Origin of the sequence: Streptomyces sp. MUM 203J (assembly GCF_022414595.1) — a bacterium.
GTDB lineage: Bacteria > Actinomycetota > Actinomycetes > Streptomycetales > Streptomycetaceae > Streptomyces.
The window spans coordinates 115,344-230,686 of the sequence record NZ_JADWYO010000002.1; the positions used below are offsets into that span (position 1 = coordinate 115,344).

Sequence of the window (115,343 nt, forward strand, 5' to 3'; positions counted from 1 at the left end):
GACCCGCTCTCGTACCTGCCCCTCGGTGTCGCCTTCGACGACATGGCCGACGCCGCGGCCAAGGACCCGGCCGGGTTCACCACCCGTGCCCGCGAGTCCATGGCCAAGCACGTCGAGGCGATGGTCGGCTTCATGGACGCGGGCGCCGAGGTCTTCGACTACGGCAACTCCATCCGCGGTGAGGCCCGGCTCGCGGGCTACGACCGGGCGTTCGCGTTCCCCGGATTCGTCCCGGCGTACATCCGGCCGCTGTTCTGCGAGGGCAAGGGCCCGTTCCGCTGGGCCGCCCTGTCCGGCGAGGCGTCGGACATCGCGAAGACCGACAAGGCGATCCTCGACCTGTTCCCGGAGAACGAGTCCCTCGCCCGCTGGATCAAGATGGCCGGAGAGCGCGTCCGCTTCCAGGGCCTGCCCGCCCGGATCTGCTGGCTCGGCTACGGCGAGCGCGACCGCGCCGGTGAGCGCTTCAACGACATGGTGGCCTCCGGCGAACTGGCCGCGCCCCTCGCCATCGGCCGCGACCACCTCGACTGCGGCTCCGTCGCCTCCCCGTACCGCGAGACCGAGTCCATGCTGGACGGCTCCGACGCGATCGCGGACTGGCCGCTGCTGAACGCCATGGTCAACGTCGCCTCCGGTGCGTCCTGGGTGTCCCTCCACCACGGCGGCGGCGTCGGCATGGGCCGCTCCATCCACGCCGGCCAGGTCACCGTCGCGGACGGCACGCCACTGGCGGGCGAGAAGATCCGCCGTGTGCTGACCAACGACCCGGGCATGGGCGTGATCCGCCACGTGGACGCGGGCTACGACATCGCGGAGTCGGTGGCCGGCACCAAGGGCGTGCGCGTGCCCATGCGGGAGGGCGACGCGTGACCGGCACGGACCGTCCCGCGAGCTTCCACCGGATGTGGGCCGACCTCGCCCCCATCGGCCGCGACGCCCACTCCGGGGGCTACCGCCGCTACGCCTGGACCGGCGCCGACGCGGACTGCCGCACCTGGTTCCAGGAGCAGGCGGAGGCCCGTGGCCTCACGTACGAGACCGACCGGAACGGCAACCAGTGGGCCTGGCTCGGTGACCCCGCCGCCGGGGACGCCGTCGTCACCGGCTCCCACCTGGACTCCGTCCCGGACGGCGGCGCCTTCGACGGCCCCCTCGGCGTCGTCTCCTCCTTCGCCGCCCTCGACGAACTCCGCAGCAGGGGGGCGGAGTTCACCAAGCCCGTCGCCGTCGTCAACTTCGGGGACGAGGAGGGAGCCCGCTTCGGCCTGGCCTGCGTCGGCTCCCGCCTCGCCGCCGGCCGCCTGACCAGGGAGGCCGCGTACGAACTGCGCGACGGCGACGGGGTCAGCCTGCCGCAGGCCATGGAGGCCGCCGGGTACGACCCGTCGGCCATCGGGCCCGACCCGGAACGGCTGGCCCGCATCGGCGCGTTCGTCGAACTGCACGTCGAGCAGGGCCGCGCCCTCGACCTGACCGGCGACCCGGTCGGTGTCGCGTCCGCGATCTGGCCGCACGGCCGCTGGCGGTACGACTTCCGGGGCGAGGCCAACCACGCCGGGACGACCCGGCTGGCCGACCGCCGCGACCCGATGCTGTCGTACGCCGACACCGTCCTGGCCGCCCGCCGCGAGGCGGAACTCGCGGGCGCGGTCGCCACGTTCGGCAAGGTCGCCGTGGAGCCGAACGGCGTCAACGCCATCCCCTCCGTCGTGCGCGGCTGGCTCGACTCCCGCGCCGCCGACCAGGCGACACTCGACACGGTCACCGCCGCGATCGAGGCCGCCGCCCGGGAGGCGGCCGACCGGCAGGGCGTCGACCTCACCGTCGTCCGAGAGTCCTTCACCCCGGTCGTCGAGTTCGCGCACGCCCTGCGCGACGAACTCGGCAAGATCCTTGCCGAGCGGGCTACGGGCGGCGGCCGGCCCGTCCCGGTGCTCGGCACGGGAGCGGGCCACGACGCGGGCATCCTGTCCGGCACGATCCCCACGGCCATGCTGTTCGTCCGCAACCCCACGGGCGTCTCGCACTCTCCGGCGGAGTCCGCCGCCGAGGACGACTGCGTGGCGGGCGTGCACGCCCTCGCCGACGTCCTGGAGGGCCTGGCATGCCGGTGACGACCACCACGTACTGGGCCGAGCACGCCTGGCTCCCGGACGATGAGGGCACGGTCGCCCACGGGGTGGTCCTGGAGGCGGCGGACGGCCGCATCGCCGCCGTCCGCCCCGGTGTCCAGGCTCCGCCCCCGGGCGCGACGGCCCTGCGGGGCATCACGCTGCCCGGCCTGGCCAACGCGCACAGCCACGCCTTCCACCGGGCCCTGCGCGGCCGGGTCCAGGCCGGCAGCGGGACGTTCTGGACCTGGCGAGACACCATGTACCAGGCCGCGTCCCGGCTCACCCCGGAGTCGTACCACGCCCTCGCCCGCGCCGTGTACGCCGAGATGGCGCTCGCCGGCATCACCTCCGTCGGAGAGTTCCACTACCTCCACCACGCCCCCGGCGGCACCCCCTACGCCGACCCCAACGCCATGGGCGAGGCGCTGACCGCCGCCGCCGCCGAGGCGGGCATCCGGATCACCCTGCTCGACACCGCCTATCTGTCGTCCGGCTTCGGCGCCGCCCCGAACGCGCACCAGCTCCGCTTCTCGGACGGCACGGCCGAGGCCTGGGCCACGCGCGTGTCCGCCCTCAAGCAGTCGGAGACCGTGCGGATCGGCGCGGCCATCCACTCCGTGCGGGCCGTCCCGGCGGGCCGGCTGGCCACCGTGGCCGACTGGGCCCGCGACCGGCAGGCGCCCCTGCACGTGCACCTGTCGGAGCAGCCCGCCGAGAACGAGGCCTGTCTGGCCGCCCACGGACGCACCCCGGCCCGGCTGCTGGCCGACCACGGCGCCCTCGGCCCGTACACCACGGCCGTCCACGCCACACACCTCACCGACGAGGACATCGCTCTGCTCGGCGGCTCGCGCACCGGCACCTGCATGTGCCCGACCACCGAACGGGACCTCGCGGACGGCATCGGCCCGGCCGCCGCCCTCCAGCGGGCGGGCTCCCCCCTGTCCCTCGGCTCCGACAGCCACGCGGTCATCGACCTCCTGGAGGAGGCGCGGGCCATGGAGCTCGACGAGCGGCTCCGCACCCGCACCCGCGGCCACTGGACCGCCGCCGCCCTCCTGCGGGCCGCCACCGCCGACGGTCACACAGCCCTCGGCTGGCGGGACGCGGGACACCTGGAGCCGGGCGCGCTCGCGGACTTCACCACGATCGCGCTGGACACCGTCAGGACGGCAGGGCCGCCGCCCGGTCTGGCAGCCGAGACAGCGGTATTCGCCGCGTCGGCGGCAGAGGTGCGCCACACGGTCGTGGCAGGCCGCCATGTCGTACGGGACGGGGTCCATGCCCTGGTCCAGGACGTGCCGCGCGCGCTGGCCGAGTCGATCGCCGTCCTGTACGAGTGAGCCGGAGCCGGAACCGGTCGAAGGAGATCCCCCGCATCATGAACAGCGGCAACGAGCCGATGAACATCCCCCCGGCGACCGCCGGGCCCGACGCGACGAACAGCACCGTCGCGCCGGACGCCACGGCGGCCACGCTCATCACCAACATCGCCAGTCTGGTCACCAACGACCCCTCCCTGGGTGACGGTTCCCCCCTCGGACTGATCCAGGACGCGGCCGTCGTCATCGACGGCGACCACATCGCCTGGGTCGGTGAATCAAGCAAAGCACCCGCCACTGACAACCGCGTCGACGCGGCCGGCCGGGCCGTCGTCCCCGGCTTCGTCGACTCCCACTCCCACCTCGTCTTCGCGGGCGACCGGACCGCCGAGTTCAACGCCCGCATGTCCGGACGGCCCTATCAGGCGGGCGGCATCCGCACCACCGTCGCCGCCACCCGCGCCGCCACGGACGAGGAACTGGAGGCGAACCTCACCCGCCACCTCCGTGAGGCGCTCCGCCAGGGCACCACCACCTTCGAGACCAAGTCCGGCTACGGCCTGACCGTCGAGGACGAGGCCCGCGCCCTGCGCATCGCCGCCCGCCACACCGACGAGGTCACCTACCTCGGCGCCCACATCGTGTCCCCCGACTACGCCGACGACCCGGCCGCGTACGTCGCCCTCGTCACCGGCGAGATGCTGGACGCCTGCGCCCCGCACGCCCGGTGGATCGACGTGTTCTGCGAGAAGGGCGCCTTCGACGGCGACCAGGCCCGCGCGATCCTCACCGCGGGCAAGGCCAGGGGCCTGCACCCCCGCGTGCACGCCAACCAGCTCTCGTACGGCCCCGGCGTCCGGCTCGCCGTCGAACTGGACGCGGCCAGCGCCGACCACTGCACCCACCTGACGGACGCGGACGTCGACGCCCTCGCCCAGGGCCGTACGGTCGCGACGCTCCTCCCCGGCGCCGAGTTCTCGACACGTGCCGAGTGGCCCGACGCACGCCGCCTGCTGGAGGCGGGCGCGACGGTCGCGCTGTCCACCGACTGCAACCCGGGCTCGTCCTTCACCTCGTCCATGCCGTTCTGCATCGCCCTCGCGGTACGGGACATGGGCATGGCGCCGGACGAGGCGCTGTGGTCCGCGACGGCGGGCGGTGCCGCCGCCCTGCGCCGCACCGACATCGGCCGCCTCACCGTCGGCTCCCGCGCCGACCTGGCCGTCCTGGACGCACCGTCCCACGTGCACCTCGCCTACCGGCCGGGGGTCCCCCTGGTGACGGAGACCTGGCGCGCGGGAGTGCGGGTCGCCTAGCGAGCCCGCGCGTCTCGGCCGACGGACCGTCCACCATAACGGCCGAGACGCGCCCTTCTGCTCAACTCGCCCCAGCCGTACCGTCGTTCCCGTTTGAAACGGGCATGACGATGGGGAGGGCCGTTGATGCGCAGACGTCTGCTGCCGTGGTTGCTGGCCGCGGTCACCGGAGCCGCGCTGTTCACCGCGCCACCGGTCACGGCAGCACCACCGGACGGCACCGCACCGGGCGCGCAGACGCCCCCGGACGACGTCTACCGCCCCGTCCGGGGCCCGTCGGCGCCCGCCGACTACCGCTACGCCCAGAAGGCGCTCCCCGGCGAGGGCCTTCCCCGGCACGCGTACGACCGGGCCGCCGGCGAGGCCGCCCGGCTCCCCGCGGTCGGCGGACCGTGGAAGTCCGTCGGCCCCACGAACATCGGCGGCCGGGTCGTCTCCCTCGCCCTCGATCCGAAGCGCGCCGACACGCTCTACGCGGCAGCCGCCAGCGGCGGCCTGTGGCGCAGCACCGACGCGGGCGCGACCTTCCACTCCGTCTGGCCGGACCACCTCACCCAGGCCATGGGCGCGGTCGCCGCCGCCCCCGACGGAACCCTGTACGCCGGAACGGGCGAGCCGAACCCGGGCGGCGGCAGCATCACGTACGAGGGCACCGGCCTCTACCGCTCCACCGACGGCGGCGCGCACTGGACCCGCATCGGCCTGCGCGACTCGGGCGCCATCAGCGCCATCACCGTCGACCCGGCGAACCCGCGCCGCGTCTACGTGGCCGCCGCCGGGTCCCTGTACAACGGCGGCGGCGACCGGGGCGTGTACCGCTCCGAGGACGGCGGTGCCACCTGGGACCGGCTGCTCGCCGGTGAGAACGCCTACACGGGCGCGACCGAGATCGCCGTGGACGGCGACCGCCTGTACGCGGTGCTGTGGGACCACCGCCGCCGCCCCGGCCTCCGTACCTACGGGGGCGTCGGCTCCGGTGTCTTCCGCTCCACGGACGACGGCCGCACGTGGCAGCGCCTCGGCGGCGGGCTGCCGCCGCGCGGCGAGGGTGTCGGCCGCATCGGACTCGCGGTGTCGGGCGACCGCCTCTACGCCCTCGTCAACCGGACGAGCGGCCCCTTCGAGGGCTTCTACGCCTCCTCGGACGGCGGGGACAGCTGGACCCGCACCCCGGACGACGCCGCCCTGTCCTCGTCCCAGTCCAGCTTCGGCTGGTGGTTCGGCAAGGTGTGGGCCGACCCGGCGGACGCCGACCACGTCCATGTCGCGGGCGTGGCCCTGCTCACCACAAGGGACGCCGGCCGCACCTGGTCGGCCGACGCCACGAGCATCCACGTCGACCACCACGCCATGGTGTGGGACCCGCGCCGCCCGGGCCGCGTGTACCTCGGCAACGACGGCGGTGTGTACCGCTCCGACGCGCGCGGGGACGGCGGCTGGGTGAAGTCCCGCCACCAGCCGTACACCCAGCTCTACAGTGCCGCGATCACCCCGCAGGACCCGTCCCGCATCTCGGGCGGTGCCCAGGACAACGGCAGCCTGCGCTCCTGGGGCTCCCCGGACGGAGGCTTCGACGAGTACCTGGGCGGCGACGGCGAGGAGAACCTGATCGACCCCGCCGACAAGAACAACGTCTTCGCCTGCTACCAGTACGGCAACTGCTTCCGCTCGACCGACGGCGGCGACACCCTCACGTACTTCGCGAACGCCACCACGTACGAGCGGCGGAACTGGTTCACCCCGGTCGTCTTCGACCCGAGGAACCCCCGGATCCTCTACTACGGCTCCGAGGTGCTGAACCGCTCCACCGACGGCGGGGTGACCTGGCGGCCCATCAGCCCCGACCTGACCGGCGGCCCCGGGGACGACCCGGTCTACCCGAACTACGGCACGATCACCTCCGTCGCCCCGGCCGGCGACGGCCGCACGGTCTACGTCGGCACCGACGACGGACGGGTGTGGGTGACGCGAGACCTGGGCGAGTCGTGGACGAAGCTGGCTGAGAACCGCCCGTGGGTGACGCGGGTGATCGTGGACGAGCAGAACCCGAACCGCGTCTGGACCACCCACTCCGGGTACCGCTCCGGCTCCCCGTCGGCCCATGTGTACGGCTCCGTCGACGGCGGCCGTCACTGGCGCGACCTGTCGGGCAACCTGCCCCAGGCCCCGGTCAACGACCTGGTGGCCGCCCGCGGGGGCATCCTGTACGCCGCCACGGACCAGGGCGTGTTCACGTCCTTCACGGGCGGCGGCCACTGGTTCCGCCTCGGCCGCGGCATGCCGAGCGTCCCGGTGGACGACCTGGAGTACGACGCGGGGCGGGCCCGCCTGGTGGCGGCGACCTTCGGCAGGGGCTTCTACGAACTGCGGGCATGGTGACGCGGGTCACGCCGCCCGGCCGGTGAGCCCGGCCGCCGCACGAGGTCCACATCAACGGCAGGAGCGGGAACAGGAACCACCCCTAGGAGACGACGACATGACAACGGCCAAGGTCAAGGGCCCGGCGAGCTACTTCCCCTCCATCGAGCAGAAGTACGGCCGCCCGATCGCGGAGTGGAAGGCACTCGTCCACGCCTCGCCGCTGACGAAGCACATGGAACTCGTCTCCTGGCTGAAGACCGAACACGGCCTCGGCCACGGCCACGCCAACGCCCTGGTGGCCCACACCTTGACCGAGGCCTGATCCCCGCTCCGAGGGGCCGCGCCCAGCCCTTGGGCCGCGGCCCCTTCGCGACCTCGGTGGAGGCGCGACGAGTCACGACGTTTGGAGCAGCGTGGATCGGATCTGGTCCGGCATCCCGTCCGAGACGCGCCTCGCGGAGCAGCATGGCGTGGCCCGGCTCACCGCACGGCGGGCGACGCAGGAGCTGCGTGAACGCGGACTCGTCGTGACCGTCCGGGGCAAGGGATCCTTCGTCGTCATGGAACCGCCCACGGCGGACCAGTGAGCGGCAGGAGATCCCTGGCCGCGCGGTGAAGGTGCTGGGCGGGCGCGGGCCGACCGTCACCGTTCACGGCGAGGGCACGTTCCTCGCGGAGGCCCGGGGCGACGGGTGGCCGAGGCGCTCCCTGGTCACCCCGCCCGCGACGCCGGTTTCAGGACGACGAAGTCGGCCTCGCCCGACTGGTCCAGGCAGACGGCCAGGCGGCCCACCCCCTCCGTGTCGTCCGGGCCGTACACCACACGGCCGCCGTGCTCGGTGAGCTTCGCGAGGGTCGCGTCGCAGTCCGCCACCGCGAAGACGGGGTGCCAGTACGCCCTGCCTCCGGTGGCGGCGAGCATGCCGGGGTCCGCCTCCATGAGGCCGCCGTGCATGCGCTCCTCCGGCTGGCCGGCGGGGGTGACCATGGTGTACGTGCCGCCGCCGCCCGGCAGCTCCATGTCCTGGGCCCGCCAGCCGAACAGGCCGCCGTAGAACGCCAGGGCACCGGCCTTGTCCGGGGTGTACAGCTCCGTCCAGCACAGTCCGTTCGGGGCGTCGACCAGCTCGATCCCCATTCCGCCCTGGAAGACCGCGAACTGTCCGCCCTGCGGGTCGGTGAACTGGGCCATCCGGCCCATGTCGTCATCCCCCATGGGCCGTACCCGGACCGCGCCGCCCGACTGCTCGACCTTCTTGGCCGCGGCCTCGACGTCATCGGTGGCGAAGTAGATCATCCAGGCCTGGCGGGCGCCCTCCTCGTCGAGCCTGCCGATGCCGCCGACGGTCTTGCCGTCCTGCCTGAACAGGCCGTACTCCATCTCCTCGGCGCCGGGGGCGGGCTGGTGGCTCCAGCCGAAGACCTTGCCGTAGAAGTCCACGGTCGCCGCGACGTCCCGCGCGCCGATGTCGATCCAGCAGGGCGAACCGGGCACGAAGTCGGTGGTGATCATGAAGAATCCCCTTCTCATTCCCTGATGCCTGAAGTCAGCCTGACACCGTCCACCGGCGACCGCGCGACGACGCCACCTCCTCCCGCCTCGACGTTTTCAGCCACCGGGCATGCGCGCTGTGTGACGGATCGCGGGGTGTCGAGCGTCCGGCGGCACGGTGCACGGGAGTCGTATTTCGACTGAATGACTGATTGACCCTGTCCTGGAGCGATGTACCCCGGTACCGTCCTGTTGCAGCAAGACTCAGGGGGGAGACCCAGGGGACACCGGGGGGTCGGAGTTGAGCGGTGAGCGGGGACGTGTCCGTGCGCGGGTCGTCAGGCCGGGGGAGCTGTCCGCGCGGGAGATCGAGGTGTGGCGGGAGCTGCGGGCGCGGTCCGGTGTTCCGGCCAATCCGTTCATGGAGCCCGAGTTCACGCTGGCCGTGGGGCGGGCGCGGGCGCGCACCGCCCGGGTCGCCGTGCTGCGGGGGGACGGGGAGGAGCCACTGGGCTTCCTCCCGTACGAGAGGACCCGGTTCGGCGGTGCCCGCGCCATCGGGTACGGGGTCTCGGACTGCCAGGGGGCCGTTCTGCGGCCCGGTTCCGGGCTGTCCGCTCGGGAACTCCTGCGAGGCTGCGGGATCTTCGCCTTCGAGTTCGACAACCTGGAGGACGGGCAGGGGGCGTTGTCGGAGGGCGTCGTCGAGAGCTTCTCCTCGCCGGTCATCGATGTGAGCGGCGGTTACGCCGCTTATGAGGCGTGGCTCCGCCGCCACTCGCCCAAGTTCCTGCGCACCACCCTGGCCAAGGAGCGGAAGCTCGGGCGGGAGAGCGGCGACGGGCTGCGGTTCGTGTTCGACGAACGGGACCCCGCCGCCCTGCGCACCCTCATGGGCTGGAAGTCCGCGCAGTACCGCCGCACCGGGCGGCGCGACCGGTTCGCGCAGGAGTGGATCAGCCGGCTCGTGCGGGACCTGCATCAGGCCGCCCCGGGCGGGCGCTCCGGTGTGCTGTCCGTGCTGTACGCGGGCGAGCGGCCGGTCGCCGCGCACTTCGGGCTGCGCTCCCGGACCGTCCTGTCCTGCTGGTTCCCCGCCTATGACCCGGACTTCCGCAGGTACTCGCCCGGTCTGGTCCTGCATCTCCGGATGGCCGAGGCCGCCGCCCGTGAGGGGATCGGACTCCTCGACCTCGGGCGGGGCGACGCCGAGTACAAGGACTCCCTCAGGACCGGGGCGCTCGCCGTGCACGAGGGCGCCTGCGTGAGGCCCGGCGTACGCTCCGGAGTGCGCTGGATCGGCCGCGAGCCGGTGCGCCGTGCCCACAGCTTCGTACGCAACCGTCGCGCCCTCGCCGGGCACGCCCGGCGTGTCCTCAATCATGTAGGGAGGTTCCGTGGGGGAACGCAGGGCTGATGCCTCGCCCGACGCTCCGGTGGGCGTGATCGATCTCGAACTCTCCGAGGAGGGTGGTGAGTTGCTCGGCTTACGGGTCGTGTCGGGGGGTACCGCCCCGGTGCCAGGCCAGGCCGTGTTCGTGCTCCTGAGGCTCCGGGGGAGGCCCGTCGGCACCCTGCTCACCCGCATTCCCGACCCGGTCGGCGACGGCCCCCGTATCCATCTGCTCCAGGCCGCCCGGGACACGCTCCGGCGCCGTCCGCCCCGCGCCGACGGCGAGGGACCCCCGCCCGGCCCCCCGCCCCGCACCACGACCATCGTGGCCACCCGCGAGCGCCCCGGGCAGCTCGCCCGCGCTCTCGACTCCCTGCTCGCCCAGGACCACCCCGACCACGAGATCCTCGTCGTCGACAACGCCCCGCAGACCGGGAGTACGCGCGAACTCGTCGAGCACGGGTACGCGCCCCTCGGCGTCCGGTACGTCCGGGAGGACACCCCCGGGCTCGCCGTCGCCCACAACCGCGGAATCGCCGCCGCCGACCCCCGGTCGACCGTCCTCGCCTTCACCGACGACGACGTGGTCGCGGACCCCCGCTGGGCCACCGCCCTCGCCGCCCCCTTCGCAGCCGATCCCCGGCTCGGCTGCGTCACCGGGCTCATCCTGCCCGCCCGGCTCCAGACCCCAGCCCAGGTGCTGCTGGAGAGCCACGGCGGGTTCGCCAAGGGCTTCGTCCCGCGGACGTACGACCCCGAACGGCCGCCCGCAGACGAGCCGCTGTTCCCCTTCACCGCCGGGCGGTTCGGCTCCGGCGCCGGAATGGCCTTCCGCGCCCGGGCCCTGCGCGAGATCGGCGGATTCGACCCCGCCACCGGCACCGGAACCCCCGCCCGCGGCGGCGACGACCTGTACGGCTTCATCCGCGTCCTCACCGCCGGGTACCGCCTCCACTACACGCCGGACGCCCTCGTCTGGCACCACCACCGCGAGACCTGGCAGGACCTCCGCAACCAGGCGTTCGGCTACGGGGCCGGGCTCACCGCCTGTCTCACCGCCCTGATCGCCCGCCGCCCCGGGCTGCTCCCCGCCCTGATCGCCCGGCTGCCACGCGGCCTCGCCCACGCCCGCGCCATGACCGCCGGCCGGGGCGGCAGCGCCACGGACGACGCCGTACCGGGGGAGCACGGGAGCCGCGCCCATCCCTGGCCCCGCGAACTGTCCCGGCTGGAGCGGCGCGGCATGCTGCACGGCCCCCTCGGCTACCTCAAGGCCCGTCGGCGCCTCCGCGGCGCCGCCCGTACCCCCTGGGAGACCACGACCTCATGAACGGCCCCGCCGACCCGATTCCCGTGCTGCTCTACCACGCCGTCATGGAGGACCCGCCGGACTGGATCGCGGAGTTCACCGTCACACCCCGGCGGTTCAGGGAGCACCTGGACGCCGTCGTCGACAGCGGGAGGACCGCCGTGCCGGTGTCCGCCCTTGCCGCGCGAGGAGCCGGGTCCGGGGCCGTGAGCCTTCCCGGACGGCCCGTCGTGCTCACCTTCGACGACGGCTTCGCGGACCTGCCCGGCCCGACCGCCGAGGCCCTCGCCGCCCGCGCCCTGCCCGCCACCGCCTACCTCACCACCGGGGCCGTCACCCCCGGCCGGAGCAGCCTCCTGCCGCCCGCGCCCATGATGACGCTCGCCCAGGCCCCGGCCCTGGAGCAGCACGGCATCGAGGTCGGCGCCCACACGGTCACCCACCCGCAGCTCGACACCCTGCCGCCCCGCCTGGTCCGCCGCGAACTGCGCGAGTCCAAGCTCGTGCTGGAGGGCGTGCTGGGCCACGCCGTCGACCATCTCGCCTACCCGCACGGCTACAGCAGCCGGGCCGTGCGGCGCGTCGCCCGGGACGTCGGGTACGTCTCGGCCGTCGCCGTGCGCCACGCGCTCAGCTCGCCTGTCGGCGACACGTTCCGCATCGCCCGGCTGATCGTCCGGCGCAGCCACACCGCCGCCGACGTGGCCGCCTGGATGGCCGGGCGCGGCGCCCGCCCCGCTCCGGGCCGCGACTCGCCCGCCACCGTCGGCTGGCGGCTGTACCGGCGGGCGCGAACCGCCGTACGGGGGGTGGAGTTCGCGGGCTGAGCGGGCGGGGGAGGGATGGACGGCAGCCGAGAACGCAGGGTCCCTTGGGGGGAGACGTACGGTGCACGACCGTGGAGCCGCATCACCAGCCGCCGATGACGCCAGAGCGGACGGCGAGGCCGTCTCCCTCGCCAAACCCGATGCGACGGAGGGGCCGGGGGAGGGGGGTGCCGCCGTCCCGTCCGGTCGGCCCGCCGGACCGGGCCCCGGTCCTGGTGCCGAACCCGGCGGCGCCGAACCGGGGGCCGAGGGGCCCGGTGCCCAGCCGGTCACCGGGCCCCTCGCCGGTCCGGTGCGCGGCCCGTGCGGCGTCCGCCTGCCCCTCCTCCATCCCCAAGCCGTCCTCAGCTGGCTGCCGTTACCGGTTGCCGCCGCGCTCTGGGGGTACGCGCTGCCCCGCATCGGGTTCCGGGACATCGGGGACTACGGGCTGCTCGACCGGTTCCCCGGCGCGTACTACGCCTCCCTCCTCGTCCTCACCGCCGGGTTCGTCGTCTCCCTGCGCCGCGCGGGAACGGCGCCCTGGTGGCCCGCGGCCCACACGGTCGCGGTGCTGGTGGCGCTGAAGGCGCCCCCCGCGCTCCTTTACGACTCCGTGCGCTACGCCTGGGCCGGCAAGCACGACGAGGTGATCACCCGTCTGCTCACCGAGGGCACCGTCCACCCGTACACCGAGCTGTCCGGCGGCATGGCCGCCTACGACCAGTGGCCCGGCTTCTTCGCGCTGAACGCCGCGCTCGTGCGGGCCTTCGGCGTGGACGGCGCGGCCGTCTACGCCAACTGGGCGCCCGTCGTCCTCGGACTGCTCATGCTGCCGGTCCTCGTCCTGCTCTACCGCACCTTCACCGAGGACTGGCGGCTCGTCTGGACCGGCGTGTGGATCTTCCAGCTCGCCAACTGGGTCGGGCAGGACTACCTGTCCCCCCAGGGCTTCTCCTATCTGCTGTTCCTGACGATCCTCACCGTCGTCCTCCGGCACTTCGTACGCCCCGGCAGCGCCGGGCCCCTGCGGGACCGGGCGAGCATCGACCCGGCCGCCGCGCCGGTCCCGCCGTCCCGGACCCGGCGCGAGCGCGCCCTCGCCACGCTGCTGCTCCTGCCGCTCGTCGTCACCGTCAACGCCTCCCACCAGCTCACGCCCGTGATGCTGTGCGCGACCCTCGCCGTCCTCTGCCTGACCCGGCGCCACCGGAACCTCGGGCTGCTCGCCGTGTGCGCGCTCGTCATGGCGGCGTGGTTCCTGACCATGGGGCGGCCCCTGTTCCTCGACACCCTGGGCGGCCTGCGCGATTCGCTGGGCGACCTGCTCGGCAACTCCCGCGCCGGGTACGCCGGAGACCCCACCGGGCCGGGGCCCGAGCTGGTCGGGGCGGCCAACATCGCGATGGTGCTGGCCCTCGCCGCGCTGGCCGCGACGGCGGTGCTGGTCCGGCGTCGGCTCGTGCGGAGCGCCCTGCCGCTGCTGCTCGCCTCGGCGGCGCCGCTGCCGATGTTCGCCGTCAACGACTACGGCGGCGAGATGCTGTTCCGTGTCTACCTGTTCGGGCTGCCCGGTACGGCGTTCTTCGCCGCCGCGGCGCTCGTCCCTGCGGCGGGGGCCACCGGAAGGGCCTGGCGTGCCGCACGCCGGGCGACCGCGGTGGCCCTGCCCGTGGCACTCGCGGCCCTGCTGGCCGGGTTCCTGCCCTCGTACTACGGCAAGGAGGGCATGCACTACGCGCCCCCCGGCGAACTGGCCCTGGTCCGGCGGGCCCACGACCGCGCCCCCGACGGCGCGCTCATCATGGCGACGGCGGGTTCGTTCCCCGGCGCGTACACCCGCTACGACCACTACGAGCGCTGGTTCTTCACCGAGCAGGACGTTCCCGAGAACCTGGAGATGCTTGAGGACCCGGCCCGCTACCTGGCCGACGGCATCCCCGAGGGGCGGCCCGCGTACGTGATCCTCACCGCGACGCAGGAGAAGGCGGTGACCGGTGAGGGATATCTGCCGCCCGGCGGCTTCGCCGCGCTCACCGAGGCGCTGAGACGCTCGCCGCTCTTCCGCGTCGAGGAGGAGAACGAGCACGGGGTCGTTCTCGTGCACACGCCCTAATCGCTCTTGATCCACTGGAGGTTGCCGTCGTGCCGTCATCCGCCCAGTCCTTCCGTCCGTATGCGAGAGCGGCGCTCATGGCCTCCGGGTGGGTCGCCCTCGCCGCGGCCCTGCTGCCCGGCGGGTCCGCGCTGCGGTGGGTCCCGGTGCTGGCGTTCGTGTGCTTCGCCCCCGGCCTGGCTCTGCTGCTGCCCCGGCCCGGGGGCGCCCGGCTGGAGGCGGTCGCGCTGGCGGCACCGCTGAGCCTCGCCCCGGCGGTGCTGACGGCGACCTCGCTGTTCCTGCTGGAGGCGTTCTCCGTGGGGGTGTTCCTGGGGGTGCTGGCCGCGTTCACCACGGTGGCGGCGCTGCTGCCGGGGGTGCCGCTGCTCGGCGGGGCGGCGCCGCCCGAAGTGCGTGACGGGAGCGGACGATGAGGCCACGGCCCCGAAGGGCGCCGCTCAGGCTCCCGTCACGGCATACCCTCTTACGGCCCGCGCGCCCGTTCCTGCGCCACCCGGCGGTGACCGCCCTCGTGCTCGCCGGGGCGCTGCTGGTCACGGTCGGCGTCTGGATCGCCAGGCCGGACGGCGACGGCGGCGACGCTCCGCCCGAGGCCCACGGCCTGCCCGCCTACGCCGCCTCCGGCGAACCGCTCTCCGGGCCCTGCGCCCCCGACCGGCTCCTGCGGCCCCCGTGCGGTGCCTGGTGGGGCGCCTATGTGCCGTATGCGAAGAACGGCTCCCTCAAGGACGCGGTCCTCGGCTTCGAACGGAGGATCGGGCGTCGGCTGGACCTCGTCTACAACTACCACGACATGTCCCGCACCCCGCTCGACGGCGAACTGCTCACCCCCGACGAGCAGGAACTCGGCCGCGACCGGCTGCTGATGCTCGCCTGGGAGTCCACGGTCTGGACCGAGCCGCACCACGAGAACTGGACCGAGACCCAGCTCGGCTGGAAGAACATCGCGTCCGGGAAGTACGACCGCGACATCATCGACCCGCAGGCGCGGCGGCTCAAGGCGTACGGGAAGCGGCTCTTCTTCTCCTTCGACCAGGAGACCGACTTCCGCATCCTCGAAGGTGCGGGCACCCCCGCGGAGTTCGTCGCGGCCTGGCGCCACATCCACGACCGGTTCCGGGAGCTGGGCGTGGACAACGTGGTGTGGGTGTGGACGGTCTCCGGCTACCTCGGGCACGCGGAGCAGATGAAGGCGCTCTACCCGGGGGACGCGTACGTCGACTGGATCGGCATGGACCAGTACAACTACTACCTGTGCCACGACAGTACGAACTGGCTGGACTTCGCGTCGAGCCAGCGCCCGGCGTACGAGTGGATCCGGGCGAACATCTCGGCCGGCAAGCCCCTGATGCTCGCCGAGTTCGCGACGGCGCCCGATCCGCAGCGGCCGGAGCGGCAGCGGGAGTGGTACGAGGAGGTGCCGGAGGTCACGCGTGAGGAACTGCCCGAGGTGCGGGCGGTGGTGCAGTGGAACCGTCCGGTGCCGGGCGACCACTGCGATCTGACGGTCGACGAGGGACCGGCGCTGGAGGGGTACCGGAAGGCGGGGCAGGACGGCTACTTCCGGCAGCGGCCTCCGTCCCGGTGAGCCCGGCCCGGGGGCGCCGCTCCCGGGCCCCCGGTCCGCCGTGCCGCACCCACCAGCCCCGGCGCCGCCACCACTCCCATCACGGTCATCGACACCAGCATGGCCAGCCCCGCCCCCGAGATCCCCGCCACGCCCAGGAGCGCCGCCGCGCTCCCCAGCACCAGCACGCACATCACGCCCTGCACCGCCGCCAGACGGCCGGTGCGTCCCTGCACCCGCAGGACCCCGATGTACAGCTCCACCGCCACCCGCGGCAGCGCCGCCACCGCCAGCAGCCGCAGCACCAGCGACCCGTGCTCGGCGTACGACGCGCCGAACAGCGTCAGGATGGACGGCGCGAAGACCACCAGCACGACCACCACCGGGACCAGCAGCAGCGCCATCCGCCGCAGTGCTCCCCGTACCCCCTCGGCCAGGGTCTCCGGGCTGTGCGAGGCGTGCGCGGTCAGCGAGGAGGCCATGTTGATGGCCATGAACTCCATGGTCCCGCCCACCGTGTACGCGGTGTAGAAGTAGCCGTTGTGCGCTGCGTCGAAGCGTACGGCGACCATCACCGGCAGCAGGTTGATCATCGCCAGGCTGAACAGCGCGCCCGCCGAGTCCCCGGCCAGGAACCGGCCCATCTCCCGTGCGCCCGGCGGCTCGCGGTCCCGGTCGGCGGCGGCCTGCCGGGGGATCAGCCGCCGGAAGACCAGCCAGCCCAGCGGCAGCACGGACAGCGCGATCGCGGCCGCCCACGACACGAAGACGCCCAGCACGGGCATCACCCCGGCCAGCACGATCAGCAGCACGAGCTTCCCCACCGAGAAGACCGCGTTGCCGACCGGCACCCACACCGCCTTCCGCAGCCCCGTCAGCACGCCGTCCTGGAGTGTCAGCAGCGCCCAGGCCACACACGCGGCGACGAAGAACAGCCCGGCGGGCAGCCCCCGCAGCGGTGCGTACGAGGGCCCCCACAGGTCCAGCGTGACGAGGAACGCGGCGCAGGCCAGGCACACGACGAGCGAACTCAGCCCGTACGCCCGCCACACCAGCGGTCCTGTGGCCCGGCCCGCGCGTGGCACGTACCGCACCACCGCACCGATCATGGTGGTGGCCGTGACGGAGGCGAGCAGCTTCATGGCGGCGATGGCGGCCGAGCCCTGGCCGACGGCTTCCTCGGTGTAGTGGCGGGCCGCGACCAGCCAGAAGCCGAGACCGAGCGCGGCGGAGACGCCGGTGGACAGCATGAGGGCGTAGGCGTTCCTGAAGAGCGAGTCGCCGCCGCCCACGGGTGTACGGGGCCGGTCCCGCACCCGGGTCGCGTCAGGCACCGCGGGCGCCGGGCGGCGGGGGAGGCGCGGGGCGGGCGCCCGAGGCGTGCAGGACCCGCAGGACGGCGCCGGCCCGGAGCGGGTCGGCGGGCAGGGCGTGCCGGGCGAACCAGCGGGCGGCGTCCGGGCGGGGCGCCGGATCGGTGAAGTCCGGCCCCGCGTAGTCGTCCAGCGGTGGGTCGTACAGGTATCCGGTCGTGATCCGGTGCCGGGCGAGCGCCGCGATGGCGGCGTCCCGGTCCGCGACCAGCAGCGGCACGCGGAACAGGGGCCGGTCGGGGGCCTGCGGGTCGCCCCAGGGGGAGGCCTGGAGCCGGGCGGCGCCGGCACGGTGCGCGTCGAGCGTGCCGTCGAGCCGCCGCAGGGCCTTCTCGACGCGACGGAGCCGGGCGCGGCCCGGGGCGAGCCGGTAGTCGTGCAGGTCGACCCGCACCCACGGGTGAAAGGCGTCCAGGCCGGGCGCGTCGTCCAGCGCCCGCTTCAGCTCCCCGCCCCGCAGGGGCATCCGGATCCCGTCCCGCTCCTCCCGCCCCAGCAACCGCAGCGCCGTCCGCGCGGCCCCCGCCAGCCGCAGACCGCGCACGGCGGCCTCGGCGTACGGCCGGGCGAGGTAGGCGAGTTCGGTACGGTGCCGGGCGGGCTGAAGCAGCCGGTCCCGTTCCCGTGCGAGCGCGGGAAGCTCCGCGGGGTCCCGCACCGCGAGAAACCCGCCGGTCCTGACACCCGCGTGCTTGGACAGACTGAACACGGACGCGTCCCCGTGGGTCCCGGTCCCGGACCCGATGGCATGAGCGCAGTCCTCAAGGAGTGGGATCCCGAAGTCCCCGCACCGTTGGGCCAGTTCGGGAGCGGGGTCGGGATTTCCGTACAGGTTGGCCGTCAGCACCCCGGACAGGCCACGCCACACCCCCTCCGGTACGGCGGACGCGTCGATCGACGCGTCCCGCGCCCTCAACGGCGCCTGCACGGGACGCAGTCCGGCGGCGAGCACCACGAAGAAGATGACGTCGTCGTTGACCGGCGACATCAGCACCCGCCCGCCGGGCCGGCACCACCGCCGTAACGCGAGATACAGCCCGAGCCGACAGGACGGCACGTACAGACACTCCCGTCCGAGCCGCCGCCGCATGAGTTCTTCGCACAGAGAAGCAGAAACCATCCGATTCCCCCCTCAAGCCCCGGCCCAATGTGTCCCAGTTGCCCGGACCCGTCAATACGGCCGCGTGCACCGTCGGCGGGCGAGGTCGTCACGGGTGGAGCGGCATCACGTCAGGGAGACCCGTGCCCTGCGAAGGCCGGGCTCCCCGGCCTTCCGGCCCCGCCCGCCTCACCGCCGACCGTCACGGCGCCGAGCGACACCTCAGGTCCCCGGTAGCGGGGGGCCTGAGGCCCGGCTGCCCACGCACTCGTCAGACGAATTCCAGTCAGACCCCTGCCGAATGGCTGGAAACAGTGCCATGCTGACACCGCGTACCACTCCGTCACCCCCGGGCGGAGAAGGCGCATCCGGCCACGCCCTGCATCCCCCGGCAGGGCGCGGCCGCGCCGCCCTCCCGGCCCTCCCCGCGGGAGGCCAGGCGCGTGCCCGGATCGCCATGGATGACCCGCCGCCCGACTGGTCGTCGGACCGTCAGATCGTCGCGTGCCGGGATCGAGAGGTTCGCATCGTCCGGCTCCTCTGTCCGCGGTGGCGAGCCGGGCCCGGCGGGACCGAAGGGGGAGAGCCGGTGAAGGGTGAGCCGGAGGCAGGACCGCCTGTGCGGCAGCGGCACGAGACGCCCCGGGAGATCGCTGCTCCCACGGCCATGCCGGAGGCCGCCTTCCCGCCCCGCCGCCGCACTGCCGGAACCCGGGTCCGGGGCCGTCCGTCCGCCCTCCACCGCAGACCGGCCCCCGGCCTCCCGCGCGACGCGCACCGGTGGCCGCGGTGGTGAGCGGTACGGGCGGCGGGTGGTACGACGGCAGCGGTGAGGAGGCCGGCCGTGTCGGCCCGGGCGCGGCGCGTGACGCGGCTCGCGTGGTGGGGCGTCGCGGAGGCGCTGCGCCTCTGCCTGGCGGCGGCCCTGGCGGTGGCGGCCTGCGGTCTGCTCCTCGGCCACTTGGTGGCGATCATGGACTAGCTCCCGGCACAGCGGAGAGGGCCCGCTCCCCGGAATCCGGGAGCGGGCCCTCTCCGCTGTGCCGTCGGGAGGTCACTCGTCCAGCGTGAGGCCCTTTCTCAGCTTCCTCAGCGTGCGGGAGAGGAGCCGTGACACGTGCATCTGGGAGATGTTCAGCTCCTCACCGATCTCGGACTGGGTGAGGCCCGCGACGAAGCGCAGCGAAAGGATCTTCCGGTCGCGGGGCGGCAGGGAGGCGATCAGGGGCTTCAGGGACTCGATGTACTCGATGCCCTCCAGCCCGTGGTCCTCGTAGCCGATGCGGTCGGCCAGCGCGCCCTCGGTGTCGTCCTCCTCGGGCTGGGCGTCCAGCGAGCTGGCGGTGTACGCGTTGCTCGCGGCCATGCCCTCGACGACCTCGTCCTGGCTGATGCCGAGCTTCTCGGCCAGTTCCGCCACCGTCGGGGCGCGGTCCAGGCGCTGGGCCAGCTCGTCGCCGGCCTTGGCCAGGTCCAGCCGCAGCTCCTGGAGGCGGCGGGGGACGCGTACGGACCACGAGGTGTCGCGGAAGAAGCGCTTGATCTCACCGATGATCGTCGGCATCGCGAAGGTGGGGAACTCCACCTCGCGGCTCAGCTCGAACCGGTCGATCGCCTTGATCAGGCCGATCGTGCCGACCTGGATGATGTCCTCCATCGGCTCGCTGCGGGAGCGGAAGCGGGAGGCCGCGAACTTCACCAGCGCGAGGTTCAGCTCGACGAGCGTGTTGCGGACGTAGGCGTACTCGTGGGTGCCCTCCTCGAGGGTCTCGAGCCGCGAGAAGAGCGTCTTGGACAGGGCCCGCGCGTCGAGCGGTGCGACCTCGTCGTACGGGGGGATCTCGGGAAGGTCCAGGTCGGGGAAGGCCTGGAAGCCAGGGCCGTGGTAGGTCGGCCGGGGCTGGTCAGGAAGGTCCTCGTACGCCTCCGCGGCGGCGGGACCGGTGCCGGACCCCGTGCCGAGGCCGCGGGTGAAATGGTCGTGCGAGGGGGTTGCCGACGCCGCGTCGGGGGTACGCGTCTCGTCGAGCCGGGGTGACATGGTGTCCTCCATGGTTGTCGGCATAAGGCCGCCGAAGCCCATCTACGTCTGCGTGCGGTGTGCGGCGCCTCCAAAGCCGGCCGTGTTGGTGGTGTCCTTACTAGCCCTACCGGCTCAGCGCTGATCGATGCAAGTGGCTTTTGTTCCGTATATACCCTTTGTGGTGCCCTTCGACTACCGACTGGTCCGGATTGGGCGTAGGGTTCTGTCGACCCGCACGGCAACGGTGAAGAGGGGCGGAATGGGCCGCGAGACGGTCGGCAGCGCGCATCCGGGCCGACTCCACGTCGGGGCGCGGACGGAAGGCCCCAGCGAGATCCTGACCCCGGTGGGTGAGCTCGATCACCACACGGCGGATCTGTTGCGTGAGCCACTCGACACCGCGCTCTCCGAAGGCCGCAGCCGCCTCGTGATCGACTGCTCCCGGCTGGAGTTCCTCGACTCGACCGGTCTGAACGTGCTCCTCGGCGCCCGGCTGAAAGCCGAGGCCGCAGGTGGCGGTGTCCATCTCGCCGCGATGCGGCCCGCGGTCGCCCGGGTTTTCCAGATCACCGGGGCCGAGGCGGTCTTCACCGTCCATGATTCGCTGGACGCCGCGCTCACTCTGTAGCGCACGCGACCGATCTGGTGGGTGTTGCCCGAAAACTCTCGGGCAGGAGAACGCCGAAGAACGTGGAAGTGCCCCCGGTGCGCCGCCGAGGGGTCACACTCTCTCTAAAAGCGATGTCGACGTCGACGCGGGCGGCGACCTGGTGAATCGGTGAGGTGACGCGCTGATGGGTGCGGCCCAGCAGCAACCGCCGAGCGGTCTCGGCCCGGAGACCCGTAGGCTCGCGCTGGACGGGGCCAGCGGAGTCGTACCGCTCGCCCGGGACTTCACCAGGAGTGCCCTGTACGACTGGGGATGGCTGCCCGCCGCCACCGCCGACCGCCGTGCCGTCGCCGAGGACGTCCTGCTGGTCGTCTCCGAGCTGGTCACCAACGCCTGTCTGCACGCCGACGGACCAGAGGAGCTGCGGGTCACCCGCGGGGACAAGGTGCTGCGACTGGAAGTGGCCGATCGCGGCACCGGCCGGCCGTCACCGCGCACTCCGCACCGCGCGGGGCGGCCCGGTGGGCACGGGATGTTCATCGTTCAGCGGCTCTGTCTGGACTGGGGTGTGATTCGCACCACCGGGGCGCCGGGCAAGACCGTGTGGGCGGAGCTTTCCGCGCCGGCCTGACCGCCTGCCCGGCCGACCCGCTCCCCACCGCTCATCACCGCGTGGCCACCTGCGCTTTAGGGCGCGTGCCCGCCTCCGCGCGCACCGCTGCCGGAGAGTTCGGGAGAGTGTCCGGAAACGTTATGTATACGGAACCTTACGAGAGACCGTGTTCTACAGAACGTGTGTGTGGCGTAGTGTGCCCTGCCGTGAAGGAAATGTAAGTACCGCCGATGACATGAGCGGCGGACGCTTTTCCTGCCCTGGGGGGGCGTGCCATCTTGGGAGACACAAAAACCAACAACTTCCGCACCGCGCGACCGGGTGGCCTGCGGGCCGCCGACGGAGGCGGCCGGTCGGGCTCGGGCTCGGGCCGTCTGGCCAAGCCGCGCTGGTACCTGCCGGTGCTGTTCACCGCCGACGCGGGTGTGACCGCCCTGTCGGTCCTGCTGGTGTTCGGCGAGGTCGGCCAGCCGCATCCGGTGCGGTATGCCGCCGTCGCCGCCGCCCTGTGGATCGGTGTGCAGGCGGTACGGCACCGCTACCGCAAGGCGGAGGTCGGTGAGTCGCGAGGGGCGCTTCCGGTGCTCAACGACTGGCTCATCCTGATCGCGGTCCTTGCGGTTCTCAGCGTCGCCACCACACAGACACCGGCTCCGTACCCGTCTCTGCTCGCTCTGACACCTACGCTCGTGTGCTCGCTGGTGCTGCGGCGTGCCGTGCACAAGCACCTCACCAACCGGCGTCGGGCCGCCGAGGCCGTCGACCGGGTCCTCGTGGTCGGTGAGCCGGGCGCGCTGGACAGCGCAGTACGGCGGCTGGCGTCCAACACCGACCACCCGATGGCCCTGGTCGGATCCGTCGTCGTCGGCAACGGGCCGGAGGACGAGGCCGCCACGGCCGCGCACCGCGAGGTGACGGCCGCGTCGGCCGGTCGCGGGGACCGGCTGGACCTGGGACCGGAGGTTGCCTACCAGAAGGCGGCCGACGCCGGGGGGCCGGAGAACTGGGAGGCGTACGTCGGGCTGAGCGCCGGGCAGCGGCTCGTCGCCTTCGCCCGCTGGTACCGCGCCGACGTGGTGCTGCTGGCACCCGGGGCGCGGCTGACCGGCGACCGGCTGCGCGAGCTGACCTGGGCGCTGCACGACGCCGGGTTCGAGGTGGCGCTGGCGCCGGGCCTGGTCGAGACGTCCGTGAAGCGGCTGGCCGCCAGCTCGGTGGCCGGGCTGACCGTGCTGCGGGTCGACAAGCCCCGTACCGGCGGTGTCCACGGGGCCCTGAAGGGCGCCATGGACCGGCTCGGGGCGGGCTTCGGGCTGCTGCTGCTGTCGCCGTTCTTCCTGCTCATGGCGCTGCTGATACGCCTCGACTCACGCGGCCCCGCGCTGTACAAACAGCAGCGCATCGGCCTCGACCAGGATCCTTTCACCATGTGGAAGTTCCGCACCATGGTCGTGAACGCCGACCAGCTGAAGGCGCAGCTCGCCGCGCAGAACGAGAACGACGGCCAGATGTTCAAGATGCGGCGCGACCCCCGGGTCACCCGCGTCGGCCGCTTCCTGCGCCGCACCTCCCTGGACGAGCTGCCGCAGCTGTTCAACGTGGTGCGCGGAGACATGTCCCTGGTGGGGCCGCGACCGCCGCTGCCCGAGGAGGTCGCCGGGTACGACGCGACGGAGCTGCGCCGACTGCGGGTCAAGCCCGGGATGACGGGCCTGTGGCAGGTCAGCGGCCGGTCCGACCTGACCTGGGACGAGACGGTCCAGCTCGATCTGCACTATGTCGACAACTGGTCCTTCAGCAGCGACCTGGACGTGATGGGCCGCACCTTCCGCGCCGTCGTCGACGGCCGCGGGGCGTACTGAGGCCCCATGGCCAGCCGATCGTCAACGGGGGCGGCCCCGGCCCTGCGGGCCGGGGCCGGGTGGTCAGCCGTTCTGTCCGAGCCACCAGGAGTAGGTCGACGCGATGCCGTCGCGCAGTCCGACGCGGGGCTTCCAGCCGAGGTCCGTCAGCCCGGACACGTCCAGCAGCTTGCGGGGGGTCCCGTCCGGCTTGCTCGTGTCCCAGTCGATCCGGCCGGTGAAGCCCGTCACGTCGGCCACTGTCTCGGCCAGCTCGCGGATGGTGAGGTCCTCGCCGCAGCCGACGTTCACCGGCGCGTCGCCGTCGTAGCGGGCCAGCAGCGTCGCGCAGGCGTCCGCCAGGTCGTCGACGTGCAGGAACTCCCGGCGGGGCGTGCCCGAGCCCCACAGCGTGACGGAGTCCTTGCCGGCCTCCCGCGCCTCGTGGAAGCGGCGGATCAGCGCGGGCAGGACGTGCGAGGTCTCCAGGTCGAAGTTGTCGCCCGGCCCGTACAGGTTGGTCGGCATGGCCGAGATGTACGAGGCGCCGAACTGGCGCCGGTAGGACTGCACCTGGCAGATGCCGGCGATCTTGGCGAGCGCGTACGGCTCGTTCGTCGGCTCCAGGGGGCCGGTCAGCAGCGCGTCCTCGCGGATGGGCTGCGGGGCGTGCTTCGGGTAGATGCACGACGAGCCGAGGAACAGCAGCCGGCCGACCCCGGCCGCGTGGGCGCCCGCGATCACGCTGAGCTGGATCCGCAGGTTGTCCTCGAGGAACGGGACGGGCTGGGTGCTGTTGGCCAGGATGCCGCCGACCTTGGCCGCGGCCAGGACCACCGCGTCCGGCCGTACCTCCGCGAGGAACGCGGCGGTGGCCGCGGCGTCCCGCAGGTCCAGCTCCGCACGGGTACGGGTGATCACCTCGTGGCCGTCGGCGGTGAGGCGGCGGACCACGGCGGACCCCACGAGCCCACGGTGCCCGGCGACGAATATCCGGGCCCGGGCGGGCAGGAGGGGCGACGAGGGGGTGGTGGGCGGCGAAGCCGCCTGCGACGAGTCGGTCATGAGCCGGATCATGCCAGGCGAGGACGGCCACGCCACAAGCCAGAGTCATGATGTGACGTATCTATCGTGCTTTTCGCGTATTTGTCGTGGATCTCACGGTTCACAACGTATGTAGCTTTCATCTGTTTCGCATCAGAACGCGGGTGGGCGCCGGGCAACCGGACCGCCCGGGAGGAGAACCACGCATGAGCAAGACCGCACTGATCACGGGCGTCACCGGACAGGACGGCTCGTACCTGTCGGAGCTGCTGCTGTCCAAGGGATACGAGGTGCACGGTCTGGTGCGGCGCTCCTCCACCTTCAACACCGAGCGCATCGACCACATCTACCAGGGCCCGCAGGAGTCCGGCCGCCGCTTCACGCTGCACCACGCCGACCTCTCCGACGGGGTGGCGCTGGTGAACCTGCTGCGTGAGATACAGCCCGACGAGGTCTACAACCTCGGCGCCCAGTCCCATGTCCGGGTCTCCTTCGACGCCCCGCTGTACACCGGCGACGTGACCGGCCTCGGCGCGCTGCGGCTGCTGGAGGCGGTCCGCGCCTCCGGCATCGACACCCGCGTCTACCAGGCCTCGTCCTCCGAGATGTTCGGCGCGACCCCGCCCCCGCAGAACGAGAAGACCCCCTTCCACCCGCGCAGCCCGTACGGCGTGGCCAAGGTGTACGGCTACTGGGCCACGGTCAACTACCGCGAGGCGTACGACATGTACGCCGTCAACGGCATCCTCTTCAACCACGAGTCGCCGCGCCGTGGCGAGACCTTCGTGACCCGCAAGATCACCCGCGCGGTCGCCCGTATCAAGGCCGGTCTCCAGCAGGAGCTCTACCTCGGCAACCTCGACGCGGTACGCGACTGGGGCTACGCGCCGGAGTACGTGGACGCGATGTGGCGCATGCTCCAGCAGGACGAGCCCACCGACTACGTCGTCGCCACCGGCGTCCCCGCGACGGTCCGCCAGTTCCTGGAGACCGCGTTCAGCCACGCCGGTCTCGACTGGGAGGAGCACGTCCGGTACGACGCCAAGTACGAGCGCCCGAGCGAGGTCGACGCCCTCATCGGTGACGCGAGCAAGGCGGAGGAGCTGCTGGGCTGGAAGCCGGAGGTGCTGGTCGAGGACCTGGCCCGCATCATGGTCGACGCCGACGTCCGCCAGGTGAAGGACGAACTGTCGGGCGCCGCGGTCCGCGTGGACCGCTGAGACGGTGACCGGGGGGCCTCAGGCCCCCCGGTTCCGGAGTTTTGCGGTTTCGTCACAGCTGGCCGAAATCCGCCGATGAGGCGTTACCCTACGGCTGATTCATTCTTGACTGGGTGATTCCTGCGGTACGGCAGCTGACGTCGTGGGGCAGCGGTCACCCACAGGCATCAAGGCCTTTTGGTCTTGGGGGGGGTTTATGAACAGATCCAGAGGGCTGCGTGCTGCCCTCGCCCTGTCCGTGGCGGTGACCGGACTGAGCGTGGCCGTCGCCCCGCAGGCCGGCGCGCTCACCGCGCCGGTCGCCTTCACCGCGGACGACCTTCCGACCTGGCAGACCAACGGCATCGTCTGGGCGCTCGCCCAGGCCGACGGTGTCGTGTTCGCCGGCGGTACCTTCTCGGCCGTACGGCCTCCGGAGGGTTCGTCCGGGAGTGCCAGGGAAGCGCTGAACTTCGTGGCCCTGGACGCCGCGACCGGCGCCCCGACCGACTGCGAGCTGTCCTTCACCGTGCCGTCCGGCAGCGCCACCGTACGCGCCCTCGCCGTGTCGCCCGACAAGAAGACTCTCTACGCGGCCGGTTACTTCGGTGCCGTCAACGGCCAGCCGGTGTCCAGCGCCGCGGCCATCGACATCGCGAGCTGCACCCCGAAGACCGGCTTCAACGCGGTCTTCCCGGCGACCGTGCGGGCCCTCGCCGTCACGAACGACACCGTGTACGCGGGCGGCGACTTCAGCGAGGTCAACGGCCAGACCCGGAAGCGGTTCGCCGCCGTCGACGCCGTGTCCGGCGAGCTGAAGCCCTTCACCGCCGACGCCGACGAGCCCGGCCGGGCCGTCGAGGTCACCCCGGACGGGCAGAACGTGCTGCTGGGCGGCGACTTCTTCGAGGTCAACGGCCAGGACTCGCACGCCCTCGCGGTCGTCAACGCGCAGAGCGGCTCGGTCGTCAAGGCGTACCCGACCGGCTACATCCCGTGGAACTCGGTCGTCAAGGACATCGACACCGACGCCACCGGCTTCTACACCGGAAACGAGGGCACCGGCGGCGGCGTCTTCGACGGGCGCATCGCGCTGGACCTCAACGGCTTCTCGGAGCGCTGGCGGGACACCTGCCTCGGCGCCACCCAGGCCGTCGAGTCCCACAAGAACGTGCTGTACAGCGCCTCGCACGCGCACGACTGCTCCAGCGTGGGCGAGTTCCCCGACGGGCGCCGCTACCACTTCCTGGCGCAGCCGACCACGTCCACCGGCAAGCTCGGCTGGTTCCCCGACACCAATGACGGCCTGGGCGAGGGCATCGGCCCGCGCGCCATCACGGTCGCCGCCAAGGACGGTGTCGAGTACCTGTGGTCCGGCGGTGAGTTCACCACCGTCAACGGTGCCGCCGGGCAGGGTCTGACCCGCTTCGCCTCCACCGGCGACACGGGCAAGCCGACCACGCCGGACGTGAGCGCGGCCAGTGTCGAGCCGGGCGAGGTCCAGGTCCGCTGGCGCACCAGCCTCGACCTCGACGACAGCAAGCTCACGTACAAGGTCTACCGGGACGGCGGGGCCACCCCGATCGCCACGCTCGACGCCGAGTCGCTGCCCTGGCACCGCCCGCAGGCCTCGTTCACCGACAAGGACCTGACCTCCGGCGCCACCCACAGCTACCGGGTGACCGCCACCGACGCGGCCGGCAACGTCAGCGCGCTGTCCGCCACGGCCTCCGCGACCGTCGCCACCACCCCGGATCCGTACGCCTCCCAGGTGATCGCGGACGGCGCGAGCATGTACTGGCGGCTCGACGACACGACCAGCCCGTACGTCGCGGACTCGTCCACCGGGGACCTGAGCGGCCTCCAGACCAACGGCCCCACGCAGGGTGAGCCCGGCGCGGTCGCCACCGGCAACAAGTCCTTCGGCTTCGACGGCGTCAACGACCGTCTGTACAGCGACCGGCGGGTCATGCCCACGGACGCGTACAGCATCGAGACGTGGTTCAAGACGACCACGTGGCGGGGCGGCAAGCTGATCGGGTTCGGCAACAACACCACCCGCAACAGCTCGAAGTACGACAAGCACCTCTACATGACCAACTGGGGACAGCTGGTCTTCGGCGCCTACAACCGCGGCGTGCGCACCATCGTCACCCCGTCCTCCTACAACGACGGCAAGTGGCACCACGTCGTCGGCACCCAGGGGCCGGGCGGCATGACGCTGTACGTCGACGGCAAGAAGATCGGCACCCACAGCAACACCGGTCACGAGAAGTACCTCGGCTACTGGCACGTCGGCGCCGACAGCATCGGCGGCGGCTGGCCGTACCGACCGTCCAGCTACGAGTTCGCCGGTCTGATCGACGAGGCGGCGGTCTACCCGACCGCGCTGAGTGCCGCCCAGGTGGCCACGCACCACGCCAAGGCCTCCGTCAAGGGCGACACCGTCACCACGGTGGAGGTCGCGGAGGACACGTACGTCAACGCGGGTGCGCAGAGCACCAACTACGGCGGCTCCACGTCCCTCGCGGTGCGCGGCACCTCCCGGTACGAGACGTACCTGCGGTTCCAGCTCCCGGCGGCCCCCGCCGGGACGAAGCTGGTCGGCGCGGCCCTGGAGGTGAAGACCAACTCGGCGTCGTACGCCGGATCGGTCGACCCGGTGCAGGTCCGGCCCGTCACGGGCACCTGGACCGAGTCCGGCGTCACCTACGCGACCCGGCCGACGCTGGGCGACGAGACGCTGGGCACCCTCACCTCGCCGAACACGACCAACACGGCCGCCTCGGTCCAGCTGGACGCGGCGGCGCTGAGTGCGGGTCTGGGCGGCACGTACGACATGGCGCTCACCGGTGAGGGCACGGACTCGCTGTGGCTGTGGTCGAGTGAGGCCAGCCAGTCCGGCGGGACGCCGAAGCTGATCCTCACCTTCTCGCCGAACTAGACCGTGGTGCAGGAGCGACAGATGCGTACCACCAGTACCTCAGGTACCTTCCGTCACCGTCTCGGACGGCGGCGGTCCGGGCGTCCGGCCGCGGCGGCCTCGCTGCTGCTGGCCGCGGCGCTCGGGCTGACTGGGTGCTCCGGCTCCTCGGACGGGAAGGAGGCCGACGCCTCGCCGTCGGCCTCCGGCCCCGCCCTGTCGGCGGCCGAACGGCTCGAACAGGAGCAGGACGCCACCCAGGACGAGGAGACCCCCAAGGCGGCCGAGCCGACCGGCCCCACGGTGCCGGAGGGAGACCTCAAGCCCGCCACGGGTTCCTTCTCCAAGCCGGAGAAGGAGTTCCTCACCGGGCGGGTGCCCGAGTCCATGGAGCCCGCGGCCGTGCTCGACGTCGGCAAGGAGTCCTGCCAGCGGATCGAGCGCACGGCCAAGCGCGACAAGACCGCCGCCGCGGCGGCGGTCGCGGCCGGGGAGATCCCGGACGCCGAGGCGGCCGTCGCCCACCTCTGCCCCGAGCAGCGTCCCGTCGTGGACGCGGCGAAGGGCGGCTACGGGGACGGAACCCACGAGAAGCCGGCGGCCGGGAGCTACAAGACCGTGTCGTCCGGCCCGAGCTGCTCGTGGCAGGTCACCGACGCCAAGGGCAACCTGCTGGCGTCGGGTCCGGACGCGGGCGCGACCGGACCGCACTCCCTGAAGATCCCGTCGGGGGCGGCCCGGTTCGTGTCCTCGGGCTGCTACGCCTGGCTGCGGGCCTGAGCCCGTAACGCCTGACGGCGGGCCCGAGCCGGTTGCACCGGCTCGGGCCCGCCGTTCGTCGGACCGCCTGTCGGCCGGACCGCTTGTCCGTCAGACCTGGCCGCGGGCCTGCGCGGTGGCCCGTCCGTAGACCTCCAGGAGGTCTTCCACCACCGCGTCGATCGAGAAGGCGTCGGTCGCGAGCATGTGTGCCGCGGCCGACGCCTTTCGTGCCTCCTCGGGGTCCAGCAGCGCCACGACCGCGTCCGCGAGCTGCGACGCGTCCTCGACGGCCCGGCCCGCGCCCGCGTCCCGCACGGCGGAGGCGAGCCCGTTGGACACGGTCACCACGGCCGGGGTGCCGACGGACAGCGACTCCAGGACCGACATCGGGAACGGCTCGTCCACCGACGGCAGGACGTACACATGCGCGCGGCGCAGCTCGTCGAGCACCTCGGCGGAGCCGAGCGCGCCGAGGTAGCTCACCCGGTCACCGAGCCCCAGGTCAGCGATCATCTTCTGCACGGCGGGCAGCTCGCCCTCGTCCGGCCCCGCGATGACGAACCGGGCGTCCGGGTGGCGGCGCAGGATGTCCGGGGCGGCGGCCACGAAGTCGCAGGGCCGTTTGCGCGCCTGGAGCCGGGCCGCGTACAGGATGCGCGGCGGGCCGTCCGGGGCGGGCCGCCGGTCCTGCCGGGGAACGCCGTTGACGAGGGCGTGCGCGTTGGTGAGCGGCGTGCCGAGCACCGCGTCCAGGCCGCGCCGCTCGTGCGTCGTCAGATGCAGCACGGCCGCCGCGCCGCGCAGGACGCGCCGTACCGCCAGCGCGTCCAGCACCTTCGCCAGCAGCTTGTCGCTGGGGTCGACCATGCCGTGCGTCTGGAGCACCACCGGCACGTCCGCCTTCAGCGCGGCCAGGGCGACGGGGAGGGTCACCAGGTCGCGGGCCAGGTGGACATGGACCACGTCCGCGCCGCGCACCAGGGTCTTCGCCTCGGACAGCAGGGCGGGCGAGGTGATGCCGCTGAAGCCCAGCGGCAGGAGGCGCTTGGCGTTGTGCAGCCGCGCCGGGATGCCCTCCACATCGGTGGGCGGCGTCGGGCCGAACCCGTCCGCCAGGGCGAGCAGCCGGGGCTCGTGGCCGCGCTCGCGCAGGCCGTGCGCCAGGTTGAGGGCGACGCGCACGGGGCCGCCGAAGGCGCCGGTGGGGGAGTGCAGGGTGACGGCGTGCAGGACGCGCAGGGACGGGGCGCTGGGCGGGACGGTCACTGGGGCTCCTTGACGGGTCGGCGCGTCCCGTCCGCGGTGTGCAGGGTCAACTCGGGCAGATCCTGGTGGAGTACGGCTCCGGCACCGACGACCGCGTGGCGGCCGACGCGCGTGCCCGCGAGCACCGTGGCGCGGGCCGCGACCCAGGCGCCGTCCTCGACGGTGATCGGGGCGTTGCGGTAGCGGAAGTCGGCGGCGCGGTGGTCGTGGCTGCCCGTGCAGAGCAGCGCCTCCTGGGACACGCAGACGTTGGCTCCGATGGCGACCGGCTCCAGGTTGAGCAGCCAGGCACCCTCACCGATCCAGGCGTTGTCCCCGATGCTGAGCTTCCAGGGCCACAGGATGCGCACCTTGTGCCGTATGAACACGTTGTTCCCCACCTGGGCGCCGAACGCGCGCAGCAGCGCGACGCGGAGCCGGGCGGGGCACCACCAGGCCATGAACACCAGGTTGAGCACGGCGAACCAGAGCGCCTGCGTCAGCTTGCCCCGGCCCTTGTCGTAGCCGGCCAGCGTGAACGCGGACAGATCGCGCGACATGCCGGACTCCCCCCTCTGTGCGCATGGTGTGCTGCGCTTCTCCGGGAGGCGACCCCCGGAACCCCAGCCGTCCGGGCGGGGCGGCTGATGGTCATGGCGCGGCGAAACTGTGAAGACGAACCTCAGGTTAACGGCTTCGGCCGGGCTGCCACAGAGCAGGGCCCGGGTCCCACGGGGCGTGCCCCACTCCCGTGGCTCGTTAGACTGCGCGCGGAACCAGGGGCGACCGGGGGGTACAGAACGTGACGACCGACACCGCGGCCCCCGGTATATCCGGCACAACCGAGGCCGCGGCGCCCCCGGTACGGAACGCCACGGTGGTGTTGCCCCCGCCGTTCCGGCCGCGCACCCTGCTGTCCCGCGCGCTGGCCATCCCCCTGGTGCTGGGACTGTCCTGTTTCCTGCCGCTGGTGGTGATCTCCCAGCCCGGCGACGGCCCCCGGGACGCCGCGTTCTGGCTCCAGCTCGTCCTCACCGTCTACTGCGGTGTCCGGCTCTCCGCCATGGTTCTCACGGCCCGCCGCAGGCTGCTTCAGGCCACTTTCTGGATGTTCTGCTACATGGCGATGGGCGTCGCCCCGCTGGCCCAGGCGGTCCTGGACCGGGTGCCGACGCCGGTCGTCGGTCCCCGCGAGGACCTCGTCCAGGCCGTCGCCCTCGTCCTGCTCGGCTGCTTCGCCTTCGACATCGGCGCACTGCTCGCCCGCTACCGGCCGCCGTGGCGCCGCCGCGCCCCCGGCGAGCCGCGCCCGCCGGGCGAGGTCGCCCCGGACGACCGGCCGGTCCTGATCCACCGCCGCCGTCTGTACCTGCTCGCCCTGTTCGCGTTCGCCTGCGGCGGGCTGCTCATCGTCAAGCTCGGCGGCCCGGCGGTGTTCTTCGCCAGCCGCCAGGAGATCATCGGGGCCATCGAGGACACGGGTGTCGCCCCCGAGGGCGGCGGCCAGGCCGGGCAGGCCTTCCTGCGCGGCTTCGGCACCGTGCCCCCGCTGATCGCGCTGCTCGCGTACACCCGCTGGCTGATCACGTCACAGCGCGCCCGCCGCACCTGGTCGGTCATCGCGATGTTCGCCGCCCTGGTGCTGCTGAACGTCATCGTGAACAACCCCATCTCGAACCCGCGTTACTGGTTCCTGACGGTGATGTTCGCCCTGCTCTTCACCGCGTTCCCGGTGAGCGCCGCGATGTACCGGACGTCGCTGAGCCTGGGCGTGATCGTCGCGCTGCTCCTCTTCCCGTTCATGGACAAGTTCCGGTACGACGAGAACAACACCCGCTCGGTCGAGACGACGTCCTTCCTGGAACCGCTGGCGCTCAAGGACTACGACCAGGTCGGCATGTTCGCCAACACCATCACGTACGTGGAGTCGGGCCAGGGCCACAGCTACGGCTACCAGCTGGCGGGCTCGCTGCTCTTCGCGGTTCCCCGCTCCATGTGGGAGGACAAACCCAACGACACGGGCGTGACGGTCGGGGAGTGGATGGGCGCGGTCAACACGAACCTGTCGTCCCCGATATGGGCGGAGCTGTGGATCGACTACGGCCCCGTCGGCATGACGCTCGGCCTGGCGGGCCTCGGCTACGCCGCGGCCCGGGTGGACCGCCGCGTGGCCCGCCGGGCCGTCCGCAGCTCCCCGTCGGGCAGCCTGCTGCTGATCGCGGCGCCGCTCGTGGCGGGCTACTCCTTCATCCTCGTACGAGGCCCGCTCCTCCAGGCGACGGGCAAGATCGCGATCGCGGCGATGTGCCTGGCGCTGATCGCGACACGGCGCCGGGATCCACGGGCGGGCCTGCGCTGATGCCGCGGTCCCGGCGCCGTTCTCCCACCCGGCCCCTTCCGGGACCGAGCACAGCCGGGATGGCGCGGGACGGCGGGTGAGCGCCGTCGGCCCGAGCCGGGCGGGTTCGTCCGGATCACTTCCGCTGGTCCCGGTCCTTCCTGACGATGCCCGTGCGGCTCACCCCGTCAGCGCTCCGGTCCCGGCCTCCGGTGTCCTCGCCGGTGTGTTCCTGCTCGTTCTCGCCGTCCGTGCGTACCGCTCCGGGGCGCCGGTCCGCCGGCCCGCGGCCGGAGCCGTGATCTTCTTCAGCGCTTCGTACGCGCTCGTGCGGGACGCGCGGCGGCTCCGCGCCGGGCCGACAGCCTGACAGACGCCGCCGGGCCGACGGGCACCGTCCGTCGCTGCCGGTGTGTGCCGTCGACGGAGGCGCAGCGGGCGCGAATCGAGCCGTTCCCACCGGCCGGACAGGACGGCGGGGCGGCCGACGGGGCAGAGGAAACGGCCTACCCGCGCCCCGCCCGGTGCCGGGCCCGCCCCCGGGGTGTCTCCTCGGACGGCCCGTCCGCCGCGCGGCGCAACCGCAGCACCCGTACCCAGGCCGCCACCGCCTTCAGCCCCGACCCGCACGCCAGGCCCCAGGCCGCGCCCAGCGCACCGCCCAGTGCGAAGCCGGTGAACAGCAGCACCACGGACAGCACCGAGAACACCAGTTGCACCGGCAGCGTCTGCTTCGGGCTCAGCACCCGCAGGGTCAGCAGGGCGCTCACGCCCAGACCCATCAACGTGTACTGCGCCGCCGACGCGGGCAGCAGCTCCGCGACCGCGGGCCACGTGTCGCCCAGCACCTGCCGCCCCCACCCGTCCGGCAGCAGCCACCACACCGCGCCCCACACCGCGCCTGTACCGGCCAGCGCGGCGCCCAGCAGGAGCGTCGCCCGCACCACCGCGCGCCCGCCGCCGAGGCGGTTCAGCAGCGGCGGCCCGAATCCGTTCGCCGCGCCGAAGAACACGTTCAGCGGCCCGAACAGCGCCGACGCACCCCGCAGCGCTCCCACCGCCAGCGGGCTGCCCACCGCACCGAGCGCCAGCACCGCCAGCTGACTGGAGCCGTTGCCCACCGCGAACTCGACCGCGAACCGCTGCCCCAGGTGGCCCCGCCGGACGTACCGCCGCAGGTTTCCGCGCCCGCCCGCGCCCAGCGTCCGCCGCAGCAGCAGAAGTCCGGCGGCCAGACCGGGCAGGGCGGCGAGCCCCCAGGCCAGCACCAGCCGCGACGGTGACGCCCCGTCCGGCTGCGCCATCAGTACGGCCACCGTGCACACCAGCCGCAGCCCGTCCGCGACGAGCGCGTGGTGCGGGCGGCCCAGCAGGGAGAAGCAGTACCGCGCCGCGTCCTGGAGCAGCACCACCGGCAGCACCGCGCCGAGCGCCGCCAGCGCACGGCCCGACGGCTCGGCCAGCAGCCCGGCTACCGGACCGGACACCAGGCCGAGCGCCACCAGGGCGACGCCCACCGCGCAGGACGCCGCCGCCGTGAAGCCGAGCGCGCTCCGGCAGGCCGCGGCCCGCTCCGGCAGGGTGCCCTTCTCCAGCACCAGCGCCTGACCGACGTACGCCATGAACAGGCCCAGCGCCACGGTGAACACCAGGTACACCATGGAGAACTGCGCGAAGCCCGACACCGTCGAAAGCCGCGCCGCGAGGATCAGGACCAGGATGTTCGTGAGCCCGGCCGCGCCCTGGTCGAGTACCGATGCGAGCGCGGCCGTACGGCCCCGGAGGGCTCTCTCGGGAGTGTCCACGGCCGAAGGACCGCTCACTGCCGACGAGGCGCGACGGTGCGCAGCGCCATCGTGGAACTGGCGTCCCCCTGGGCGGCCTGCTGCTCGTAGCCGCCGTTCTGGCCGGCCGCCTCGTAGTCCGTGTCGTACCCGTCGTCATAGCCCTGGTCGGCGGCTTCGTAACGGTCCGCGTCGGCGTATCTGCCGCTGTCGCCGGAGTCGGGGCCGGAAGCACCGCCGCCGCGCTGACCGCGCCCGCCGCTCTTGCGGCGGCCCTTGCCGCCCTGGGGACCCTTCTCCTTGCCGCCGCCCTGGCCGCGGTGCATGACCGTGCCCAGCACGGTGCCGCCCGCGCCGGTGATGAGGTCCCGCAGCCGGGAGAGCTGGGAGCGGTGCACGCCGCGCGGGTCGCACACCACGAGGACACCGTCGACCCGGTCCACCAGCGCCAGCGCGTCCGCGTACGCGAACACCGGCGGGGTCAGCACGATGACCGTGACCTGCGGGTCGTTGGCCTCCTCCACCAGGCGGGACATCTCCGGCGAGGTCAGCGCCCGTGCCACGTTCCGCACGCGCGTGCCCGGCACCAGTTCGAAGCTGCCCGACTCACCGGCGTCCACGGTCAGCCGCCGCGTGCCGGGCCAGCCGCTGTTGCCGCCGCCGTCCGCGTCCTGCCTCCACGACGGGCGGTTGAGCTCGCGGGCCCGCAGCTGGTTCTCCAGCGACGGGCGGCGCAGCTCGGCCTCCACGATCAGCACCCGCTTGCCGGTCTCCGCGAACGACGCGGCCAGGTTGACGGCCACCGCCGTCGCCGTACGGCTGGAGCCCCGGGGCGCGGCCACGAGCAGCCGCCGCCGGTCCGCGAACCGCTGGTCGTACGCGAGCCGGTAGGCGATCGACCGGTACTCCTCCGCGAGCGGCGAGTCCTCCCGGTTCTCCGCGAGCAGCGGTTCCGAGTCCCCGGTGCGGGGCAGCGACCCCAGGACCGGGGCACGCAGCGCACGCGCCACATCGCCTTCGGAGCGGGCAGCGGGGTCGAACACCAGCCGTACCCACGCCAGCAGCAGACCGAGCGCGATGCCGACGGCGCCGCCGAGACCCAGCGACAGCGCCCAGCCCGGCCCGTCGGACTCGGTCGGCGCCGTGGCGACCTTGATCACCTTGCCAGGCGTCATGTCGAGCGCCTTCAGCTTGCTGATGCGGTTGTTCAGCTCGGTGATCCGGTTGAGCAGGTTGGCCTTGACCGTGTACTCGGCCTCGACGTCGGAGCCGGTCCTGCCGTCGAGCTTCTCCGCGAGCTTGTCGTGTTCCTTCGCGATCGGATTGAGCTGCTTCTGCAGCCCCTCGATCATCGTGTCGCGGGTGTTCTCGGTCTGCTCCTGCCGGTCCGCGAGGTACGCGTCGACCAGGGCGTTGGCGCGCTGCGCGGAGACTCCCGGGTTGTCGCTGGTGTAACTGAAGCGCAGCACCAGCGACTTGGGCGGGTTGGTGACCTGGAGCTCGTTCAGCAGCCCGGCCGGGTCGCCGTCGTACGCCAGCTTCTCCGCGGCCTTCTCGGCGGTGCGGCGGCTGGTCGCGGCCTGCCGCTCGGTGTTCATGTCGAGGGTCTTCTCGACCGCGATGCTCGGGTTGAAGGGGTCCTCGGTCGCCGCCCGCAGCACGACGTCGCTGGTCGCCACGTAGGTGTCCGAGGTGCTGAAGCCGAGCCAGGCACCGCCCAGCAGGCCGAGCAGCACACCGCCCGTGATGAGCCGCGGATAGCGCAGCAGCTGCCGGAACTGGTCCCGGAGCAGGTCCGGTTCGTCCTCCATGACCACGGCCGGTGGCACCTGTCCCGCGGGTGCAACCGCCGGTATCGCCGCCGGCCCGCCCGAGCCGCCGCCCTGTGCGTGCTGCGTCACCTGTTCGCCCCTCCTGATGTTCCGCGACCGGCAGCCGACGACCCGGCCGTACCCGCCCCGGCCAGGGACAGGGCCTCGTCCAGGAGCGCGTCGTAGCGCGCCAGACCGGCGGCCCGGCCGAGATGCGCCTCCACGTGGCGCGGCCCCGCCGTCCCCAGACGCTCCGCCGCGACCGGGTCGGAAGCCAGATTACGTACCGCCGCGAGCAGCGCCGCCGGGTCCTCCGGCGGTACGAGCACGCCGGCCCCGGAGCGCCGGACCTCCTCCGCGGTTCCACCGCCGTCCGCGACGGACGCGACGACCGGCCGTCCGGCGGCGAAGTACGAGGTCAGCTTGGACGGCACGCTCATGTCGAGGACCGAGGCCCGCTGGGTGACGGCCAGCACATCGGCGGCGGCCATCACGTCGGGGAACTGGTCGGAGTCGACCGGCGGCAGGAACTCCAGGTTCGGCACGTCCCGCGCCAGCTCGCTCAGCGTCTCCCGCTGGTTGCCGTCGCCCATCAGCACCACCCGCACGTCCCGGCCGAGGCGCGCGGTCTCCACCAGGACCTCCAGGCCCTGCTTGAGGCCCATGTTCCCGGCGTGCAGCACGACCGTGTCACCGGGCGCCCAGCCGAGCCGCGCCCGGGTCTCCTCACGGGGCGCGGAGGGGGCGGCCACATGCGACCAGTTGGGAACGATCCGTATCCGCTCGGGCGCCACGCCCAGCGCCGTCACGCGCTCCACGAACGTCTCGTGGATGACCCCGACGAGCGTGGCCCGCCGCAGCGCGTAGCCCTCGACCCGGGCCGCCGCGGCAGCCGCCTTGTCGCCGCCCTCGATGCCGCTCTGCTCGGCCGCGGCGCCCATCAGGTCCTGCACGACCGGCACGTACGGGGCTCCCCAGCGCTTCGCCAGCCGGGCGCCCGTCACCCCGCCCGCGAGGCTGGGCAGCTGTGCGACGACGGCGTCCGGCCGCTCGATGCGCGGGGGCGCGACCAGCTTGTGGGTCAGCACCGACGCCTCGAACACGGCCCGCCGCACGGCCGTCTGCCGCGCGGGCACGCTGTGCCGTCTGCGGTGCACGGTCACGCCGTTGCGCTGCTCGGTGCGGCGCCACGCGCCCTGGTAGTCCTCGTCCACCGTCCAGGACGGGTAGTGCGGCATGCCGGCCAGGACGTGCGTCTCGTGTCCCTGGGCGGCCCAGTGCTCGGCGACCTGTGTGGCGTAGGGTCCGATACCGGTGTGCTCGGGTGCGTAGTTCGTGGACACGAGCAGCACACGCCGCTTCCGCTGTGCCTGCTGCGGCGGTATACCACCCGGCTCCGATGGACGTGTGTCCGGCATCGGCTGCCCCCCATTGTGACGAACGATTGCCCGTGCACCCTAATCGTTCACCTGTCCTCCCGCTCACGTGCACGGTACTGTCATGCCGGATACACGGGGGCGGAACGTTTCAGAGGGGGCCAAGCAAGCCATGTCGGAGCGCCGAGGATACCGGGTCGGATATGCCCCGGGGGCCTACGATCTTTTCCACATCGGACATCTCAACATCCTCCGTCACGCCCGGCAGCACTGTGACTACCTGGTCGCCGGAGTGGTGTCGGACGAGATGGTGGAGATGGCCAAGGGGCGGCGCCCGGTCATCCCGCTCATCGAGCGGCTGGAGATCGTCCGCAACATCAAGTACGTGGACGCCGCGTTCGTCGAGACCGTGCCGGACAAGGTGGAGACCTGGAAGCAGGTCCGGTTCGACGTCCTGTTCAAGGGCGACGACTGGCGGGGCACGCCCAAGGGCGACAAGCTGGAGCAGGACTTCGCGGAAGTCGGCGTGGACGTCGTCTACTTCCCGTATACGGTCCACACCAGCAGCACCCAGCTCCGCCGCGCCCTGGACGCGCTCACCGACCCGGCGCCGCAGGGCGAGACGGCGGGCGTCCAGCCGGGCTGAGACGTTTCAGCCGTTGTCGAGTTCCCGGAACCACTTGACCAGGAACAGCGGCAGATAGAGCGCGGCAGCGGCGCCCAGCAGCCCGTAGCCCCACAGGAACAGCGGCCCGCCACCGAGCAGCACGAACACCAGGCAGAAGACGCCGTGATCGACCGGCAGCAGCGCGACCGCGCGCAGCGTCGAAGGCGCGGGCGGCGCGCTGCCCGGCGCGGGCCTGGGCTTCAGCTTCTCGGTGAGCAGCCCGCCGACGAACGTGACGATGGTCGCGAGCAGGAAGCCGAACGGCAGCAGCAGCCACAGCTCGGACCCCTCGGTGCCGTAGAACCCGGGGTACCGGTAGAAGCTGATCGCGACCGCGAGGTGAAGAACCGTGAGCTTCGCGCAGTCCACGACGTGATCGAGCCACTCCCCGGCCGGGGACCCGCCCCCGCGCAGCCGCGCGAGCTGCCCGTCCGCGGAGTCGAACGCGAACCCGACGACGAGCGCGGCGGACACCAGCACCCCGACGGCCCACGAGGGTGCGCCCAGGGCGAGCACGGCGACCCCGGCGAAACTGAACGCGGCACTGACGACGGTGACCTGGTTGGGAGTGAGCCGGGCGACATAGGCACTGGCGGCCAGCACACGTCCCGCGGGCCGGTTCACGAACCGCGAGTACAGCGACACCCCCTTGGCGGCCTTCTGCGCGTTCCGCAACCGGGAGAGCGCCTCCCCCCACGACATGCGCACCCCGCCGTCCACGACAGTTCCGCCCGCCATCACACCCCCTGCGTCTGTCCACCGCATGCCCTTCACACGGCAGACCGCCCATGATGACAGCCGCGCCCCCGGCCGGGTGACCGGGGGCGGCGAGGGGGGCCGCCTTCGCGTCCCGCCGCGGTACGGCGCTTCGGCCGGGGCGGGGCTGCCCCCGCTCCGTCGCGGGAACGGCCCCCGGCCTGACGGATCCCCCTGACCCGCACCCGCTGGGCGCCGCGTCCGCGGGGACCTGCCGACGCGGGCGGCGGACCCGTGCGCAGACCGGGGCACCGGGCCCGGAAGGGCGGGCCCCCGGGAAGGCGTCAGCGCGCCGTCGCCGGCGACTTCGTCGCCGACTCCGGAATCGACGCGTCCTCCCGGAGCGCCCGCCACAGCGCACCCGCCTGCGGCTCCGCCGCCACCACCCGGTTCGGGTCGGCCTTGTCGTACGCGACCGGCAGCATCACCGTCTCCATCGTCGACGGATCGATCCCCTGCATCTCCCGCCCGAACTCCGCCAGCGCCGTCAGCGAGGCCAGCTCCTCGTCCGTGGTGAGCGCCTTGGTGGCGGACTGCGCGATCCGGTACGCCTTCGCCGGGCTGCCCAGCAGGTCCTGCTGCTTGACCTCCTTCAGCAGCGCCATCATGAACTGCTGCTGAAGCCCGATCCGCCCCAGGTCGCTGCCGTCCCGGTACCCGTACCGGGTGCGGACGAACTTCAGGGAGTCCGTGCCGTTCAGCCGGTGCGTCCCGGGGTCCAGGGTGAACCCGCCCTTGGTGTCCCGGATGGGCTCCTTGACGTCGACGGTGACACCGCCCAGCTCGTCGACGAGTTCCTTGAACCCGGCGAAGTCGATCTCCATGAGGTGGTCGATGCGCACCCCGGACATCTTCTCCACGGTCTTCACGACGCAGGCGGAACCACCCGTGGTGTACACGGAGTTGAACATGACCCGGGATGCCGCCCCGGTCTCGCCGCCCGAGGCGTCCGTACAGACGGGCCGGTCCACCAGGGTGTCGCGCGGAATGCTGACCGCCACGGCCCTGGACCGGTCGGCCGAGATGTGTACGACGAGCGCGGTGTCGGACCGGGCGCCGCCCACCTTGCCCGCGTCCAGTGCGGCGTTGTCCCCGGCGCGCGAGTCGGACCCCAGGACCAGCAGGTTCGTCGCGGCGAGCGCGGTGGGCGCCTTCTCCGGGCGGTTGTCGCCGAGGGCCTGGTTGATGTCCACGCTGTTGATGTTGCTGTCCAGCTCCCGGTACGTCCACCAGGCCGCCCCGGCTCCGCCCAGCACGAGCACGGCCAGCCCCAGCCCGGCTATCCGCAGCCCCCGTCGCTTCCCGCGCCCGGCGGCCCGGCGGGAACGCTTCCGTGACGTCCTGCCACCGGCCCGCTGCTCCGTGGTGTCCGACATGAGTCCCTCCCCCTTGACACGACCGGCGACGCCCTACGCCTGACCGGTCGCTGAACTATAGGCATCTCGTCCGCCGCCACCGAAGCCCCGTGCGTCACACCGAGGCGGGTACGGAGAAGGGGCGCCCCGCCTGTCCGGCGCGGCGCCCCTGCAGCGGACCAGCGGTCCGTGGCTCAGTGCACGCCCCCCATGAGCGGCTGCACCTTCCGGCGGAACATGAAGATCGCGACACCGCCCAGCACCGCGACGGCACCCTGGCTGGCGAACCACCACTCGGTGTCCGTCGGCGCACCCACCAGCTGGAGCAGCGAGATCACGGACGAGCCCGCCGTCACCGCCAGGAACCACACGCCCATCATCTGCGAGGCGTACTTCGCCGGTGCCAGCTTCGTCGTCAGCGACAGGCCGACGGGGGAGAGGGTCAGCTCACCCACGGTCTGGATCAGGTACACCGAGCACAGCCACAGCGGCGTGACCTTGGCCCCGCCCGAGGACGCGGCCTGCGCCAGCATCATCACGAAGAAGGAGCCGCCGATCATCAGCAGACCGGTCGCGAACTTGCTGAGCGTGCTCGGCTCCTTGCCGCGCCGCGACAGCGCCACCCACAGCCAGGCGAAGACCGGAGCCAGTGCCATCACGTACAGCGGGTTCAGGGACTGGAACGCGCTGGACGGGAAATCGAAGCCGAAGAGTGTGTTCTCGGTGTTGTTCTTCGCGAACAGGCTGAGTGTGGAGCCGGTCTGGTCGTAGATCGCCCAGAACGCGGCGGCGGCCACGAAGAACCAGGCGTACGCCGACATCCGGGACCGTTCCACCGGCTCCAGCTCGCGGTCGCGCCGCACCTTCACCAGGTAGTAGGCCGGCAGGGCCAGGCCCAGAAGGGTCAGCGGCCACAGCACCCAGTCGATCGTGAACACGCCGCTCAGGCCGACCAGCGCGTAGGCGCCCGCGGCGACGGCCAGCCAGATGAGGGCCTTGCGGACGAAGCCGATGCGTTCGGCGGCGGAGAGCGGGGCGGGCACCCGGCTCGACTCGGGCGCCAGGCTGCTGAAACCGGTGAAGTAGAAGACCAGGCCGATGGCCATACCGACACCGGCCATGGCGAAGCCCAGGTGCCAGTTCACCAGCTGGCCGACGGTGCCGATGGTCAGCGGCGCGGCGAAGGCACCCAGGTTGATGCCCATGTAGAAGACGGTGAAGCCGCCGTCCCGGCGCGGGTCGTTCTTGTCCTGGTACAGGTGGCCGACCATCGTGGAGATGTTGGCCTTCAGCAGACCCGAGCCTGCCGCGATGAACGCCAGGCCGGCGAAGAAGGACGCCTCGAACGGCACGGCCAGCAGAAAGTGGCCGATCATGATGATCGTGCCGGAGATCGCCACGGTCTTGCGGGCGCCCCACACCCGGTCACCGAACCAGCCGCCCGGCAGGGCCAGCAGGTACACCATCGCGTTGTAGACGGAGTAGATGGCGACGGCGGTGGCGTCCTCGAAGCCGAGCCCGCCCTCGGCGGCCTTGGCCGACAGGTAGAGGACGAGCAGGGCGCGCATGCCGTAGTAGCTGTAGCGCTCCCACATCTCGGTCATGAAGAGGAAGGCCAGGCCGCGGGGGTGGCCGAGGAAGGTCTTCTCGTGGGCAGCGGGGCTGCCCGCCGAGTCCCTCGTCAGGCTGGACGCCATGGTCACGATCCTTGTGTGTTTCTCGGGACGTGTGCCGCCGGGTGAGCGCCGCACGCCCGCGTGGGGGACGGCCGGTACCGGTGCGGGGTCGCCGCTCCGGGATCCATGCCCCGCCGCGTGTCATCGCGCCGCGAAGCCCGGCCACAGGTCATTGCTCGCACCGGGTCCCGTGGGGGGACCCCGGCGTTTCTGACGCCGCGCAGAAAAGAGACCTTCGACCTGTCAACGAGTGTTGGCGCCAAAGGTCCCGGATTGCCGCTACGGGAGCGTCTCGCCACCATACGCCACGAGAGTGCGCCATTTGGAAGGGCTTGAGAGATGAATCACAGGCGATCATGGAACCGTATGCATATATTCAAAGGTTGTTCCTTAATTCCAGTCGCTCATGCCCAGGTTCTGGTGATCCTGACGCGATCTCCGCACGGGCTTCACCCCACGCGGACTACCATCACTCCATGACCCGTGTACTGCTTTCCGAGGACGACGCCTCCATCTCGGAACCGCTGGCCCGCGCCCTGCGCCGGGAGGGGTACGAGGTCGAGGTGCGCGAGGACGGGCCCGGTGCCCTCGAAGCCGGACTGCGGGGAGGGGTCGACCTGGTCGTGCTCGACCTGGGCCTGCCGGGCATGGACGGGCTCGAGGTCTGCCGGCGGCTGCGCTCCGAGGGGCACGCCGTGCCGATACTCGTGCTCACCGCCCGTGCCGACGAGGTGGACACCGTCGTGGGACTCGACGCGGGCGCCGACGACTACGTGACCAAGCCCTTCCGTCTCGCGGAACTGCTGGCCCGCGTCCGTGCCCTGCTGCGCCGCGGTGCCGCCGAAGCCGCCGTCCCGCCCGCCACCCACGGCGTACGGATCGACGTCGAGTCGCACCGGGCCTGGATGGGCGACGAGGAACTCCAGCTCACCGCCAAGGAGTTCGACCTGCTGCGGGTCCTGGTCCGGGACGCCGGGCGGGTCGTCACCCGCGACCAGCTGATGCGTGAGGTGTGGGACACCACCTGGTGGTCCTCCACCAAGACGCTCGACATGCACATCTCCTGGCTGCGCAAGAAGCTCGGGGACGACGCCGCCAACCCCCGCTTCATCGCCACCGTGCGCGGGGTCGGCTTCCGTTTCGAGAAGAGCTAGACGACCGGACGACGAGAAGAGACCAGGGACAAGACGACCAACGGAAGGCCGGTCCGTGCGCCGTCGGCTGATCAACTCCACCCTCGCCGTGGTGCTGGTGGTCATCACCTTCTTCGGGGCGTCCCTCGTCCTCGTCGAGACCCGCATCATCAGCACCAGCGCCCAGGAGAGCGTCGACACCGAGGCGGTGCGCCTCGCCAGCATCGTCGACAGCAGACTCGTCGGCGGCGAGCCCGTCCACCCGGGCATCCTGGCCGACCAGAGCGGCACCGAGCGGTACGCGCGGATCGAGATCCCCGGCGAACCGCCCATCGAGGTCGGCACCCGCCCCGACGGCAGTGTCATCCGCGGCTCCGCCACAGGAGAGCAGGGCGAGAAGGTCACCGTCGAGGAGTCCCGCTCCGGCGTCCTGGCCGAGGTCGGCCGTACGCTGCTGATCATCGGCGCCGTCGCGCTGCTGGCCGTCGTGGCGGCCGTCCTCCTCGCCGTACGCCAGGGCAACCGGCTCGCATCCCCGCTCACCGACCTCGCGGAGACCGCGGAACGGCTCGGCTCCGGCGACCCCCGCCCCCGGCACAAGCGGTACGGCGTCCCCGAACTGGACCGGGTCGCGGACGTCCTGGACTCCTCCGCCGAACGCATCGGCCGGATGCTCACCGCCGAGCGCCGCCTCGCCGCCGACGCCTCGCACCAGCTCCGTACGCCCCTCACCGCGCTGTCCATGCGGCTGGAGGAGATCGCCGCCACCGACGACCTGGAGACGGTCCAGGAGGAGGCACACGCCGCGCTCTCCCAGGTGGAGCGGCTCACCGACGTCGTCCAGCGGCTGCTCACCAACTCCCGCGACCCCCGTACGGGCTCCGCCGTCGCCTTCGACCTGGACGAGGTCGTCAAGCAGCAGATCGAGGAGTGGCGCCCGGCCTACAACAACGCGGGCCGGGCCCTCGTACGCTCCGGGAAGACCGGTATGCGGGCCGTCGGCACCCCGGGCGCGGTCGCCCAGGTGCTCGCCGCGCTCATCGAGAACTCGCTCATGCACGGCGGCGGAACCGTCGCGCTGCGCACCCGCGTCACCGGAAACCAGGCCGTGGTCGAGGTCTCCGACGAGGGCCCGGGTGTCCCGGCCGACCTCGGGGCGCGGATCTTCGAGCGGACGATCAGCGGCCGCAACTCCACGGGTATCGGCCTCGCGGTCGCCCGCGACCTGGCGGAGGCGGACGGCGGCCGGCTGGAACTGGTCCAGCTCAAGCCCGCGGTGTTCGCGCTGTTCCTGAGCCGGGAGGCGGGCGGAGGCGACAAGGCGGCGCATCCCCGCCCGGTTCGCTGACCCCCGGCACGCGCGGCGGGCGGACCTAGCGGCTGCCCTGGCCCACCGGCTCCGGATCCCCGGCCGCCTGCGGCTCCGGCGCCGGAGCCGCCGCCTCGGGCAGGGGGAGCGCCCGGAACACCCAGGTCCGGTACGACCAGAACCGGAACAGCGTCGCCACCCCGATCCCGGAGAACTTGAAGAAGTTGTTCTGCAGGGGGCTGTCCCACCCGAAGCCGTACGTCGCCGTGTACAGCACCCCGTTCTCGATCACGAGCCCCACCACGCTGAACACCAGGAACAGCGTCATCTCGCGGGTACGCCCGGACTTGTCACGGTCCCGGTACGTGAAGTAGCGGAACCCCACGTAGTTGCACCCGATGGCCACCACCGTGGCTATCAGGCTGGCCCGTACGACCGGGATCTCGGTCACTTGCCGGACCAGGTTGAACACCGCCATGTTGACCAGCAGCCCGACGCCGCCGACCACGCCGAACTTGGCGATCTCCCGGGCGAGCTGGTCAAGCCGCGCCCGCAGTGCGCCGCGCTCACTCATCGTGATCTTTCAGCCCCGTCCGGTCGGATCCGTCAACTCGGTCATGCTAACCACCACCACCCGGGTGACGCTCGGGTAACCGAAATCGCCCGGAACCGCCAGCCGGGGGCAATGCGACGGCCGTCATACGGGGCACGGGCGGGCGGCCTTTACCCTAGGAGGGTGACGTTCCCGGTAGTCGGCATGGTCGGCGGCGGTCAGCTCGCCCGTATGACCCACGAGGCGGGCATCCCCCTCGGCATCAGATTCAAGCTCCTCAGCGATACCCCACAGGATTCCGCGGCCCAGGTCGTGAGCGATGTCGTCATCGGCGACTATCGCGACCTGGACACGCTGCGTGACTTCGCGCGCGGGTGCGACGTGATCACTTTCGATCACGAGCACGTACCCACCGAGCACCTCAGGGCCCTGGAGGCGGACGGCATCCCCGTCCGTCCGGGGCCCGACGCTTTGGTGCACGCCCAGGACAAGGGCGTGATGCGCGCGAAGCTCGACGCGATCGGCGTGCCCTGCCCGCGCCACCGCATCGTGGCGGACCCGGCGGACGCGGCGGCGTTCGCGCAGGAGGTCGGGAGCTTCCCGGTCATCCTGAAGACGGTCCGCGGCGGCTACGACGGCAAGGGCGTGTGGGTGGTCCGCTCCGAGGCGGACGCCCACGACCCGTTCCTCGCGGGTGTGCCGGTGCTGGCCGAGGAGATGGTCGACTTCACGCGGGAGCTGGCCGCGAACGTCGTCCGCTCCCCGCACGGCCAGGCCGTGGCGTACCCGGTGGTGGAGTCCCGCCAGGTCGACGGCGTGTGCGACACGGTGATCGCCCCGGCGCCCGATCTCCCGGCGGACCGCGCCCTGGAGGCTCAGGAACTGGCCCTGCGCATCGCCGCGGAGCTGGGTGTCGTCGGCCACCTCGCCGTGGAGCTGTTCGAGACCCGCGACGGCCGGATCCTCGTCAACGAGCTGGCGATGCGCCCGCACAACTCCGGGCACTGGACCCAGGACGGCGCGGTGACCTCCCAGTTCGCCAACCACGTACGGGCGGTCCTCGACCTGCCGCTGGGCGACCCGCGCCCCCGCGCGCCCTGGACGGTCATGGCGAACGTGCTGGGCGGCGACTACCCCGACATGTACCAGGCGTACCTGCACTGCATGGCCCGGGACCCGCAGCTCAAGATCCACATGTACGGCAAGGACGTGAAGCCGGGCCGCAAGGTGGGCCACGTCAACACCTACGGCGACGACCTGGCCGACGTGCTGGAGCGCGCCGGCCACGCCGCCGGCTATCTGCGAGGAACGATCGTTGAGTAACGCACCCGCGCCCCTCGTGGGCATCGTCATGGGCTCCGACTCCGACTGGCACGTCATGGAGGCCGCCGCCCAGGCGCTCGACGAGTTCGAGATCCCGTACGAGGTCGACGTCGTCTCCGCGCACCGCATGCCGCGGGAGATGCTCGCGTACGGGGAGCAGGCGGCCGACCGCGGCCTGAAGGCGGTCATCGCGGGAGCCGGAGGGGCCGCCCACCTCCCCGGCATGCTGGCCTCGCTCACGCCGCTCCCGGTCATCGGCGTACCGGTCCCGCTGAAGTACCTGGACGGCATGGACTCCCTCCTCTCGATCGTCCAGATGCCGGCGGGCGTCCCGGTGGCGACGGTGTCGGTGGGCGGAGCGCGCAACGCCGGCCTGCTGGCGGCGAGGATCCTGGCGACCCAGGACCCCGACCTGCTCTCCCGCATGAAGGAGTTCCAGCAGGAGCTGAACGACCAGGCCACGGAGAAGGGGAAGCGTCTGCGGGCCAAGGTCGAGGGTTCGCCGTCGTTCGGCTTCGCGAAGTGACGGCCGCGGCGGGGGAGCACCTGCGGGACGCGCTCGACCTGCTGGCCGAGGCGCCGGTCGTGGACGGCCACAACGACCTCCCGTGGGCGCTGCGCGAGAAGGCGGGCTATGACCTGGACCGCCTGGACATCGCCCTGGACCAGACCGGCCGCCTGCACACCGACCTCCCCCGCCTGCGCGCGGGCGGGGTCGGTGCGCAGTTCTGGTCGGTGTACGTCCGCAGCGACCTGGCGGGCGACGACGCGGTCAGCGCCACGCTGGAGCAGATCGACTGCGTGGACCGCCTGCTGGTGCGCCACCCGGCGCAGCTGGCCGGGGCGAGGACGGCCGACGACATGGAGGCGGCCCGCGCCCAGGGCCGTATCGCCTCGCTGAAGGGCGCCGAGGGCGGCCACTCCATCAACAACTCGATGGCCACCCTGCGCGCCCTGTACGCGCTGGGCGTGCGCTACATGACGCTCACGCACAACGACAACATCGCGTGGGCGGACTCGGCGACGGACGAGCCCGGGGTGGGCGGCCTGTCGCCGTTCGGCCGCGAGGTGGTCCGTGAGATGAACCGCCTGGGCATGCTGGTGGACCTGTCGCATGTGGCGGCGACGACCATGAGGGACGCCCTGGAGGCCACCGAGGCCCCGGTGATCTTCTCCCACTCCTCCGCCAGGGCGATCTGCGACCACCCCCGCAACATCCCCGACGACGTCCTGGAACGCCTCCCGGCGAACGGCGGGGTGGCGATGGCGACCTTCGTCCCCAAGTTCATCCTCCCGGCAGCGGTGGAGTGGACGGCCAGGGCGGACGAGAACCTGCGGGCGCACGGCTTCCACCACCTGGACACCACCCCGGAGGCGATGCGCCTCCACGCGGAGTTCGAGGCGGGCGACCCGCGCCCGGTCGCCACGGCGGCGACGGTCGCGGACCACCTGGACCACATGCGTGAGGCGGCCGGTGTCGACCACATCGGCATCGGCGGCGACTTCGACGGCACGGCCTTCACCCCGAACGGTCTGGAGGACGTGGCGGGCTACCCGAACCTGGTGGCGGAACTCCTCTCCCGCAACTGGTCCAAGGCGGACGTGGCCAAGCTGACCTGGCACAACGCGGTCCGCGTCCTCCGCGACGCGGAGGCGGCCGCCCGTGAGGCGGCGACCCGGCGCGGGCCGTCGACGGCGCGGCTGGAGGAACTGGACGGCTGAAGCCGCCTGGACGGCACCCGACGAAGGGCACCCCGCCGCTGTGGCGGGGTGCCCTTCGTCGATGCGTCTGGCGGGCGGGGACACCCGTCTGCAATAATGACTGACCAGTCAGTCATTATTGCCAGAGGGTGGTGCGATGCCGAAGCAGGTCGATCGTGAGGCGCGGCGGGAGGAGATCCTCGCCGCCGCGGTGCGGGTCTTCGCCCGGCACGGGTACGACGGCAGCCGGATCGAGGACATCGCCCGGGAGGCGGGCATCGCCAAGGGCAGCGTCTATCTGTACTTCGGCAGCCGCGAGGAGCTGCTGCGGGCCGCGTTCGAGGGGCTGGCGGCCCGCTCCGAGGCCCTGCTCGCGGACATCGCCCGGCAGCCGGGCGGAGCCTCGGAGCGGCTGGAGCTCCTGGTCCGCTCGGTCATGGAGCTGCTGGCCCGGGAGCGCGACCTCGCCCGGGTGCTGCTGGACGTCTGGTCGGCGGGGGTGCGGGCGCCGGAGTGGATCGACATGGCGGCCTTCTACCGGGACTACCGGGCAGCCGTCACCCTCCTGCTGACGGCGGAGGACGGGCACGGCGCCGAACCCGCCGTCGCCCCGCCCGCACACGCCACCGTGCTCGTCGGAGCCATCGAGGGATGCGTCCTGCAGGCGCTGTTCGACCGCTCCGTCGACCTGGCCGCCCTCGCGGATCCCCTGGTCACCCTGCTCGTCCCGAGAGGAAGGGAACACACGCCGTGATCAACCCGCTCAAGGGCGGACCGCCCACCAAAGGACTCCGGCGCCTGGTGCTGCGCGCCCCGATCAAGCTCTACCGCGTCGGACTGGGCGGACTGCTGGGCCACCGCATGGTGCTGCTCACCCACACCGGCCGGAAGTCCGGCCGACCCCGCCAGGTCGTCCTCGAAGTGGTCGCCCGGCTCCCCGAACCGGGCACGTACCTGATCGCCTCCGGATACGGCGAGCGCTCGCAGTGGCTGCGCAACATCCTCGCCACACCCGAGGTGGGCTATCAGGTCGGATGGCGCAGGTACCGGGGCACGGCCGTACCGCTTCCGCCGGAGGAGTCCGGCCGCGCCCTCGCCGACTACGCCCGCCGCCACCCGCGCCTGGCCGGACGCCTGATGCGGTCCGTCGGCCACGCCCCGCGCACCCCGGCCGACTTCGAGGCCCTGGGCGCCGACCGCCGGAAGGGCGTGCCGCTGATCGCCCTGCGCCCGGCGGACTAGTGCCGCATCAGGCAACGTCCGTCCGGCTCGGCCACGTCGCGGAGGTCGGGCTCTCCGCCCTCCGGTCGGTCACGGCTCATCCCGTGTCGACCGCGACCGGCCGGACCGGCTTGACGGGTTCGTCGCCCCGCTCTGCTGGAATCCGCCGGTGTCACACACGATGTACGGTCCCATGAGCCGCGTGGCGGCAGTGCCGGCCGGATACCACCGGCCGCCGAGCAGTGCCAGGGCGTAGTGCGGATCCCGGGCCGACGTCGGCGAGGGACGGATCGACACCGCACAGGAGCGGCCGGACCGGCGTCAGGTGCGGTAGGCGTAGTACACGGCGTTCGGGTACGAGGCCACGATGCTCGCCAGCGACTTCCGGTACGTGTTGACGGAGTGGTACGTGAGGTAAGGGACCCCGCTGAAGCTCCGGTACGTGGTGATCATCGTGTGGTCCTTCGAACCGTCCCGGTCGAAGTCCATCTGCATGACGTCGCCGACATCGAGCTGGTAGGCGCTGGCCAGGTTGGTCGCTCGCTTCTGGGAGAGCGTGAACCAGGACCACTCGTTCGCGCCCACCCAGGAGGTGGACTGGTACGAGTCGCCGTACCACCAGGCGCGGTGGTCGTCGTAGCCGCCGGGGACGTGCTGCCAGCCACCGGCCTTGAGGGCCTGGCTGACGAAGTTGGTGCAGTCACCGCCCGCGTCGTTGAACCTTCGGTACTCCGGGTTGTAGTTGTACCAGTAACGTTCGGCGTACCTGGCCATGGCCCGGTAGTCGTAGCCGGTGGCGTTCCAGTCCTTCGGCGCGCTCGGGGCGGGCCAGGTGGTGGCGGCGGGCTTGCTGGCGGGCAGCGCACCCGGGGCGCTCTGTGCGGTCGTGTCGGGCTGGTTGACCGCCACCAGCCCGGTGTCGGTCGGCCGGATGCGCGTCAGCTCCCACTCGCCGCGGCCGCGCTCGGTGAAGCGCAGTTCGTGGTGTGCCTGGAAGCCGGTGGTGGACGGCTCGTCGCCGCGTACCTTCTTGTAGGTGAGGGTCGTGGTCTCGGTGACCTGGACGGTGGCGTGCCGTCCCCTGACGCGGACCTTGTCCACGTCGACCCGGGTGTCCGAGTCGGCGTACGCCTCACCGAGCGCCGCGAGGCGGGCCTTGCGCCCCCTGAGCTTCGACCGGCCGCCCTTCTCGTGGCGGGCCAGCGCGGAGGCGACACGTATGTTCCGGTGGCGCTGCCGGTCGGCGCTCCGGGGGCGCTCGCGGTCCAGGAGCGCTTCCGTTCGCTCGTCGAGCACGTCCTCCGCCATCTGCTGGAACGATTCGGCGGTTCTGCTGTCCACCCCGGTGCTGTCCAGGGCCTGCTGCCCCGTCGCGCCGGCCGTCGAGGCCGGTACGACGAGGGTCGTCAGGATCGCGGCCGATACCGCACTCACAGCGATTCTGAGGGAGATTCGATTCACGTGGTGTCCCCTTCTCACCTCGGCCGTCCGGCCGAGCACCGGAATGGTCACACAAGATCCTCGGTGAAGGGCCATGGGTGAAGAGGCTGTGGCGCCGCGGTGACAGGATTCGGACGTACGACGGCAAGGCTGATGATCCCCGGCGTGTGCCTCGCAGCGGGGGTATGGGAGAAGTCCTTCCCAGTTCGCACGCAAGGTGGGCCGGTCCGGGTAACGGGTGAACGGTCCGCCGCGGCCACCGGCGTGTTCGGGGGGCGGCCGTACCGAGTAGGACCGGAAGAGAGTGCTGTGAAGTCGTCGTCATGGGAGATACGGAGCGTGTTCCGTGGGTAGGCGGGGGAAGCGTCCTGAGCAGGGGAGGAAACCGGTACGGGGCCGGCGTGCCGGGCGGGAGAAGCGGACCGGAGAGCCGCGACGGGTGTCCACCCGGCCGGTTCGGAGCCTTCTGAGGCGTGTACGCCCCCGGTATCCGCGCCCTGGCAGAGCCGGGTACCGGCGCTGGATTCCCTCCTGGCGCCAGACTCTGGGGGCGTTCGCCGCGGGGCTGGGAGCGCTGACGACCCTGATGGGCATCGCGTACGCGCTGACGGAGATCCCGGAGAAGCCGAACGACTTCGCGACCCAGCAGGACAACGTCTACTACTGGTCCGACGGCACCAGGATGGCCAGAACCGGCTGGATCAACCGTCAGGAGATGCCCCTGGAGAAGGTACCCGAGGACGTCCGGTGGGCGGTGCTCGCGGCCGAGAACGCGAGCTTCTACTCCGATCCGGGTATTTCGCCCTCCGGGATCCTGCGTGCGCTGTCGCGCATGGTCAGCGGCGGCCAGACCCAGGGCGGTTCGACCATTACCCAGCAGTACGTCAAGAACGTCTACCTGAGTCAGGACCAGACGTTCTCCCGGAAGTTCACCGAGATGCTGCTGGCCGTCAAGATGGACAACAACTTCACCAAGGACGAGATCCTCGAGGGGTATCTGAACACCAGCTGGTTCGGCCGCGGCACGTACGGGATCCAGCGTGCTTCCCAGGCGTACTACGGAAAGGACGTGTCCCGGCTGAACGCGAGCGAGGGGGCGTTCCTCGCATCTCTCCTCAAGGGGGCCGGGCTCTACGACCCGACGCTCGGTCCCGAGAACCGCGAGCGGGCGGTCGAACGATGGGAGTGGACTCTCGATCGCATGGTCGAGATCGGACGGCTCTCCCCGGCCGAGCGCGCGAAGTACAAGACCTTTCCCGAGCCCACCGAGACGACCGGCGGCAGGACCGATCTCAGCGGGCAGCGCGGCTATCTCACGGAGCTCGCCAAGTCGTACGTCGTACGTGTCGGCAAGGTCCCGGAGAAGGATTTCGACCACGGTGGCTACCAGATCTACACCACCTTCGACCGGGCGAAGACCGAAGCCCTGGAAGAGGCGGTGACCGAGGAGCGGAAGAAGCTCGACACGGAGGAGAGGGAGTCCGACGGGTTCGTCAAGACGGGCGCGGCGACGGTCGCCGGCGACGGGCGCATCACCGCCCTCTACGGGGGCCCCGGTTACTTCAAGCAGGGATTCAACGAGGCCAACGCCGTCGTGGTTCCTGCCGGTTCGGCGTTCGCGCCGGTCGTGTACGCCGCCGCGCTCACGGACGGCGTCGTACGGGAGCGCGATGCCGACCGCCGGCCCGTCACCCCGTCCACCCCGTACAACGGGCAGCACAACGCGACGGTGACGACTCCGGAGGGCCCCTACTGGGACCGCGGCGGCAAGATCTTCCAAGGCAGGAACGACGGAGAGAAGGACTGGGGCAGCAGCATCACGCTCCGTGGCGCCATGGTGAACTCCGTGAACTCCGCCATTCTGCAGCTGGGCATGGACGTGGGTCTCGACCGCCTGCGTGTCCATGCCCGCAAGGCGGGCCTCCTCCCTTCCAGCATCGGCCCCCAGGTGCCCGCGCTCGCGCTCGGCAACTCGACGCCCAGCGCGATCCGCATGGCTGCCGTGTACAGCACCTTCGCCGCCGGAGGGGTCAATGCCTCCCCCCACTCCGTCACCCGGGTCACCAAGAACGGGTCGGGGGTCGCCCTGCCCGAGCCCGCCACCCGGCGGGCCTTCTCGGCGGACGTCTCCGCGAAGGTGACGGACGCCCTGCGCGGTGTCGTGGCCGAGGGCACCGGCCGGGACGCGCGGATCCCCGGTCTCCGGCCCGCGGGGAAGACGGGCACCACCGAGGACAACACGGCGGCCTGGTTCGTCGGCTACACCGAGGACGAGGCGACGGCGGTCTCGATGTACCGGATGGACCTCAGGAAGCTCGAGCTGATGCCCCTGGACGGTGTGGCGGGCCACACCTCCGAAACCCAGGGCCACCCCATGCCCCTGGACATCTGGCGGAACTACACGGAGGCCGTGGCGGCGCGCCCCTGACGGGAGTGCGCCGCCACGGCGGTCAGAAGACCCGGAGTCCTCAGAAGACCACGTTCTCCCAGATGGGGGCCTGCGCCGGGTCGAGCGAACGAAGCCGCTGCAGGACCTTCGGGTCCTGCGCGTCCATCCAGTCGGCCAGCTCGCGGAACGACACGCACTTCACGTCCTCGCGTGGACAGACCTCGCGTATGACGTCCTCCACCGCGTTCATGTAGATGCCGCCGTTCCACTGCTCGAAGTGGTTGCCGATGAACAGGGGGGCACGGCTGCCGTGGTAGACCCGGTTGAAGCCGTTCATATAGGCGTCATGGGTGGTCTTCTCCCACGCCGGATACATGGACGGCTCGCCCTGGGTCTCGCCCCCCGACTGGTTGTAGAGGAAGTTGAAGTCCATCCCGAGCACCTGGATCTCCTTGCCCGGATAGGGCAGCATCTGCAGCGGGAAGTCCCAGATATCCCCCTTCTTGCCGGGCCATATCTGGAAGTCGCCCGGCGAACTGGCGTCGTAGCGCCAGTCGAACTGCCCGATGGCCGACAGCAGTGTCTTCTGCCCCTCCAGGCAGGGAGCGCGTCCCCCGACGAACTCACGGTCGGGGTCGAAGGGCAGCGGCGGAAGATCCGTGTAGCCGGTGTTCGTCTTCCACTCCTTCACCATGTCGTACGTCTGCTGGATCTCGCTCTTCCACTCCTCGACGCTCCAGTCACCGCCGCCCTTCTCACCGCAGAAGTGGCCGTTGAAGTGCGAGCCGATCTCGTGCCCCTCCTGCCATGCCTTCCGGAGCTGCTCCAGCGTGCTCCGGATGTGCCCGTCCGTGGGGTACGAGATGGCGGCCGAGCCCCGCTCGTGCTGCGGTGGTTCGTACGCGTCCTTCTTCGACGCGGGGAGCAGGTATATCCCGGTCAGGAAGAACGTCATATGGGCGTCGCTCTCCTCGGCGACCTTCCGGAAGTGGGAGAAGAGGTGGTCGTCACCCTCCAGCGCGCCGTCCCAGGAGAACACCACGAACTGCGGGGGTTTCTCACCCGGCTTGAGGCGCTCCGCCTTGAGCTGGTCCGGCTGTGGTCCCGTGTAGGAGGTGGAGCCGTCGCCGAGGATCTTCACCTTGCCGTCCCACGGCTCCTCCTCGCGGGCCTTGCCGTCCGCCGACGGCTCACTGTCCCGCCTTGCTGTCTGCGCCTTGCCGGGGTCGCTGTCGTCGGCGGCCGCCATGTCGTCACCGGCCAGGAACTTTCCCAGGGCCAGCGCGATCGACACCAGCACCAGTGCCGACACCGCCACAACGGCCATACGGGAGCGGGTGCGGGCGGCGCGGCGGCTCCGTGCTCGCCTGCCGACACGTCGTGGGGAGGGGCTTCGAGTCATGGGGCACTTCTTCTCATAAGGAGAGAAAATCGGATGTTCATCTGGTGTGTCGGTGTGCAATATAGGGCGCCTTCCTGTGGGGATGGTGAAGGTGCGCCGGTCCCGGAGTGTCACCCTTTCGGCGGTACTCGGCGGCCGGTCCACGCGGCCTGTGACGGAAACACCCGGGCACGGGCTGCCTGTGGGCCCTCGGGCTGCGGAGACGCCGGAGCGGCCCTGATCCGGTTCCGGACCCACAGCCCGGCGGACTTGAGCAACATGAGCGGTCGCGAGCGCAGGCTCCGCCCGGAAGACGGACGAGGATTCCCCGATCAGGTGCCGCGGACAGGATCCAGGACACACACGCGGGTACCGACGGGGCGGACGTTGCCTGATGCGGCACCAGGCGGGGGAAGAGGGGACTGAACCATGTGGGACATGGAGGGGCAGGCCGAGTGGCTCACGGCGGGGTGGGGCCGACGGCTCATCCTCGCGGCGGGGGTGCCGTGCACAGCGGTGGGGCTCGCCGCAGGCGCCCTGTACCTGGACAGCGGCGGCTGGTCGGTCCTGCTCACGGGCCTGATGTGGCTGCTGGTGGTGGTGGTCGTGGCCGCGGACCTCATCGTCCACCTCACCGCGGGAGGCCCGGAGCGGCCGAGGTTCTACGGGGCCGGTGCGGCGGCGATGATCGCCTCCTTGATGGTCGGCGCTTTCGCCGTCTCCCTGTGGATGCTGCACACCCGGGGCGTGCAAACCGAGTGCACCGTCACGGACGTCACCCGGGTGTGGGTCCGCGAGTCGCCCGGCGACGACAGGGACCTCGCGTACCGGCACCGCCTCGACTGCGCCGACAGCGGCCTGGAGACATACGTCCTCCGTTCCCCGGAGGATCCCGGAACGCGCCTGTCCCTGGTCTACGACCCGGCGGGCCGCCTCACCACCATGCCCCGGGGCCTCGTCGCACTCGGCCCGCCCCTGCTCTGGACCTCCGGCGCCTCACTGGCAGCCGCGGTACTGTTGCGCGGCTTCGCCGTGGTGCCGCGCAGGAAGCGGCGGTGAACGCTCACGACGGCGTCGTCGGCCAGGCCGAGGGAAGACGCACGGTGGACGCCGACACCCTGGTGGAGGACGTCCGGCTGCTGCTGCGCGAGGCGGAGATCCGCGCGGTCGGCCGGGCCGCGGGCATGGGCGTCGTGGAGTTCACCGGCCCGCAGGGTGAAGACCTCCGGGTGCACATCCAGTGCGCCTTCCGGATCTTCCACGACGGCCGGGCCGTCCTCGGGTCACGGGACATGGCGTACGCACCCGACAGCGTCGGCCCCGAAGCCTTCGACACCTTCTCGATCGTGTACGACACCTGTGCGGCGCTTCTGACCTGCGTCATGGCCGGGGCAAGACCCCGGGTGCAGGAGGTCCACGTCGGCAACGACGGCACCCTCACGGTGGAGGCGACCCGCGGCCTCCGCGTCGGGGCGTTCCCCGGTGCCTCCCCCGCAGAGGCGGAGTCCTGGCGCGCCTTCCAGCGCCACGGACCCCACTACGGGCACCCGCCAGAGGTCATCTGACGCCGCAGCCACCACGCACGCCGCCCAGAGCCGCCCCACCGGGCCCGGGCCCTCTTGACTTCGGCAGTTCCGCAGAGTGAGGGTCATGCAACCAAGCGCGACGCACGCGACAGCGGAGGTTGTCATGGCACTGCGGTTTGTCGGAAAAGATCCAGAGTCCGGGGATCACGGTTCTCCGGCTGTGTGGGTCGATGAGGGTACGAAGGACCTCGTCATCCAAGGATGGAAGGCAGACTCACAGACCACAGGGGGGAGCTCGCAGGACGTACCGATCCCCGGTCATGAGGCAGTGATCCGGGTACCGAACCGGATGATCCCGCTTCTGAGGGAGGCGCTTGATGTCGCAGAGCTTGACTAGCTTTGCCGACCTGCTTCGGGCGGCCGAGACGTCGGCCGTTCATCTGGAGATGCGTGACGCCTACGGTATCGAGAACGAGAACGAGGGATTCGCTGCGTGGCGTAAGGGACACCGGCTGGACCCTGACGACCGCACCTCCTGGTGGCGACCGTGGCTCGACCTCGTACAGGAGGTTACGAGGAAGGGCGTCGAAATGCGCCGGGCCCGGATCATCTCGGAACCGGTGAGCGACTACATCCGCTTCGAGTACTCGGGCACGTTCACCAACATCGCGGCAGGCGAGCAGATCCGCTGGCTCTCTCGGCGCCAGGCGTCTGACCTGGCCCTACCGGGGAACGATTTCTGGCTCTTCGACAGTCGGCTGGTCCAGTTCAATATCTTCGACGGGGACGGTCGGTGGGTGCATACCGACCAGACCGAGGACCCGGCCGTCGCTCAGCGCTGCGCCAACGCATTCGAAGCGGTGTGGGAGCGGGCTGTCCCACACGAGAAGTTCATCATCTGACCCTGGTCGGCCAGCACATGCCCACGCCTCCCCTCTCCACGGCTCAAGCGGCTCGTGCCGCCGTCGCGGCGCGCCTGGAAGCAGTCATGAAGGACGCCGGGCTCACAGGGCATGAACTGGCCGTCCGGTGCGGCTGGCACAAGTCGAAGTCCTCCCGCATCGTCCGCGGCAGGACGCCTCCCTCGGACGCGGATATCCGGGCTTGGTGTACGGCTTGCGGCGCTGAGGACCAGATACCCGACCTGATCGCGGCCTCACGCAACGCCGAGTCCATGTATGTGGAGTGGCGCCAGATCCACCGCGACGGAATGCGTCGCGTGCACGAGCAGACGGTGCCTCTCTACCAGCGCACACGCTGCTTCCGTGTCTACGCCTCCAACGTCGTACCCGGGATGCTCCAGACCGCCGAGTACGCCGCCGGGTTGCTGCGCTCCATCACCGACTTCCAGGAAACTCCCGACGACGTGGCTGAGGCCGTGCAAGCCCGCCTGAGACGTTCCCGCGTCGTGCGGGAAGGTGATCACCGCTTCGGGCTGCTGCTCGAAGAGGCGGTACTGCGCTACCGCGTCGCAGACGAGGAAGCGATGGCGGAGCAGCTCTGCTCGTTGCTCTCGGTGATGGCCCGGCCCAATGTGTCTCTCGGCATCATCCCGTTGGCCGCGCGCCGCACCGTATGGCCGCTGGAAGCCTTCTATGCATTCGACGATGCGCAGGTGGCCGTCGAGACGCTGACGGCGGAGGTCAACGTCACGGCCCCCGGCGAGATCAGGACGTACCTGAAGGCGTTCAGGGAACTGTCCCGCATCGCGGTCCGCGGCACGGACGCTCGCGACGTGATCCGAAGGGCGATTGACTCGCTCTGAGGAATCCGTGCAACCGCGTGCAACTTGCTGGGTGTTGAAGTTCCCGGGTTCCTAGTCTGGTCACCACACAGACGACGTGAAGGGGTGTCGGCATGGTGAAGCCGAGACCTAATGGGGTGAGCCGGTAGAACTGCCGCTCAGGACTGATCCGGAGCTCGCTCCCGTGCCCGGCGGTGTCGGTTGCGTGGAGTCGGCCGGCGTTCGGCGCGCTCGCCCCGTCCGAGACCGGGTTGCCCTGCATGCACCACTCGAACCGATCGGGAGGAGCACCACCTACATGACTGTCGCCGTCATCAATCACACCGTCACGCGCACGCGTGACCCGAAGGAACTCCTCAACGCCGTCGCACCGCGCATCGGACACCTGACGGCCAACGTCTTCGACAGCGGCATGACCGTGTGGGACCGTGAGGTCGCCCTGCTGCTGCGCGACGAGGTCATGGTCCGTGACCTGGCCGAACGCATCCTCGCCAACGCCGTGATGTACATGGTCGCTTCGATGGAGCACCCCGAGGTGCACCTCGGGGTCGGCAAGGTCGTGGACATCGGCGTGCACCAGGTCATCCTGGACACGCCCGTGTACTTCGCGCTGTGCGCGGCGTACAACGGCGGCGCCTACAAGCACCACGCGCCGTTCGTCCAGCGCCGCAACGACGGCACCGTCGTCCGGACCGCCGACTTCCTGCGTTCCGTCGGCTTCGCGCCGGACAAGGAGCTGTGGGACCGGGACGGGGCCGAGTGCTCCCCGTGCGACAGCAAGGTTCCGGACAGCCACTGACCACCGCACCGCTGCACCAGGTTGGGGGCCCCGCCGCTCCGGTGGTGCCCCGGGCAGCGTTCCGATCCCGCCCGACAGGACCATGACCGTGAGTGCACCGCACAACTACGACCACGAACGCCAGCTCTGGGACGCCTACGCCAAGAGTGCCTGGAAGGACGACTCCAACGGCGAACCGGTGTTCCGGTGGACTCAGTACACGAACCACCCCCAGGACCCCGGCCCCGGTCTGCTGCGCGATCCGGGAAGCGTCCTGGAGATCGGCTGCGGTACCGGCCGGGCGCTCGCCTACCTCGCACAGCATGGCGTGAAGGCCACGGGTGTGGACCTGTCACCGGTGATGGTGGAGAACACCGCCGAACGGTTCGGCCACCTCGGAGCACGGTTCGTGTGCGCCGAAGTCCTGGAACACCTCGCCCACACCACGACCACGTACGACGCGGTCTACTCCGTCTTCGGTGCCGCCTGGTTCACCGCCCCCGAGCGGCTGTTCCCCCTCGTCTTCGAGCACCTGAACCCGGGCGGTGTGTTCGCGTTCTCCCAACCCCCCGCCATCCCCGGCGCCTACGGCCCGCAGGGCATGTACAAGGGCGGCTTCGCCGGACCCGCCATGTACACCTACCGCTACAGCTACACCCCGGAGAGCTGGCAGCAGTTCCTGTACGGGGCCGGTTTCACCGAGGCAACGGCGACCGAGCTCGCCGCGCCCACCGCCGGTCACATCGGAACGCTCATCGCCACCGGCGTACGCCCCTGATCTGGGGTCAGGGGCGTGTGTGGGCCGCCATGGCCTTGGCGCGTCCGCTACTCGGCGGACCGGTCACCTTCGGGCCCGTCAGGGGGCTGGGGCGCGTCGGGTTTCGCGATGACGAACACACCCTTGCCCTGAACCCCGCGAACCACTCCCTCTGCCTGGAGCGTCTCGATGGCCGACTTGATGGTGCGGCGGCTGACCACACCTCCCGTCTCCTGCTCCAGCTCGTAATGGGAGGGGATGCGGCGGCCGATCGGGATTTCGCCACGTCGGATTCGCTCTCGTAGCGCGGATGCCAGCTGCAGGTACATCGGCGTGATGCTCTCGCGGTCGATCTCGATCATGACTTGGAGCGTAAGAGATCAACCCAGGTCAACATAGGTCGACATGATCCGCGATTACACGTGATAGCACGTACCAAGACGTACCAAGTTGGCGTACAGTCAGAGAGAAGGAAAGACCCCGGCGACGGTGGGGCCGTCCCGGGGCATCGGCCACCAGCTTCGAAGGAGCTGACGACATGGGCATTATCCATGCCTTCCTGCGCACACTGCTGGGCGTCCTCGTGCCCGGTTCGGGCAGGAGGCGGGCGGGCGGGTGTCCCGCCGCCACGGCTCGGGCACCGCGGGCGGCGGCGGCCCGCTCGGCCGGCGCATCCTTCCGGCCGGAGCCGGGCACGTGGTTCGGTCCGTCCTGGGGATGGACCGCGCGGCCCCGGTCCCCGTACGGGGGCGCGGAGACGTTCGCCGGGGAGGACACCGTCCTGGTCCGCCCGTACCTGCTGGAGCACGAGCGGCAGGAGGAGCGGGACCGGCAGCGGCAGCGGTGTCTCGCGCTGGTGCTCGCGGCGGACTTCGGGGTCGACCTGGACACGCGGGTCCTGCACGGTGCGGGAGCGGCCTGGTGAGCGCCCCCGCCCCCCGCGCGGAAGCCGGTCCGGATGTGCGTGCGGTGTGCGTGGGTCACGGACGAGGCCGTGGTCGTCTCCGAGGTGCACCAGAACTCCGGGCCCGGGTTCAACGTCTATGCCTGCGCCGGGTGTGCGCCGTACTTCCCGCCGCTGCCGGATGTGCTGGACCTCCTGGCGGCCCGCCGCCGGTGCCGGGGCGGTGCCGAGTGAGCCCGGAGCGGGCCGTCCGCCGGTTCCTGGAGGACGTGGAGCGGTCGGGCCGGCCGGGGGAGTGCGAGATCGGGTGGCACCACCTCTGCCACCCGCAGGACGTGTACGCCTCCGACCGCCCCGGCCCCGGTGAGGAGCCGGTCTTCTCGATCAGGTGCGCCTGCGCCTGCCATCAGGACGCGTAGGCCATGACTCGGCAGCCTCCCGGCGATGTATCACGCCGGGAGGCCATCGCTCCTGAGCTGCCGAGGACGCGACACGACAGGTCGCGGATCACGCCAGTTGTCCCCTTGGGTAGATGGAGGCCCCGCTGGACTCGAACCCGCGACCTATGCGTTAGGAGGCTTGCAGGATCGTGTTTGCGCTCCAGTGGTGCCCGTTCTGGACTACCTGCGGTGTACAGCGTGACGTCAGTTCACGGGAAGCGGAGCGGGTCCTGCAGGTGCGGTGCCTGTGACGCGGTAGTTGTCGGCGTGCTGGAGGGCGAAGCGTTCCCAGGTGGAGATGTTGTCCGAGCGGGCACGCAGCAGTCCGGTGTCGGCGGTGGCGTACTTGGCTTCTGTGGCGACGTACTTACCGTTCCGTACGGACTTCAGTGCGTAGTTCTGGTCGCCCTGGGGGATCAGTGTGTACGACTCCCAGCTGTCGGGGCGTCCGGCGCGGGCGCGGAGCATCGCTTCGTACTTGCCGGTCTGGTTGAGTTCGACGCTGACGAAGAGATCATTGGCCACGGACCGGAGCGAAACGCTCTTCCCGCCGTCGCGGGTGTGGAGGGTGAACTGCTCCCAGCTCCGGGCCTTGTCGCTTCGTGCCCGCAGTCGGCCGTCGTGGCTGCCGGTGGCACTCAGTTCGGTGGCGACGTACTTGTCGTTGGCATGCGCCTTGAGTGACCAACGGGCGACCTGGGCGCCGATCCAGTCGGTGATGTCGTCCAGGCGGGCTTCAACGGCACCGCGACGGGTCTCCTCGGCGCCGAGACATCCGCCCTGCCAGGAGCGGCTGCTGACGGCGACCAGCTCGTCGCCACCCTGACCGGCCCGCAGGGCGGGACCGCCCGCATCCCCCTTGCAGACCGCCGCTGAAACATCCGGGCTGTCGATGTCGAGTTCCGAACCCCGGCTGCCGGTGACGGCGAACTCACCGACATGCATCCGCCCCGGAATCCACTCACTCCTCGTCCGGCCGAAACCGGCCACGAACAGCTTCTCCCCCTCTACGGGAGCGGCAGCGCTGAGCGCCACGGGCGCGATCCCCGAAACGGGCGCCGACAGCCTCGCCAGCACCACATCCCGATCCGCCCGGGGCACCAACTCCACAACATCCCGCACCTGACCGCCCCCTGCGCCCAAGTCCGCACGCCCCACAGTGACCTTGGTCGGCCGCGAGGGCGCCCCCGACGCAACCGACCCGGGCTGCGCGGGATCGTCAGCGAAACAGCTCGCGGCCGTAACAATCCACTGCGACTCGATCAGCGCACCCGAACAGTTGCGATCGGTCTTACCGATCTCAATCATCGCAACGAAGGGCTTCTCCTCGCCGCCAGCAGAGGCTCCCACTACAGCCTGCGCCGGGTTCGCCACAATCACCCCTGCAGCAGCCAACAGGCCGCCGAACAAGGCCCCGCACCTCGTCGCCCTACGCACGTCTCTTCCCCCAAACGCGGCGTCCTGCCGCTTTCTCCTGTGATCGCCGACTCTTCCCGTAATTTCCGCCGTAGGCGGGAGTCAGGAGCGGCACTATCCGGTCACGTGCAGCTCGACGAGCATGGTGGGTGCGCTCTGTGCACCTTCACCCACACTCTTGAAATCGTTCTTGGTTAGCTTAACGGTCTGAGTCTTGCCCTCGGCTGTCAGTGCCGCACTGACGGGACGGTCCTTGGTCCACAGTCCGAACACCTCGGGGAGTTCGAGTGTCAGGTGGCCGTAACTTTTCACGGCTTTGAAGCACACCTGATTGTCATAGCGTGCGGGAAGTGCGCGGGAGTACACCAGTATCTGGTTCGATGACCCGTCACACTCCCCTTGGAGGATGCCTCCATCGCCCTGGATTAGCTTTACGCCCGTCTCTTCAAATAGTTGCGCCGCGCCAGGATAGGAGAAGTCTTCGACCACCGTGGGCGGGACTGTATTGTCTGCTGAATTGGCAGTCGAGGCCGCGGGATCCTGAGGCTGCACCGCCGCATAGGCGGCAGCGGATACGCCTATTAGAGCTGCCCCTGCTAAGGCGGCAACTACGAGTCTTCTGGTTGACGAGATCACGTCGTCTCCTTTCAGGTGACTGTACACGACACTATCGGTGTCGGATGAGTCGATTTCCAGCCTCATTCCGGCTCTTGAGAAACCTATCAGTCAGGCGTGGAGATCGGGGAGGGGGGGAGGTGGCGCACCTGGGGGCCTTGAACGGCATGCTCCATCTGTCACTCAGATGGAGAACCGGAATTCCAAATTCCGAATCCTTGTGGCATGTTAGGTATGCATGGTTGTCTCCTGCGTGTGGTTAGGCTCATTCAGCTGAGATTCAGCATCCGGCAACTTTGTTGCCGGTGCAGGAGATGAGTCATAGGTTGAATCAGGAAATATCGGCCAGATGGTTGCGCCGCAGACGCGTTCACGTCCTTCGTGGCGCGCTGCTCTGCCTATTGCCACTGGTAATGATGGCTGGGCTCGCAGGTACCGGCCCTGCCTGGGCGGACGAGATCGTGGGCGACAGCCCGCTCGTGAGCGCTTTACCGGACAGCAAGCGCGGACGGGTTGTCGAGTTGTGGAAGACCGGTGGCCCAGGAGTTAGGGCCGCGGCCGAGGCAGCACTCACGGGAAGCGACGATGATGTCCGCCGGTTTCTGGAGCGCGAAAAGGACATCGCCCAACTGAGTGACGAGCGAGTCGCAGTCGCCCAGATGCACGGCGTTGGTGGCCGGGGGGTCCGAGAGGCAGCGCGGAAGGCCCTGGAAGGACCGCCGGAGGCCCTGAGTGCCTTCATTCGGGTTGGGTGGCGTGAGCCACTAGAGGCGGACCAGCGGGTTCGGGTCGCTCAGATCATCAGTGCGGGCGGCCCAGGTGTGCAGCAGGCCGGCAAAGAGGCACTCAGTGGATCGATCGAGGACGTCCGCAGATTCCTCGACGAAGGACAGTTCACTGCCAGGGACGCTGACGACCGGGTGGAGTTGGTCCAAATCATAGGCGAGGGCGGTCCGGCCACCAGGGAGGCCGGCTTGCTCGCGCTCGGCGGTTCCATAGAGGACATCCGAGAGTTCCTGCTGGTTGGCCAGCACACCGCCCGAGCTAGGGACCAGGAGCGAGCCACCGTTTCCCAACTGGCCGCGCAAGCCGTAGCGGCCGGCCGCCGGGCCGCGGCCGAGACCGAAGCGGCCAAGGAGTCCTCCGAGCAGGCGGTAGCGGCATCCAGGCTCGCAAAGGAGGCTGCGCAGAAGGCCGCCAAGGAGACTGAGGCGGCCAAGGGTGATGCGAAGATAGCGGCGAGTGCCGCTGGCCGGGCTGCTGATGCGGCGAAGGGCGCGGCCGCGGCAGCTCAGCAGGCCATTACCGCTGCACACGCGGCCAACACGTCGGCGCGCATAGCAGCGAATGCCGCAGCGCATGCGGCCTCAGCTGCCGCAGGTGCGGCGAGGAAGGCGTCTGTCGCACATAACGCGGCGGCGAGAGCGGCTGGGAAGGCTTCGGCTGCCGACATGGCAAGGAAGGCCGCGCAAGACGCCCGGGACGCCGCCAAGGGTGCCACGCAGGCAGCTGACGCGGCGGAACATGCGGGTCAGGCCGCCAAGGCGGCAGGCCACGCAGCACGGCTCGCGGCAGAAGCCGGGGGCAATGCCAAACTTGCAGCGAACGCAGCGGAGGCAGCCAGCGGATATGCGGCTGAAGCCGGTGCGCAATCAGCGACTGCGCGGTCGGCTGCGGCTCAGGCCCGACGCCAGGCTGCAGAGGCGACCCGGGCTGCAAACGCTGCGGACCGCCTTTCGACGAAGGCTGCTTCTGCCGCGTTCCACGCCCGTGATGCCGCCAGGAACGCTGCGACGCATGCGGAGAACGCTGCGAAGGCAGCCGAGGAGGCAGCCAAACACGCAGGCGAAAGCACTACCGCAGCCAGTCGGTCCAGTGCTCATGCCGCTGCAGCACAGGCTGCAGCTGACGCTGCTGGCGCGGCTGTAACAAAGGCCCGCGCCACCTTTGAACTGGCCCGCGAGATCGAAGCCGAAGAGCTAGCCACGCGTACGGCGGCGGCTGTTGAGCGGGCGCGGGAGCTGAAGGTCCGAGACGACGAGCGCAGATCAGCGGCTACCCGCGCTGCCAAGGAGGCAGAGCAACTCAATACAAAGGCCGAGCGTCTGGTCGCCGAAGCATCGCAGTCCGGAATGAGCGACCAGGCGGTGGCTGAGAAGGGCCGCCAGATCGCACTGCTGACGATGAAGAGCCAAGGACCCTGGAGCCAGGCCGCCGCTGAGGCGGCACTCGCGGGGGCCGACGCCGAAGTCCTTGCCTATGTGCGCAGCGGCCGCAAGGAAGCCAGTGAGTTGGATGAACGGGCACGTGTAGAACGCCTCGCCTATGAATTCGGCTCAGAGGCGATCAGGACGGCAGCCGAGCAGGCCCTGAAGGGTGGTCCGGCCGAGATCAGAGAATTTCTGGAAGAGGGCCAGTACGAGGCCGCAGCGGCCGACTACCGTGTCCGGGTCGTCTATCTGGTCGGTAATGGCGAGCGTGGAGTGCAAGAGGCTGGGAAGCAGGCGCTCGCAGACGGCAGTGTCGACGCCCTGAAGGACTTCCTGACCACTGGTCAGCACGATGCTCGTAGGGCAGATACGCGAGTCCGCGCCGTACAGCTGATGGGAAATGGCACACCGGAGGTCAAGGCAGCAGCCCAGATTGCTCTGGAAGGCCCTCCGCAGCTCCTGGATGCCTTCATCGGTCTTGGTCAATACAAGGCACTACGCAAGGATCGGTTGGCGGCGACTCACAGCGCGCAAGTTCAGAAGGTGATTGCCGACGCCGCCGGAGTCGCAGCAATTGCTCAGCAGAACGCGTCCGAAGCGGCTGAAGTCGCAGCCACTGCGCGTAACGCCGCAGCCGAGGCCGCTACCTATGCCAGGGTGGCAAAAACCGCCGCAAATCAGGCGAGCACGTATGCTGAGCAGGCGCATCAGTCCGCGAAGAAAGCGGAATCCTCAGCGGTGGAGGCCGCGGCAGCTGCGGCGAATGCGCGCAAGGCTGAAGCGGATGCGAACCATGCGGCTCAGAGGGCCGCGAACTCCTCTGCGAGCGCGGTGGCATCTGCTATATGGGCACGCGGAAACGCCGACGATGCGTGGGCTGCATCGAATCGGGCGAAGGCTTCCGCGATCGCGGCTGGAAAGAGTGTTACAGAGGCCAGTAAGGCGGCGAAGGAAGCTCGTGTCAGGATGGTCCTGCTCAAGCAGGCCGAAGCTGCGAAGGGTGCAGAGCTAGAACAGTTGAGGCGGCAGATCGTCATTGACCTCGTCCTGGACAATTTGCGCACCGAACTCACTACGCCTCTTGTCAGCTGGGACGACGTCTTCTCCAAGGAAGGCGCCCATTTCCTCATAGACGTCGTCGGCCTCGCTCCCGGCCTAGGTGAGCCAGCGGACGGAATCAACTGCCTTTGGTACGGAATTGACGGCGAGGTTGTCGACGCGTCGTTGTCCTGTGCGGCCATGGTGCCGATCGCCGGCTACGCCGCGAGCGGGACGAAGTTCGCCAAGTGGGGGGAGAAGCTCAGCGGCTGGTTCGAGGACTTCTCTCGGCGTCTCGGGTTCAAGCCGAAGTGCGCGCCACTCCGAGCATCTCGCACTTTCCAGAAGACCCCTTTCGTAGGGGTTTCACTTTCCTCCGCAGTGCAATGCCCGCGGCTTTCCGACAGGTTGCCTAATAATCTGTCCAAGAAGCTCATCAACGCGTATGAGGACATTAGGGCAGGGCGCGGCGAGAACATGCGCATCCTTAACGAGAGGACTGGTCGGCCGAAAGTATTCAAAGGGAAGGGGAAGCATGAAGGGAGATGGAAAGGCGCGGCGGAGTACAAAATTCCGGATAAGGAAAATAAGACTCGGATCCTTGTGGTGACGCTCGATGACGGCCGCAAAGTCATGGGCTGGTCTGTCGATCACTACGCCACGATCCATCCGTTCAGGGCTCCCCACTTCCCCGACGATGGGTGGAAGTAAGGTTCGGGCGGTGAATGGGTAATGGGTGAGGGGCCTCTGTTGGGAGCAGTCTTCTGAGTGGCTCGATGGGGCCCCTCTCTTTTGTGTGGGATGGTAGGATGCCGGAATGAGGGAAACGACTGGTGTTGAGATCGGGATCTCGGCCGCGGCTCGGCTGGCTCAACTCGGGAATTGCCGGTTTGATGCGGGCCTGTCTGATTCCGAGTTCAGTATTATTGAAGAGCGTTATGGCTTCGAATTCTCCGAAGATCACAGGGTCTTTCTGGCTCAAAGGCTTCCCGTTTTTTCCGAACCGAAGGAGAATGCCGCCTGGGAGAACCCGTGGCCGGACTGGAGGAGTGGTGATCCCGAAAAGCTCCAAGCCTGGATCGAGGCTCCAGTCACCGATCTTTTGGATCTGACTCGCGACGGGTGGTGGCACAGTTCCTGGGGATCTCAGCCAAACGACTGTGCAGAAGCGCTCGAAATCGCCAGTCAGGCTTTGAAGCGTGTACCCAAGTTGGCTCCCGTCTATGGTCACCGATATCTGCCTGCACAGCGCGGTGCCTACGGGCACCCGGTTCTCTCGGTGTATGAGACGGACATCATCTGCTATGGGCGGGATTTGGCCGACTACGTGGACCGCGAGTTCGGGGGCGTAACACCTGGGATGTCGCCACGGCCGTGTTCGACAGTGGCCTTCTGGTCTGAGTTCATTGAGAACTAGAAACGAGTTTCTCAGTGAACCGTTTTCATCCTGTCCTGCAGGGATGAAGATGCTGGTCAGCAGGGTGGTGTGACGAGGCGAGGCTCCTGGTCGTTGCGGTGGTGTTCTCTACGCACCACGCTTCGTCCGAGGAGCCTCGCTTGGTCCCGTATCGTGCCACGCTCGACGTCCCGCATGGGCTGGTCGAGCATCTCATGGCTGATCTATGCCCGAAGGTGTGAACGCGGCACGCGGTGGCGCAAGCTGGGCTGCTTCCACCAGGCTCTGCTGGCGTTGGTGCACCTACGCAAGAACGAGACGCTGCCCCAGCTTGCGGCGGAGTTCGGGATCTCCACCGCAACCGCCTGGCGGTACGTGGACGAGACCCTCGAGGTCTTGGCCTCCTGGGCGCCCGGCCTGCAGGAGGCCCTTGTCGGCTTGGGCGAAGGAGACTTCGTCATCGTCGACGGCACGCTCATCCCCATCGACCGCATCGCCGCGGACGAGCCGTACTACTCCCAAAAACACCGGAAGCACGGCATGAACGTCCAGGTCGTCGCACGTCCGGACGGCACCCCTCTGTGGTTCTCGCGCGCGACGCCGGGTCGCACGCACGACTGACCGCGGCCCGCGCTCACGGCATCGTCCAAGCCTGCCTCACCCGGCACATCCTCGTGCTCGCGGACCGCGCCTACCAGGGCGCCGGCGCCACCTTCCGTACCCCGTACTACCACTACGGCGAACAACCCGAGCAGTGCCAGCAGTTCAACCGCGACCACGCACGACTGCGAGCCCCCGGCGAACGTGCCTTCGCTCAGCTCAAGACGTGGCGGCGACTGCGACGAGCCCGCTGTTCCACCCGCCGCCATCGGCACGGCAGTCCAAGCCGTCCACACCCTGCTGACCTGCACATATTCAGGATGAGAACGATTCAGTGAGCTTCTTCGAGTTGGCCACCGATCAGGTGACGGTCCACGAACCGCAACGAGCGAGGCCCCCGGGCTGTTGATCGAGATGTCTGACGTCTCAACCACGCTGCTCGGGGGCCTCGTTGGTCATCTATCCTGCCGTACTCGACCTGCCCCATGCGCTCGTGGAGTGGGTCACCATGCTCGTTGTCACCCGTGAGGGCGACCGCCGCTGCAAGCTCCGCCCGTCCCAGCGCGCGATGGTGGCACTGGTGTACCTCCGCGAACACACCACCCTGGCGAAGATCGCTGCCGGATTCGGGATCAGCGAGTCCACCGCCCACGCCTACACCAGCGCGGTCGTCCACCTGCTCGCTGAACGTGCGCCGGGTCTGCTGAAGGTCCTGCGCGAGGCCGAGGCGGACTTCGTCCTGCTGGACGGCACGCTCGCGGAGTGCGACCGGGTCGGCGACGGACGGGCCGACTACTCGGCCAAGCACCGCCGGCACGGGGTGAACGTGCAGGTGGTCACCGATCCGGGCGGCCGGCTGCTGTGGCTCTCACCCGCACTGCCGGGCCGGGCGCACGATCTGACCGCTGCCCGCACCCACCGGATCATCCGCATCAGCGAGCGTCAGGGCGTCCCCATCCTGGCCGATCTCGCCTACCAGGGCGGCGGCCCCTGGGTGACCACGGGCATCAAACGCAGGCCCCTGCAGGAACTCACCCTCACCGAGAAGACCCGCAACCGGGCCCTGGCCGCGGCGCGGGCACCGGTCGAGCGCGGCGTCGCACGTCTGAAGTCCTGGCGCATCTTCCGCAGATCCCGGTGCAGCCCAAACCACATGACGTCAATCGCCAAAGCCGTCCTCACCCTGGAGCGGCACCGCTGAAGAAGCTCAGTGAGCTTCTTTCATTCTGTTCTGAAGGGTGAAATGGGCTGGTCGGCGGGTGTGGTGCCGAGGCAGGACCGGACGGTCTTCGGGCGGTGGGTCGAGTGCCGGTCGGCGACCAGGTGGACCTTGTGGTGCAAGGTCGTGCCCGGCGCCAGGGGCACCATCGCCCCTCCGGCGCGCCGCGGCCGTTTCGACAAGAACGCGGCCGACGACTCCGCCGAGTCCACGACGGGTGGGTCCGGCTCCTCGACTGCCGGGTACCACGGCATCGTCAGAAGGCGGCGCCCAGCCCACCGACGCCTCCGGCAGCCGCCACCGGCGCCGGTTCCGCCCTGCCCGTCGCCGCGAGGGCGGCATCCTGTTCGAGATGCGCCGCCGTGAGCGCGGCTGCCTGACCTCACAAGAGTGACGGCCCCCGGCGGCGGATCGCGCCGGGGGCCGTCGGCGCGGGTCAGCCCCGGTGGCCGGTGCCGTCCTCCACCGGGTCGAGCATCTCCTCCCGCGGCGCGACCATGGGCGTCGGCTGCGGCACCGCGCCCTCACCCGGCATCCGGCGGCGGGTGAGCCGGGTGGCCACCGGCTCCGTGTAGCGGGCCGTCAGCGGGCCGACGACGACCAGGATGAGGACGTACGCCGTGGCCAGCGGGCCCAGGGACGGCTCGATGCCCGCCGTCACGGCCAGCCCCGCGATGACGATCGAGAACTCGCCGCGCGCGACCAGCGTCCCGCCCGCGCGCCAGCGCCCCCGCGCGGAGATCCCCGCGCGCTTCGCCGCCCAGTAGCCGGTGGCGATCTTCGTGGCGGCCGTGACCACCGCGAGGGCCAGCGCGGGCAGCAGGACGGGCGGGATGCTCGCGGGGTCGGTGTGCAGCCCGAAGAAGACGAAGAACACCGCGGCGAACAGGTCCCGCAGCGGGCTCAGCAGATTGTGCGCCCCCTCCGCGGCCTCGCCGGACAGCGCGATGCCCACCAGGAACGCCCCCACGGCCGCCGAGACCTGGAGCTGCTGGGCGATGCCGGCGACCAGCAGGGTCAGGCCGAGCACGACCAGGAGCAGCTTCTCGGGGTCGTCGCTGGATACGAAGCGGGAGATCACCCGCCCGTACCGCACGGCCAGGAACAGCACCAGGCCCGCCGCGCCCAGCGCGATGGCGAGGGTGACGCTGCCCGCGGCGAGGCCGACGCCCGCCAGCAGGGCGGTGATGATCGGCAGGTACATGGCCATGGCCAGGTCTTCGAGCACGAGGATGCTCAGGACCACCGGAGTCTCCCGGTTGCCGAGCCGCCCCAGATCGCCCAGGACCTTGGCGATCACACCGGAGGACGAGATCCAGGTGACGCCCGCCAGGACGACCGCCGCGACCGGGCCCCAGCCCAGCAGCAGTGCCATCGCCGCGCCGGGCAGGGCGTTGAGGCAGGCGTCCACCAGCCCGGCGCGGTACTGGGTCTTCAGGTTGGTGACCAGGTCCGTCGCGGTGTACTCCAGGCCGAGCATCAGCAGCAGGAGGATGACGCCGATCTCGGCGCCGATCGCCACGAACTCCTCACTGGCGCCCAGCGGCAGCAGCCCACCCGTGCCGAACGCGAGACCGGCCAGGAGATAGAGGGGGATGGGGGAGAACTTCAGCCGTCCGGCGATCCGGCCCAGCAGGCCCAGGCCGAGGATGATCGCACCGAACTCGATGAGGAAGGTGGCGGAGGAGTGCACCCGCTCACTCCCGCCCGAGTATCGCGGCGGCGGCGTCGACGCCCTCGCGTGTGCCGATGACGATCAGCGTGTCCCCGCCGGCCAGCCGGAAGTCCGGCCCGGGGGCGGGAATGGCGTCGGCCCTGCGCAGCACGGCCACGATCGACACGCCCGTCTCGGTCCGCATGCGGGTGTCCCCGAGGTGCCGCCCGTTCCAGTGGGAGGCCGCGGCCAGCTCGATCCGCTCGGCCACCAGGCCGAGGTCCGTCGTGGACAGCAGGTTGGGGCTGTGGTGCGCGGGCATCAGGGCGTCGATCAGCGCCTCCGACTCCCGGGAGGTCAGCTTCACCGACAGCGCGCACGCGTCGGGATCGTCACTGCGGTACGCGTTGAGCACCCGCGTCCCGTCCCGTTGCGCGACGACCGAAAGACGGCGGTCCTCGCGGGTGGTGAGGTCGTAGCGGACCCCGATGCCTGGCAGCGGCGTACTGCTCATACGCGGAGCGGGCACAGCGGAACTCCTTGGCCGGACACGTGACACGTGTGGGTGACGTCTTGGCGATTACTTTACCTAGGCAACAAACCGACACTTTCCGCCGGAAAACAGGGGAAGCGGGGTCGGTGTTCCCGGCGCGGTAGGGTGACCACCCGCCGGGGCGATCAAGGCCGGGCGGTCACGCCGGTGAAGAGGAAGGCCGGGTACGGGGAAGAGGGCCGGGAGCGAGCGGTGCCAAGACGTGCGTTGAGGCTGTGGCAGGCCCTGTTCACCACCCACCCCGCCCGCACCACCGTGATGGCCTTCGCGGCGGTGATCCTCGCCGGAGCGGTCGTGCTGAGCCTCCCCGTGGCCTCCGCGACCGGCGGCGCGACCGCCTTCGTCACGGCCCTGTTCACCGCGACCTCCGCGGTGTGCGTCACCGGCCTGGTCGTCGTCGACACGGGCACCCACTGGAGCGGCTTCGGCCAGGGCGTCATCCTGGCGCTGATCCAGGCGGGCGGCTTCGGCATCATGACCATGGCGTCGCTGCTGGCCCTGCTGGTCTCCGGCAAGCTCAAGCTGCGCATGCAGCTCACCGCCGCCGCCGAGACCAAGAGCCTGGGCATCGGAGACGTACGGAAGGTGCTGCTGGGCGTCGCCGGGACCACCGCCGCCGTCGAGCTGACGGTCTGGGCCTGGCTCGCGCTGCGCTTCCGGTTCGGATACGACATGCCGATCGGCGACGCGGTCTACCACGGCTTCTTCCACTCCGTGTCGGCCTTCAACAACGCCGGGTTCGCCCTCCAGCCGGACAGCCTGATGCCGTACGCCTCCGATCCGCTGGTGACCCTGCCGATAGCGGTGGCCGTGATCCTCGGCGGCATCGGTTTCCCCGTACTGCTGGAGCTGCTGCGGCACCGCAACCGGCGGCGGACGACGGGGCGGCGCGGCTGGTCCCTGCACACCAAGCTCACCGTCGTCACGACCGCAGGGCTGCTGCTGACCGGCACCGTGCTGACCTGTCTGCTGGAGTGGGGGAACCCGGGCACGCTCGGCCCGTTCACCTGGGGGGAGAAGCTGCTGAACGGCTTCGTCCACTCGGTGATGACCCGCAGCGGAGGCTTCAACGCGATCGACATCGGCGCCCTGGAGGACACGACCCTGCTGATGACCTGCGCGCTGATGTTCATCGGCGGCGGCAGCGCGGGCACCTCCGGCGGCATCAAGGTCACGACCTTCGCGGTGCTGGCCGCGGCCATGATCGCGGAGGTGCGCGGCGAGCCCAACTCGACGATCATGGGCCGCCGCCTCGCCCCGCACGCACTGCGGCAGGCGCTGACCGTCGCCCTGCTCGGCGTGGGCTTCGTCATCGCGGCGTCCCTGGCCCTCATGGCAGTGGTGGACGCACCGTTCGAAGTGGTGCTGTTCGAGGCGGTGTCGGCGTTCGGGGTGAACGGGCTGTCGGCGGGCGTCAGCCCGCACCTGCCGACGTCCGGGCAGCTCATCGCGATCCTGCTGATGTTCGTCGGCCGGCTCGGCCCGGTCACCCTGGTCTCGGCCCTCGCCCTGCGCGAGCGGGTCCGCCGCTACGAACTGCCCGAGGAGCGCCCGGTCATCGGCTGACGGCCCGCCTCGTACGGCGACGGCCCCCGGCGGTCCCATCGATCGCCGGGGGCCGTCGGAACCGGCCTCGAAGACGCCGTTACGGCAGGTTGCGGGCCATCACGATCCGCTGGACCTGGTTCGTGCCCTCGTAGATCTGGGTGATCTTCGCGTCCCGCATCATGCGCTCGACCGGGTAGTCACGGGTGTAGCCGTAGCCGCCGAGGAGCTGGACGGCGTCCGTGGTGATCTCCATGGCGACGTCCGAGGCGAAGCACTTCGCGGCGGCGCCGAAGAAGGTCAGGTCGCCGTCGAGGCGCTCAGACTTGGCGGCGGCGGAGTACGTGAGCTGACGCGCGGCCTCCAGCTTCATCGCCATGTCGGCCAGCATGAACTGGACGCCCTGGAAGTCCGCGATCGGCTTGCCGAACTGCTTGCGCTCCTGGACGTAGCCCTTCGCGTAGTCGAGGGCGCCCTGCGCGATGCCGAGGGCCTGGGCCGCGATCGTGATGCGGGTGTGGTCCAGGGTCTTCATCGCGGTGGCGAAGCCGGTGCCCTCCGCGCCGATCATGCGGTCGGCGGGGATGCGCACGTTGTCGAGGTAGACCTCGCGGGTCGGGGAGCCCTTGATGCCGAGCTTCTTCTCCGGGGCGCCGAAGGAGACACCCTCGTCGGACTTCTCGACGACGAACGCCGAGATGCCCTTCGAGCGCTTTTCGGGGTCCGTCACGGCCATGACCGTGTAGTACTCGGACACACCCGCGTTGGTGATCCAGCGCTTCACGCCGTTGAGGACGTAGTGGTCGCCGTCGCGGACCGCCTTCGTCTTCATGCCGGCCGCGTCCGAGCCCGCGTCCGGCTCGGAGAGGCAGTACGAGAACATCGCGTCGCCCTTGGCGAGCGGGCGCAGGTACTTCTTCTTCAGCTCCTCGGAGCCGGACAGGACGACCGGCAGCGAGCCCAGCTTGTTCACCGCCGGGATCAGGGAGGAGGAGGCGCAGACACGGGCCACCTCCTCGATCACGATGACGGTCGCCAGCGCGTCGGCGCCCGCGCCGCCGTACGTCTCGGGGACGTGCACGGCGTGCAGGTCGGAGGAGACGAGGGCGTCCAGCGCCTCCTGCGGGAAGCGGGCCTCCTCGTCCACGGCGGCGGCGTACGGCGCGATCTTGGCCTCGGCGAGCGAGCGGACGGTGTCCCGGAGCATGTCGTGCTCCTCGGACGGGCGGTACAGATCGAAGTCAGGCGTTCCCGCCATGTCTCTCTCACTCCCCTGAGCTGCTGCTAACTACCGTTAAGTAACCCGAATTTTAGTCGCCGCCCACGGATGAGGCATACGTGAGTTTGGTGACAGCTCGAACGATGCCCCCGCGCACCCCCGGATATGCTCTCCGTCGCGCACCCGCCCGACCAGCACAGGACACCCCAGGAGCAGCACCCATGGCCCTGAAGATCACGGTGATCGGCACCGGCTACCTCGGCGCCACCCATGCGGCGGCCATGGCGGAGCTGGGATTCGAGGTGCTGGGCCTGGACGTGGTGCCCGAGAAGGTCGAGATGCTGGCCGCCGGGCGCGTCCCGATGTACGAGCCCGGGCTGGAGGAGCTGCTCGCCCGGCACGTCACCGGGGCGGCGGGCTCCACCGGGCGGCTGCGGTTCACCACCTCGTACGAGGAGGCCGCGGCCTTCGGGGACGTCCACTTCGTGTGCGTGAACACCCCGCAGAAGCACGGCGAGTACGGCTGCGACATGAGGTACGTCGACGCGGCCTTCAGCTCCCTCGCCCCGCACCTCACCCGCCCCGCCCTCGTCGTCGGCAAGTCGACCGTCCCGGTCGGCAGCGCCGAGCGGCTGGCCCGGCTGCTGGCCGAGCAGGCGCCCGCGGGCGCGGACGTGGAGCTGGCCTGGAACCCGGAGTTCCTGCGCGAGGGCTTCGCCGTCCAGGACACGCTGCACCCGGACCGCATCGTCGTCGGCGTGGGCAGCGAGCGCGCCGAGAAGCTCCTCCGCGACGTGTACGCGACACCGGTGGCCGAGGGGTCCCCGTTCGTCGTCACCGACTTCCCCACCGCCGAGCTGGTGAAGACCGCCGCGAACTCCTTCCTCGCGACGAAGATCTCCTTCATCAACGCCATGGCCGAGGTCTGCGAGGCCGCCGGCGGCGACGTCGTGAAGCTGGCCGAGGCCATCGGGTACGACGAGCGCATCGGCGCCAAGTTCCTGCGCGCGGGCATCGGCTTCGGCGGCGGCTGCCTCCCCAAGGACATCCGGGCGTTCATGGCGCGGGCCGGGGAACTGGGCGCCGACCAGGCCCTGACCTTCCTCCGCGAGATCGACTCCATCAACATGCGCCGCCGCGGCCAGATGGTCGGCATGGCCCGCGAGGCCCTCGGGGACGGCACCTTCCTCGGCAAGCGGGTCGCCGTCCTCGGCGCCGCCTTCAAGCCGGACTCCGACGACGTCCGCGACTCGCCCGCCCTCAACGTCGCCGGGCAGATCCACCTCCAGGGCGGCCAGGTCACCGTGTACGACCCCAAGGGCATGGCCAACGCCCGCCGCCTGTTCCCCACCCTCGGTTACGCCGACACCGTCCTGGACGCGGTACGCGGCGCGGACGTCGTCCTGCACCTCACCGAGTGGCGCGAGTTCCGCGAGCTGGACCCGGCCGCGCTGGGCGAGGTCGTCAACGCCCGCATCATCCTGGACGGCCGCAACGCCCTGGACCCGGCCGTGTGGCGCGAGGCGGGCTGGACGTACCGCGCGATGGGCCGTCCGCGCGCGTAGCGGAATCCGAGGGTAGGGGAAATGTTCACACAACGTCAGATATCGGGTGTCCTCCGGCAGATCGCCGGCCAGGACGTCGTCGAGATCACCGAGGGGGCCCTCTACACCAGCCGGCTCGCCGCGCTGGTCCACCTCGTCGAGCACTACGGCTTCGAGTACGCCGATGCACGACGGCACGGTGCCGACAAGAAGCAGATCACCGCGTACCTGTACCGGGACCCGCGCCCCGAGGCCCGGGCCCGGGAGGCGGCGACCATCGCCGCGTACCCGCAGGCGGGCAACGGCGGACCGGCGCCCGGGATGCGGCCGGGGTCGCTGAAGCCGCTCCCCGAGGCCCGGGAGGCGGTCGCACGCAACAAGGACCGGATCGCCTACGACGTCATGGCCCAGGCGGCCGGCACGCAGCAGCAGGCCGTCGCCTGGGGCGCGGTGGTCGTGCTGGTGCTGGTCCTGCTGGTGGCCGGGATGTACCTCGGTGCCCTGATCGGCGGCGTCCTGATGGCCGGGTTCCTCGTGGGCGCGTTCAAGCTGGGCGGGGTGCGGCGGGAGCGGATCGCCGCGCGGCTCCAGGCGGCCGGGTTCGTCGCCGTACGGGACGAGCACGGGCGGCAGCGCCTCCTGCGGCCCGGGCAGCAGCTTCCCGGGCACGCCAACCCGTTCGCGGGCTGACCGGCGGCGCGGGCGGGCCTCCTGCTCACGCGGCCCGCCCGCGCGTCCTCACCGGTCGGACGTGACCGTCACCTTCTCGTCGTTCTTGATCTGCTGCACGAGCCGGCTGACCTTCTCCTTGTCCCAGACCAGATTGCCGCCCCGGCTGCCGGAGATCGGGATGTTCATCGACGTGCCGTCGCCGCCGTTCACGCTCTTCATCGCGAAGAACATCTCCGACAGGTCGAACAGCGACATCTCCTGGTCGACGATCAGCGTGTCCAGACCCGCGCCCAGCGTGGGGTAGAGCGTGAACGGGTTCATGACCGTGCCCGGCGTCGCCGCCTGGCTCGCGAGGGCCGCCAGGAACTTCTGCTGGTTCTTCGTCCGCGCCAGGTCCGACTCCGCGAACGCGTACCGGGTGCGGACGAAGGCGAGCGCCTGCTCGCCGTCCAGGGTCTGCCTGCCCGTCTGGAAGTCGGCGCCGGACTTCTTGTCCTTGAAGCCCTTCTCGATGTCGATCTCGACCCCGCCGAGCGCGTCGACGATGTTCGCGAAGCCCGCGAAGCCGATCTCCGCGTAGTGGTCGATGCGCAGCCCGGTGTTGTGCTCCACGGTCCGGACCAGCAGCTCGGGGCCGTCCTCGGCGTACGCCGCGTTCAGCTTCACCCGGCGGCCCGTGCCCTTGAACGTCTTGCCGGACTCGGAGCCGACGAACGTCGGTATCTCCACGTCCGAGTCACGTGGCAGCGAGACCATCGTGTTCCCGCTGGAGCAGGCCGCGAGGATCATCATGGAGTCCGTGCGCTTGCCCTCGGCGGCGCCCGTGTGCAGCCGCTTCCTGTCCTCGGCCGTCAGCCCCTCGCGGCTGTCGGACCCGACGATCAGATAGGTCGTGCACGCGCCCTCCTCCGGACGCTCGACGACCTTGCCCAGGTCCACCTCGCGGCGCATCTTCCCGTCGGCCCAGAAGTACGTGCCGACCGTGGTGGCCAGCAGGGCCACGACCAGGGAGATGGACCCGATCTTGATGCGGCGCCCCCAGTCCGGCGCGGGGCGCGCGCCGCCGGGGACGGGCGGGCGGCCGGAGCCACCGCCGCCGTGCCCCTCCTCGCCGGGGCGCGGGATGCCGTACACCTGTCCGGTGTTGTAGTCGTCGGCGTACGGGCCCGAGGCCTGGCCGCGCCTCCCGTTCCCGGGGCCGTACGACGGCTGCGGCGGCACACCGGGCGCGGAGCCGGGCGCCCCGCCGGGGCGCTGCGGGGGGACCGGGGGGACGGCGCCGGGGCGCGAGCCGGGCCGTCCGGGCTGAGGCCAGTCATTCATGCCGAACAGTGTGCCGCCCGCACCCTGGGCCGTTACAGGTCGGGGGGCGCATTGCAGCGCCGCTGTGGCGAAGCTGATGCATTGCGCCGGGGGAGAGGTGCGGTGCGGCGCCGTACCAGTCCGGGCATATGGTGGAGGGCATGACAGATCAGGCCATGCTCGAAGGGAAGTCCACCGCGGCCTCCCGCACCACGCTGAGCCACATCATGACCCACAACGACACCAACCTCCTCGGTACGGTGCACGGCGGCGTGATCATGAAGCTGGTGGACGACGCGGCGGGCGCCGTCGCCGGCCGCCACTCCGGCGGGCCCGCGGTCACCGCCTCCATGGACGAGATGGTCTTCCTGGAGCCGGTCAGGGTCGGCGACCTGGTCCATGTGAAGGCCCAGGTCAACTGGACGGGCCGGTCCTCCATGGAGGTCGGCGTCCGGGTGCTGGCCGAGCGCTGGAACGAGTCCACGCCCGCGACCCAGGTCGGCTCCGCGTACCTGGTCTTCGCCGCGGTCGACGCGGACGGCAAGCCGCGCCAGGTGCCGCCGGTCGTGCCGGAGACGGAACGCGACATGCGGCGCTACCAGGAGGCGCAGATCCGCCGCACGCACCGGCTCGCCCGGCGCCGGGCGATCAAGGAGCTGCGGGAGCGCCGCGCGGCGGAGGGCATGGACGCGTAGCCCTCCCTTTCCGGAGGCCCAGCGCCCGGCCCCCCGTTCACGGGCACACCACCTGGTCGCCCGTCACCGCGCTGTACCCGCCCTTCGGCGGCGCAGCCACCGGCGCCTCGGCCCGCACCGGCCGCACCGTCGTGTGTGCCGTCCCCGCCGTCACCCGCATCACCGGCCCCTGCCCCGGCATCGCCCGCAGCTCCGCCCCCGGCAGGGCCTCCGCCAGGGTCCTGGCCGACCGGTCCCAGCGCGGGTCGTACGCGACGACCGTCCGTACCACGTCCCGCCGGTCCGCGTTGTACGGCGTGCGCGTCGTGCGGAACCCCGTCGCCCGCAGTGCCGCGTCCACCTTCGCGCCCAGCCCGTCCAGCCGCGTCCCGTTGTAGACCTGCACCCGCACCCGCTCGGGCGCCACGTCCACCAGCTTCCGCCGGGGCGCGGGCGCCGCGGCGGCGCCCGGAGACCGGGACACCGACGTCAGCGGCCGGTCCTCCCGGATCGCGTCGAACAGCTTCCGCGCGCCCTCCGCCTCCCACTTCACCACCGACCCGAGCCCCTTCACCGCCGCTCCCGCCGGCTCCACCGGCACCGAGGTGAACTCCGACGAGGTGGTCGACAACCCCCGCATCGCCTTCGCCAGCCCCACCATCTCCTCCGCCCCGAAGCCGTCGTCGGCCCGCACCGCCCCGGCCATCGCGCCCACCACCTTGCGGAACCGAACCGGGTTCAGCAGCGCGGGGTCACTCGACGCCCGCTCCACCAGCGCCGCCACGAACCGCTGCTGGCGACGCATCCGGCCCAGGTCGGAGGCCCCGTCGACATACCGCGAGCGCACGTACCGCAGCGCCTGCCCGCCGTCCAGCGTGTGTGTCCCGGCCGCCAGGTCCAGCCCGGTGTGCGGGTCCTTCATCCGGCGTGCCGTGCAGATCCGCACCCCGCCGACGGCGTCCACGGTCCGCATGAACGACACGAAGTCGACCTCCAGATAGTGGTCGATCTTCACCCCGGTCAGCTGCTCCACCGTCCGCACGGTCAGGTTCGGCCCGCCCTCCGCGTACGCGGCGTTCAGCTTCACCGGGTGCGACGCGTGCCGCTTGCCGCTCGTCGCGTCCCGGCGCTCCGGCAGCTCCGCGTACGTGTCGCGGGGCAGCGACACCAGGCTGGCCCGCCGCCGGTCCTCCGAGATGTGCGCCAGGATGATCGTGTCCGTGCAGTTGCAGGGGGCCCCGCCCAGCCGGTAGCGGGCCTTGTCCTCGGGAGTGAGGTTGGCGCGCCCGTCCGTGCCGACCAGCAGGATGTTCGTGCCGTGGCCGCCCTCGGGGCGGTTCTTCATGTCCTTGAACGCGTCGACCCGTCCGATGCCCGTGTCCAGGCTGGTCATGACCGCGTGCCCGATCCCGCCCGCCCCGAGCACCAGCACCGACAGGGCCGTCGCCAGCTTCGTACCCCATCGCGATCCGCCGCGGCGGCGCCCGGCCGGGGGCCGTCCCGCACGGCGGCGGGCGGGTGGCGGGGGACCCGGGCGTGCCGGGCGGCGGCGGGGCGGTGTGGGCACGGGCGGGCACCTCCGCGGACGGCGCGGGACGAGACCGGAGGGGGGATCGTACGGCGAGGGGGGACGCACGGTGAGCTGACAGGGGCGGACCGTACGCACAGTAGGCCCATACGATCAGCGCCCGCCCGCGCCGCCCGGGCGGCGCGCCTCGCCGTCCCCCGTTCGCGGTAACGTGGCGGCGCCACACCCGCCCCGGACCCCCTTAGGAACCATGCCGCCCCTGCCCCCGGTCTCCGTGATCATGCCGGTCCTCAACGAGGAGCGGTATCTGCGCGACTCGGTCCGCCACATCCTCGCGCAGGAGTACGACGGCGAGATGGAGGTGGTGATCGCGCTCGGGCCCTCCGCGGACCGCACCGACGAGATCGCCGCCGAGCTGGTAGCCGAGGACCCCCGCGTCCACACCGTGCCCAACCCGACGGGCCGTACCCCCGCCGCGCTCAACGCCGCGATCAAGGCGTCCCGCCATCCGATCGTGGTACGCGTCGACGGACACGGCATGCTCTCCCCGAACTACATCGCCACCGCCGTCCGCCTGCTGGAGGAGACCGGCGCGCAGAACGTCGGCGGCATCATGCACGCCGAGGGCGAGAACGCCTGGGAGCAGGCCGTCGCCGCCGCCATGACCTCCAGGATCGGTGTCGGCAACGCGGCCTTCCACACGGGCGGCGAGGCGGGCCCCGCCGAGACGGTGTACCTCGGCGTCTTCCGCCGCGAGGCCCTTGAACAGCAGGGCGGCTACAACAAGGAGTTCATCCGCGCCCAGGACTGGGAGCTGAACTTCCGCATCCGTGAGGCCGGCGGGCTCATCTGGTTCTCGCCCGAGCTGCGCGTCCAGTACCGCCCCCGCCCCACCGTGCGGGCCCTGGCGAAGCAGTACAAGGACTACGGCCGCTGGCGCCATGTCGTCGCCCGCTACCACCAGGGCTCCATCAACCTCCGCTACCTGGCCCCGCCGACCGCCCTGTGCGCCATCGCCGCCGGTCTGGCCGTCGGCGCCACCCTCACCCCGCTGGGCCTCGTCGTCCCCGGCGGATACCTCGCGGCCATCACCCTCGGCTCGCTCCCTGCGGGGAAGGGCCTGCCCCTGAAGGCCCGCGCCCAGATCCCCGTCGCCCTCGCGACGATGCACATGTCCTGGGGCTTCGGCTTCCTGACCAGCCCGCGCGCGCTCGCCAGGCGGGTCATCGCCAGCCGCCGCCCGGCGGTCGTCCAGGCGAAGAGCTGACAGCCGTATGAGGAAGGGCCCGCCGCGGTGGCGGCGGGCCCTTCCTCATGTGCGGGAGGCGTCGGCGGGAGGCGTCAGCTCTTCCCGTCCCAGCGGTACGGCCCGTACACCGGCATACAGTCCTTCTCGGCGGCGTTCGAGTTCTCCGCGTCGTCCGGCAGGGCGCCCGCCTCGGGCTTCTCCTGCTTCGGGAAGGTGTCGCCCTCGCGCCAGTCCGCGCCGACGGTCAGCCGCAGCCCCTCCACGTCGGCCGCCACCCGCACCGCGCCGTTCGACAGACCGAGCGCCTCCGCCACGGACAGCGCGTCCGCTTTGCCCTGCTCCCCGGCGGACTTGGGGTACGCGAGGACGGTCTCGGAGGAGGACGCCGCCGTCTGCGACTCGGTGGCCCGGGTGAAACCCATGCCCCGGAGCAGCTCCCCGATGTGCCGGGCCCGCCCCTTCACGGGGTACTGGCCGTCGCCGCCGGTGCCGTTGAGGACGGTGACCGCGAGCGAACCGGGCTCGGCCGCCCGCGGGCCGGTTTTCTTCGGATCGGGGCTCTTCGAGGCGGACGCCCTGCCGTCGTCCGGCCCGCCGTTCTTGTCGAAGGGGATGTCCTCGCGGAGCATCTTCCACAGCTGCGCCGACGCCTTGGTCTGCGGCACCAGATGGGCGTTGGGGTTCCGGGGGTCCGGATCCGTGGGCAGGGTCGTCATGGTGATGCGGTCCGTCGGGACGTCCTTCAGCTCCATCGCCAGGTCGAAGAGCCTCTTCACCGTGCCCAGCTCGTCCGACACCTGGATCGCCTTGGTGCCCGTCTCCGCGAGGTCCATGATCCGGCCGGTGTCGGTGAACGCGTTCTGCTCCTTGAGCTGCCGCAGCATGCCGTTCATGTACATGTGCTGGGCCCGGGCGCGCAGTTGGTCGCTTCCCCAGGCGTGCCGGGTGCGCAGCCACTGGAGCGCCTGCTCGCCCTTGACCTCGTGCTCACCCGCGGTGGGCAGCTTCAGGCCCGAGCCGCCCTTCTGCTGCCGGGTGGGCCGGTCCCACACCCCGTGGTCGACACACACCGGCACGCCGCCGACGGCGTCCGCCATGCTGACGATGCCCGCGAAGTCCACCATCATCCAGTGGTCGATGTAGACGCCGGTCAGCGTCTCCCAGGTGGTGAGTGTGCAGCCCGCGCCGCCCCGCTGGAGGGAGTGCGTGATGATGTCGCTGACCTCGTGGAACGTCTCGTCCGTCTCCGGGTCCCTGCACTCCGGGATGGTCACCCGGGTGTCCCGCGGGATGCTCACCACGGACGCGCTCTTGCGGTCCGCCGACACATGGAGCAGCATCTGCACATCGCCGCGCGGCTTGTCGCCCACGGTGTCCCTGGCGCCGCCGAGTTTCAGGTTCTCCTCGGAGTTCCGGCTGTCCGAGCCGATCAGCAGGATGTTGAGCGGGGTGTGCCCGGACGCGTTCGGCGCGGCCTTCGTCACCCCGCTGTCGCCGCCGCTGCGGCTTCCGCTGCGGATGTTGCCGTTGAGGTGCTCGATATAGAGGTAGCCCGCCGCCGCGGTGCCGAGTATCAGCAGGGACAGGACGGATGCGACCCAGCGGAACACCTTGCGTCTGCCGCCCTTGGCCGTCCGCTGCCGGGGGACGTCGGCCCGGCGCCGCCCCCGCGAGCCGCCGGGCCCGTCTCCCGGGGGTCGTCTCCGGCCCCTGCCCGGCGGACCGCCGGGCGCACCTCCCGGGGGACCGCCGGGGCGGTCCGGGCGGCCGTCGCCGTCCCGTTCCCGTACGTCTGTTCCTGTTCCTGTTCCTGTGCCTATGTGCCCGCCGGGACCGTCGTCCCGGCCCGGCTCATGGGCCTCACGGGCGTGCGGAACGCCTCCCCGCGTTCCCTCCCCACGCACGCTGCTGTGTCCCACCCACGTCTCCCCTGTATGTGTCCGTGTTCAGGCGGCAGGCGTCACTTGGCGCACACCTGCTTGTCCGCCTCCACCTTCTGCACACCCTCCGGCGCCTTCGCCGGCCCGGTGATCGGTACCCCCGCGGCGGTGAAGTCCTTGCCTAGGGTGAGCACCATCGGCTCGCGCTCCCCGGCGTCCGCGGTCCCCTGCTTGAGCGCCGAGGCCGGAAGCCCCATCAGGTCGGCCAGTTTCCGGGCCTGTTCGATCTGGTTTGGCGCGAACTCCAGTGTCGTCTTCCCAATGTTCTCCGGAGCGTTCGCCTTGTTCGTCGACAGCCGGACGCCCTGCTCGTTCTGCAGCCAGTTGATCGTCGACTGGGCGCCGCCGCGCACCCCGCTGCCGTTGTAGACGTCGACCCGCACCTGTGCGGCCTCGGCGCGCGGGCCTTCCAGCAGCTCGGCCTCCGCCTTGGCCTTGGCGTCCTTGGCGTCCTTCTCCTTCTTCTTCACCTCGGTGAGCGACACATCGTTCTGGAGCATGGAGAACAGCTGCGGGGCCCGGGTCTGGTCCATGACGACGGTCGCCCTGTTCGGGTCGTCCGGGTTGTCGACGACCGGCAGCGTCACGAAGCTGATGTTCTTCGTGTCGACCTTGGCCAGTTCCTTCGCCAGTTCGGCCAGCTTGTCGACGTCCCCTATGCCGGTGTCGACGGTGAGCGCCTTGGTGGCCGCGTCCGCGAGGTCCCAGAGTTTGCCCGCGTCGGTCAGCGTGTCGCTCGACTTCATCTTGCGGATCATCGAGCTCATGAACTGCTGTTGTGTCTCGATGCGGCTGAGGTCGCTCTTCAGTCCGAAGGCCTGCCGGGTGCGGACGAACGCGAGAGCCTGCTCGCCCTCGATGACGCTCGTGCCGACCGGCAGCTTCAGTCCCGACTTCTTGTCGTCGACGTCCTTCTCCACGCACACCTCGACGCCGCCGACCGCGGTGGAGAGGGTCTTCACGGCGTTGAAGTCGACCATCATGAAGTGGTCGATCGGGACGCCCGTGATCGCGTTGACGGTGCGCATGGCGCAGCCCGGGTCCCGCTCCAGCTGCCCCAGGCTCTCGTTGAAGCGGGAGCCCAGCGACCCGGGGATCACGCGCGTGCCGCCGTCGGACTTGGTCTCGCAGTCCGGGATGTCCGTGATCATGTCCCGGGGGATGGACATGGCGGTGGCGTTCGTCCGGTCCTTGGAGACGTGGAAGAGGATCGTGGTGTCGGCGTGGCCGGGGCTGTTCTTGTCGCCATAGCCCTCGTTGCCGTCACCGGTGCGCTTGTCGGTGCCGATGACCAGGATGTTGATGGCCTGGTCCTTCTTGAAGCCCCCGGTGCTGCCGCCCGCGCCGGCCACGTCGTAGGTGCTGATGTTGTCGTTCAGGCGGCCCTTGACGTAGTAGTAGCCGACCGCCGTGCCGACCACCACGAAGGCGGTGATCCCGCCCGTCCAGACGAGGACCTTCCTGCCCCGGGACTTCTTCGGCCTGGGCCTGCGTCGGCCGGCCGAGCCGCGCGAGCCGCCGCGGCGCCCGCCGCCGGAGCGGTCCGGGCCGCCGTCCTCATGCTCGTCCTCGTGGCCGGGTTCGGGCACGCGCCGTCTGCGCTGGCTCGGTACCTCCGCGACCCGGCGGCGGGACTCGGCCGGCGCGGCGGTGGTGCGCGAGGCGGCTGGTGAGGCGGCTGGTGAGGCGGTGGTGGCGTGCGGAGAGGCGACAGGTGACTGCGGTGTGGAAGGATCCAGTCGCAGTTCGTAGTTACCGGTCGCCGGGTTCAGCACCCACTGGTCGGCGGGGTCGATGTCCTCCGCCCGTCCACGGCTGTGCGCGTCCACGGTTGCTTGAGTCCTCCGTCGGTGCCACGCGAGACGCCTCCCCGCCTGGCGCTCGGTCTCTCGATCCTGGCGCGTGACGTAGGTGGCCATCGCACCGGATCGCGTCACACTATCCGCCCAGCTCAGAGCTGGGCGACGCGCGTGACAAATTCCACGGTCCTTACAATCGGACAAGTCACCCCGAAGGGGATGGATCTGAGCTCCTGTCTCTCTGCTTGTCGGCCCGGTTATCGGCATGCGCCTGCGGCGGCGTTGGTTCCGGTGAAGGTGGGGGCGCCTCCGGAAGGTCTGGGGGCGGGAGCGGTCGCGGACGACGGGGACGGGCCGGTGTCATGCTCCTCTGCCTCTCCTGACGGTACGACGCGCACGGGCGCGTCCACTCGGAGCCGCTTGAACAGCTGGTCGGCGGCGGGCTGCACCAGCTCGTCCCGGTTGCGGTTCGCATGGTACGGCTGGCGGGGAACCGTCAGGAACTGCACCTTTTCAGCCGGTACGCTGCGAAGCGTCCGCGCCAGCTCGTAGAGGTCCTTCAGCGAGTCCAGCCCCGGGTCGGTGGTGAGCGATCTGGTCGCCGCGTCGAGCACGGGGTAGAGGCGCGTCGGGTTGAGCAGCACGCCGTTGCTCTGCACCTTGCGGACCAGTGCGCCGAGGAACTGCTGCTGGCGGTCCATGCGTTCCGTGTCGCTGCCGTCCCCGAGGGACTTGCGGGCCCGCACGTACCCCAGGGCCTGCTCGCCGTCGAGCGTCTGCGGCCCCGCGTCCAGCTTCAGCCTCGCGTCCTTGTCGTCGATCGGCTCGGTCACGCAGACCCGTACCCCGCCGACGGCGTCCACCATGTCCTTGAAGCCCCGGAAGTCGATCACCATGTGGTGGTCCATCCGGATCCCGGTGAGGTTCTCCACCGTACGGATCGTGCAGGCCGTTCCGCCGATCTCGAACGCCCAGTTGAACTGGGCGAAGCGTGCAGGCGTGGCCCTGCCGTCCGGGGTGTGGCACTCGGGGATGTCCACCATCAGGTCGCGGGGGAGCGACACGGCCGTGACGCCGTGCCCGCGCGCCGACATGTGCAGCAGGATCGTGGTGTCCGACCGCTGGGTGCCGCCGTCCTGCCCGTACTCCGCGTTGCCGTCCCCGGCGCGGGTGTCGGACCCGATCAGCAGGATGTTCCGGCCGCCGCGCGGCACGGGCGCGGGGCGCTGCCGCTCGTACCGCTTCAGCTCGGCCACGGCGGTCGTGTCGGTGGTGATGTTCCGGTCCAGCTTCCGGTAGAGCCACCATCCCGCACCCGAGGCCGTCATCACGAGCAGGGCCGCCGCGAACGCGCCCCAGCGCAGCCATCCTGCCCGCCACCAGGAGCCGGGGCCGGGGTCTGGGGTCGCCTCGGGCTCCGGCTCGGGGGGCGGGTCGGAGGTGCCGGAAGTGTCCGTCACGTCAGAGTCCATCCTTCAGGCGTCGGCGGCACCCAGGGCAGCCGCACCGCTGTCACGCACAGTGAGACGGCTGAGCCCGGCACAGGGTTGTGTGCCGATCATCCATGCCCATGCCCTCCCCGCCCGGCTGGACTCGACGCCCCGCGCCGCCCGCTCCGCCGTACGGGGGGTCGGGCACTCCGGCAGACGACGGCGAGGCGCCGCCCCCGCGCTCCGGCGGCCCGGGTTCCGCCCGTCCGGCCCGTCAGGCGCCGACGAGCGGCGGACGTACGGTGGTCAGGCGCCGGCCCGGTCCGTGACCCGTTCGCTCTCCACCCGCTGCGCCAGCGCGTCCGGTGCCAGCCGGTCCAGGTGGCGGCACAGGACGACGGACCCGCCCGCCGCGAGCGGCGCGTACAGCCCCGCCGACACGCCCTCCCAGGTGTCCCATGCCAGTCCGGACAGCAGCCGCGACCCGCTCTTCAGGCCCAGCCGCGCCGCGTCCTCCCGCGCCCGCGCGACCAGTCCGGCGCCCGACAGCTCAGAACCGTCACCCCGCACCGTGAGCGTGACCGCGTCCGGCTCGACCGGCATGTACGGGGCGAACCGGTCCCCCTGGCCGGGCACCTCCACCGCGTAGTCCTCGTATCCGTCCGGGGCTCCGGGGACGAACCGCCGCCCCAGCGGCGCGAGCGACAGCGCCAGTCGGCTGCCCGGGCAGGCCAGCCCGTCCTCCAGCCGGTCGGGCCCGGCCACCACGTGGTCGGCCGCCGCCGGGTCGCCGTCCAGCTCGGCCACCACGCCCACCGACGAACAGGCCAGCAGCCACACCGCGGTCTGCCAGTGCGCCGGCAGCAGCAGCGCGACCCGTTCACCGGGCTCGGCCGACAGGCCGTCCTGGAGCAGGTTCGCCGTCTTGGCCACCCAGTTGGCGAAGGTGGCGACGGACAGTTCGACGCGCTCACCGGTGGAGTCGTCGTAGAAGGTGACAAGGGGGCGGGCCGGGTCCGCGGCGAGCGCGGATCGCAGCAGGTCGGCGGGGGTGCGGTCGCTGGCGTTCACCCGCGCAAGCGTACGTGGCGGGGCCCGTCGGGGGAGGGCCGAGCGGGTGACTTGTTACTCCGTACGGCCCGATGGACCGTCAGAAAAGGAACGAGCGAAGCGCATGAGGCATGTCGACTATCGGGCTATGCGTTCCCTTCTCGTCTCTTCGATCGGCGTGGCGACCGCAGCCGCGCTCGCCGTGCCGCTGTCGCTGTCCCTGCACGAGGCCCCCACGCCTCCCCGGAGTGCCAAGGCCGCGAGGGCCGCTCACCCGGGCGGGCCCGGGGACCCGGCGGGGCCGGGTTCCACCAGGTCCCTGCCGCTGGTGCCGCTCGGCGCCGAGAACCGCGCGGGTGGCGGGACATCCACCCGCGGGCTGGCCCGGCGGGACGTGCAGCCGTTCTCCCTGCTGGGGGTGGTCTGGGAGAACCCGCGCGCGGAACTGCGCGGCACGGTCCAGGTCCGCACCCGCTCCACCACGACGGGCGCCTGGTCCGATTGGCAGGATCTGGAGGCCCACCACGGCGAGCACGGCGCCGACTCCGGCACTGCGGAGGCCCGCGCACACGCGGTACGCGGCGCCACGGCCCCGCTGTGGGTGGGCGACTCGAACGGCGTCGAGGTCCGCGTGCGAGCCGCGAACGCGACCGGCCCCGGTACCGCCCGCGCGGCACTGCCGCGCGGACTGCGCGTCGAACTGGTGGACCCGGGCGACGACTCGGGCGAGGTCTCCGGCGCGAGCGGGGCGGCCGCGGCGAGCGCCGACCCCGAACCGGACACGGAACAGACACCCCGGGAGCAGGCGGGAGAGTCCCCCCGGGAAACGTCCCCGGCCCCGGCCGAGGCGGCCGGGACAGGAGACACGGAGACAGAAGCCGCCGCGGACACGGCGGGAGAAGCCGCAGCGGACGCCCCGACGCAAGCCGCAGCGGACACCGCAGCGGACGCCGCGGCCGAGGCTGCAGCGGACATCGTCGGAGACGCTGTCGTCGCCCCCCAGCTCCCCGAGGACTACATCGGCCCCAGGCCGCCGATCGTCACCCGCAGGGGCTGGGGTGCCGACGAGTCGCTGCGCGAGGCGCACTTCCTCTACACGAACACGGTGCGTGCGGCATTCATCCATCACAGCGCCACCGGGAACAACTACACCTGTGCGCAGGCCCCCTCGCTCCTTCGCAGTATTTACCGCTACCACACGGTGAGCCTGGGATGGCGTGACATCGGCTACAACTTCGCCATCGACAAGTGCGGAAACATCTACGAAGGCAGGGCCGGCGGAGTAGCCCGAGCGGTGCAGGGCGCACATACTCTCGGTTTCAACAGCAACAGCACGGGCATCGCGGTCCTCGGCACATTCACCACCTCGACCCCACCCGCCGCGGCGGTAACCGCGGCGGCGCAGCTGACGTCCTGGAAACTCGGCCTGCACGGAAGGGATCCGCGGGCCACGACCACGCTGACATCCGCCGGCGGCAACCTGTACAAGAAAGGCACCACGGCCAAGCTGAAGGTCATCTCCGGACACCGCGACGGCTACGCCACGGAATGCCCGGGGGCGAAGCTCTACGAGAAGCTCGGAACGATCCGCACGGCCGCGGCGAAATACCAGGGGAGGAGCTGAGGTAACGCCAGTTCGACGGCCGCCTGAACAGGACCTCCACGATCTGCCTACACTGTCCGCCCGTACTGATCGTATGACCCTGATCGTATGACCGATCCCGGAACGCGAAACGCGGAACGCGGAGCCGCACACACGCATCAGACACCACGACACAGCGCGTGACCCATCGGCCGGCCCCAGTAGGAAGCAGAGACGACAAGGTGACAGAAGCGATCCTCCTGGTCGGTGGCAAGGGAACCCGGCTGCGGCCCATGACGGTCAACACGCCCAAGCCGATGGTGCCGGCGGCGGGAGTGCCGTTCCTCACCCACCAGCTGGCCCGCGCGCGGGCGGCCGGCGTCGAGCACATCGTGCTGGCGACCTCGTACCTGGCCGAGGTGTTCGAGCCGTACTTCGGTGACGGCTCCGCGCTCGGCCTGCACATCGAGTACGTCACCGAGAAGGAGCCGCTGGGCACCGGCGGCGCGATACGCAACGTCGCCTCGCGGCTTCACTCGGCCCCGGACGACCCGGTCCTCATCTTCAACGGCGACATCCTGACCGGTCTCGACATCCGCGCCCTGGTCGACACCCACCGCACCTCCGGCGCCGACATATCCCTCCACCTCACCCGGGTCGAGGACCCCCGCGCCTTCGGCCTGGTCCCGACGGACGACACCGGACGCGTCACCGCCTTCCTGGAGAAGCCGCAGACGCCCGAGGAGATCGTCACCGACCAGATCAACGCCGGCGCGTACGTCTTCCGGCGCTCCGTCATCGACTCCATCCCCACCGGCCGCCCGGTCTCGGTCGAGCGTGAGACGTTCCCGGACCTGCTGGCCTCCGGCGCCCACCTCCAGGGGATGGTCGACTCCACGTACTGGCTGGACCTCGGCACCCCGCAGGCGTTCGTACGCGGCTCCGCCGACCTCGTCCTGGGCCGCGCCCCTTCCCCGGCGGTGCCCGGGCGGCACGGCGAGCGCCTGGTACTGGAGGGCGCGACGGCGGCCCCGGACGCCAAGCTGACGGGCGGCACCGTCGTCTGCGCGGGCGCGACGGTGGGCGAGGGCGCCACCGTGGAAGGCAGCGTCATCATGTCCGGCGCGGTCGTGGAGCCGGGTGCGTTGATCGTGGACTCCCTGGTGGGCGAAGGCGCCCGGATCGGCGCCCGCTCGATCCTGCACGGCGCGGTGATCGGCGACGGGGCCCAGATCGGCCCGGACAACGAACTCCGCGACGGCGTACGCGTCTGGTGCGACGCCCGCCTCACCGCCGGCTCCATCCGCTTCTCCTCGGACCAGTAGGAGCCCGAGGCCAAGGCGAGCGGGCCGCAGCCAGGCGGGCCGGAGCCCGGGTACGGCGGGGCCGCGGCCAGGCGGGCCGGAACCTGAGCAGCACCGGGCTTCAGGCAGCGCGGGGCTACCCTGTCCAGAGCCCCACCGCCAGCCGACCCCACCCCTCCGGAGCCCCCAGTGGCAGGCCGCTACGTCCCCCGTCACACCTCGGCCATCCACCCGGCCGCGCAGGCCGAACCCACCTCCGCCCCCACGGCGGACGGGGGCACGTCCGCTCCCACGGCGGGCACGGCTACGGCCGCCCCCACGGCGGGCAGCGCCGTGGCCGGGGCCGTCGCCGCAGATCCGGAGGCCGCGCCGTTCACCACCGGGGCTCGGGGGAACGCCGCCCCCGCAGCGGGTGGGGATCTGGTCGCTTCAGCTGTGGAGGCAGGCACCACCCAGGGCGTGGCGAGTCACCTGTTCCCGGCCGAGGCCGGGAACCCGGCGGAGGACGGCCCCGGCGGAACCGGCCCCGAGCCCACGCGCTCCGTACCCCCGGCGCGCACCCCCGGTACGGGCACCGGCCCCGGCGGCACCGGTGCCGGCAGGGGGCGTGTCCACGCCGGCCCGGGCCACGGCGGTACGAGCCCGTGGCAGACCCGCACCGGTCCGGCCCACCCCCCCGGTCCGGGCAACGGCCCCGGTCGGCCCCGCAGCGGCGCCGACACCGGCCGGACCCGGACCTGGCGTCCGCCCTGGCCCCTGGATCTGGGCCTCACCCTGGCGCCCCTCCGCCGAGGCCCGGCGGACCCGACCTTCCGCCCCGCGCCGGACGGCGCGGTATGGCGCACCACCCGCACCCCGGAGGGTCCCGGCACCCTGCGCGTCACGGCGAACATGGCCGGCGGCACCGTCGAGGCCCAGGCCTGGGGCTCCGGCGCCCAGTGGCTCCTGGACACCCTCCCGGACCTGCTCGGCGCACAGGACGGCCCGGAGGCGTTCACCCCCCGCCACCGCCTGCTCGCCACCACCCTGCACCGTCGGCCCGGCCTGCGCCTGACCCGCACCGGACTGGTCATGGAGTCGCTGATCCCGTCCATCCTGGAGCAGAAGGTCACGACGAACGAGGCCTACCGGGCCTGGCGGCTGCTGGTCCGCCAGTACGGCGAGCCCGCGCCCGGCCCGGCGGTCCCGGGCCGCGAACCGCGCATGTACGTGATGCCGGACGCGCGCACCTGGGCGGGGATCCCGTCCTGGGACTGGCACCGCGCGGGAGTCGACGGCAAGCGCTCGGCAACCGTCCTGCGGGCCGTGCGGGTGGCTCCCCGCCTGGAGGAGGCGTCGGCCATGGTCCCGGAGGACGCCTGCCGCCGCCTGGAACTCATCCCGGGCATCGGCCCCTGGACCTCCGCCGAAACGGTGCAGCGCAGCAACGGCGCCCCCGATGCCGTCAGCGTGGGCGACTACCACCTGCCCGGTGTCATCGGCCACGCCCTGGGCGACAACCGGGACGCCGACGACACCGAGATGCTCCGGCTCCTGGAGCCGTACGCCGGCCAGCGCCACCGCGCCGTCCGCCTGATCCTCCTCAGCGGCCACACCCCGCCCCGCCGCGCTCCCCGCATGAGCGTCCGCGACATCGCCGGCCTCTAGACACGCCCCCGCAGTGGGCGCCCCTTCAGCCGTACGGCGTGCCGAACACCGTCCACGCGCGACACCGGGGCCCGGGGCGGAGTCCCGGTCACCGGGGAGGGCCGGAACGGCGGACGACCAGCGGGCCCGGGCCCCGCGCACTCACCGCACCGTCACGAAGTCCCCCACCTCCCGCGCTGCCCGCTCCTTCGGCGCCTCCGCCGCATGACCCACGGCGACCGCCCCCATGGGGTCCCAGTTCTCCGGAAGCTCCAGCACCTCCCGTACGACGTCCCGGCAGAACATCGTCGACGACACCCACGCCGAGCCGAGCTGCTCACCCGCCAGCGCGACCAGGAAGTTCTGCACCCCGGCACCCGCCGCGACCACGAACATCTCCCGCTCGGCCGCCGCCCGCCGCGCGTCCCCGTAGGTGTGCGCGCCCTCCGCGACCAGACACGGCACCACCAGGTACGGCGCGTTCCGCAGTACGTCACCCCGCCGCACCCGCCGGGCGATGGCCTCTTCGCCCAGCCCGTCCCGCCGCAGATCGTCCACCCACGCGTCCCGCATCGCGTCCAGCAGCCGCAGCCTCGCCCGCGACGACTCGAGCAGCACGAACCGCCACGGTGTCGTGTGGTGCGGCGCGGGCGCCGTCACCGCCGCGGCGACCGCGCGCCGCACCGCACCGGGATCCACGGGGGTGTCGGTGAACGCCCGCACCGTCCGCCGCAGCGTCACCGCGCGGCGTATCGCCTCCGAGGTACCGAGCCGGAACATGTCGCTCCCGGGGTCCCGCACCAGAGCCCGAGCCCCGGGCCCGTCCTCCCCGTCCCCGGTCACCAGGTGCGCCAGCCCTCGTACGACGGCGACGGGGCGTCCGGTCGCCTTGCCCTTCACGAGGTCACCGGCGGCGGCCAGCTCGTCGGCACCGGCCACGACGGTTGCGACGAGTGGGTTCCCGTAGGTGTCGGTGCCGCCCCGCAGGTCGTCCAGGACCCGCACCCCGGCCGCGCCGATCGCCACGTCCGTCAGGCCGCTCCGCCACGGCCGCCCGAAGGTGTCGGTGATCACGACCCCGACGGTGACACCGAGCAGATCCCGCAGCCCCGCCCGTATCGCCCGCGCGGACTCGTCCGGATCCTCGGGCAGCAACAGGACCGTGCCGGACGGGGTGTTGGAGGCGTCCACCCCGGCGGCGGCCATCACCAGCCCCTGCCGGTTCTCGACGATCCGCAGCGTGCCGCGCCGGGCGACCACCCGTACCGTCTCCGCGTCGATCGCGGCCTCCCGGTCGTCGGCCGCGACGACCCGCCCCTCCGCCTTGCTCACGATCTTCGACGTGACCAGCACGATGTCCCCGTCGGCCAGCCCCGGTTCGGCGATGGCGATCAGCTTCGCCGGCTCATCGCCCTCCTGCACCTCAGGCACCCCTCCAGGCGCCCATACCCGGTACCCGCCATCCTCCACGCCACCGACCGCACCATGGCTCACACCTCCGGCGGCACCACCGGCCGGACCACCGTCCAGGCCGTCATCCGGCCCACCGGCCCCGGCGGCAACCCCGACGGGCCCCGTCCCCGCCTCCGACCCGGCATCCTCCGGCCCCCCGGCGGCCATCCCCTCCACGTCCCCCCGCCGTGTCATCCCCGTACCTCCTCCGCGAGCCGCAGGGCCTCGCCGGCCATCGCCGCGGTCGCCTCCACGTCCGTCATCATCAGCGGAACCGCCCGGCAGCGGATGCCCGCCGCCTCCACCTCCGCCACCGCGCCCTCGTCCACCGTGTCGACGAGCCAGCCGTCCAGCAGCCCCGGCCCGTAGTGCTTGGCCACGGCCGCCGCCGTCGCCTCCACGCCCACCGCTGCGAGCACCTTGTCCGCCATACCCCGCACCGGAGCGTCCCCCACGATCGGGGACAGTCCGACCACCGGCACGCCCGCGTCCGCGATGGCCTCCCGGATCCCCGGCACCGCCAGGATCGTGCCGATGCTCACCACCGGGTTCGACGGCGGGAACAGCACGACGTCCGCATCCGCGATCGCTTCCAGCACACCCGGCGCCGGCTTGGCCTGGTCGGCACCCACCGGCACGACCGCCTGTGCGTCGACGGAGGCGCGCAGCCGCACCCAGTACTCCTGGAAGTGGATCGCCTTGCGCTCCCCGTCGACCTCGGCGGCGACATGCGTCTCCACCCGGTCGTCGGACATCGGTAGCAACCGCACCCCCGGCTTCCACCGGTCGCACAGCGCCTCCGTGACCGCGCTCAGCGGATAGCCCGCGCCCAGCATCTGCGTGCGGACGATGTGCGTGGCGAAATCCCGGTCCCCGAGCCCGAACCACTCCGGCCCCACGCCGTACGCGGCCAGCTCGCTCTTGACCTGGAACGTCTCGTCCGCCCGTCCCCAGCCCTGTTCTTCATTGATGCCACCGCCGAGGGTGTACATCACCGTGTCCAGGTCCGGGCAGACCTTCAGCCCGAACAGATGGATATCGTCGCCGGTGTTGCCGACGACCGTGATGTCCGCGTCGGGCGCGGCCTTCTTCAGACCACGCAGGAAACGGGCACCACCGATGCCGCCGGCCAGAACCACAACTCGCATGCACAGCAGTCTGTCAGGCGGACACGACAGCCCGCTCGCTCGCCTCAGAGACTGTGGACGACATCCGCACTGTGGACAACCCCAGGCACCGAACGGGTGAGGGGACGAGCCGCGTGCATCGGCATCTCGGTCAGGCCGGGGAAGTAGATGTGCAGGCTGACGGCCGGTTCGAGCGAGTCGTTGACGATCTCGTGCACATGACCGGGCGCGAACACCCTGCCCCATCCCCCGCGCCCGCTCCCGTCGAGGACTCGTGCACCTCGCGCCGAATGCTCCGTCAGCTCCCCCTCCAGCACGGTCATCACGCCGGACGACGGACCGTGGTCGTGCAGCCCGGTGCCCTGGCCCGGCAGCCAGGACAGCAGCCACACCTCGTAGCCGGGGCCCGTGCGGAGCCGGTGGTACCAGCGGGTCGTGGCGTCGTAGGCGACGAGATGTGCCCACTGGCCGCGGTCGGCCGCGATGGAGCGGGCCAGTCCGGCGAACTCCGCGACGGTGGTTGGGTGCTGCTTCGCGGGCTGGAGCAGATGCTGGACTGCGAGGATGTCACCGGCGATCTGCAGGTCGCTGTCGTCGGTGGCGGTGGCGGTGGCGGTGGCGGTGGCGGTCGCGTCGGCCGTGACGGTGCCGGTCGGGTTGCCGCTGGTCGTGCTGTCGTCGTTCATGGGGTGCGTTGGTTCCTCGGCAGAGCGGAGCGGTGTCGGTCGACGCACGGTCGAACGAGGCTCGACGATCATTGGATACGGATCACTACGGGGGATCCCTGCGGATCACTGCGTTTCACCCGGGGCACACGGCCGACTGGATCAGGCCTGCCCGGTGGGGGAGTGACTGCGCTGGAGCCTTACGGCGTCAACAGCAACAGCTACAGGAACAACAACAGCGCACGAGGGCAGCGCGACGGAACCCACGGAGGTCGTGGGGCGCGGAGGGCGCTGCGGTCGCTGGCATGCCCACCAAAGTGGCCGACGGCCGTTCCCTCTGTCAACCCGATGCGTGGTTTGGGCTCAATGTTTCATCACATCCGGTTACGTCACCTGAAGAAAGGTTTATGCATCCGCGCTGAAGGGAGGACAGTGGGTCACAGAACCTCGTGACCTGACTGTGATCCGGATCGCTTCACCGTTCCGATTGCAACAAGATCGAGTCCGCGGTCGTCTCTCCCTGCGTGAGGTGCCGCGAGCGCGGACGCCAGGGCCGTGACGGCATGTGTCTCATTTTTGACGATTTGAACACTTTCTGCACGGCCTTGGTTCCGCAGAGTGAATACCGGGCTCAATAGCAGATCTCGGCTTGACTGCCCCGGAGCCTCACACTTGTAATTTCACTCGTGTCGTTCGGCCGAAAACGGAAACGGCGGCATCACGGGGACGTAATGACCGACGAGGGGCGCACATGACCGAGTTGTTCCAGGAACTGCTGGTCGAGAACGCGGACGAAGAACTCGGCTGGCAGGAGCGCGCGTTGTGCGCCCAGACCGACCCCGAGTCGTTCTTCCCCGAGAAGGGCGGCTCCACACGTGAAGCCAAGAAGGTCTGCCTCGCCTGCGAGGTCCGGTCCGAATGCCTCGAATACGCACTCGCGAATGACGAGCGTTTCGGAATCTGGGGTGGTCTCTCCGAACGTGAGCGCCGCCGCCTCAAGAAGGCCGCGGTCTGACTCCGGCCCGACGGCGCCCACGGCGCGGCCGGCTCCGGCCGGTTGTCGGGGGCGCGCTCGGCGGAGCCCGGCATCCGGTTCCCAACCCTGTCGCCGGATATCCCCGGTTGCGGTGATGCGTCCCCTCTCGTGCTGATGTGCGGTGTCTCGTGACGCGCCGGGGCTCGGCCCCGGCCGAGGGGTCCGGGCCAGAGCCCCGTCGTGCGGCGGCAAGTGTTATCCACAGGGCGGCCGACCGCCTCCGTGCCAGCCATTAGTGTGGAGCCCCGTCAGAGACGCTCCGCCGCCCCCGAGCCGGGGGCGCCCCCCTGGCCGGAGGGCCCGTACCCCGATGACCGCCACCACCGCCGCGTTCGGCGCCGCTTCCGCGCCGCAACAGCCCGAGTTCCCCCGGCACGTCGTCACCGCGGTGCTGGTCTCCCACGACGGCGCCCGCTGGCTGCCCGACGCCCTCGCCGGACTCCTCGGCCAGGAGCGCCCCGTCCAGTACGCCGTCGCAGCCGACACCGGCAGTGCCGACGACTCCGCCCGGCTCGTCGGCGAGGCCATCGGAGACGACCGCGTCCTCCACCTCGCCCGCCGCACCGGCTTCGGTGCCGCCGTCGACGAGGCCGCCCGCACCGCGCCCGCCCTCGGCCCCGACGACCTGCCCTACCTGAAGCGGCCCAGCGGCTGGGACCCCGTCAGCCGCACCTGGCGGGACGAGGCATACGACATGCCCGAACTCCCGCACGGCGAACCCGTCCAGTGGCTCTGGCTCCTCCATGACGACTGCGCCCCCGCCCCCGACGCCCTGGCCGAACTCCTCCGCGTCGCGGACTCCGACCCGTACGCAGCCGTCATCGGCCCCAAGCTGCGCGGCTGGTACGACAAGAAGCAGCTCCTCGAAGTCGGCGTCACCATCGCCAACAGCGGACGCCGCTGGACCGGCCTCGACCGCCGCGAACAGGACCAGGGCCAGCACGACCAGATCCGGCCCGTCCTGTCCGTCTCCACCGCCGGCATGCTCGTCCGCCGCGACGTCTACGAGGAACTCGGCGGCTTCGACCGCCGCCTGCCCCTCATGCGCGACGACGTCGACCTGTGCTGGCGCGCCCAGTCCGCCGGCCACCGTGTCCTCGTCGCGCCCGACGCCGTCCTCCGGCACGCCGAAGCGGCCTCCCGCGAGCGCCGCACCGTCGACTGCGCCGGCCGCTCGGTCGCCAACCCGCACCGCGTCGACAAGGCCGGAGCCGTCTACACGCTCCTCACCAACACCCGCGGCCTCGCCCTCCCGTACGTCTTCGTCCGCCTCGTCCTCGGCACCCTCCTGCGCACCCTCGCCTACCTCGTGGGCAAGGCGCCCGTCCAAGCCGTCGACGAGGTCATGGGCCTCTTCGCCGTCCTCCTGCGCCCCGAGCGCGTCATCGCCGCCCGCAGAGCCCGCAGAGCCGCCGCCGACGAGTCCGAGTACGCCGCGGAACCAGGCGAACTCCGGCCCCTCTTCCCCCCACCCGGCGCCACCGTCCGCGCCACCGTCGAACAGATCGCCTCCAACTTCGCGGGCCGCGACACCGACTCCGGCGGCTCCCGCCACGGCGCCGTCGAATCCGGCCCCGGCGGCGACGACGCCGACTACCTGGAGATCGAGCAGTTCGCCCGGCTCAAGAAGATCGCCCGCAAGCCCGGACCGGTCCTCTTCGCCCTGCTCCTCCTCGTGTCCCTCGTCGCCTGCCGCAACCTCTTCGGTGGCGGTTCCCTCGCCGGAGGCACCCTTCTGCCCGTTCCCGACACCGTCGGGGACCTCTGGGGCCGGTACGCCGACGCCTGGCATCCCCTCGGCGCCGGAGGCACCCAGACCGCACCCCCCTACCTGGCGCTCCTCGCCGCCCTCTCCGGACTGTTCCTCGGTTCCCCCGGACTTGCCGTCACCTTCCTGCTGGTCTGCTCCGTCCCGCTCGCCGGCATCACTGCGTACTTCGCCTCCCGCTCTCTCGTCGAATCCCGCCTCCTGCGCGCCTGGGGCGCCATCGCGTACGCGTTCCTGCCTGCGGCCACCGGCGCCCTCGCCACCGGCCGCCTCGGCACCGCCGCCCTGGCCGTCCTGCTGCCGCTCATCGCCCGCGCCGCCGTCTCCGCGTACGGGCTGCGCGACGGCGGACCCGGCGCCCCGCGCGGAAGCTGGCGTGCCACCTGGGCGTACACCCTCCTGCTGACCTTCACGATGGCGTTCACGCCCATCGTGTGGCCGCTCGCCGTCGTCCTCGGTCTCGCCGCGCTCGCCCTGCGCCGCGACGACATCACCGCGTACGGGCTCCGCCTCCTCGCCGTCGCCGGAACGCCGCTGCTGGTCCTCGCCCCCTGGTCCCTGGACCTGCTCACTCACCCGGCCGCCTTCTTCAAGGAAGCCGGAGCCGAACTCGCCACCGGCCCCGCCACCGCCCTCGACCTGCTCGGCATCAGCCCCGGCGGCCCCGGCGCCACCAGCGGACTCGTCCTGCTCGGCATCGTGCTCGCCGCCCTCGGCGCGCTGCTGCGCACCGAGCGCCGGTTGGCCGTCCACACGGCCTGGGCCGTCGCTCTCACCGGGCTCCTCACCGCAGTCCTCACCAACGGCTCCGGCGACGGCGGCACCGGCTGGGCCGGACCCGCCACCCTTGTCTACGGCCTCGCGCTCCTCGCCGCCGCCATGATCGGTGCCGAAGGCGCCCGTACCCGCGTCGCCGCCCAGAGCTTCGGCTGGCGTCAGCCCCTCGCCGCCCTCGTCGCCCTCGCCGCCGCCGTCGGCCCCGGCATCTCGGCCGCGAGCTGGATGATCGGCGGCGCCGACGGCCCCCTGGAACGGCGCGACCCCAGCCAGGTCCCGGCGTTCGTCGCGGAGGAGAGCATCACCCGCGACCAGCCCCGCACCCTCGTCCTCGACGGCCCCTCGGAGGCCAAGGTCGGCTACGCCCTCGTCCGTGGCTCCGGCGCCCGCCTCGGGGACGCCGAACTCACCGCCGCCGGGGGCGGCGACCCCCGCCTCGACAAGGTCGTCTCCCACCTCGTCGCAGGCTCCGGAGCCGACCAGACGGCCGAACTCAGCGGCTTCGCCATCAGGTACGTCCTCGTCCGCGACGGCGCCCCCCGGGCCATGAGCCGTGTCCTCGACGCCACCCCGGGCCTCACCCGGCTCAGCCAGCGTGACGGAAGCGCGCTCTGGCGGGTCGACCGGCAGGTCGCCCGCGTCGTCATCGTCCCCAGCGCCGACGAACGCGCGCAGAGCGCCGCGGAACCACTGCCGGTCGAGTCCGACCCCGTCGAGGCCCACACCGACATCCAGCCCGGCGGCCCCGGCCGCGTCCTGCGCCTCGCCGACCGCGCCGACGAGGGCTGGCGGGCCACCCTCAACGGCGAGCCCCTCACCAGGACCACCGTCGACGACTGGGCACAGGGCTTCGAACTCCCCGCCGAGGGCGGCCGGCTCGACCTCACCTACCAGGCGCCCCTCAGCCACCGGGCCTGGATCTGGGGCCAGTGCGCCCTGGCCGTCGTCCTGCTGGTCCTCGCCCTGCCCGGGCGGCGCCGCACCATCGACGACGACCTGCCCGAGGAGGCCGTCGCCCTGCCTGCCCAGGACACCACCGGCGACAGCCGCCGCGCCCGCCGTCTCCGTGCCGCCGCAGAAGCCGAGGCGGCCGGAGCCACACCGGCCGGGCCCGGGGCGGACGCCGGGGGCGACCCCGGAGACGCGCCCCCCGCGCCGGGGGAGGCGCCGCTCCAGGACGCCGACCCGTACGCCATGACCGGCACGCACGCGTACGGCGACTGGGACGGCGGCCAGACCTACGGCGGCGACCAGACGCACCAGGAGCCGTACGGGCAGCAGTACGCACAGCCGTACGGCCAGCAGGAGCCGTACGGGCAGGCCCCCGGCTACGATCCGTCCGCGTACCAGGACCAGGGGTACCAGGACCAGCAGCAGTACGGGGACCAGCAATACGGCGGCCGGTACGACGCGTACGGCCACGACAACGAGCCGCGTCAGCCGCGTCCCGACGGGAGCAGCCACCAGTGAACCGCAGCACCCTCTCCCTCCTCGCGGCCGCCACCGCCCTCGCCGCCCTGACCGGCGTCGCCGCCATCACCTCCCCGGACACCCCCGCCACGGCGACGCCGGGCACAGCGGCCCCCGCGCGCCTGCCCGTGGAACGCAGCAGCCTGCTCTGCCCGGCACCGAGCTCCTCGGAGGTGGCGGAGACGGCGTACACGTCGTTCACACCGGCCGGGAGCGGCGACAAGAGCACCGGCAAGGCCGAGAAGACCGACAAGGCCGAGCTGAAGCCCTCGGCCCCGTCCCGGGACACGACCGCGGCCGAGGACGACGACAAGCAGGACGGACAACAGGACGAGGAGAAGGAGACCGAGAAGGCGAAGCCGTCGGCCGCCGACAAGGCCGTGCTCACCGCCACCACCCCCGGCACCCCCGTCTCCGCGGAGGCCGACGGCGCCACCGCCCCGGCCCTGATCGGCCTCGCGTCCGGCCGCCTCGCCCCCGGCTGGACCACCCAGCAGACCACCCTCGTCCCGGCGGGCGGCGCCCGCGGCCTGCTCGGCGTGAGCTGCACACCGCCCGACACGGACTTCTGGTTCCCGGGTGTGTCGACCGCCGAGAACCGCCGCGACTACGTCCACCTCACCAACCCCGACGACACCGCCGCCGTCGTCGACATCGAGCTGTACGGCCCCGAGGGCCCCCTCAAGTCCCAGCTCACCGACGGCATCGGCGTCCCGGCCAAGTCCAGCGTGCCGGTCCTGCTGTCCACGCTCACCGCCGACCCGGCTGCCACGAACGTCACCGCGCACGTCACCACCCGCAGCGGACGGGTCGGCGCGGCGGTGCAGTCCGCGGTGGACCAGCTCGGCAGCGACTGGCTCACCGCGTCCACCGACCCGGCCGCCACCCTGGTCCTGCCGGGCATCCCGGCCGACGCCACCTCCGTCCAGCTTGTCGTGTACGCCCCCGGCGAGGACGACGCGGAGATGAAGATCCAGCTCATGGGGCCGACGGGCACGATCACACCGGCCGTGCAGCAGAGCATCCGAGTCAAGTCCGGCATGACGGCAGCCGCCGACCTCAAGGACCTCACCAGCGGGGAGGCGGGATCGCTGCTGCTGTCCCCGGCCCAGGCCGGCCGGTCCACACCGGTCGTCGCGGCCCTGCGGGTGATCCGCGGGGCCGGCGAGAAGCAGGAGGTCGCGTTCGTCCCCGCGACCTCCCCGGTCGGCGAGCGGGGAAGTATCGCGGGCAACACCGCCAAGAACACGACGCTGTTCCTCGCCGCCACCGGCAAGGGCGACGCCGAGGTCAAGGTGACGGCGTCGGCGGGCACTGAGGGCGGAACCCCCGCCACGAAGACGTACACGGTCAAGGGCGGCACCACCCAGGCGGTCACCCCACCGGTCCCGTCCGGCCTGAAGGGCGCCTACGCCCTGACAGTGGAGCCCGCCCCGGGTGCCCAGGTACACGCGGCCCGCATGCTGACCCGGAAGGAGGGCGAGGTCGAGATGTTCACTCTTCAGCCCCTCACCGACGACGGGTCGCACGTGGCGGTCCCCGAGGCCCGCCAGGACCTCACGGTGCTGGACCGCTGAGCCACCGGGGAGACCGCGGCCCGCGAAGGCCCGGTCAGCCGGGCCACCGGGGCCCGGGCGCCGAGCCCCGGACTCGCCGTCCCGTTCAGTCCTCCCCGTACCGGGGGTCCACGGACTCCGGGGCCAGGCCCAGCAGGTCCGCTACCTGCTCCACCACGACCTCGTGCACCAGCAGCGCCCGCTCGCCCTGGCTCTTGGCCCGCAGCTCCACCGGCCGCCGGTAGACGACGACCCGGGCGTGCCGGTCCCGGGTGGCCGGCGACGCGCTGCCCAGCGGCACCGCGTCGTCCACCGACACGGGCACCTCCACCACATGGAAGTCCACGTCGGCCAGCTGCGGCCAGCGCCGCTCCAGCCGCTCCACCGAGTCCCGCACCAGATCGCGGAACGTGTCCGCCCGCGTGGCCGACAGCGGTACCTGCGGAGGCGCGACCGGCCCCCGCATCCCGCGACCGTGGCGGTCCCTGCGGCGTGGCCGCGACTCGGGCGGACGGGGGGTCCCACCAGGCGTTCCGCCTGCGGCGGGCGGGGGAGGCACGGCACTGTCCTTCACCTGACGCAGCGTAGCTCCCTCGGCGGCAGAGCGTTCCCCACCCGCCGCACACCCGGCACGTCCCCGCAGACCGATCACCCCGCCCCTCGCCGGCCCCGTCGCCGCCGCTCGCCCCGTGCCCGCCCCGGCCCCGCTTCTGCGGCATCCGCGCCCTCCTCACGCCCCCGCCTCGAACGCTCCCGACCGACCCGGTTCCAATGCTCTCGTCCCTGACCGGTTCAGCGAGGAAAAATGACTGGATTTATACCCTCCTGTTCCGTCCTGCCTCACCCGCTGTGGTCGTCTCAACCTCCGCCCCTCCCCCTCGCGCCCCCTCCGTCGCAGGTCACCGACGCCGGGCCGAACGCCCCTGTGCGCGACGTCACACCGCGACACGGGCGAGTGACCTGGCGGAGAGTCGTCGCGGCCCGCTCAAGAGTGCGGTACCGTCCAACGTCGTGAGCCCTGTACGTCGCTGTTCGCGCACCGCGTGCGGCCGCCCTGCCGTCGCGACGCTGACGTACGTCTACGCCGACTCGACCGCGGTCCTCGGCCCGCTCGCCACCTACGCCGAACCCCACTGCTACGACCTGTGTGCCGAGCACAGCGAGCGCCTCACCGCGCCCCGTGGCTGGGAGGTCGTCCGGCTCTCCGACGCCTCCGCCCCCTCCCGCCCCAGCGGCGACGACCTGGAAGCCCTCGCCAACGCCGTACGGGAAGCGGCCCGTCCGCAGGAGCGCAAGGCCCAGGCGGGCGGCAAGCCCGGCGGCCGGGGCGGCGACCCGGTCGAGGTGGGCCGCCGCGGTCACCTCCGGGTCCTCCGCTCCCCGGACGCGTAGCACGCGGACCTTTCGGGCCCCTCCCGCCCGCCCCGGGCACTCCGTACGTCCCCTTACACCCACCCGGGTAGGTTGTGTACTCCATACAGGGCTCGCAGGGAGGGTTGATCAGTGGCTGCTGATCTGTCGCAGATCGTCAAGGCGTACGACGTGCGCGGAGTCGTGCCGGATCAGTGGGACGAAGCGCACGCCGAGCTGTTCGGTGCCGCCTTCACCCAGGTCACCGGCGCCGACGCCATCGTCGTCGGACACGACATGCGCCCGTCCTCTCCCGGCCTGTCCGGCGCCTTCGCGCGCGGGGCGGCCGCCCAGGGAGCGGACATCACCGTCATCGGACTGTGCTCCACCGACCAGCTGTACTTCGCCTCCGGCCACCACGGCCTGCCGGGTGCGATGTTCACCGCGTCCCACAACCCCGCCCAGTACAACGGCATCAAGATGTGCCGCGCCGGTGCCGCCCCCATCGGCCAGGACAGCGGCCTCACCGAGATCCGCACGCTCGTCGAGAGCTGGCTGGAGTCCGGCGCCCCGGCCCCCGCCGCCACCTCCGGGACGATCAACCGGGAGGACAGCCTCACCGCCTACGCCGCCCACCTGAAGTCCCTCGTCGACCTCACGTCCGTCCGGCCCCTCAAGGTCGTCGTCGATGCGGGGAACGGCATGGGCGGCCACACCGTCCCCACCGTCTTCGAGGGCCTGCCCCTCACGCTCGTGCCCATGTACTTCGAGCTCGACGGCACCTTCCCCAACCACGAGGCCAACCCGCTCGACCCGGCCAACATCGTGGACCTCCAGGAGCGCGTCCGCGCCGAAGGAGCCGACCTCGGCCTCGCCTTCGACGGCGACGCCGACCGCTGCTTCGTCGTCGACGAGCGCGGCGAACCGGTCTCCCCGTCCGCCATCACCGCCCTGGTCGCCGCCCGCGAACTCGCCAAGCACCCGGGCGGAACGGTCATCCACAACCTGATCACCTCCTCGTCCGTCCCCGAGGTCGTCCGCGAGAACGGCGGCATCCCCGTCCGCACCCGCGTCGGCCACTCCTTCATCAAGGCCGAGATGGCCCGCACCGGCGCAATCTTCGGCGGTGAGCACTCCGCGCACTACTACTTCCGCGACTTCTGGAACGCCGACACCGGCATGCTCGCCGCACTCCACGTCCTCGCCGCCCTCGGCGGCCAGGACGGTCCTCTGTCGTCCCTGGTCTCCTCGTACGACCGCTACGCGGCCTCCGGCGAGATCAACTCGAAGGTGACCGACCAGACCGCCAGCACCACCGCCGTACGCGAGGCGTTCACCGCCCGCGAGGGCGTCACCACCGACGAGATGGACGGCCTCACCATCAGTGGTGAGGGCTGGTGGTTCAACCTCCGCCCGTCCAACACCGAGCCCCTCCTCCGCCTCAACGTGGAGGCCCGCGACGAGGCCACCATGGCCGAGATCCGCGACGAGGTCCTCGGACTGGTCCGCGCCTCCTGATCCGGCCGGCCCACCCGTAGCGGCACGCGCGCGCCGTGAGGACCCGCACCGGCTGCCCGCGTGACCGCACCCGTACGGCACGGGTGAGGCGGTACCGCACGGCCACGCACGCGTAGCACCCGTACCGCCGCACACCCGGGCGTCCGCAGTACCCGCGCACGCCGCGCGTCGACGGGGCGTACGGCCCCGAGCCGCACGCCCCGTCAACCGGCCACCCGCCCGGACAGGTCGGGCCGCGCCCCCGGCGCCCCAGCGGTAGGCTGACGGGGCGCCGGGGCGCGCCGTACCGCCCCCACCCGCACGACCACCCAGCACCACCTCGTCCCAGCCCCGCCCGAAGGGAACCGACCCCATGTCGCTCGAAGCCGGCCTCCTGGAGATCCTCGCCTGCCCGGCCTGCCATGCCCCGCTGAGCGACCACACCGGCGCCGAGACCCCCGAGCTGATCTGCACCGGCGAGGACTGCGGCCTGGCCTACCCGGTCCGCGACGGCATCCCCGTCCTCCTCGTCGACGAGGCCCGCCGCCCGGCCTGACACCCCGGGCCCCGGGGGCGTACACCCGCACCCGTACCGCCATGGCCGGACCGGCACACCGCCGCCCGGAGTGCCGCCACCCGGCGAACCGCCTCACCCAGCCCCGGCGATCGGAGGCCCCACCCATGCTCGACGAGTCACTGCTCGACGCCCCCGAAGCCCTGGCCCGCGCGGACCACCGAGGCCTGCTGCGCGGAGCCGCCGAAGCCGGTGCCCGCGTCCGTACCGCCGCGCGGCACGCCGACGAAGCCGGCATCGGCGCCCTCAGCCCCGAGGGCCGTCCCCGGGCCGTCCTCATCGCCGGACCCGGCACCGCCGCCACCTGCGTGGCCGATCTGGTCACCGCGCTCGCCGGGACCTCCGCGCCCGTCACCCACCTCCACCCCACAGGCGTGGCCCCCGCCGCAGGCGCTCTGCGCTGGGCCCTCCCCGGCTGGGCCGGCTCCCTCGACCTGCTCCTCATCGCCACCACCGACGGCGCCGAACCCGGCCTCGCCCTCCTCGCGCAGCAGGCCTACCGCCGTGGTGTCACCGTCGTCGCCGTCGCTCCCCACCGCGCGCCCCTCACCGAGGCCGTCAACGGCAGTCACGGCCTGCTCGTCCCGCTCGCCACGGCGCCCCACGAGACGTACGAGGAGATCCAGCCGGCCGGACCCGGCGCCCTCTGGGCCCTGTTCACCCCCCTCCTCGCCCTCCTCGACCGCGTCGGCCTGCTCACCGCGCCCGCCGACACCCTGGAGAAGGTCGCGGACCGGCTCGACCGCGCCGCCGAACGCTGCGGCCCCGCCATCGCCACGTACAGCAACCCGGCCAAGACCCTGGCCGCCGAGCTGGCCGACACCCTGCCGCTCATCTGGACCGAGGGCGAGACCGCCGCGCCCGTCGGCCGCCGGTTCGCCGCGGTCATGGCCGAACTCGCCGGCCGGCCCGCCCTCGCCGCCCAGCTGCCCGAGGCCCTGCCCGCCCACGGCGGCCTCCTCGCCGGTGACCTCGCGGCAGGCGCCGACCCCGAGGACTTCTTCCGGGACCGGGTCGAGGACCCGCAGGCCCTGCACGCGCGCGTGGTGCTGCTGCGCGACCGGCCCGCCGACGCCGGAGGGCTCACCGCCGCCCCCGCCGCCCGCGAACTCGCCCTCGGCCACGACACGGCCGTCAGCGAACTGGAACCCGAACCCGGCAGCGAACTCGAAGCCCTCGCGGAACTCCTCGCCGTCACCGACTTCGCAGCCGGCTACCTGACCCTCGCCTCCAGCCCGCTGAACCCCGACAGCACCCGCTGACCAGGCCGACGACCTCTGCAGACGGACCGGACCGGGCGCCCGCCCACCGCCTGACGACAGCCGCCACTCACAGCACCCACAAGCCCGGTCGAGCCCGCACACCTGCGCCGACACTCCCGTCACACCCGGACGCCATCCGGGCGCCACCTCAGAGCAGCACCCTGGCACCAGACCGAGCAGCCGAGAACCAAGGAACACCACACGCCATGGACCGCCTCTCCAACACCGTCCGCCCCTACGCCTGGGGCTCCACGACGGCCATCCCGGAACTGCTCGGCACCACCCCCACCGGCGAGCCCCAGGCCGAGATGTGGATGGGCGCCCACCCCGGCGCACCCTCCCGCGTCACCCGCACCGCCCCGGACGGAACCCCCCGCGAGCAGTCCCTCACCGAGGTCGTCGCCGCGGCCCCCGAACAGGAACTCGGCCCCTCCGCCGTCGCCCGGTTCGGCCCCCGCCTCCCGTTCCTCCTCAAGCTCCTCGCCGCCGCCTCCCCCCTCTCCCTCCAGGTCCACCCCGACCTCGCCCAGGCCCAGCAGGGCTACGCCGCCGAGGAGCAGGCCGGCACCCCCCACCACGCCGCCCACCGCAACTACAAGGACGCCAACCACAAGCCCGAACTCCTCTGCGCCCTCACCCCCTTCGAGGGCCTGTGCGGCTTCCGCGCCCCCGACGAGACCGCGGAACTCCTCGCCGCTCTCGACGTCGACTCCCTCAAGCCGTACGTGGACCTCCTCCACGCCCACCCCGAGGAAGCCGCGCTCCGCGAGGTCCTCACCGCCGTCCTCACCGCCGACCCGGACGCCATGGCCGACACCGTCGCGGACACCGCCGCCGCCTGCGACCGCCTCGGCGGCAGCTATGCCCCGTACGCCGGTCTCGCCCACCACTTCCCCGGCGACCCCGGCGTCATCGCCGCGATGCTCCTCAACCACGTGCGGCTCCAGCCCGGCGAAGCCGTCTTCCTCGGCGCCGGGGTGCCCCACGCGTACATCAGCGGCTTCGGCGTCGAGATCCTCGCCAACTCCGACAACGTCCTGCGCTGCGGTCTCACCCCCAAGCACGTCGACGTCCCCGAGCTCCTCCGCGTCGTCCGCTTCACGCCCGGCGACCCCGGCATCCTGCGCCCCGAGGCCGACGAGACCGGTGAGGAGGTGTACGAGACGCCGATCGACGACTTCCGCCTCTCCCGTTTCGTACGGCCGGAAGGCGCCGCCCCGGCCGACCTCACCGCCCCCGCCGCCCAGATCGTCCTGGCCACCGCGGGCGGCCCCCGCCTCGGAGACCTCCCCCTCACCCCCGGCCAGTCCGTCTACGTCCCCGCCGGGGAGCAGGCACGGCTCTCCGGCTCCGGTACGGTCTTCAGGGCCACGGCCGCCGTCTGACACCGGACGCCGCGCCGCCGCGGCCACAGCACACCAGGCACCGGGTACCAGGGATCAGGTACAGGGCATCAGGCATCAGGGGAAGGGACACGACCCGCATGAGCGCGTCCGGCGGAACCAAGGCGATCGTGGCGGCACTCGCCGCCAACGTCGCCATCGCGGTCAGCAAGTTCGTGGCGTTCGCCTTCAGCGGCTCGTCGTCGATGCTGGCCGAAGGCGTGCACTCGCTGGCCGACTCCGGAAACCAGGGGCTCCTCCTCCTCGGCGGCAAGAAGGCGCAGCGCGAAGCCACCCCCCAGCACCCCTTCGGCTACGGCCGCGAACGCTACATCTACGCCTTCCTCGTCTCCATCGTCCTGTTCTCCGTAGGCGGCATGTTCGCCCTCTACGAGGGCTACGAGAAGATCAGGCACCCGCACGAGATCGAAGCCTGGTACTGGCCGGTCGGCGTCCTCGTCTTCGCGATCGTCGCGGAGGCGTTCTCCTTCCGCACCGCCATCAAGGAGTCCAACTCACTGCGCGGCAAGCAGTCCTGGAAGGAGTTCGTCCGCCACGCCAAGGCCCCCGAACTCCCCGTCGTCCTCCTGGAGGACTTCGGCGCGCTCGTCGGCCTGGTCCTCGCCCTCGGCGGCGTCGGCCTCGCGCTCATCACCGGCAACGGCGTCTGGGACGGCATCGGCACCGCCTGCATCGGCGTCCTGCTGATCCTCATCGCACTCGTCCTCGCCGCCGAGACGAAGTCCCTGCTGCTCGGTGAAGCCGCCGGGGCGACCGAGGTCAAGAAGATCGAGAAGGCTCTGGTCGACGGCGACACCGTCACCGCCATCATCCACATGCGCACGCTCCACCTCGGCCCCGAGGAGCTCCTCGTCGCCGCCAAGATCGCCGTCCAGCACGACGACACCGCCGCCGAGGTCGCCGCCGCCATCGACGCCGCGGAGGCCCGCGTCCGCGACGCCGTCCCCATCGCCCGCGTCATCTACCTGGAACCCGACATCCTCAGGCACGCCTGAAGGCGCACTTGAAGGCATCCGACCCCATCGGTGTAGATTCGGCAGAGACATTCGAAGACAGACGTCGCTGCTGATGGCGGTCGGGCGGTCCGCGGGACCGGCCGAGGGAGAGAGGGCTCCGACGACTGCTCCGCGAGTGCCGAGCATCCGTACGCCGGTACGCCCGTGCGCCTACGCGTGCCCGCCACCGCAGAGCACGCCCACCCTTACCCACCTCGCCACGACAACGAGGAGCAGCTCGCCATGACGACTGTCGAGAACCGTCAGGACTTCAAGGTCGCGGACCTGTCCCTGGCCGAGTTCGGCCGCAAGGAGATCACCCTCGCCGAGCACGAGATGCCCGGCCTGATGGCGATCCGCAAGGAGTACGCCGCCGCCCAGCCGCTGGCAGGCGCCCGCATCACCGGCTCCCTGCACATGACGGTGCAGACCGCCGTCCTGATCGAGACCCTGGTCGCCCTCGGCGCCGAGGTCCGCTGGGCCTCCTGCAACATCTTCTCCACCCAGGACCACGCCGCCGCCGCCATCGCGGTCGGCCCCGACGGCACCCCGGACAACCCGCAGGGCGTCCCGGTCTTCGCCTGGAAGGGCGAGACCCTGGAGGAGTACTGGTGGTGCACCGAGCAGGCCCTGACCTGGCCGAACACCCCCACCGGCGGGCCGAACATGATCTTGGACGACGGCGGTGACGCCACCCTGCTGGTCCACAAGGGCGTCGAGTTCGAGAAGGCCGGCGCCGCTCCGGACCCGTCAACCGCGGACAGCGAGGAATACGGGCACATCCTGCGCCTCCTCAACCGCACCCTGACCGAGGACCCGCAGAAGTGGACCCGCCTCGCCTCCGAGGTCCGCGGTGTCACCGAGGAGACCACCACGGGTGTGCACCGTCTGTACGAGATGCAGCGCGAGGGCACCCTCCTCTTCCCGGCCATCAACGTCAACGACGCCGTCACCAAGTCGAAGTTCGACAACAAGTACGGCTGCCGCCACTCCCTGGTCGACGGCATCAACCGTGCCACGGACGTGCTGATCGGCGGCAAGGTCGCCGTCGTGTGCGGCTACGGAGACGTCGGCAAGGGCTGTGCCGAGTCCCTGCGCGGCCAGGGCGCCCGCGTCATCGTCACCGAGATCGACCCGATCTGCGCCCTGCAGGCCGCGATGGACGGCTACCAGGTCGCCACGCTCGACGATGTCGTCGACCAGGCCGACATCTTCATCACCACGACCGGCAACAAGGACATCATCATGGCCTCCGACATGGCCAAGATGAAGCACCAGGCCATCGTCGGGAACATCGGTCACTTCGACAACGAGATCGACATGGCCGGCCTCGCCGCCGTCCCCGGCATCGTCAAGGACGAGGTCAAGCCGCAGGTCCACACCTGGACCTTCCCCGACGGCAAGAAGATCATCGTGCTGTCCGAGGGCCGTCTGCTGAACCTGGGCAACGCCACCGGCCACCCGTCGTTCGTCATGTCCAACTCGTTCGCGGACCAGACCCTGGCCCAGATCGAGCTGTTCACGAAGCCGGAGCAGTACCCGACGGATGTGTACGTGCTGCCCAAGCACCTCGACGAGAAGGTCGCCCGCCTCCACCTGGAGTCCCTCGGCGTGAAGCTGACCACCCTCCGCCCCGAGCAGGCCGAGTACATCGGCGTCGAGGTCGAAGGCCCCTACAAGCCCGACCACTACCGCTACTGACACCTGCCCCGCCCGGCCTGTCTCCCACCAGCAGGCCGGGCGGCGACCGGGCCCCGACCCGCCACCCCGCACGAGGTACACACCTTCCCCCGGGCCCCCGGGGAGGCCCGGCCGAGCGGCACTCCGGCCAACCGTCACAGCGCCCCGGCCACGGCGGTGCCCGGGCCGCATCGCCACGGCGGCACACCGACCGGCTATGGCCCCCGGTCGGCCCGGTGGGTGCCACCTGGCCCGGACGGTCCACTGGCGCGGGTGACCGCGTGACCCGCGCTCTCGCCCCGGCCACCGTCCAGACCGGCCACAGGCCGCAGGGGGCCAGCCAGGGGCCGTGGGGCTTCCGACTCCGCCGGGACGGTGCCCGGCAGTCCCCTCCCGCCCAAGGTGGCCGACGTGAAACGGCCCGTACCGCCGCCGCGGCGTCGCCTGGCAGCGCCAGCAACCCGCCACCGGGCGCGCCCAGCACAGGCCCAGGGCACCCACCGGATCAGTCGCCGGGCAACGCAGTCCCACGGCAGTCCGGCGACCACGCTGCTCCCGGGCGGCAGCGGCGGACGGCAGCCCGGCGGCCCGAAAACCGCGGAGAGCTCCGGCCGGTCGGTACCCGCCGGCGAAGGCAACGCGGCAGCGGCGCCCGACGAACTGGGCAACGGGCAGTCGGCAGGTGCCCACCGGCGTTCGAAACCCGCAGCCGAGCCGATGAACACCGCCAGGCAAGCAGGCAGACCCCCGCACCCCCGTGACGGGGGCCTGCCCGGTCACCCGGCATACCGCCAACGGCCCACCGACGTCCCGCACCGCACCCGGCCTACGGCCCGGGCACAACGCCGTCGGCCGCAGCACCGGCGGCCTCCGACGGCCGCCCGACACCCGCTGCCGCGGACCCGCGTGGTCCCGCCGGCGCTCACCGCGAGCCGTCTGCCCACCACCGGCCGGTCCGCCCTCGGTGCCGTACAGACGTCTCGGCCCCCTGGGTCGATCCGTACGACCGTACGACCTGTCGGCGACAGACCGTGCCAGGCCATCAGCCCGTCCACAACCCGACCCGCGGTCCGCCCCCGGCCCGACCCGGTTACTGTCGGCGCAGGACCGGCACCGGTCCCGCACACCACCCGGACCAAGCCCCCGAGGACCTATGCCGCGCGGCCGCTATTCCCTCCACGATCCGCACGATCACACCCCCCTGGGAGAAGAGCACTTCCACTGCGCACCCGGCCCTACCGGCTGGCGCTATGTCTCTCAGATCACCACCCCCTCCGGCGACCACACCGGCTCCGTCGACCTCACTCTGGACGACCTCGGCCGCCCCATCCGACTGGAACTCCACACCGGCGGCTGGCAGGTCCGCGGCGCTGCCCTCGAAGGCGTCACCTGGGTTCGCAGCGACCCCACCGGCAGCGAAGCCGTCGAAGGCAACGTGCCCGCCCACGCCTTCACCGGCAGATCCCCGGCATTCCTCGTCGCGACATCCCGGCTCCTGCGTCTCACCCCCCATTCCGGCGCGACCCGCGTCCGCCTGGTGGCCTTCACGGACCCGGTCCTCGCGCCCTTCACCGTCGACCAGTCCTGGTCACTGGTGAACAGTGAAGCGCACACCACTGACAACGGCCCCCTCCGTGTGGACGAGTACCAGGTGACAGCTCTGGACACCGGCGAACGGCACACCGTCCACATCGCCGGAGATGTGGTCCTCGCAGCCCCCGGCATGGAGCTGGAAGACCTCCAGACCCCGCCTTCCGCCTTCTCCTGAGGCCGGCGACTCCCGTCGACGCCCCGGTGCCAGGCCCGAAGGGGCCCCGGCTCCCCGGACCGGATCATCATCAGCCCAGGTTCCGTGACCGCCGTTCAGGCAGGCGGAGCGAACCCGCCGGCAGGCGTCTGCGCCTGCGCCTTCCCCTCACCCCGTACGCCCCCCTCACCCGAGGCGGCCCGGGACACCGGAGCTCCCCCCATCCCACCAGGAGGGACGAACCCCGACCCGGATCCCGCGACCCCTTCGATCCCCGCGGCCCCCACAACCGCACCCCTCACAGCCTCGGCTCCCTCTCCGGCCGTCCCTGAAACCGGGACGGCGGCCACCCGCCGGGCATCCCGCGTCTGCCGCTCGTGCAGGACACCTGCCAGATACGCGGCGGCCGGCACCCCGGCCGGCGCCGGCGTGCCCGTCCGCGCGACCAGCTCATCAGCCAGGCGTTCGGCCAGACCACGCCCGGCCTCCGGGTCCAGCTGTCCCATCCGTGTCAGGTACTGCCGGACGCCCAGCCACAGCTCATCCGGCACCGCCGACAGATCCAACTGGGCGAACCGTCCCACCAGCCACGCCGGAGGCGGAGGTACCGCCGTCACCCGAGCCGCCGGAACCCGCTCCCGCACGACCAGCGTTCCCGCGAACACATCACCGACCCGTCGCCCCTGTGCCGACACCAGCGATGCGAAACAGGCGATCACACCGAACGTCATAAGGATCTCCACGAGCCCGATCAGCCCCCGCACCAGCGCGTGCCGGAACCGGATCGGCCCCCCGTCGTCCCGCACCACCCGCAACCCGCACACCAGTTTTCCCACCGAGCGCCCATGGCTCAGCGTCTCGACCGCGATCGGTCCCCCGATCAGGATCAGCACATAGCTCGCGATCGACACCGCCATCGCCGCCGCCTCGTCCAGCGAAGCCGTCGCGAAGGCCATGCCGATCGACACGAGCAGGAACACGGTCCACACGATCAGCAGGTCGATGAACACCGCGAGTGCCCGACTGGGCAGCCGCGCCGCCCGTATCCCCAGGACGACCGCATCCCCCGTCACGACCTCACTCACCGCGCCCACCCCTCCGCTCCGTCGGCCGACTTGGTCCAACCCCTCCGAACGCCAGTCTGCCAAGCTGTCCGACAGCCCGCCGCAGCAGGCGCAGAACAGGCAGCACCAGGACGAGCGTCCGGCGGGGAGCAGCAGTACGTACCACGCACATGACGAGAAGACCGAACACCGCGTGAACCACGCGGACCATACGGACCCCGGCCAGGAGCAACAGCGGATCATGGACCTCGACGTCTACGTCAACGCCCACCAAGCCGAGTGGGACCGCCTCGACCACCTCCTGCGCCGTGGCCGCCGCCTCACCGGCGCCGAAGCGGACGAACTCGTCTCCCTGTACCAGCGCACCGCGACGCACCTCTCCGTGATCCAGTCGACCGCTCCCGACCCGGCACTCACCGCCCGTCTCACCCAACTCGTCGCCCGCGCCCGAGCTGCCGTCACCGGTATCCGCCGCGCCACATGGCGCGATGTGACTCACTTCCTCAGCGTCGGCTTCCCTGCCGCGGTCTACCGCTCACGCCACTGGTGGATCCCCACCGCAGTACTCTCCACCCTCGTCGCGGCGATCATCGGCTGGTGGATCGGCACTCACCCCGAGGTGCAGTCCGCCATCGCCGCCCCGGACGCACTCCGAGAGATGACTCGCCCCGGCGGCCAGTACGAGACCTACTACTCCAGCAACCCGGCGACCTCCTTCGCCGCGCAGGTATGGACGAACAACGCCCGCGCAGCCGCCCTCTGCCTGGCTCTCGGCGCCTTTCTCGGCGTGCCCGTGCTCTGGGTGCTGCTCCTCAACATGCTGAACCTCGGCATAGGCCTGGGCCTGATGGCCTCCGTGGGGCGCCTGGACACCTTCCTGGGTCTGGTCCTGCCGCACGGTCTGCTGGAACTGACCGCCGTCTTCGTCGCTGCCGGTACGGGCCTACGGCTCGGCTGGACCCTCATCGACCCGGGGCCACAGACCCGCCGCGCCGCCCTCGCCCAGCGTGGCCGCGCCGCCATCGGCATGGCGATCGGTCTGGCCCTGGTCCTCTTCGTGGCCGGAGTGATCGAGGGCTTCGTGACCCCGTCCGACCTCCCCACCTGGGCCCGCATCTCCATCGGCGTCCTGGCCGAGCTCGCTTTCCTCCTGTATGTGTACGTGCTCGGCGGCCGAGCGGCCCGGGCCGGCGAGACGGGCGACATCGACGCCCCCGACCGCAGCGCCGATCTGCCTACCGCCGCCTGATGTGCGCAGCGCCTCTGAGAGCTGCTACTGTTCTCTTCGCCCGCAAAACCCGTTGACACGGGGGATGCGGGGAGGTAGATTTTAACGGTTGCGTGGAACTGGACAGGTTCCGCAACAACAGTTAGTGTCTCTCTCGCTCCCGAGTGAAGTCGCCGCGATGCGGTCGACGGTCTCTCGGAGCCGATGATTCCTCCATTCGGATCGCGAAGCCGAGAAACTCGGCCGAAAAGAATCTGATAAAGTCGAATCAAGCCGAAAGGCAAAGGCCCTCCAACGGCCACCGGAAACGGAATCCGAACCGGAAACGGAACGGAAAAAGGATCTGGTAAGGTTGGAAACACCGAAGGGAAGCGCCCGGAGGAAAGCCTGAGAGAGTCTCTCGGGTGAGTACGAAGGAAGCGTCCGTTCCTTGAGAACTCAACAGCGTGCCAAAAGTCAACGCCAGATATGTTGATAACCCCGTCTCTCTGAGACGAGGTTCCTTTGAAAAACACAGCGAGGACGCTGTGAACATCGGGACTATTCCTCCCGATGTTCCGCTCAACGCGAGTGTGCAACCGGATTACCGGTAAACATTCACGGAGAGTTTGATCCTGGCTCAGGACGAACG

At 71.4% G+C, this 115,343-nt stretch carries 95 protein-coding genes, 1 rRNA gene and 2 pseudogenes (2 of these 98 cut by a window edge); 65 read left to right on the forward strand and 33 right to left on the reverse strand.

Translation table 11 applies throughout. The annotated features are described in order from the left end of the window. The 7 genes from hutU to I3F58_RS02235 form a co-directional block, all read left to right on the forward strand. Window positions 1-873 carry the 3' portion of a urocanate hydratase gene (hutU, locus tag I3F58_RS02205; RefSeq protein WP_240106427.1) on the forward strand. Its footprint begins 789 nt before the window's first position, so only the last 873 of its 1,662 coding nucleotides appear in the window; the start codon falls outside the window, past its left edge; its stop codon occupies window positions 871-873. Window positions 874-905: 32 nt separating this feature from the next. Next, complete coding sequence (locus I3F58_RS02210) at window positions 906-2,117, forward strand: allantoate amidohydrolase (protein ID WP_240106518.1); 1,212 nt, start codon at window positions 906-908, stop codon at window positions 2,115-2,117. Then, complete coding sequence (locus I3F58_RS02215) at window positions 2,108-3,460, forward strand: formimidoylglutamate deiminase (RefSeq protein WP_240106428.1); 1,353 nt, start codon at window positions 2,108-2,110, stop codon at window positions 3,458-3,460. Before I3F58_RS02210 ends, I3F58_RS02215 begins: the two co-directional genes overlap by 10 nt. Window positions 3,461-3,498: 38 nt before the next feature. Beyond that, window positions 3,499-4,755 (forward strand): imidazolonepropionase, encoded by a 1,257-nt coding sequence (gene hutI / locus I3F58_RS02220; protein ID WP_240106429.1) that lies wholly within the window; start codon window positions 3,499-3,501, stop codon window positions 4,753-4,755. Between the two features lie 126 nt (window positions 4,756-4,881). Continuing rightward, on the forward strand, window positions 4,882-7,134 hold the full coding sequence (locus I3F58_RS02225) for a glycosyl hydrolase (protein WP_240106430.1): 2,253 nt from the start codon (window positions 4,882-4,884) through the stop codon (window positions 7,132-7,134). A gap of 97 nt (window positions 7,135-7,231) precedes the next feature. Then, the gene (locus tag I3F58_RS02230) at window positions 7,232-7,438 is read left to right on the forward strand and encodes a DUF4287 domain-containing protein (RefSeq protein ID WP_240106431.1); all 207 of its coding nucleotides are present in this window, start codon (window positions 7,232-7,234) and stop codon (window positions 7,436-7,438) included. A gap of 91 nt (window positions 7,439-7,529) precedes the next feature. Further along, a complete protein-coding gene (locus tag I3F58_RS02235; protein WP_240106432.1) occupies window positions 7,530-7,703 on the forward strand; it encodes a GntR family transcriptional regulator in 174 nt (57 codons plus the stop codon). A gap of 125 nt (window positions 7,704-7,828) precedes the next feature. Here the strand turns inward: I3F58_RS02235 and I3F58_RS02240 are convergent, their stop codons facing one another. Next, window positions 7,829-8,629, reverse strand: a complete 801-nt coding sequence (locus tag I3F58_RS02240) for a VOC family protein (protein WP_240106433.1) — start codon at window positions 8,627-8,629, stop codon at window positions 7,829-7,831. Between the two features lie 280 nt (window positions 8,630-8,909). Between I3F58_RS02240 and I3F58_RS02245 the strand changes: the two genes are divergently transcribed. The 6 genes from I3F58_RS02245 (at window position 8,910) to I3F58_RS02270 (ending at window position 15,823) form a co-directional block, all read left to right on the forward strand. Then, window positions 8,910-10,025, forward strand: a complete 1,116-nt coding sequence (locus I3F58_RS02245) for a GNAT family N-acetyltransferase (protein WP_240106434.1) — start codon at window positions 8,910-8,912, stop codon at window positions 10,023-10,025. A gap of 28 nt (window positions 10,026-10,053) precedes the next feature. Further along, the gene (locus I3F58_RS02250; RefSeq protein WP_374207892.1) at window positions 10,054-11,331 is read left to right on the forward strand and encodes a glycosyltransferase family 2 protein; all 1,278 of its coding nucleotides are present in this window, start codon (window positions 10,054-10,056) and stop codon (window positions 11,329-11,331) included. Further along, window positions 11,328-12,137 (forward strand): polysaccharide deacetylase family protein, encoded by an 810-nt coding sequence (locus I3F58_RS02255; protein WP_240106435.1) that lies wholly within the window; start codon window positions 11,328-11,330, stop codon window positions 12,135-12,137. Before I3F58_RS02250 ends, I3F58_RS02255 begins: the two co-directional genes overlap by 4 nt. Window positions 12,138-12,198: 61 nt before the next feature. Then, complete coding sequence (locus I3F58_RS02260; protein ID WP_240106436.1) at window positions 12,199-14,232, forward strand: hypothetical protein; 2,034 nt, start codon at window positions 12,199-12,201, stop codon at window positions 14,230-14,232. A 77-nt stretch (window positions 14,233-14,309) separates the two neighbouring features. After that, a complete protein-coding gene (locus tag I3F58_RS02265; RefSeq protein WP_240106437.1) occupies window positions 14,310-14,648 on the forward strand; it encodes a hypothetical protein in 339 nt (112 codons plus the stop codon). Window positions 14,649-14,734: 86 nt separating this feature from the next. Then, on the forward strand, window positions 14,735-15,823 hold the full coding sequence (locus I3F58_RS02270) for a glycosyl hydrolase (RefSeq protein WP_240106438.1): 1,089 nt from the start codon (window positions 14,735-14,737) through the stop codon (window positions 15,821-15,823). A 14-nt stretch (window positions 15,824-15,837) separates the two neighbouring features. On the opposite strand, the pseudogene I3F58_RS02275 reads toward I3F58_RS02270, so the two are convergent. After that, window positions 15,838-17,136 (reverse strand): annotated as a pseudogene (locus tag I3F58_RS02275) (lipopolysaccharide biosynthesis protein); the annotation flags it as partial. Continuing rightward, window positions 17,129-18,265 carry a DegT/DnrJ/EryC1/StrS family aminotransferase gene (locus tag I3F58_RS02280; RefSeq protein ID WP_240106520.1) on the reverse strand — a complete coding sequence of 379 codons (1,137 nt, stop codon included), beginning with the start codon at window positions 18,263-18,265 and terminating at the stop codon, window positions 17,129-17,131. The pseudogene I3F58_RS02275 and the gene I3F58_RS02280, both read right to left, overlap by 8 nt. Before the next feature lie 853 nt (window positions 18,266-19,118). On the opposite strand from I3F58_RS02280, the gene I3F58_RS02285 reads away from it, so the two are divergent. Beyond that, window positions 19,119-19,256, forward strand: a complete 138-nt coding sequence (locus tag I3F58_RS02285) for a hypothetical protein (RefSeq protein WP_240106439.1) — start codon at window positions 19,119-19,121, stop codon at window positions 19,254-19,256. 72 nt (window positions 19,257-19,328) lie between these two features. Here I3F58_RS02285 and I3F58_RS02290 read toward each other — a convergent pair whose 3' ends face one another. Then, window positions 19,329-20,327, reverse strand: a complete 999-nt coding sequence (locus I3F58_RS02290) for an RNA polymerase sigma factor SigF (RefSeq protein ID WP_240106440.1) — start codon at window positions 20,325-20,327, stop codon at window positions 19,329-19,331. 229 nt (window positions 20,328-20,556) lie between these two features. On the opposite strand from I3F58_RS02290, the gene I3F58_RS02295 reads away from it, so the two are divergent. The 3 genes from I3F58_RS02295 (at window position 20,557) to I3F58_RS02305 (ending at window position 23,382) form a co-directional block, all read left to right on the forward strand. Beyond that, entirely contained in the window at window positions 20,557-20,925 is a 369-nt protein-coding gene (locus I3F58_RS02295) for an STAS domain-containing protein (RefSeq protein WP_240106521.1), read from the forward strand. A 166-nt stretch (window positions 20,926-21,091) separates the two neighbouring features. Continuing rightward, window positions 21,092-21,538 carry an ATP-binding protein gene (locus tag I3F58_RS02300; protein ID WP_240106441.1) on the forward strand — a complete coding sequence of 149 codons (447 nt, stop codon included), beginning with the start codon at window positions 21,092-21,094 and terminating at the stop codon, window positions 21,536-21,538. 260 nt (window positions 21,539-21,798) lie between these two features. Further along, complete coding sequence (locus I3F58_RS02305; protein ID WP_240106442.1) at window positions 21,799-23,382, forward strand: sugar transferase; 1,584 nt, start codon at window positions 21,799-21,801, stop codon at window positions 23,380-23,382. A gap of 63 nt (window positions 23,383-23,445) precedes the next feature. On the opposite strand, the gene I3F58_RS02310 is transcribed toward I3F58_RS02305, so the two are convergent. Further along, a complete protein-coding gene (locus I3F58_RS02310) occupies window positions 23,446-24,426 on the reverse strand; it encodes a GDP-L-fucose synthase (protein ID WP_240106443.1) in 981 nt (326 codons plus the stop codon). A 185-nt stretch (window positions 24,427-24,611) separates the two neighbouring features. Here I3F58_RS02310 and gmd point away from each other — a divergent pair, with 185 nt between their 5' ends. The 3 genes from gmd (at window position 24,612) to I3F58_RS02325 (ending at window position 29,307) form a co-directional block, all read left to right on the forward strand. After that, window positions 24,612-25,625 (forward strand): GDP-mannose 4,6-dehydratase, encoded by a 1,014-nt coding sequence (gene gmd, locus I3F58_RS02315; protein ID WP_240106444.1) that lies wholly within the window; start codon window positions 24,612-24,614, stop codon window positions 25,623-25,625. A 196-nt stretch (window positions 25,626-25,821) separates the two neighbouring features. Continuing rightward, window positions 25,822-28,548: a LamG-like jellyroll fold domain-containing protein gene (locus I3F58_RS02320; RefSeq protein WP_240106445.1), complete on the forward strand. Its 2,727-nt coding sequence runs from the start codon at window positions 25,822-25,824 to the stop codon at window positions 28,546-28,548. A gap of 21 nt (window positions 28,549-28,569) precedes the next feature. Then, window positions 28,570-29,307, forward strand: a complete 738-nt coding sequence (locus I3F58_RS02325) for a hypothetical protein (RefSeq protein ID WP_240106446.1) — start codon at window positions 28,570-28,572, stop codon at window positions 29,305-29,307. Window positions 29,308-29,397: 90 nt separating this feature from the next. Here the strand turns inward: I3F58_RS02325 and I3F58_RS02330 are convergent, their stop codons facing one another. Next, window positions 29,398-30,528: a glycosyltransferase gene (locus I3F58_RS02330; RefSeq protein WP_240106522.1), complete on the reverse strand. Its 1,131-nt coding sequence runs from the start codon at window positions 30,526-30,528 to the stop codon at window positions 29,398-29,400. 23 nt (window positions 30,529-30,551) lie between these two features. Continuing rightward, window positions 30,552-31,094 (reverse strand): WcaF family extracellular polysaccharide biosynthesis acetyltransferase, encoded by a 543-nt coding sequence (locus I3F58_RS02335; RefSeq protein ID WP_240106447.1) that lies wholly within the window; start codon window positions 31,092-31,094, stop codon window positions 30,552-30,554. 317 nt (window positions 31,095-31,411) lie between these two features. Between I3F58_RS02335 and I3F58_RS02340 the strand changes: the two genes are divergently transcribed. Both I3F58_RS02340 and I3F58_RS02345 read left to right on the forward strand, forming a co-directional pair. After that, window positions 31,412-32,893 (forward strand): O-antigen polysaccharide polymerase Wzy family protein, encoded by a 1,482-nt coding sequence (locus I3F58_RS02340; RefSeq protein WP_240106523.1) that lies wholly within the window; start codon window positions 31,412-31,414, stop codon window positions 32,891-32,893. Between the two features lie 205 nt (window positions 32,894-33,098). Beyond that, window positions 33,099-33,242: a hypothetical protein gene (locus tag I3F58_RS02345; RefSeq protein WP_240106448.1), complete on the forward strand. Its 144-nt coding sequence runs from the start codon at window positions 33,099-33,101 to the stop codon at window positions 33,240-33,242. A 136-nt stretch (window positions 33,243-33,378) separates the two neighbouring features. Here I3F58_RS02345 and I3F58_RS02350 read toward each other — a convergent pair whose 3' ends face one another. The 3 genes from I3F58_RS02350 to I3F58_RS02360 are packed head-to-tail and all read right to left on the reverse strand — an operon-like array spanning window position 33,379 to window position 37,816. Beyond that, the gene (locus tag I3F58_RS02350) at window positions 33,379-34,677 is read right to left on the reverse strand and encodes a hypothetical protein (protein ID WP_240106449.1); all 1,299 of its coding nucleotides are present in this window, start codon (window positions 34,675-34,677) and stop codon (window positions 33,379-33,381) included. 14 nt (window positions 34,678-34,691) lie between these two features. Then, window positions 34,692-36,557 carry a polysaccharide biosynthesis tyrosine autokinase gene (locus I3F58_RS02355; protein ID WP_240106450.1) on the reverse strand — a complete coding sequence of 622 codons (1,866 nt, stop codon included), beginning with the start codon at window positions 36,555-36,557 and terminating at the stop codon, window positions 34,692-34,694. Continuing rightward, entirely contained in the window at window positions 36,554-37,816 is a 1,263-nt protein-coding gene (locus I3F58_RS02360) for a glycosyltransferase family 4 protein (protein ID WP_374207893.1), read from the reverse strand. The genes I3F58_RS02355 and I3F58_RS02360 overlap by 4 nt, the downstream gene beginning before the upstream one ends. A 199-nt stretch (window positions 37,817-38,015) precedes the next feature. Between I3F58_RS02360 and I3F58_RS02365 the strand changes: the two genes are divergently transcribed. Continuing rightward, the gene (locus I3F58_RS02365; protein WP_240106452.1) at window positions 38,016-38,489 is read left to right on the forward strand and encodes an adenylyltransferase/cytidyltransferase family protein; all 474 of its coding nucleotides are present in this window, start codon (window positions 38,016-38,018) and stop codon (window positions 38,487-38,489) included. Window positions 38,490-38,495: 6 nt separating this feature from the next. Here the strand turns inward: I3F58_RS02365 and I3F58_RS02370 are convergent, their stop codons facing one another. From I3F58_RS02370 to I3F58_RS02380, 3 genes are all read right to left on the reverse strand, one after another. Continuing rightward, window positions 38,496-39,248: a CDP-alcohol phosphatidyltransferase family protein gene (locus I3F58_RS02370; protein ID WP_374207889.1), complete on the reverse strand. Its 753-nt coding sequence runs from the start codon at window positions 39,246-39,248 to the stop codon at window positions 38,496-38,498. Window positions 39,249-39,550: 302 nt separating this feature from the next. Further along, window positions 39,551-40,642, reverse strand: a complete 1,092-nt coding sequence (locus I3F58_RS02375) for an LCP family protein (protein ID WP_240106453.1) — start codon at window positions 40,640-40,642, stop codon at window positions 39,551-39,553. A 173-nt stretch (window positions 40,643-40,815) separates the two neighbouring features. Further along, window positions 40,816-42,318: a peptide MFS transporter gene (locus I3F58_RS02380; protein ID WP_240106454.1), complete on the reverse strand. Its 1,503-nt coding sequence runs from the start codon at window positions 42,316-42,318 to the stop codon at window positions 40,816-40,818. A gap of 455 nt (window positions 42,319-42,773) precedes the next feature. On the opposite strand from I3F58_RS02380, the gene I3F58_RS02385 reads away from it, so the two are divergent. Together I3F58_RS02385 and I3F58_RS02390 are read left to right on the forward strand one after the other, a co-directional pair. After that, window positions 42,774-43,451: a response regulator transcription factor gene (locus I3F58_RS02385; protein WP_240106455.1), complete on the forward strand. Its 678-nt coding sequence runs from the start codon at window positions 42,774-42,776 to the stop codon at window positions 43,449-43,451. A gap of 55 nt (window positions 43,452-43,506) precedes the next feature. Continuing rightward, complete coding sequence (locus I3F58_RS02390; protein WP_240106456.1) at window positions 43,507-44,778, forward strand: ATP-binding protein; 1,272 nt, start codon at window positions 43,507-43,509, stop codon at window positions 44,776-44,778. Between the two features lie 25 nt (window positions 44,779-44,803). On the opposite strand, the gene I3F58_RS02395 is transcribed toward I3F58_RS02390, so the two are convergent. Further along, window positions 44,804-45,313, reverse strand: a complete 510-nt coding sequence (locus I3F58_RS02395) for a GtrA family protein (RefSeq protein ID WP_240106457.1) — start codon at window positions 45,311-45,313, stop codon at window positions 44,804-44,806. A gap of 162 nt (window positions 45,314-45,475) precedes the next feature. Here I3F58_RS02395 and I3F58_RS02400 point away from each other — a divergent pair, with 162 nt between their 5' ends. The 5 genes from I3F58_RS02400 to I3F58_RS02420 all read left to right on the forward strand — a co-directional run bounded on the left by I3F58_RS02400 (window position 45,476) and on the right by I3F58_RS02420 (window position 49,558). Continuing rightward, window positions 45,476-46,615, forward strand: a complete 1,140-nt coding sequence (locus I3F58_RS02400; protein WP_240106458.1) for a 5-(carboxyamino)imidazole ribonucleotide synthase — start codon at window positions 45,476-45,478, stop codon at window positions 46,613-46,615. Between the two features lie 28 nt (window positions 46,616-46,643). Then, window positions 46,644-47,141 (forward strand): 5-(carboxyamino)imidazole ribonucleotide mutase, encoded by a 498-nt coding sequence (purE, locus tag I3F58_RS02405; RefSeq protein WP_240106525.1) that lies wholly within the window; start codon window positions 46,644-46,646, stop codon window positions 47,139-47,141. Then, entirely contained in the window at window positions 47,138-48,337 is a 1,200-nt protein-coding gene (locus I3F58_RS02410) for a dipeptidase (protein ID WP_240106459.1), read from the forward strand. The genes purE and I3F58_RS02410 overlap by 4 nt, the downstream gene beginning before the upstream one ends. Window positions 48,338-48,473: 136 nt before the next feature. Then, window positions 48,474-49,070, forward strand: a complete 597-nt coding sequence (locus I3F58_RS02415) for a TetR/AcrR family transcriptional regulator (RefSeq protein WP_240106460.1) — start codon at window positions 48,474-48,476, stop codon at window positions 49,068-49,070. Then, a complete protein-coding gene (locus I3F58_RS02420) occupies window positions 49,067-49,558 on the forward strand; it encodes a nitroreductase family deazaflavin-dependent oxidoreductase (RefSeq protein ID WP_240106461.1) in 492 nt (163 codons plus the stop codon). The genes I3F58_RS02415 and I3F58_RS02420 overlap by 4 nt, the downstream gene beginning before the upstream one ends. Window positions 49,559-49,858: 300 nt before the next feature. Here I3F58_RS02420 and I3F58_RS02425 read toward each other — a convergent pair whose 3' ends face one another. Then, entirely contained in the window at window positions 49,859-50,971 is a 1,113-nt protein-coding gene (locus I3F58_RS02425; protein ID WP_240106462.1) for an amidase domain-containing protein, read from the reverse strand. Between the two features lie 592 nt (window positions 50,972-51,563). On the opposite strand from I3F58_RS02425, the gene I3F58_RS02430 reads away from it, so the two are divergent. Continuing rightward, window positions 51,564-53,405, forward strand: coding sequence for a transglycosylase domain-containing protein (locus I3F58_RS02430; RefSeq protein ID WP_240106463.1), 1,842 nt, complete (start codon window positions 51,564-51,566; stop codon window positions 53,403-53,405). Between the two features lie 40 nt (window positions 53,406-53,445). Here I3F58_RS02430 and I3F58_RS02435 read toward each other — a convergent pair whose 3' ends face one another. After that, window positions 53,446-54,768 carry a hypothetical protein gene (locus tag I3F58_RS02435; protein WP_240106464.1) on the reverse strand — a complete coding sequence of 441 codons (1,323 nt, stop codon included), beginning with the start codon at window positions 54,766-54,768 and terminating at the stop codon, window positions 53,446-53,448. Between the two features lie 408 nt (window positions 54,769-55,176). On the opposite strand from I3F58_RS02435, the gene I3F58_RS02440 reads away from it, so the two are divergent. The 6 genes from I3F58_RS02440 to I3F58_RS02470 all read left to right on the forward strand — a co-directional run bounded on the left by I3F58_RS02440 (window position 55,177) and on the right by I3F58_RS02470 (window position 59,573). Then, window positions 55,177-55,806 (forward strand): hypothetical protein, encoded by a 630-nt coding sequence (locus I3F58_RS02440; protein ID WP_240106465.1) that lies wholly within the window; start codon window positions 55,177-55,179, stop codon window positions 55,804-55,806. Beyond that, window positions 55,803-56,312 (forward strand): hypothetical protein, encoded by a 510-nt coding sequence (locus I3F58_RS02445; protein ID WP_240106466.1) that lies wholly within the window; start codon window positions 55,803-55,805, stop codon window positions 56,310-56,312. The genes I3F58_RS02440 and I3F58_RS02445 overlap by 4 nt, the downstream gene beginning before the upstream one ends. Window positions 56,313-56,650: 338 nt before the next feature. Next, on the forward strand, window positions 56,651-57,175 hold the full coding sequence (locus tag I3F58_RS02455) for a DUF6879 family protein (protein ID WP_240106468.1): 525 nt from the start codon (window positions 56,651-56,653) through the stop codon (window positions 57,173-57,175). 17 nt (window positions 57,176-57,192) lie between these two features. Further along, window positions 57,193-58,038, forward strand: coding sequence for a helix-turn-helix transcriptional regulator (locus tag I3F58_RS02460; RefSeq protein ID WP_240106469.1), 846 nt, complete (start codon window positions 57,193-57,195; stop codon window positions 58,036-58,038). 277 nt (window positions 58,039-58,315) lie between these two features. Next, a complete protein-coding gene (locus tag I3F58_RS02465) occupies window positions 58,316-58,816 on the forward strand; it encodes a hypothetical protein (RefSeq protein ID WP_240106470.1) in 501 nt (166 codons plus the stop codon). A gap of 88 nt (window positions 58,817-58,904) precedes the next feature. Next, window positions 58,905-59,573 carry a bifunctional 2-polyprenyl-6-hydroxyphenol methylase/3-demethylubiquinol 3-O-methyltransferase UbiG gene (locus I3F58_RS02470; protein WP_240106471.1) on the forward strand — a complete coding sequence of 223 codons (669 nt, stop codon included), beginning with the start codon at window positions 58,905-58,907 and terminating at the stop codon, window positions 59,571-59,573. Between the two features lie 47 nt (window positions 59,574-59,620). On the opposite strand, the gene I3F58_RS02475 is transcribed toward I3F58_RS02470, so the two are convergent. Then, window positions 59,621-59,914 (reverse strand): GntR family transcriptional regulator, encoded by a 294-nt coding sequence (locus I3F58_RS02475; RefSeq protein WP_240106472.1) that lies wholly within the window; start codon window positions 59,912-59,914, stop codon window positions 59,621-59,623. Window positions 59,915-60,090: 176 nt separating this feature from the next. Here I3F58_RS02475 and I3F58_RS02480 point away from each other — a divergent pair, with 176 nt between their 5' ends. From I3F58_RS02480 to I3F58_RS02490, 3 genes are read left to right on the forward strand one after another with little or no spacing between them, the layout of a single operon-like run. Next, window positions 60,091-60,477, forward strand: coding sequence for a hypothetical protein (locus I3F58_RS02480; RefSeq protein WP_240106473.1), 387 nt, complete (start codon window positions 60,091-60,093; stop codon window positions 60,475-60,477). A gap of 33 nt (window positions 60,478-60,510) precedes the next feature. Continuing rightward, complete coding sequence (locus tag I3F58_RS02485) at window positions 60,511-60,690, forward strand: hypothetical protein (RefSeq protein WP_240106474.1); 180 nt, start codon at window positions 60,511-60,513, stop codon at window positions 60,688-60,690. Next, window positions 60,687-60,875 carry a hypothetical protein gene (locus I3F58_RS02490; RefSeq protein WP_240106475.1) on the forward strand — a complete coding sequence of 63 codons (189 nt, stop codon included), beginning with the start codon at window positions 60,687-60,689 and terminating at the stop codon, window positions 60,873-60,875. Before I3F58_RS02485 ends, I3F58_RS02490 begins: the two co-directional genes overlap by 4 nt. A gap of 225 nt (window positions 60,876-61,100) precedes the next feature. Here I3F58_RS02490 and I3F58_RS02495 read toward each other — a convergent pair whose 3' ends face one another. Further along, entirely contained in the window at window positions 61,101-62,333 is a 1,233-nt protein-coding gene (locus tag I3F58_RS02495) for a trypsin-like serine protease (protein WP_308354941.1), read from the reverse strand. A 93-nt stretch (window positions 62,334-62,426) separates the two neighbouring features. Then, window positions 62,427-62,948 carry a hypothetical protein gene (locus tag I3F58_RS02500; RefSeq protein WP_240106476.1) on the reverse strand — a complete coding sequence of 174 codons (522 nt, stop codon included), beginning with the start codon at window positions 62,946-62,948 and terminating at the stop codon, window positions 62,427-62,429. Between the two features lie 395 nt (window positions 62,949-63,343). Between I3F58_RS02500 and I3F58_RS02505 the strand changes: the two genes are divergently transcribed. The 4 genes and pseudogenes from I3F58_RS02505 to I3F58_RS02520 all read left to right on the forward strand — a co-directional run bounded on the left by I3F58_RS02505 (window position 63,344) and on the right by I3F58_RS02520 (window position 69,372). Next, entirely contained in the window at window positions 63,344-66,886 is a 3,543-nt protein-coding gene (locus tag I3F58_RS02505; protein WP_374207890.1) for an ALF repeat-containing protein, read from the forward strand. Window positions 66,887-66,992: 106 nt separating this feature from the next. Beyond that, window positions 66,993-67,592: a hypothetical protein gene (locus I3F58_RS02510; protein WP_240106478.1), complete on the forward strand. Its 600-nt coding sequence runs from the start codon at window positions 66,993-66,995 to the stop codon at window positions 67,590-67,592. 276 nt (window positions 67,593-67,868) lie between these two features. Then, window positions 67,869-68,509 (forward strand): annotated as a pseudogene (locus tag I3F58_RS02515) (transposase family protein). 113 nt (window positions 68,510-68,622) lie between these two features. Then, window positions 68,623-69,372, forward strand: coding sequence for a transposase (locus I3F58_RS02520; RefSeq protein WP_240106479.1), 750 nt, complete (start codon window positions 68,623-68,625; stop codon window positions 69,370-69,372). A 454-nt stretch (window positions 69,373-69,826) separates the two neighbouring features. On the opposite strand, the gene I3F58_RS02525 is transcribed toward I3F58_RS02520, so the two are convergent. Both I3F58_RS02525 and I3F58_RS02530 read right to left on the reverse strand, forming a co-directional pair. Then, the gene (locus I3F58_RS02525; protein WP_240106480.1) at window positions 69,827-71,083 is read right to left on the reverse strand and encodes a cation:proton antiporter; all 1,257 of its coding nucleotides are present in this window, start codon (window positions 71,081-71,083) and stop codon (window positions 69,827-69,829) included. A 4-nt stretch (window positions 71,084-71,087) separates the two neighbouring features. Further along, window positions 71,088-71,558, reverse strand: coding sequence for a cation:proton antiporter regulatory subunit (locus I3F58_RS02530; protein WP_240106527.1), 471 nt, complete (start codon window positions 71,556-71,558; stop codon window positions 71,088-71,090). A gap of 231 nt (window positions 71,559-71,789) precedes the next feature. Between I3F58_RS02530 and I3F58_RS02535 the strand changes: the two genes are divergently transcribed. After that, window positions 71,790-73,163: a TrkH family potassium uptake protein gene (locus I3F58_RS02535; protein WP_240106481.1), complete on the forward strand. Its 1,374-nt coding sequence runs from the start codon at window positions 71,790-71,792 to the stop codon at window positions 73,161-73,163. Window positions 73,164-73,242: 79 nt separating this feature from the next. Here the strand turns inward: I3F58_RS02535 and I3F58_RS02540 are convergent, their stop codons facing one another. Further along, the gene (locus I3F58_RS02540) at window positions 73,243-74,400 is read right to left on the reverse strand and encodes an acyl-CoA dehydrogenase (RefSeq protein WP_240106482.1); all 1,158 of its coding nucleotides are present in this window, start codon (window positions 74,398-74,400) and stop codon (window positions 73,243-73,245) included. Between the two features lie 182 nt (window positions 74,401-74,582). On the opposite strand from I3F58_RS02540, the gene I3F58_RS02545 reads away from it, so the two are divergent. Next, the gene (locus I3F58_RS02545; protein ID WP_240106483.1) at window positions 74,583-75,926 is read left to right on the forward strand and encodes a UDP-glucose/GDP-mannose dehydrogenase family protein; all 1,344 of its coding nucleotides are present in this window, start codon (window positions 74,583-74,585) and stop codon (window positions 75,924-75,926) included. 21 nt (window positions 75,927-75,947) lie between these two features. After that, window positions 75,948-76,595, forward strand: coding sequence for a hypothetical protein (locus tag I3F58_RS02550; RefSeq protein WP_240106484.1), 648 nt, complete (start codon window positions 75,948-75,950; stop codon window positions 76,593-76,595). A 48-nt stretch (window positions 76,596-76,643) separates the two neighbouring features. Here I3F58_RS02550 and I3F58_RS02555 read toward each other — a convergent pair whose 3' ends face one another. Further along, entirely contained in the window at window positions 76,644-77,900 is a 1,257-nt protein-coding gene (locus I3F58_RS02555) for an LCP family protein (protein ID WP_240106485.1), read from the reverse strand. 140 nt (window positions 77,901-78,040) lie between these two features. Between I3F58_RS02555 and I3F58_RS02560 the strand changes: the two genes are divergently transcribed. Continuing rightward, window positions 78,041-78,574: an acyl-CoA thioesterase gene (locus tag I3F58_RS02560; RefSeq protein ID WP_240106486.1), complete on the forward strand. Its 534-nt coding sequence runs from the start codon at window positions 78,041-78,043 to the stop codon at window positions 78,572-78,574. 37 nt (window positions 78,575-78,611) lie between these two features. Here the strand turns inward: I3F58_RS02560 and I3F58_RS02565 are convergent, their stop codons facing one another. Then, on the reverse strand, window positions 78,612-80,120 hold the full coding sequence (locus I3F58_RS02565; RefSeq protein WP_240106487.1) for an LCP family protein: 1,509 nt from the start codon (window positions 80,118-80,120) through the stop codon (window positions 78,612-78,614). A 211-nt stretch (window positions 80,121-80,331) separates the two neighbouring features. Here I3F58_RS02565 and I3F58_RS02570 point away from each other — a divergent pair, with 211 nt between their 5' ends. Continuing rightward, a complete protein-coding gene (locus I3F58_RS02570; RefSeq protein ID WP_240106488.1) occupies window positions 80,332-81,348 on the forward strand; it encodes a glycosyltransferase family 2 protein in 1,017 nt (338 codons plus the stop codon). Between the two features lie 74 nt (window positions 81,349-81,422). On the opposite strand, the gene I3F58_RS02575 is transcribed toward I3F58_RS02570, so the two are convergent. From I3F58_RS02575 to I3F58_RS02590, 4 genes are all read right to left on the reverse strand, one after another. Continuing rightward, window positions 81,423-82,940 (reverse strand): LCP family protein, encoded by a 1,518-nt coding sequence (locus tag I3F58_RS02575; RefSeq protein ID WP_240106489.1) that lies wholly within the window; start codon window positions 82,938-82,940, stop codon window positions 81,423-81,425. Window positions 82,941-83,290: 350 nt separating this feature from the next. Beyond that, complete coding sequence (locus I3F58_RS02580) at window positions 83,291-85,099, reverse strand: LCP family protein (protein WP_240106490.1); 1,809 nt, start codon at window positions 85,097-85,099, stop codon at window positions 83,291-83,293. Between the two features lie 227 nt (window positions 85,100-85,326). Further along, window positions 85,327-86,541 (reverse strand): LCP family protein, encoded by a 1,215-nt coding sequence (locus I3F58_RS02585; RefSeq protein ID WP_240106491.1) that lies wholly within the window; start codon window positions 86,539-86,541, stop codon window positions 85,327-85,329. Window positions 86,542-86,805: 264 nt separating this feature from the next. After that, entirely contained in the window at window positions 86,806-87,570 is a 765-nt protein-coding gene (locus tag I3F58_RS02590; protein ID WP_240106492.1) for a TIGR03089 family protein, read from the reverse strand. A 127-nt stretch (window positions 87,571-87,697) separates the two neighbouring features. Here I3F58_RS02590 and I3F58_RS02595 point away from each other — a divergent pair, with 127 nt between their 5' ends. The 3 genes from I3F58_RS02595 to I3F58_RS02605 all read left to right on the forward strand — a co-directional run bounded on the left by I3F58_RS02595 (window position 87,698) and on the right by I3F58_RS02605 (window position 92,082). Further along, complete coding sequence (locus tag I3F58_RS02595; RefSeq protein WP_240106493.1) at window positions 87,698-89,173, forward strand: peptidoglycan recognition protein; 1,476 nt, start codon at window positions 87,698-87,700, stop codon at window positions 89,171-89,173. Between the two features lie 200 nt (window positions 89,174-89,373). Beyond that, window positions 89,374-90,456, forward strand: coding sequence for a sugar phosphate nucleotidyltransferase (locus tag I3F58_RS02600; RefSeq protein ID WP_240106494.1), 1,083 nt, complete (start codon window positions 89,374-89,376; stop codon window positions 90,454-90,456). A 735-nt stretch (window positions 90,457-91,191) separates the two neighbouring features. Then, the gene (locus I3F58_RS02605) at window positions 91,192-92,082 is read left to right on the forward strand and encodes a DNA-3-methyladenine glycosylase (RefSeq protein WP_240106528.1); all 891 of its coding nucleotides are present in this window, start codon (window positions 91,192-91,194) and stop codon (window positions 92,080-92,082) included. 141 nt (window positions 92,083-92,223) lie between these two features. Here the strand turns inward: I3F58_RS02605 and I3F58_RS02610 are convergent, their stop codons facing one another. The 3 genes from I3F58_RS02610 to I3F58_RS02620 are packed head-to-tail and all read right to left on the reverse strand — an operon-like array spanning window position 92,224 to window position 95,326. Beyond that, the gene (locus I3F58_RS02610) at window positions 92,224-93,681 is read right to left on the reverse strand and encodes a coenzyme F420-0:L-glutamate ligase (protein WP_374207894.1); all 1,458 of its coding nucleotides are present in this window, start codon (window positions 93,679-93,681) and stop codon (window positions 92,224-92,226) included. A gap of 23 nt (window positions 93,682-93,704) precedes the next feature. Then, window positions 93,705-94,661: a 2-phospho-L-lactate transferase gene (cofD, locus tag I3F58_RS02615; protein WP_240106496.1), complete on the reverse strand. Its 957-nt coding sequence runs from the start codon at window positions 94,659-94,661 to the stop codon at window positions 93,705-93,707. 44 nt (window positions 94,662-94,705) lie between these two features. After that, entirely contained in the window at window positions 94,706-95,326 is a 621-nt protein-coding gene (locus I3F58_RS02620) for a cysteine dioxygenase family protein (protein ID WP_240106497.1), read from the reverse strand. Between the two features lie 730 nt (window positions 95,327-96,056). On the opposite strand from I3F58_RS02620, the gene I3F58_RS02625 reads away from it, so the two are divergent. From I3F58_RS02625 to I3F58_RS02635, 3 genes are all read left to right on the forward strand, one after another. Continuing rightward, window positions 96,057-96,320: a WhiB family transcriptional regulator gene (locus I3F58_RS02625; RefSeq protein WP_240106498.1), complete on the forward strand. Its 264-nt coding sequence runs from the start codon at window positions 96,057-96,059 to the stop codon at window positions 96,318-96,320. 331 nt (window positions 96,321-96,651) lie between these two features. Continuing rightward, complete coding sequence (locus tag I3F58_RS02630) at window positions 96,652-100,356, forward strand: glycosyltransferase (protein ID WP_240106499.1); 3,705 nt, start codon at window positions 96,652-96,654, stop codon at window positions 100,354-100,356. Beyond that, on the forward strand, window positions 100,353-101,933 hold the full coding sequence (locus I3F58_RS02635) for a DUF5719 family protein (RefSeq protein WP_240106500.1): 1,581 nt from the start codon (window positions 100,353-100,355) through the stop codon (window positions 101,931-101,933). Before I3F58_RS02630 ends, I3F58_RS02635 begins: the two co-directional genes overlap by 4 nt. An 85-nt stretch (window positions 101,934-102,018) precedes the next feature. On the opposite strand, the gene I3F58_RS02640 is transcribed toward I3F58_RS02635, so the two are convergent. Next, complete coding sequence (locus I3F58_RS02640; protein WP_374207891.1) at window positions 102,019-102,486, reverse strand: metallopeptidase family protein; 468 nt, start codon at window positions 102,484-102,486, stop codon at window positions 102,019-102,021. 386 nt (window positions 102,487-102,872) lie between these two features. On the opposite strand from I3F58_RS02640, the gene I3F58_RS02645 reads away from it, so the two are divergent. The 8 genes from I3F58_RS02645 (at window position 102,873) to I3F58_RS02680 (ending at window position 112,441) form a co-directional block, all read left to right on the forward strand. Further along, window positions 102,873-103,304: a DUF3499 domain-containing protein gene (locus I3F58_RS02645; RefSeq protein WP_240106530.1), complete on the forward strand. Its 432-nt coding sequence runs from the start codon at window positions 102,873-102,875 to the stop codon at window positions 103,302-103,304. A 111-nt stretch (window positions 103,305-103,415) separates the two neighbouring features. Further along, window positions 103,416-104,780, forward strand: coding sequence for a phosphomannomutase/phosphoglucomutase (locus tag I3F58_RS02650; RefSeq protein WP_240106501.1), 1,365 nt, complete (start codon window positions 103,416-103,418; stop codon window positions 104,778-104,780). 352 nt (window positions 104,781-105,132) lie between these two features. Continuing rightward, window positions 105,133-105,315 (forward strand): Trm112 family protein, encoded by a 183-nt coding sequence (locus tag I3F58_RS02655; protein WP_240106502.1) that lies wholly within the window; start codon window positions 105,133-105,135, stop codon window positions 105,313-105,315. A gap of 125 nt (window positions 105,316-105,440) precedes the next feature. After that, window positions 105,441-106,595 (forward strand): SIS domain-containing protein, encoded by a 1,155-nt coding sequence (locus I3F58_RS02660; protein WP_240106503.1) that lies wholly within the window; start codon window positions 105,441-105,443, stop codon window positions 106,593-106,595. Window positions 106,596-106,801: 206 nt separating this feature from the next. Continuing rightward, window positions 106,802-107,980, forward strand: coding sequence for a mannose-6-phosphate isomerase, class I (gene manA, locus I3F58_RS02665; protein ID WP_240106504.1), 1,179 nt, complete (start codon window positions 106,802-106,804; stop codon window positions 107,978-107,980). 98 nt (window positions 107,981-108,078) lie between these two features. After that, window positions 108,079-108,993 (forward strand): cation diffusion facilitator family transporter, encoded by a 915-nt coding sequence (locus I3F58_RS02670; protein ID WP_240106505.1) that lies wholly within the window; start codon window positions 108,079-108,081, stop codon window positions 108,991-108,993. A 243-nt stretch (window positions 108,994-109,236) separates the two neighbouring features. Beyond that, window positions 109,237-110,694 (forward strand): adenosylhomocysteinase, encoded by a 1,458-nt coding sequence (gene ahcY / locus I3F58_RS02675; protein ID WP_240106506.1) that lies wholly within the window; start codon window positions 109,237-109,239, stop codon window positions 110,692-110,694. Between the two features lie 1,132 nt (window positions 110,695-111,826). Continuing rightward, window positions 111,827-112,441, forward strand: coding sequence for a hypothetical protein (locus tag I3F58_RS02680; RefSeq protein ID WP_240106507.1), 615 nt, complete (start codon window positions 111,827-111,829; stop codon window positions 112,439-112,441). Between the two features lie 95 nt (window positions 112,442-112,536). On the opposite strand, the gene I3F58_RS02685 is transcribed toward I3F58_RS02680, so the two are convergent. After that, window positions 112,537-113,505 carry an RDD family protein gene (locus tag I3F58_RS02685; protein ID WP_240106508.1) on the reverse strand — a complete coding sequence of 323 codons (969 nt, stop codon included), beginning with the start codon at window positions 113,503-113,505 and terminating at the stop codon, window positions 112,537-112,539. A gap of 220 nt (window positions 113,506-113,725) precedes the next feature. Here I3F58_RS02685 and I3F58_RS02690 point away from each other — a divergent pair, with 220 nt between their 5' ends. Beyond that, complete coding sequence (locus I3F58_RS02690; protein ID WP_240106531.1) at window positions 113,726-114,733, forward strand: stage II sporulation protein M; 1,008 nt, start codon at window positions 113,726-113,728, stop codon at window positions 114,731-114,733. Between the two features lie 575 nt (window positions 114,734-115,308). Further along, window positions 115,309-115,343 (forward strand): 16S ribosomal RNA (locus I3F58_RS02695) (it continues 1,494 nt past the right edge of the window).

Bases quoted from the DNA above. Each gene is read 5' to 3' on its own strand.
- I3F58_RS02210 (WP_240106518.1), top strand. From the start codon at position 906: ATGTGGGCCGACCTCGCCCCCATCGGCCGCGACGCCCACTCCGGGGGC.
- I3F58_RS02215 (WP_240106428.1), top strand. From the start codon at position 2,108: ATGCCGGTGACGACCACCACGTACTGGGCCGAGCACGCCTGGCTCCCG.
- hutI (WP_240106429.1), top strand. From the start codon at position 3,499: ATGAACAGCGGCAACGAGCCGATGAACATCCCCCCGGCGACCGCCGGG.
- I3F58_RS02225 (WP_240106430.1), top strand. From the start codon at position 4,882: ATGCGCAGACGTCTGCTGCCGTGGTTGCTGGCCGCGGTCACCGGAGCC.
- I3F58_RS02230 (WP_240106431.1), top strand. From the start codon at position 7,232: ATGACAACGGCCAAGGTCAAGGGCCCGGCGAGCTACTTCCCCTCCATC.
- I3F58_RS02240 (WP_240106433.1), bottom strand. From the start codon at position 8,629: ATGATCACCACCGACTTCGTGCCCGGTTCGCCCTGCTGGATCGACATC.
- I3F58_RS02255 (WP_240106435.1), top strand. From the start codon at position 11,328: ATGAACGGCCCCGCCGACCCGATTCCCGTGCTGCTCTACCACGCCGTC.
- I3F58_RS02265 (WP_240106437.1), top strand. From the start codon at position 14,310: ATGGCCTCCGGGTGGGTCGCCCTCGCCGCGGCCCTGCTGCCCGGCGGG.
- I3F58_RS02280 (WP_240106520.1), bottom strand. From the start codon at position 18,265: ATGCGGCGGCGGCTCGGACGGGAGTGTCTGTACGTGCCGTCCTGTCGG.
- I3F58_RS02290 (WP_240106440.1), bottom strand. From the start codon at position 20,327: ATGGAGGACACCATGTCACCCCGGCTCGACGAGACGCGTACCCCCGAC.
- I3F58_RS02295 (WP_240106521.1), top strand. From the start codon at position 20,557: ATGGGCCGCGAGACGGTCGGCAGCGCGCATCCGGGCCGACTCCACGTC.
- I3F58_RS02300 (WP_240106441.1), top strand. From the start codon at position 21,092: ATGGGTGCGGCCCAGCAGCAACCGCCGAGCGGTCTCGGCCCGGAGACC.
- I3F58_RS02310 (WP_240106443.1), bottom strand. From the start codon at position 24,426: ATGACCGACTCGTCGCAGGCGGCTTCGCCGCCCACCACCCCCTCGTCG.
- gmd (WP_240106444.1), top strand. From the start codon at position 24,612: ATGAGCAAGACCGCACTGATCACGGGCGTCACCGGACAGGACGGCTCG.
- I3F58_RS02320 (WP_240106445.1), top strand. From the start codon at position 25,822: ATGAACAGATCCAGAGGGCTGCGTGCTGCCCTCGCCCTGTCCGTGGCG.
- I3F58_RS02325 (WP_240106446.1), top strand. From the start codon at position 28,570: ATGCGTACCACCAGTACCTCAGGTACCTTCCGTCACCGTCTCGGACGG.
- I3F58_RS02335 (WP_240106447.1), bottom strand. From the start codon at position 31,094: ATGTCGCGCGATCTGTCCGCGTTCACGCTGGCCGGCTACGACAAGGGC.
- I3F58_RS02365 (WP_240106452.1), top strand. From the start codon at position 38,016: ATGTCGGAGCGCCGAGGATACCGGGTCGGATATGCCCCGGGGGCCTAC.
- I3F58_RS02370 (WP_374207889.1), bottom strand. From the start codon at position 39,248: ATGGCGGGCGGAACTGTCGTGGACGGCGGGGTGCGCATGTCGTGGGGG.
- I3F58_RS02375 (WP_240106453.1), bottom strand. From the start codon at position 40,642: ATGTCGGACACCACGGAGCAGCGGGCCGGTGGCAGGACGTCACGGAAG.
- I3F58_RS02380 (WP_240106454.1), bottom strand. From the start codon at position 42,318: ATGGCGTCCAGCCTGACGAGGGACTCGGCGGGCAGCCCCGCTGCCCAC.
- I3F58_RS02385 (WP_240106455.1), top strand. From the start codon at position 42,774: ATGACCCGTGTACTGCTTTCCGAGGACGACGCCTCCATCTCGGAACCG.
- I3F58_RS02395 (WP_240106457.1), bottom strand. From the start codon at position 45,313: ATGAGTGAGCGCGGCGCACTGCGGGCGCGGCTTGACCAGCTCGCCCGG.
- purE (WP_240106525.1), top strand. From the start codon at position 46,644: ATGGGCTCCGACTCCGACTGGCACGTCATGGAGGCCGCCGCCCAGGCG.
- I3F58_RS02415 (WP_240106460.1), top strand. From the start codon at position 48,474: ATGCCGAAGCAGGTCGATCGTGAGGCGCGGCGGGAGGAGATCCTCGCC.
- I3F58_RS02430 (WP_240106463.1), top strand. From the start codon at position 51,564: ATGGGCATCGCGTACGCGCTGACGGAGATCCCGGAGAAGCCGAACGAC.
- I3F58_RS02435 (WP_240106464.1), bottom strand. From the start codon at position 54,768: ATGACTCGAAGCCCCTCCCCACGACGTGTCGGCAGGCGAGCACGGAGC.
- I3F58_RS02440 (WP_240106465.1), top strand. From the start codon at position 55,177: ATGTGGGACATGGAGGGGCAGGCCGAGTGGCTCACGGCGGGGTGGGGC.
- I3F58_RS02455 (WP_240106468.1), top strand. From the start codon at position 56,651: ATGTCGCAGAGCTTGACTAGCTTTGCCGACCTGCTTCGGGCGGCCGAG.
- I3F58_RS02460 (WP_240106469.1), top strand. From the start codon at position 57,193: ATGCCCACGCCTCCCCTCTCCACGGCTCAAGCGGCTCGTGCCGCCGTC.
- I3F58_RS02465 (WP_240106470.1), top strand. From the start codon at position 58,316: ATGACTGTCGCCGTCATCAATCACACCGTCACGCGCACGCGTGACCCG.
- I3F58_RS02475 (WP_240106472.1), bottom strand. From the start codon at position 59,914: ATGATCGAGATCGACCGCGAGAGCATCACGCCGATGTACCTGCAGCTG.
- I3F58_RS02480 (WP_240106473.1), top strand. From the start codon at position 60,091: ATGGGCATTATCCATGCCTTCCTGCGCACACTGCTGGGCGTCCTCGTG.
- I3F58_RS02485 (WP_240106474.1), top strand. From the start codon at position 60,511: ATGTGCGTGCGGTGTGCGTGGGTCACGGACGAGGCCGTGGTCGTCTCC.
- I3F58_RS02505 (WP_374207890.1), top strand. From the start codon at position 63,344: ATGGCTGGGCTCGCAGGTACCGGCCCTGCCTGGGCGGACGAGATCGTG.
- I3F58_RS02510 (WP_240106478.1), top strand. From the start codon at position 66,993: ATGAGGGAAACGACTGGTGTTGAGATCGGGATCTCGGCCGCGGCTCGG.
- I3F58_RS02530 (WP_240106527.1), bottom strand. From the start codon at position 71,558: ATGAGCAGTACGCCGCTGCCAGGCATCGGGGTCCGCTACGACCTCACC.
- I3F58_RS02540 (WP_240106482.1), bottom strand. From the start codon at position 74,400: ATGGCGGGAACGCCTGACTTCGATCTGTACCGCCCGTCCGAGGAGCAC.
- I3F58_RS02545 (WP_240106483.1), top strand. From the start codon at position 74,583: ATGGCCCTGAAGATCACGGTGATCGGCACCGGCTACCTCGGCGCCACC.
- I3F58_RS02550 (WP_240106484.1), top strand. From the start codon at position 75,948: ATGTTCACACAACGTCAGATATCGGGTGTCCTCCGGCAGATCGCCGGC.
- I3F58_RS02555 (WP_240106485.1), bottom strand. From the start codon at position 77,900: ATGAATGACTGGCCTCAGCCCGGACGGCCCGGCTCGCGCCCCGGCGCC.
- I3F58_RS02560 (WP_240106486.1), top strand. From the start codon at position 78,041: ATGACAGATCAGGCCATGCTCGAAGGGAAGTCCACCGCGGCCTCCCGC.
- I3F58_RS02570 (WP_240106488.1), top strand. From the start codon at position 80,332: ATGCCGCCCCTGCCCCCGGTCTCCGTGATCATGCCGGTCCTCAACGAG.
- I3F58_RS02585 (WP_240106491.1), bottom strand. From the start codon at position 86,541: ATGGACTCTGACGTGACGGACACTTCCGGCACCTCCGACCCGCCCCCC.
- I3F58_RS02595 (WP_240106493.1), top strand. From the start codon at position 87,698: ATGCGTTCCCTTCTCGTCTCTTCGATCGGCGTGGCGACCGCAGCCGCG.
- I3F58_RS02610 (WP_374207894.1), bottom strand. From the start codon at position 93,681: ATGGCCGCCGGGGGGCCGGAGGATGCCGGGTCGGAGGCGGGGACGGGG.
- cofD (WP_240106496.1), bottom strand. From the start codon at position 94,661: ATGCGAGTTGTGGTTCTGGCCGGCGGCATCGGTGGTGCCCGTTTCCTG.
- I3F58_RS02620 (WP_240106497.1), bottom strand. From the start codon at position 95,326: ATGAACGACGACAGCACGACCAGCGGCAACCCGACCGGCACCGTCACG.
- I3F58_RS02625 (WP_240106498.1), top strand. From the start codon at position 96,057: ATGACCGAGTTGTTCCAGGAACTGCTGGTCGAGAACGCGGACGAAGAA.
- I3F58_RS02630 (WP_240106499.1), top strand. From the start codon at position 96,652: ATGACCGCCACCACCGCCGCGTTCGGCGCCGCTTCCGCGCCGCAACAG.
- I3F58_RS02655 (WP_240106502.1), top strand. From the start codon at position 105,133: ATGTCGCTCGAAGCCGGCCTCCTGGAGATCCTCGCCTGCCCGGCCTGC.
- I3F58_RS02660 (WP_240106503.1), top strand. From the start codon at position 105,441: ATGCTCGACGAGTCACTGCTCGACGCCCCCGAAGCCCTGGCCCGCGCG.
- manA (WP_240106504.1), top strand. From the start codon at position 106,802: ATGGACCGCCTCTCCAACACCGTCCGCCCCTACGCCTGGGGCTCCACG.
- I3F58_RS02670 (WP_240106505.1), top strand. From the start codon at position 108,079: ATGAGCGCGTCCGGCGGAACCAAGGCGATCGTGGCGGCACTCGCCGCC.
- ahcY (WP_240106506.1), top strand. From the start codon at position 109,237: ATGACGACTGTCGAGAACCGTCAGGACTTCAAGGTCGCGGACCTGTCC.
- I3F58_RS02680 (WP_240106507.1), top strand. From the start codon at position 111,827: ATGCCGCGCGGCCGCTATTCCCTCCACGATCCGCACGATCACACCCCC.
- I3F58_RS02690 (WP_240106531.1), top strand. From the start codon at position 113,726: ATGGACCTCGACGTCTACGTCAACGCCCACCAAGCCGAGTGGGACCGC.